The 115,343-nt window shown below is 68.7% G+C and carries 100 protein-coding genes (1 of these 100 running past the window's edge); 37 read left to right on the plus strand and 63 right to left on the minus strand.

What is annotated here, in order from left to right:
• From EV651_RS31160 to EV651_RS31235, 16 genes are all read right to left on the minus strand, one after another.
• Positions 1 to 1,355: ISNCY family transposase (locus EV651_RS31160; RefSeq protein ID WP_370353655.1), on the minus strand; the 1,355-nt coding region annotated here is incomplete at its 3' end.
• Positions 1,356 to 1,462: 107 nt separating this feature from the next.
• Positions 1,463 to 2,998: an FAD-binding oxidoreductase gene (locus EV651_RS31165; protein WP_133788846.1), complete on the minus strand. Its 1,536-nt coding sequence runs from the start codon at positions 2,996 to 2,998 to the stop codon at positions 1,463 to 1,465.
• Positions 2,985 to 3,809 carry a shikimate dehydrogenase gene (locus EV651_RS31170; RefSeq protein ID WP_133788847.1) on the minus strand — a complete coding sequence of 275 codons (825 nt, stop codon included), beginning with the start codon at positions 3,807 to 3,809 and terminating at the stop codon, positions 2,985 to 2,987. Before EV651_RS31170 ends, EV651_RS31165 begins: the two co-directional genes overlap by 14 nt.
• Positions 3,810 to 5,012 carry an endolytic transglycosylase MltG gene (mltG, locus tag EV651_RS31175; RefSeq protein WP_238157304.1) on the minus strand — a complete coding sequence of 401 codons (1,203 nt, stop codon included), beginning with the start codon at positions 5,010 to 5,012 and terminating at the stop codon, positions 3,810 to 3,812. It lies immediately after the preceding gene.
• Positions 5,009 to 5,467 carry a Holliday junction resolvase RuvX gene (gene ruvX, locus EV651_RS31180; RefSeq protein ID WP_130388439.1) on the minus strand — a complete coding sequence of 153 codons (459 nt, stop codon included), beginning with the start codon at positions 5,465 to 5,467 and terminating at the stop codon, positions 5,009 to 5,011. The genes mltG and ruvX overlap by 4 nt, the downstream gene beginning before the upstream one ends.
• A gap of 13 nt (positions 5,468 to 5,480) precedes the next feature.
• Positions 5,481 to 8,150 carry an alanine--tRNA ligase gene (alaS, locus tag EV651_RS31185; protein ID WP_133788848.1) on the minus strand — a complete coding sequence of 890 codons (2,670 nt, stop codon included), beginning with the start codon at positions 8,148 to 8,150 and terminating at the stop codon, positions 5,481 to 5,483.
• A gap of 5 nt (positions 8,151 to 8,155) precedes the next feature.
• Positions 8,156 to 8,407 (minus strand): DUF6167 family protein, encoded by a 252-nt coding sequence (locus EV651_RS31190; protein ID WP_133788849.1) that lies wholly within the window; start codon positions 8,405 to 8,407, stop codon positions 8,156 to 8,158.
• On the minus strand, positions 8,404 to 8,814 hold the full coding sequence (locus tag EV651_RS31195) for a DUF948 domain-containing protein (RefSeq protein WP_133788850.1): 411 nt from the start codon (positions 8,812 to 8,814) through the stop codon (positions 8,404 to 8,406). The genes EV651_RS31190 and EV651_RS31195 overlap by 4 nt, the downstream gene beginning before the upstream one ends.
• Before the next feature lie 155 nt (positions 8,815 to 8,969).
• Positions 8,970 to 9,623 carry an excalibur calcium-binding domain-containing protein gene (locus tag EV651_RS31200; RefSeq protein WP_133788851.1) on the minus strand — a complete coding sequence of 218 codons (654 nt, stop codon included), beginning with the start codon at positions 9,621 to 9,623 and terminating at the stop codon, positions 8,970 to 8,972.
• Between the two features lie 106 nt (positions 9,624 to 9,729).
• Entirely contained in the window at positions 9,730 to 10,083 is a 354-nt protein-coding gene (locus EV651_RS31205; RefSeq protein ID WP_202870593.1) for a nuclear transport factor 2 family protein, read from the minus strand.
• A 7-nt stretch (positions 10,084 to 10,090) separates the two neighbouring features.
• Positions 10,091 to 11,566, minus strand: a complete 1,476-nt coding sequence (locus tag EV651_RS31210; protein WP_133788852.1) for a replication-associated recombination protein A — start codon at positions 11,564 to 11,566, stop codon at positions 10,091 to 10,093.
• A gap of 177 nt (positions 11,567 to 11,743) precedes the next feature.
• Positions 11,744 to 12,679, minus strand: coding sequence for a hypothetical protein (locus tag EV651_RS31215; protein ID WP_133788853.1), 936 nt, complete (start codon positions 12,677 to 12,679; stop codon positions 11,744 to 11,746).
• Positions 12,676 to 12,927, minus strand: coding sequence for a hypothetical protein (locus EV651_RS31220; RefSeq protein ID WP_133788854.1), 252 nt, complete (start codon positions 12,925 to 12,927; stop codon positions 12,676 to 12,678). Before EV651_RS31220 ends, EV651_RS31215 begins: the two co-directional genes overlap by 4 nt.
• Positions 12,928 to 13,617 carry a VC0807 family protein gene (locus tag EV651_RS31225; RefSeq protein ID WP_133788855.1) on the minus strand — a complete coding sequence of 230 codons (690 nt, stop codon included), beginning with the start codon at positions 13,615 to 13,617 and terminating at the stop codon, positions 12,928 to 12,930.
• A 110-nt stretch (positions 13,618 to 13,727) separates the two neighbouring features.
• Positions 13,728 to 16,259, minus strand: coding sequence for an accessory Sec system translocase SecA2 (secA2, locus tag EV651_RS31230; protein WP_133788856.1), 2,532 nt, complete (start codon positions 16,257 to 16,259; stop codon positions 13,728 to 13,730).
• 57 nt (positions 16,260 to 16,316) lie between these two features.
• Positions 16,317 to 17,114: a GNAT family N-acetyltransferase gene (locus EV651_RS31235; RefSeq protein WP_133788857.1), complete on the minus strand. Its 798-nt coding sequence runs from the start codon at positions 17,112 to 17,114 to the stop codon at positions 16,317 to 16,319.
• 106 nt (positions 17,115 to 17,220) lie between these two features.
• Between EV651_RS31235 and EV651_RS31240 the strand changes: the two genes are divergently transcribed.
• The gene (locus EV651_RS31240) at positions 17,221 to 17,820 is read left to right on the plus strand and encodes a hypothetical protein (protein ID WP_202870594.1); all 600 of its coding nucleotides are present in this window, start codon (positions 17,221 to 17,223) and stop codon (positions 17,818 to 17,820) included.
• Between the two features lie 54 nt (positions 17,821 to 17,874).
• Here the strand turns inward: EV651_RS31240 and EV651_RS31245 are convergent, their stop codons facing one another.
• The 4 genes from EV651_RS31245 to EV651_RS31260 all read right to left on the minus strand — a co-directional run bounded on the left by EV651_RS31245 (position 17,875) and on the right by EV651_RS31260 (position 23,527).
• Positions 17,875 to 19,893 (minus strand): GxGYxYP domain-containing protein, encoded by a 2,019-nt coding sequence (locus tag EV651_RS31245; protein ID WP_133788858.1) that lies wholly within the window; start codon positions 19,891 to 19,893, stop codon positions 17,875 to 17,877.
• Between the two features lie 208 nt (positions 19,894 to 20,101).
• Entirely contained in the window at positions 20,102 to 20,839 is a 738-nt protein-coding gene (locus tag EV651_RS31250; protein ID WP_133788859.1) for a hypothetical protein, read from the minus strand.
• 11 nt (positions 20,840 to 20,850) lie between these two features.
• Positions 20,851 to 22,911, minus strand: coding sequence for a M64 family metallopeptidase (locus tag EV651_RS31255; protein WP_166658854.1), 2,061 nt, complete (start codon positions 22,909 to 22,911; stop codon positions 20,851 to 20,853).
• A 106-nt stretch (positions 22,912 to 23,017) separates the two neighbouring features.
• Positions 23,018 to 23,527 carry a DUF1990 family protein gene (locus tag EV651_RS31260; protein WP_202870595.1) on the minus strand — a complete coding sequence of 170 codons (510 nt, stop codon included), beginning with the start codon at positions 23,525 to 23,527 and terminating at the stop codon, positions 23,018 to 23,020.
• Positions 23,528 to 23,576: 49 nt separating this feature from the next.
• Between EV651_RS31260 and EV651_RS31265 the strand changes: the two genes are divergently transcribed.
• On the plus strand, positions 23,577 to 24,299 hold the full coding sequence (locus EV651_RS31265; RefSeq protein ID WP_166658855.1) for a bifunctional 2-polyprenyl-6-hydroxyphenol methylase/3-demethylubiquinol 3-O-methyltransferase UbiG: 723 nt from the start codon (positions 23,577 to 23,579) through the stop codon (positions 24,297 to 24,299).
• Here EV651_RS31265 and EV651_RS31270 read toward each other — a convergent pair.
• From EV651_RS31270 to EV651_RS31280, 3 genes are read right to left on the minus strand one after another with little or no spacing between them, the layout of a single operon-like run.
• Positions 24,259 to 24,855 (minus strand): ABC transporter permease, encoded by a 597-nt coding sequence (locus EV651_RS31270; protein ID WP_133788862.1) that lies wholly within the window; start codon positions 24,853 to 24,855, stop codon positions 24,259 to 24,261. The two genes, EV651_RS31265 and EV651_RS31270, sit on opposite strands and share 41 nt — an antisense overlap.
• Positions 24,852 to 26,192, minus strand: a complete 1,341-nt coding sequence (locus EV651_RS31275) for an ABC transporter permease subunit (RefSeq protein ID WP_133788863.1) — start codon at positions 26,190 to 26,192, stop codon at positions 24,852 to 24,854. The genes EV651_RS31270 and EV651_RS31275 overlap by 4 nt, the downstream gene beginning before the upstream one ends.
• Positions 26,189 to 27,097, minus strand: a complete 909-nt coding sequence (locus EV651_RS31280; protein WP_133788864.1) for an ATP-binding cassette domain-containing protein — start codon at positions 27,095 to 27,097, stop codon at positions 26,189 to 26,191. The genes EV651_RS31275 and EV651_RS31280 overlap by 4 nt, the downstream gene beginning before the upstream one ends.
• 111 nt (positions 27,098 to 27,208) lie before the next feature.
• Between EV651_RS31280 and EV651_RS31285 the strand changes: the two genes are divergently transcribed.
• Together EV651_RS31285 and EV651_RS31290 are read left to right on the plus strand one after the other, a co-directional pair.
• Entirely contained in the window at positions 27,209 to 27,871 is a 663-nt protein-coding gene (locus EV651_RS31285) for a response regulator transcription factor (protein ID WP_133788865.1), read from the plus strand.
• Positions 27,868 to 28,881, plus strand: coding sequence for a cell wall metabolism sensor histidine kinase WalK (locus EV651_RS31290; protein WP_133788866.1), 1,014 nt, complete (start codon positions 27,868 to 27,870; stop codon positions 28,879 to 28,881). The genes EV651_RS31285 and EV651_RS31290 overlap by 4 nt, the downstream gene beginning before the upstream one ends.
• Here the strand turns inward: EV651_RS31290 and EV651_RS31295 are convergent.
• From EV651_RS31295 to EV651_RS31310, 4 genes are all read right to left on the minus strand, one after another.
• Positions 28,866 to 29,219: a GntR family transcriptional regulator gene (locus tag EV651_RS31295; protein ID WP_133788867.1), complete on the minus strand. Its 354-nt coding sequence runs from the start codon at positions 29,217 to 29,219 to the stop codon at positions 28,866 to 28,868. The genes EV651_RS31290 and EV651_RS31295 overlap by 16 nt on opposite strands.
• An 81-nt stretch (positions 29,220 to 29,300) precedes the next feature.
• A complete protein-coding gene (gene aspS / locus EV651_RS31300) occupies positions 29,301 to 31,076 on the minus strand; it encodes an aspartate--tRNA ligase (RefSeq protein ID WP_133788868.1) in 1,776 nt (591 codons plus the stop codon).
• A complete protein-coding gene (gene hisS, locus EV651_RS31305; protein WP_133788869.1) occupies positions 31,073 to 32,404 on the minus strand; it encodes a histidine--tRNA ligase in 1,332 nt (443 codons plus the stop codon). The genes aspS and hisS overlap by 4 nt, the downstream gene beginning before the upstream one ends.
• Positions 32,401 to 33,102 (minus strand): MBL fold metallo-hydrolase, encoded by a 702-nt coding sequence (locus EV651_RS31310; protein ID WP_133788870.1) that lies wholly within the window; start codon positions 33,100 to 33,102, stop codon positions 32,401 to 32,403. Before EV651_RS31310 ends, hisS begins: the two co-directional genes overlap by 4 nt.
• Positions 33,103 to 33,362: 260 nt before the next feature.
• On the opposite strand from EV651_RS31310, the gene EV651_RS31315 reads away from it, so the two are divergent.
• Positions 33,363 to 34,589 (plus strand): DUF349 domain-containing protein, encoded by a 1,227-nt coding sequence (locus tag EV651_RS31315; protein ID WP_133788871.1) that lies wholly within the window; start codon positions 33,363 to 33,365, stop codon positions 34,587 to 34,589.
• A gap of 39 nt (positions 34,590 to 34,628) precedes the next feature.
• Here EV651_RS31315 and EV651_RS31320 read toward each other — a convergent pair whose 3' ends face one another.
• On the minus strand, positions 34,629 to 38,477 hold the full coding sequence (locus EV651_RS31320) for a DUF11 domain-containing protein (RefSeq protein ID WP_133788872.1): 3,849 nt from the start codon (positions 38,475 to 38,477) through the stop codon (positions 34,629 to 34,631).
• 134 nt (positions 38,478 to 38,611) lie between these two features.
• Between EV651_RS31320 and EV651_RS31325 the strand changes: the two genes are divergently transcribed.
• Complete coding sequence (locus EV651_RS31325) at positions 38,612 to 39,469, plus strand: hypothetical protein (RefSeq protein WP_133788873.1); 858 nt, start codon at positions 38,612 to 38,614, stop codon at positions 39,467 to 39,469.
• A gap of 55 nt (positions 39,470 to 39,524) precedes the next feature.
• Here EV651_RS31325 and EV651_RS31330 read toward each other — a convergent pair whose 3' ends face one another.
• Together EV651_RS31330 and EV651_RS31335 are read right to left on the minus strand one after the other, a co-directional pair.
• The gene (locus EV651_RS31330; protein WP_133788874.1) at positions 39,525 to 40,295 is read right to left on the minus strand and encodes a hypothetical protein; all 771 of its coding nucleotides are present in this window, start codon (positions 40,293 to 40,295) and stop codon (positions 39,525 to 39,527) included.
• Between the two features lies 1 nt (position 40,296).
• On the minus strand, positions 40,297 to 40,881 hold the full coding sequence (locus EV651_RS31335; RefSeq protein WP_133788875.1) for a papain-like cysteine protease family protein: 585 nt from the start codon (positions 40,879 to 40,881) through the stop codon (positions 40,297 to 40,299).
• A 179-nt stretch (positions 40,882 to 41,060) separates the two neighbouring features.
• Here EV651_RS31335 and EV651_RS31340 point away from each other — a divergent pair, with 179 nt between their 5' ends.
• Positions 41,061 to 41,963, plus strand: a complete 903-nt coding sequence (locus tag EV651_RS31340; protein ID WP_133788876.1) for a hypothetical protein — start codon at positions 41,061 to 41,063, stop codon at positions 41,961 to 41,963.
• A 3-nt stretch (positions 41,964 to 41,966) separates the two neighbouring features.
• Here the strand turns inward: EV651_RS31340 and EV651_RS31345 are convergent, their stop codons facing one another.
• The 12 genes from EV651_RS31345 to EV651_RS31400 all read right to left on the minus strand — a co-directional run bounded on the left by EV651_RS31345 (position 41,967) and on the right by EV651_RS31400 (position 55,604).
• Positions 41,967 to 42,683 carry a hypothetical protein gene (locus tag EV651_RS31345; RefSeq protein WP_238157305.1) on the minus strand — a complete coding sequence of 239 codons (717 nt, stop codon included), beginning with the start codon at positions 42,681 to 42,683 and terminating at the stop codon, positions 41,967 to 41,969.
• A gap of 227 nt (positions 42,684 to 42,910) precedes the next feature.
• Positions 42,911 to 45,274, minus strand: coding sequence for a bifunctional (p)ppGpp synthetase/guanosine-3',5'-bis(diphosphate) 3'-pyrophosphohydrolase (locus EV651_RS31350; protein ID WP_238157306.1), 2,364 nt, complete (start codon positions 45,272 to 45,274; stop codon positions 42,911 to 42,913).
• Positions 45,275 to 45,405: 131 nt separating this feature from the next.
• Complete coding sequence (locus EV651_RS31355; RefSeq protein ID WP_133788878.1) at positions 45,406 to 45,945, minus strand: adenine phosphoribosyltransferase; 540 nt, start codon at positions 45,943 to 45,945, stop codon at positions 45,406 to 45,408.
• Complete coding sequence (gene secF, locus EV651_RS31360; protein ID WP_133788879.1) at positions 45,945 to 47,132, minus strand: protein translocase subunit SecF; 1,188 nt, start codon at positions 47,130 to 47,132, stop codon at positions 45,945 to 45,947. The genes EV651_RS31355 and secF overlap by 1 nt, the downstream gene beginning before the upstream one ends.
• Positions 47,132 to 48,907 carry a protein translocase subunit SecD gene (gene secD, locus EV651_RS31365; protein ID WP_133788880.1) on the minus strand — a complete coding sequence of 592 codons (1,776 nt, stop codon included), beginning with the start codon at positions 48,905 to 48,907 and terminating at the stop codon, positions 47,132 to 47,134. The genes secF and secD overlap by 1 nt, the downstream gene beginning before the upstream one ends.
• 85 nt (positions 48,908 to 48,992) lie before the next feature.
• A complete protein-coding gene (gene yajC, locus EV651_RS31370; RefSeq protein ID WP_133788881.1) occupies positions 48,993 to 49,451 on the minus strand; it encodes a preprotein translocase subunit YajC in 459 nt (152 codons plus the stop codon).
• Between the two features lie 236 nt (positions 49,452 to 49,687).
• Positions 49,688 to 50,740: a Holliday junction branch migration DNA helicase RuvB gene (gene ruvB / locus EV651_RS31375; protein WP_133788882.1), complete on the minus strand. Its 1,053-nt coding sequence runs from the start codon at positions 50,738 to 50,740 to the stop codon at positions 49,688 to 49,690.
• 14 nt (positions 50,741 to 50,754) lie between these two features.
• A complete protein-coding gene (gene ruvA, locus EV651_RS31380; RefSeq protein WP_133788883.1) occupies positions 50,755 to 51,357 on the minus strand; it encodes a Holliday junction branch migration protein RuvA in 603 nt (200 codons plus the stop codon).
• Between the two features lie 31 nt (positions 51,358 to 51,388).
• The gene (gene ruvC, locus EV651_RS31385) at positions 51,389 to 51,985 is read right to left on the minus strand and encodes a crossover junction endodeoxyribonuclease RuvC (protein ID WP_133789002.1); all 597 of its coding nucleotides are present in this window, start codon (positions 51,983 to 51,985) and stop codon (positions 51,389 to 51,391) included.
• Positions 51,986 to 52,055: 70 nt separating this feature from the next.
• Positions 52,056 to 53,216, minus strand: a complete 1,161-nt coding sequence (gene eis, locus EV651_RS31390; protein ID WP_238157307.1) for an enhanced intracellular survival protein Eis — start codon at positions 53,214 to 53,216, stop codon at positions 52,056 to 52,058.
• A 27-nt stretch (positions 53,217 to 53,243) separates the two neighbouring features.
• A complete protein-coding gene (locus tag EV651_RS31395; protein ID WP_133788884.1) occupies positions 53,244 to 53,702 on the minus strand; it encodes a hotdog fold domain-containing protein in 459 nt (152 codons plus the stop codon).
• 87 nt (positions 53,703 to 53,789) lie between these two features.
• Entirely contained in the window at positions 53,790 to 55,604 is a 1,815-nt protein-coding gene (locus EV651_RS31400; protein ID WP_133788885.1) for a heparinase II/III family protein, read from the minus strand.
• 107 nt (positions 55,605 to 55,711) lie between these two features.
• Here EV651_RS31400 and EV651_RS31405 point away from each other — a divergent pair, with 107 nt between their 5' ends.
• From EV651_RS31405 to EV651_RS31450, 10 genes are all read left to right on the plus strand, one after another.
• A complete protein-coding gene (locus EV651_RS31405) occupies positions 55,712 to 56,728 on the plus strand; it encodes a LacI family DNA-binding transcriptional regulator (RefSeq protein ID WP_133788886.1) in 1,017 nt (338 codons plus the stop codon).
• Positions 56,728 to 57,363, plus strand: a complete 636-nt coding sequence (locus EV651_RS31410) for a DUF1961 family protein (RefSeq protein ID WP_133788887.1) — start codon at positions 56,728 to 56,730, stop codon at positions 57,361 to 57,363. Before EV651_RS31405 ends, EV651_RS31410 begins: the two co-directional genes overlap by 1 nt.
• A 121-nt stretch (positions 57,364 to 57,484) precedes the next feature.
• On the plus strand, positions 57,485 to 58,105 hold the full coding sequence (locus tag EV651_RS31415) for a YesL family protein (protein WP_133788888.1): 621 nt from the start codon (positions 57,485 to 57,487) through the stop codon (positions 58,103 to 58,105).
• Positions 58,102 to 59,652 carry an extracellular solute-binding protein gene (locus EV651_RS31420; RefSeq protein WP_133788889.1) on the plus strand — a complete coding sequence of 517 codons (1,551 nt, stop codon included), beginning with the start codon at positions 58,102 to 58,104 and terminating at the stop codon, positions 59,650 to 59,652. The genes EV651_RS31415 and EV651_RS31420 overlap by 4 nt, the downstream gene beginning before the upstream one ends.
• Positions 59,653 to 59,655: 3 nt before the next feature.
• Entirely contained in the window at positions 59,656 to 60,648 is a 993-nt protein-coding gene (locus EV651_RS31425) for a sugar ABC transporter permease (RefSeq protein ID WP_133788890.1), read from the plus strand.
• Positions 60,649 to 60,660: 12 nt separating this feature from the next.
• Positions 60,661 to 61,548, plus strand: a complete 888-nt coding sequence (locus EV651_RS31430; protein WP_134006058.1) for a carbohydrate ABC transporter permease — start codon at positions 60,661 to 60,663, stop codon at positions 61,546 to 61,548.
• A complete protein-coding gene (locus EV651_RS31435; RefSeq protein ID WP_133788891.1) occupies positions 61,545 to 64,139 on the plus strand; it encodes a Tat pathway signal sequence domain protein in 2,595 nt (864 codons plus the stop codon). Before EV651_RS31430 ends, EV651_RS31435 begins: the two co-directional genes overlap by 4 nt.
• Positions 64,112 to 66,805: a Tat pathway signal sequence domain protein gene (locus EV651_RS31440; protein WP_133788892.1), complete on the plus strand. Its 2,694-nt coding sequence runs from the start codon at positions 64,112 to 64,114 to the stop codon at positions 66,803 to 66,805. Before EV651_RS31435 ends, EV651_RS31440 begins: the two co-directional genes overlap by 28 nt.
• 10 nt (positions 66,806 to 66,815) lie before the next feature.
• Complete coding sequence (locus tag EV651_RS31445; RefSeq protein WP_133788893.1) at positions 66,816 to 67,814, plus strand: rhamnogalacturonan acetylesterase; 999 nt, start codon at positions 66,816 to 66,818, stop codon at positions 67,812 to 67,814.
• A gap of 69 nt (positions 67,815 to 67,883) precedes the next feature.
• Positions 67,884 to 68,699: a hypothetical protein gene (locus tag EV651_RS31450; RefSeq protein ID WP_133788894.1), complete on the plus strand. Its 816-nt coding sequence runs from the start codon at positions 67,884 to 67,886 to the stop codon at positions 68,697 to 68,699.
• A 6-nt stretch (positions 68,700 to 68,705) separates the two neighbouring features.
• Here EV651_RS31450 and EV651_RS31455 read toward each other — a convergent pair whose 3' ends face one another.
• The 5 genes from EV651_RS31455 to EV651_RS31475 all read right to left on the minus strand — a co-directional run bounded on the left by EV651_RS31455 (position 68,706) and on the right by EV651_RS31475 (position 72,999).
• Positions 68,706 to 69,467, minus strand: coding sequence for a YebC/PmpR family DNA-binding transcriptional regulator (locus EV651_RS31455; protein WP_133788895.1), 762 nt, complete (start codon positions 69,465 to 69,467; stop codon positions 68,706 to 68,708).
• Between the two features lie 34 nt (positions 69,468 to 69,501).
• Entirely contained in the window at positions 69,502 to 70,095 is a 594-nt protein-coding gene (gene pdxT, locus EV651_RS31460) for a pyridoxal 5'-phosphate synthase glutaminase subunit PdxT (protein ID WP_133788896.1), read from the minus strand.
• A complete protein-coding gene (locus EV651_RS31465; RefSeq protein ID WP_238157308.1) occupies positions 70,092 to 70,637 on the minus strand; it encodes a hypothetical protein in 546 nt (181 codons plus the stop codon). The genes pdxT and EV651_RS31465 overlap by 4 nt, the downstream gene beginning before the upstream one ends.
• 23 nt (positions 70,638 to 70,660) lie before the next feature.
• A complete protein-coding gene (gene pdxS, locus EV651_RS31470) occupies positions 70,661 to 71,572 on the minus strand; it encodes a pyridoxal 5'-phosphate synthase lyase subunit PdxS (protein ID WP_133788897.1) in 912 nt (303 codons plus the stop codon).
• 74 nt (positions 71,573 to 71,646) lie between these two features.
• A complete protein-coding gene (locus tag EV651_RS31475; RefSeq protein WP_133788898.1) occupies positions 71,647 to 72,999 on the minus strand; it encodes a PLP-dependent aminotransferase family protein in 1,353 nt (450 codons plus the stop codon).
• A 184-nt stretch (positions 73,000 to 73,183) separates the two neighbouring features.
• Between EV651_RS31475 and EV651_RS31480 the strand changes: the two genes are divergently transcribed.
• Together EV651_RS31480 and EV651_RS41630 are read left to right on the plus strand one after the other, a co-directional pair.
• Entirely contained in the window at positions 73,184 to 74,839 is a 1,656-nt protein-coding gene (locus EV651_RS31480) for a bifunctional 3'-5' exonuclease/DNA polymerase (RefSeq protein WP_133788899.1), read from the plus strand.
• Between the two features lie 72 nt (positions 74,840 to 74,911).
• The gene (locus EV651_RS41630; protein WP_166658856.1) at positions 74,912 to 75,076 is read left to right on the plus strand and encodes a hypothetical protein; all 165 of its coding nucleotides are present in this window, start codon (positions 74,912 to 74,914) and stop codon (positions 75,074 to 75,076) included.
• Between the two features lie 9 nt (positions 75,077 to 75,085).
• Here EV651_RS41630 and EV651_RS31485 read toward each other — a convergent pair whose 3' ends face one another.
• Together EV651_RS31485 and EV651_RS31490 are read right to left on the minus strand one after the other, a co-directional pair.
• A complete protein-coding gene (locus EV651_RS31485) occupies positions 75,086 to 76,018 on the minus strand; it encodes an RNA polymerase subunit sigma-70 (RefSeq protein WP_133788900.1) in 933 nt (310 codons plus the stop codon).
• Positions 76,015 to 76,503: a hypothetical protein gene (locus EV651_RS31490; protein ID WP_133788901.1), complete on the minus strand. Its 489-nt coding sequence runs from the start codon at positions 76,501 to 76,503 to the stop codon at positions 76,015 to 76,017. Before EV651_RS31490 ends, EV651_RS31485 begins: the two co-directional genes overlap by 4 nt.
• 207 nt (positions 76,504 to 76,710) lie before the next feature.
• Between EV651_RS31490 and EV651_RS31495 the strand changes: the two genes are divergently transcribed.
• Entirely contained in the window at positions 76,711 to 77,463 is a 753-nt protein-coding gene (locus EV651_RS31495; protein WP_133788902.1) for an S-methyl-5'-thioadenosine phosphorylase, read from the plus strand.
• Positions 77,460 to 78,485, plus strand: a complete 1,026-nt coding sequence (locus tag EV651_RS31500) for an NAD(P)-dependent oxidoreductase (protein ID WP_133788903.1) — start codon at positions 77,460 to 77,462, stop codon at positions 78,483 to 78,485. Before EV651_RS31495 ends, EV651_RS31500 begins: the two co-directional genes overlap by 4 nt.
• Here EV651_RS31500 and EV651_RS31505 read toward each other — a convergent pair.
• Both EV651_RS31505 and EV651_RS31510 read right to left on the minus strand, forming a co-directional pair.
• On the minus strand, positions 78,465 to 79,610 hold the full coding sequence (locus EV651_RS31505; RefSeq protein ID WP_133788904.1) for a cell wall metabolism sensor histidine kinase WalK: 1,146 nt from the start codon (positions 79,608 to 79,610) through the stop codon (positions 78,465 to 78,467). The two genes, EV651_RS31500 and EV651_RS31505, sit on opposite strands and share 21 nt — an antisense overlap.
• Entirely contained in the window at positions 79,607 to 80,305 is a 699-nt protein-coding gene (locus EV651_RS31510) for a response regulator transcription factor (RefSeq protein ID WP_133788905.1), read from the minus strand. The genes EV651_RS31505 and EV651_RS31510 overlap by 4 nt, the downstream gene beginning before the upstream one ends.
• A gap of 122 nt (positions 80,306 to 80,427) precedes the next feature.
• Here EV651_RS31510 and EV651_RS31515 point away from each other — a divergent pair, with 122 nt between their 5' ends.
• The 5 genes from EV651_RS31515 to EV651_RS31535 all read left to right on the plus strand — a co-directional run bounded on the left by EV651_RS31515 (position 80,428) and on the right by EV651_RS31535 (position 85,745).
• Entirely contained in the window at positions 80,428 to 81,078 is a 651-nt protein-coding gene (locus EV651_RS31515; RefSeq protein WP_133788906.1) for a glycosyltransferase family 2 protein, read from the plus strand.
• Entirely contained in the window at positions 81,075 to 82,346 is a 1,272-nt protein-coding gene (locus EV651_RS42035; RefSeq protein WP_202870596.1) for a DUF2064 domain-containing protein, read from the plus strand. Before EV651_RS31515 ends, EV651_RS42035 begins: the two co-directional genes overlap by 4 nt.
• Positions 82,347 to 82,555: 209 nt before the next feature.
• The gene (locus EV651_RS31525; RefSeq protein WP_133788907.1) at positions 82,556 to 83,884 is read left to right on the plus strand and encodes a glycosyltransferase 87 family protein; all 1,329 of its coding nucleotides are present in this window, start codon (positions 82,556 to 82,558) and stop codon (positions 83,882 to 83,884) included.
• Complete coding sequence (locus EV651_RS31530) at positions 83,841 to 84,689, plus strand: RimK family alpha-L-glutamate ligase (RefSeq protein ID WP_133788908.1); 849 nt, start codon at positions 83,841 to 83,843, stop codon at positions 84,687 to 84,689. The genes EV651_RS31525 and EV651_RS31530 overlap by 44 nt, the downstream gene beginning before the upstream one ends.
• A 129-nt stretch (positions 84,690 to 84,818) precedes the next feature.
• Positions 84,819 to 85,745 carry a threonine/serine dehydratase gene (locus EV651_RS31535; protein ID WP_133788909.1) on the plus strand — a complete coding sequence of 309 codons (927 nt, stop codon included), beginning with the start codon at positions 84,819 to 84,821 and terminating at the stop codon, positions 85,743 to 85,745.
• 9 nt (positions 85,746 to 85,754) lie between these two features.
• Here EV651_RS31535 and EV651_RS31540 read toward each other — a convergent pair whose 3' ends face one another.
• Positions 85,755 to 87,200: a glycosyltransferase family 87 protein gene (locus tag EV651_RS31540; RefSeq protein ID WP_133789005.1), complete on the minus strand. Its 1,446-nt coding sequence runs from the start codon at positions 87,198 to 87,200 to the stop codon at positions 85,755 to 85,757.
• A gap of 83 nt (positions 87,201 to 87,283) precedes the next feature.
• Positions 87,284 to 87,775, minus strand: coding sequence for a MarR family winged helix-turn-helix transcriptional regulator (locus EV651_RS31545; RefSeq protein ID WP_238157309.1), 492 nt, complete (start codon positions 87,773 to 87,775; stop codon positions 87,284 to 87,286).
• A 40-nt stretch (positions 87,776 to 87,815) separates the two neighbouring features.
• Here EV651_RS31545 and EV651_RS31550 point away from each other — a divergent pair, with 40 nt between their 5' ends.
• Positions 87,816 to 88,712, plus strand: coding sequence for a DMT family transporter (locus EV651_RS31550; protein ID WP_133788911.1), 897 nt, complete (start codon positions 87,816 to 87,818; stop codon positions 88,710 to 88,712).
• Here the strand turns inward: EV651_RS31550 and EV651_RS31555 are convergent.
• Entirely contained in the window at positions 88,691 to 89,383 is a 693-nt protein-coding gene (locus EV651_RS31555) for a hypothetical protein (protein ID WP_133788912.1), read from the minus strand. The two genes, EV651_RS31550 and EV651_RS31555, sit on opposite strands and share 22 nt — an antisense overlap.
• A gap of 121 nt (positions 89,384 to 89,504) precedes the next feature.
• Here EV651_RS31555 and EV651_RS31560 point away from each other — a divergent pair, with 121 nt between their 5' ends.
• Positions 89,505 to 90,530, plus strand: coding sequence for a LacI family DNA-binding transcriptional regulator (locus EV651_RS31560; protein WP_133788913.1), 1,026 nt, complete (start codon positions 89,505 to 89,507; stop codon positions 90,528 to 90,530).
• Here the strand turns inward: EV651_RS31560 and EV651_RS31565 are convergent.
• Genes EV651_RS31565 through EV651_RS31585 form a run of 5 tightly spaced genes read right to left on the minus strand, consistent with a single transcriptional unit; the run spans position 90,506 to position 98,143 of the window.
• Positions 90,506 to 92,419 (minus strand): beta-galactosidase, encoded by a 1,914-nt coding sequence (locus tag EV651_RS31565; RefSeq protein ID WP_133788914.1) that lies wholly within the window; start codon positions 92,417 to 92,419, stop codon positions 90,506 to 90,508. The two genes, EV651_RS31560 and EV651_RS31565, sit on opposite strands and share 25 nt — an antisense overlap.
• Positions 92,416 to 94,587, minus strand: coding sequence for a sialidase family protein (locus tag EV651_RS31570; protein WP_133788915.1), 2,172 nt, complete (start codon positions 94,585 to 94,587; stop codon positions 92,416 to 92,418). The genes EV651_RS31565 and EV651_RS31570 overlap by 4 nt, the downstream gene beginning before the upstream one ends.
• Positions 94,588 to 94,594: 7 nt before the next feature.
• Positions 94,595 to 95,497 carry a carbohydrate ABC transporter permease gene (locus EV651_RS31575; protein ID WP_133788916.1) on the minus strand — a complete coding sequence of 301 codons (903 nt, stop codon included), beginning with the start codon at positions 95,495 to 95,497 and terminating at the stop codon, positions 94,595 to 94,597.
• Positions 95,494 to 96,495, minus strand: coding sequence for a sugar ABC transporter permease (locus tag EV651_RS31580; protein ID WP_238157310.1), 1,002 nt, complete (start codon positions 96,493 to 96,495; stop codon positions 95,494 to 95,496). The genes EV651_RS31575 and EV651_RS31580 overlap by 4 nt, the downstream gene beginning before the upstream one ends.
• Positions 96,479 to 98,143: an extracellular solute-binding protein gene (locus EV651_RS31585; RefSeq protein WP_133788917.1), complete on the minus strand. Its 1,665-nt coding sequence runs from the start codon at positions 98,141 to 98,143 to the stop codon at positions 96,479 to 96,481. The genes EV651_RS31580 and EV651_RS31585 overlap by 17 nt, the downstream gene beginning before the upstream one ends.
• Before the next feature lie 109 nt (positions 98,144 to 98,252).
• Here EV651_RS31585 and EV651_RS31590 point away from each other — a divergent pair, with 109 nt between their 5' ends.
• Both EV651_RS31590 and EV651_RS31595 read left to right on the plus strand, forming a co-directional pair.
• A complete protein-coding gene (locus tag EV651_RS31590; RefSeq protein ID WP_133788918.1) occupies positions 98,253 to 99,443 on the plus strand; it encodes an ROK family transcriptional regulator in 1,191 nt (396 codons plus the stop codon).
• 168 nt (positions 99,444 to 99,611) lie between these two features.
• Positions 99,612 to 102,395 carry a glycoside hydrolase family 3 protein gene (locus EV651_RS31595; protein WP_133788919.1) on the plus strand — a complete coding sequence of 928 codons (2,784 nt, stop codon included), beginning with the start codon at positions 99,612 to 99,614 and terminating at the stop codon, positions 102,393 to 102,395.
• Here EV651_RS31595 and yicI read toward each other — a convergent pair.
• A complete protein-coding gene (gene yicI / locus EV651_RS31600) occupies positions 102,344 to 104,575 on the minus strand; it encodes an alpha-xylosidase (RefSeq protein WP_133788920.1) in 2,232 nt (743 codons plus the stop codon). The genes EV651_RS31595 and yicI overlap by 52 nt on opposite strands.
• A gap of 118 nt (positions 104,576 to 104,693) precedes the next feature.
• On the opposite strand from yicI, the gene EV651_RS31605 reads away from it, so the two are divergent.
• The 5 genes from EV651_RS31605 to EV651_RS31625 all read left to right on the plus strand — a co-directional run bounded on the left by EV651_RS31605 (position 104,694) and on the right by EV651_RS31625 (position 108,282).
• Positions 104,694 to 105,371 carry a response regulator transcription factor gene (locus tag EV651_RS31605; RefSeq protein WP_133788921.1) on the plus strand — a complete coding sequence of 226 codons (678 nt, stop codon included), beginning with the start codon at positions 104,694 to 104,696 and terminating at the stop codon, positions 105,369 to 105,371.
• Positions 105,372 to 105,389: 18 nt separating this feature from the next.
• Entirely contained in the window at positions 105,390 to 106,802 is a 1,413-nt protein-coding gene (locus EV651_RS31610; protein WP_133788922.1) for a cell wall metabolism sensor histidine kinase WalK, read from the plus strand.
• A gap of 244 nt (positions 106,803 to 107,046) precedes the next feature.
• The gene (locus tag EV651_RS31615; protein WP_133788923.1) at positions 107,047 to 107,238 is read left to right on the plus strand and encodes a DUF1918 domain-containing protein; all 192 of its coding nucleotides are present in this window, start codon (positions 107,047 to 107,049) and stop codon (positions 107,236 to 107,238) included.
• A 181-nt stretch (positions 107,239 to 107,419) separates the two neighbouring features.
• On the plus strand, positions 107,420 to 107,797 hold the full coding sequence (locus EV651_RS31620) for a hypothetical protein (RefSeq protein ID WP_133788924.1): 378 nt from the start codon (positions 107,420 to 107,422) through the stop codon (positions 107,795 to 107,797).
• Complete coding sequence (locus tag EV651_RS31625) at positions 107,794 to 108,282, plus strand: hypothetical protein (protein WP_133788925.1); 489 nt, start codon at positions 107,794 to 107,796, stop codon at positions 108,280 to 108,282. Before EV651_RS31620 ends, EV651_RS31625 begins: the two co-directional genes overlap by 4 nt.
• 1 nt (position 108,283) lies before the next feature.
• On the opposite strand, the gene EV651_RS31630 is transcribed toward EV651_RS31625, so the two are convergent.
• Positions 108,284 to 109,171 carry a LysR family transcriptional regulator gene (locus tag EV651_RS31630; RefSeq protein ID WP_133788926.1) on the minus strand — a complete coding sequence of 296 codons (888 nt, stop codon included), beginning with the start codon at positions 109,169 to 109,171 and terminating at the stop codon, positions 108,284 to 108,286.
• Between the two features lie 81 nt (positions 109,172 to 109,252).
• Here EV651_RS31630 and EV651_RS31635 point away from each other — a divergent pair, with 81 nt between their 5' ends.
• Together EV651_RS31635 and EV651_RS31640 are read left to right on the plus strand one after the other, a co-directional pair.
• A complete protein-coding gene (locus tag EV651_RS31635; RefSeq protein WP_133788927.1) occupies positions 109,253 to 110,131 on the plus strand; it encodes a DMT family transporter in 879 nt (292 codons plus the stop codon).
• 45 nt (positions 110,132 to 110,176) lie between these two features.
• Positions 110,177 to 113,452 (plus strand): BTAD domain-containing putative transcriptional regulator, encoded by a 3,276-nt coding sequence (locus tag EV651_RS31640; RefSeq protein ID WP_166658857.1) that lies wholly within the window; start codon positions 110,177 to 110,179, stop codon positions 113,450 to 113,452.
• Between the two features lie 37 nt (positions 113,453 to 113,489).
• On the opposite strand, the gene EV651_RS31645 is transcribed toward EV651_RS31640, so the two are convergent.
• Positions 113,490 to 114,872: a ricin-type beta-trefoil lectin domain protein gene (locus EV651_RS31645; protein WP_133788928.1), complete on the minus strand. Its 1,383-nt coding sequence runs from the start codon at positions 114,870 to 114,872 to the stop codon at positions 113,490 to 113,492.
• Between the two features lie 31 nt (positions 114,873 to 114,903).
• A protein-coding gene (locus tag EV651_RS31650) for a DNA glycosylase AlkZ-like family protein (RefSeq protein ID WP_133788929.1) crosses the window boundary here: on the minus strand, positions 114,904 to 115,343 show its 3' portion. Its footprint extends 664 nt past the window's final position; 440 of the gene's 1,104 nt are visible here — the last part of the coding sequence; the start codon falls outside the window, past its right edge; the stop codon is at positions 114,904 to 114,906.

Genomic DNA, 115,343 nt, shown 5'->3' on the forward strand with positions numbered 1-115,343 from the left:
GCGAAGACGCCGTATCCGCACCAGGTTCGGGCGCCGGTGATGGTGGTGAGTTCGGTGCGGTTCCAGCCGTAGCTGCGTTTGATGTGGTTGATCCGGCCCTCTGATCCGGTGCGCCATTTGACCTTGTCGCGGAAGGCTCTTCGATGCTCGAACTCGCGGCGAGCGGTGCCGGGTTTCCCCTTGCGAGGGATGGCGACGCTGCGGACGCCGAGTTCGTGCAGATCGCGTTCAACACTGGCTTCGCCGTAGCCGCGGTCGGCGGTGACCGCGCGCGGTGCGCGGCCGGTGCGGCGGGTGATCCGTTCGATCGCCGGGGCCAGTTGGGGCGCGTCCGCGGGGTTACCGATCTCGACGGTGTGGTCGAGGATCACCCCGTCGGCGTTGTCCACGATCTGGGCCTTGTAGCCGAACTCGACCGGTTTGCCCAGACGCCCTTTGCGGATCGGCCGGGCGTCCGGGTCGTGCAGGCTGACCAGCCGGGTCGCGCTGTCAGGCACCTCGCCGCCCAGCCGGGTCCGGGTCTGCGCGACCACCCGGTCGGCGCGTTCCAGGGTCGTGGTCAGCTCGTCCAGCGCACGATACAGCCGGCCCTTGGTCTGCCCGGTGGCCCGGCGCAGAGCCCTGCGCGCGTTCCGGACGACAGCGTCCGCGTCGCGCATGGCCGCCTCGGCCAAGTCGGCCAGTTCGCTGGTGATCCGCCGCACCGCCGCCTGGGCCTCGTCACGCTGTTGTGCGCCACGAAGCTTGAGCTTGCTCGCGATCGACCGTGCCCGTCGTCCCGCGGCCCGGCGCCGGTCCCGTGACCGGGTGCGGGTCGCGCCACCGGCGGCCTTGACCCGCTCGACCGTGCGGGCGATCTTGCCGACCGCCTTGGCCAGCAGGCCTGAATCGGTCGGATAGGCGACATCGGCCTCGACCACGGTCGTGTCGGCGCGGACCTTGTCAGTGCGCAACAGCTTCGCCGCCGCGGCCTTGGCCAGCAGCGCCTCGTTCAACCCAGCCACCGCGCCATCCCCGCACCGCGTGGTGATCTTCATCAGCGTGGTCGGATGCGGCACCCGGGTGCCCAGCGGGATCCGGCAGAACCGCTGCCACGAGATCGAGTCGGCCACCTCCCGGCACAGCGACTCATAGCCCAACCGGTAACGGAACTTCAAGAACATCAACCGCAGGTAGGTCTCCATCGGAATCGACGGGCGACCGATCCTGGCGTCGAAGAACGGCGCGAACGGAGCGAAGAACACCGGATCGTCCAGCAGACCATCCACCCGCGCCAACTCATCCGGCAACACCAGCAACTCAACCGGCAGAATCGAATCCCACAACGTCGGCTGATCGTTTACAGTTCTGAGCACGATGGCCTCGATCCCTTCTAGCCCAAGGGTTCGAGGCCATCATCTCGCTCAACATCACGCCGATCCGGAACCGCCACGCGCGACTTTTTCAGGGCGAAGTAGCTAAGCTAGATAAGGGTGTACGGCGTGCGGAAGAAGTTGGTCGGGTCGTACTTCTTCTTCGCGGCCTGCAGCTTGGCCGCGCTCGCGCCGTAGTACGAGCTGACCGCCCGTCCGGCCTCGACGTAGTTCACATAGCCGCCGGCCGAGTACGGGCGGACCGCTTTGTGGCCGTTCGCGATGAAGGTCTGCGCGGTCTTGCCCTGCGCCGAGGAGTACCACTGGACCACGGCCAGCGCGCCACGCCACGGCCACGACGAGCCTCCGGCCGGCTCCTTCGAGGCTTGTCCGCCCAGCGGGTCGAGGATGGCCGACGCCGGCGTACCGGCGCGCGCGGCCGCCTTCACCGCGCCGAGCAGACCGGTGATCGTCGCCGCGTCCATCGACCCCTTGAGTACGTCGGAACCGGCGAGGAACCCCTGGCGCGGGCTCGTCGTACCGCCGCCGAGGTACTTGACCGCCTCCAGATGCGACTTCACCGAGAGCGTCCGAACCGAGGCCTTCGCGCCGACGAACGACTCCAGTTGCGCGGCCGCCGCCGTCGCATTGCCGGTTGTGGAGACGCCGAGCACGCGGATCGACAGCGTTCCGTTGCTCTTGGCATCGATGTGCAGGTTGCCCCAGGCCGTGGTCGGCGCGCTCTGCGCGAACTTCTGCCAGCCGCGGACGACGGCCGCCGCCTGCGACTCCGGCCAGGTCAGCCGGAAGAAGCCGAGCTTGGTCGCCGGGATCGTCGCGAACTGGAACGACGTGACCACGCCGAGGTTGCCGCCGCCGCTCCCCCGCAACGCGACGAACAGATCGGACTCCGAACTCGCGCTGACGTTGTGTGCCTTGCCGTCCGCGGTGATCACGCTCATCGAGATGACGCGGTCGCACGTCAGGCCGTAGGTCCTCGTGTGGATCCCCATCCCGCCGCCGAGCGTCAGGCCGGCGACGCCGACGGTCGGGCAGGTGCCGGTCGGCAGCGAGCGGCCGTAGCGGTCGAGAAACGCGTGGACGTCGTACAGGCGGGCCCCGGCGCCGACGGTGAGTACGCCGTTCGCGTAGCTCATGCCCTTCAGCGCGCCGACGTCGAGTTGCAGACCGTTCGCGATCGTCGACGCGCCGACGTACGAGTGACCGCCGCTCTTCGGGACGAGCACGAGTTTGTTGGTACGGGCGAAGTTGATCGCCTTCTGCACGTCTGCGGGGTCCGCGGCCTTCACCACGGCCCTCGGGCGGACGCTGTCCCAGCGCGGGTTGAAGAGCTGATGCGCGGCGGCGTACCCGGAGGTCGAGGGCAGGTAGACGCGACCCTTCAAGGACCTCGCGAAGGTGTTCCAGTTGGGTGCGGTCGAGGTCAGCGTGGGTGCTGAGGTGCTCGGGGTTGAGCTCGGCGTCGTCGTGGGGACGGTCGTGCTGGCAGGTGGTGTCGTCGAACTTGGTGCCGTTGCACTCGGAGTCGGGCTCGGTGTGCTGCCGGAGTCCTTCGAGTCACCGCAGCCGGCCAAGGTGACAGCGACGCCGGCTATCAGAACGGTACGACGGTCAAGCAGGCTCACGATCCCCCAGCTCCTCACGCGCAGCAGCCCTCATGGCCGCCAGAGGAGCCGGCGACCTCCCCGTCATCATCTCCACCTGGAGGGTCGCCTGATGCACGAGGAGGTCAAGTCCGTTCAACAGCTCTGTACCGATCCGGTGCGCCGCGATCGCGAGCTGGGTCGGCCAGGGGTGGTAGGCGACGTCGAACACCACTGGCGCCACGGCCGCGAAGTGCTCGGCCCACAGGTCGACCGCGCCACCGGGCAGCGTCGAGATGCACAGGTCGAAGCCGCCGATCTGCTCGACCTGGGAGAAGTCCGCGACCGACGTCCGGAATCCCAGCTCCGCGGCCAGATCGAGCAACCGGTCGGTCTTCGAGACGTCCCTGACGACGACCGTGATCTCACTGACCCGCAGCCCGCGCAGGGCGGCGAGCGTCGACGCGGCCGTCGCGCCGCCGCCGAGGACGACGGCGGAGTCGGCGGCGGTGATGCCCCGCTCGGCGAACGCGTTCACCAGCCCGGGTACGTCGGTGTTGTGCGCCGACCGGGATCCGTCCGGCTCGAACAGCATCGTGTTCGCCGCGCCGATCAGCTCCGCGACCGGATCGACCGTGTCGACCAGGTCGAGCGCGACCCGTTTCAGCGGCATGGTCAGCGACAGCCCGCGGACGTCGTCACCGAGCGCCGCCACGAATCCGCGGAGCTCGTCCTCCTCGATCTCGAAAGCGTCGTACCCCCAGTCCAGCCCGAGCGCGGCGTACGCGGCCCGGTGCATCGCCGGCGACAACGAGTGCGCAATCGGCGACCCTAGAACGGCACACCGGGTCAATCAGCACCTGCCCTTGTGGGCCTGGCACCAGCCCTGCAGCTTCTTCACGTTCGCCTGGTGCTCCTCGGCCGTGGTCGCGAACGCGGTCTCGCCGGTGTCCAGGTTGATCAGCGTGAAGTACTTCCAGGAGCCCTGCGCCGGGTTGATCGCCGCCCGCAGCTCGTCGCGCGTCGGCGAGTTGATCGGCGTCGGCGGCAGGCCCTTGTGCTTGTACGTGTTGTACGGCGACGGGTTCGCGCGCTGCTCGGGCGTGGTGAAGACACCGCCGTCCCGGCCGACCACGTAGTGGATCGTCGAGTCCATCTGCAGTGGCATCCCGGCCGCCAGCCGGTTGTAGATCACTCGCGCGACCTTGGCGTAGTCCTCCGACCGGTTCGTCTCCGCGCCGATGATGCTGGCCACGATGACCGCCTGGTAGGGGTCCAGCTTCTTGTTCGTCGCGGACTTCACGAGGTTCAGCGACGCCGCGGTCTTCGCGTACTGGGCGGTCATCAGCTTGAGCATCGTGTACGCGTTCGCGTTCTTCGGCACGTCGTACGTCCCCGGGAACAGGAAGCCCTCGGCGTTGTTGTGCGCGTACGACGGAAGACCGAGCAAGGCCGGCTTGCCGAGGGCCGTGGCGGCGGCGCCGGCCGGCAGCTTCATCTTCGAGCCCTGCAGGATCAACGCGACCTCGGCCTTGGTCTTGCCGGCCGGGACGCTGACCCGGGCCACCCGGACCGACTCGGCGGTGTTCAGCATCAGGTCGAGAGCGGCCTTGGCCGACATGTGTTTGCGCAGTGTGTAGGTGGCCGCCTGGATCTGCAGCGACCGCGGATCGTCGCGGGCCACCCGCTCGAACGCGCGGGCGCTCTTCACGACTTCCTTCTTCTCCAAGGTGTCCGCGATCGACGCGGTCGCCTGGCCCTTGGTGATCTCGACGACCACAGTGCCGGTGCCCGCGCCCTCGTAGTCAGGAGCGGAGAAGAGTCCCTCGAGCGCGTCCTTGCCCTTTCCGAAGCCGACCACGGCGCCGGCCACCAGAGCACCGACGACGAGCAGCGAGATCAGGCCGGCGAAGCAGCCGAAGGCGCGCCGGCCGCGCGTGCGGCGGCGGTTGGCGCGGCGCTCCACGCGGGTCTCCGGGCGCAGCCCGAGGCCGGCGCCCAGGTCGTCGCCGCGCTCGCCCTCGTTGAGCTGTTCGTCCACCGATGGTCCGTTCACAGGGGCCTCCCGGGTGGGTTGCCGGTCTCGCGCTCCAGGTCGAGCGCATGTTGCAGAATCACGACGGCCGCGGCCTGGTCGACCACTGCCCGTCGCTTGGAGCCCTTCTTTCCCCGTTCCCGCAGCATCCGTTCGGCGGTGACCGTGGTGAACCGCTCGTCCACCAGCCGCACCGTCGTCCCCGAGTTCTTCACCAGTACCTTGTCCCGCACCTGCTCCGCCGTCTCCCGGATCTTCACCGCGGCCGGTCCCTCGCCCCCGGACAGGGAGCGCGGCAGCCCGATCACGACTTCGAACGCCTCCAGTTCGGCGGCGAGTGCCGCGATCCTATCCAGATCGCCGGGCCCACGCCGGACGGTTTCCACAGGGGTGGCCAGGATTCCGTGCGGATCGCTGCTCGCGACGCCGATCCGGGCGTCGCCGATATCGAGCGCGATCCGCACGCCCGTCCTCATCGCCGGCTCATCTCTAACCGGTGACCTGGTGGCCGATCGCGTGCTCGACGGCGCTCAGGGCGTCGTCGGCACCGGCCGCGTCCGTGCCGCCACCCTGCGCGACATCGTCCTTGCCGCCGCCGCGTCCGCCGAGCTTCTCGGCCGCGATCCGGACCAGGTCGCCGGCCTTCAACCGCCAGTCGCGCGCCAGGTCGTTGAGCGCGATCACCACGCCGGGCTTGCCGTCGTTCACGCTCAGCACCGCGACCACGGCCGGCTTGTCGCTCGGCATCCGGCCGCGAACGTCCAGCGCCAGCTTGCGCAGGTCGCCGCCGTTCACGCCGTCGGGTGCGCGGTGGCCGACGTACTGAACACCGAAGACGTCCTTCGGCTCTTTGGCCAGTTCGGCCGCGGCCTCCAGCACCTGCGCGGCGCGCATCCGCTCGAGCTCCTTCTCGGCCACCCGCAGCCGCTCGGCCAGGTCGGCGACCTTGGCGGGCAGCTCCTCCGGGCGCGCCTTCAAGTTCTCGCTGAGCAGCCGGACCAGCGCCCGCTCGCGGCCGAGGTAGTGCAGCGCCTCCATGCCGACGAACGCCTCGATCCGCCGGACCCCGGCGCCGACCGACGACTCACCGGTGACGGTGAGCGCGCCGACCTGCGACGAGTGCTTCACGTGCGTGCCACCACAGAGTTCGCGAGACCACGGGCCGCCGATCTCGACCACACGGACCTGCTCGTCGTACGTCTCACCGAACAGCGCCAGCGCACCCCACTCGCGAGCCTCCGGCAGTGTCATGTACTGCGCGGACACCGGAAGGTCCTTGCGTACGGCGAGGTTCGCGACCTCCTCGATCTCGGACCGGGTCGCCGGGTCCAGCGCCGACGACCACGCGAAGTCGAGCCGCAGGTAACCTGGCTTGTTGTACGAACCGCTCTGCAACGCGTTCGGGCCGAGCACCTGGCGCAACGCGGCGTGCACGACGTGCGTGCCGGAGTGCGCCTGGCAGGCCGAGACCCGCCACTCGTGGTCGACCGCGGCGTGCACGTTGTCGCCGGCCCGCAGTACGCCCTCGACGACCTCGACCTTGTGCACGATCAGGCCCTTGACCGGGCGCTGCACGTCGAGCACCTTCAGCTTCAGACCGTCGCCGAGGATCAGGCCCTCGTCCGCGATCTGGCCGCCGGACTCGGCGTAGAACGGGGTCTTCTCGAGCACGACCTCAACGGTCTCGCCCTGCTCGGCGAACGGCGCGACCGCGCCCTCGCGCAGCAGGCCCCGGACCTGGGAGTCGCTGGAGAGCTCCTGGTACCCGGTGAACTCGGTGACGCCCTTCTCCCGCAGCTCCCGGTACCCCGAGGTGTCCGCGTGACCGGCCTTCTTGGCGCGCGCGTCGGCCTTGGCCCGCTCGCGCTGCTCCTTCATCAGCGAGCGGAAGCCCTCGGTGTCGACGTTCAGGCCCTGCTCGGCCGCCATCTCGACGGTCAGGTCGATCGGGAAGCCGTACGTGTCGTGCAGCTGGAACGCCTTCGCACCCTCGAGCTGGTGCGCACCGCTCGCCTTGGTGTCGCGCACGGCCACGTCGAAGATCGTCGTACCGGCCGTGAGAGTACGGCGGAACGCCTCCTCCTCGGCGTACGCGACCTGGCTGATCCGGCCGAAGTCGGTGACCAGCTCCGGGTAGGACTTCTTCATCTGCTCCAGGCTCACCGGGAGCAGCTCGACCAGGCTCGGGTCCTCGTAGCCGAGCAGGCGCATCGACCGGATCGCCCGGCGCAGCAGGCGGCGCAGGACGTAACCGCCCTGCTCGTTGCCCGGCGTGACGCCGTCACCGATCAGCATCAGCGCGCTGCGCACGTGGTCGGCGACGACCCGGAACCGTACGTCGTCCTCGTGCTCCGCGCCGTACTTGCGGCCGGTCAGCTCGGTCGCCTTCTCGATCACCGGGTAGATCTCGTCGATCTCGTACATGTTGTCGACGCCCTGCAGCAGGTACGCGACGCGCTCGAGACCGAGGCCGGTGTCGATGTTCTTCTTCGGCAGCTCGCCGAGGATCGGGTAGCCGTCCTTGCCGCCGCCCTCACCGCGGATGTTCTGCATGAAGACCAGGTTCCAGAACTCCAGGTAGCGGTCGCCCGCCTCCCAGTCCCGGTCCGCGCCGAACTCCGGGCCGCGGTCGATCAGGATCTCCGAGCACGGGCCGCACGGGCCCGGGATGCCCATCGACCAGAAGTTGTCCTTCATGCCGAGCCGGACGATCCGGTCGTCGGGCAGCCCGGCGACCCGCTTCCAGATGTCGATCGCCTCGTCGTCCTCGTAGTACACCGAGGCGTAGAGGACGGACTCGTCGAAGCCGTAGCCGCCCTCGTTCTGCGGCTTGGTGACCAGCTCCCAGGCGAACTTGACGGCGTCTTCCTTGAAGTAGTCGCCGAAGGAGAAGTTGCCGTTCATCTGGAAGAAGGTGCCGTGCCGGGTGGTCTTGCCGACCTCCTCGATGTCGAGGGTCCGGACGCACTTCTGCACGCTGGTCGCGCGCGGGTACGGCGGGGTCTGCTGGCCGACGAAGTACGGCACGAACTGCGCCATGCCGGCGACGTTGAACAGCAGGTTCGGGTCCGGCGACGGCAGCGGCGCGCTCGGCACCACGGTGTGGCCCCGGTCCTCGAAGTACTGCAGGAACCGCCGCCTGATCTCACTGGTTTCCATGGGTGTTACCGGTAGTCCTCACGCTGTGTCGAATCAGTCTGGGATGCGTTCTCGATGCCCAGTGCGTCGCGCAGCTCGGTTTCCCGCTCGGCCATGCCCTCGCGGACCTGGTCGCCGAAGTGCCGGACCGCGGCGGCCAGCTTGGCCGCGGACTCCTGGACATTGTCCGGAGCGAGGAGCTGGGCCCGCTTCTTCAGCCGGGTCACGGCGTACACACCGACGGCGATCCCGACGATCAGCCAGAAGATCCGCTTCACCGCTTCCGCGCCTTCCGCTCGGCCTTCATCTCTTGCTTGACGCGCCGCGACACGTCCTTGCGCTGCTGCTCACCGAGTGCCCGGCGGACGCCGTAGCTGAACGCGGCCGCCTTCACCAGCGGGCCGCCGGCGGTGGCCGAGAACAGCGACATCAGCGCGGCCGCGTTCGTCGTCACGGTGGTCGCGTTGTCAGTGATCGTGTCGACCTTCGCCAGCTGGGCGTTCGTGGTCGCCACCGTGGTGGTCACCTCGCCGAGCAGCGGGATGCTGGAGTCGGAGACGCCCTTCACCATGATCCGGGTCTCGTCGAACACCTTGCCGAGCTTCAGGATCGGATAGGCCAGCAGGCCCACCAGGATGAGCAGCGCGCAGGCGGCTATCAGCCCCGCGACTTCACCGACGCTCATGGAAACGATCCACCTTCCGTAGCGACCTCATGCGACCTGTCGCGAACTCTGTGCGACTTTGTGGACCGCCCGACCTTATCGCGCGCCCCTGTAGCACTCCGCTCCAGGACACCATCCCTCACATCACAGTCCCTCACCAAACCGCCTCGCGAGGGTCAGGAGTTGCCCCGTTCGCAGGCGATTCCGTCGCCATTGCGGTCGAGCTCCGGGGTGTAACCGGGATCGCCGCGGTACAGCGGCGCCTTCCCGGCGGCCCGGACCTCGGCGCAGTCCCGGTAGACGACCGCCGGCGTGCTGCTGGGTGTGGTGCTGGGCGTTGCCGACGGTACGGCGGTGCTCGCAGTCGGTGTCGGCGTACTGGGTGACGGGGTCGGCGTGCCGGTCGTCGGGGTCGTTGCCGTCGGCGTCGTCGGTGTGGTCGTCGCCGGGGTACTTGCTGACGCTGGGGCGGGTGACGAGGAGGTGGATGACGGGGTGGGTGACGTGGTGCTTGTTGAGGGGGTGCCGGGTGGGGTTCCGGTCGTGGGGTCCGCGGTGGTCGGGTTGTTCGTGCCCGCGCCGGTCAGCGGCGTGTTGGACGTGGAGCCTGCGCTGGTCCGCGGTGCGAGTGGGTTCAGCGGCTTTCCGACCGGAAGCGACGGGCGCGTGGTCGACCGCGTCGTACCGTCCGACCGATCGATCGGCGGAGTGAACGAGCTGCCGGCCTGCGGTACCTGGACGGACTCCGAGTGCTGGGACCTGAACGGGAACAGGAACACCGCGGCGGCCAGCACAGCGACCGCTGCCGCGCCTGCACCGAGCTTGAGCACCGGCGGACGCTTGCGGAGATGCCGTGGACCGTTGTGGGGATGGGGCTGCCTCAAAACCAATACCTTCCGCCCCCAGGCCGAGAAGCAGCTTACCGACTCGGAGCCTTCAATCGAAGCTCACGGTAAGTGCCTGAACGGCTCCGTCCGGCGCCCAGCGCAGCTCCATCGAACCGGTTCCACCACCTGACCAGCGGAAACGCGCCCGCTCGTCGCCGTCCTCGAGCAGCACCATGGTCTCCCCCGGCGGATTCTCCCGGTACGCCGCCGCAATCGCCGCCCGCCCCTCGAACGGCCCGACCGGGACCCCGACGAACCGCATCGTCGCGTCCGCGGCGAACCGATCGGCGAACGTGTCCCAGTCACCCGTCGTCACCGCCAGGTTGAAGGCGTCGACGTGGTCCGCCGTACGACTCATCCGCGGCTCATCCGGCGGCGCCTTTGCGGCGCTTTTGCGGTTCACCCGCGGCTCATTTGCGGTCGCGGAGGATCTTGCGGATGGCGGCGACGCGGTCGGCGTAGGCCGCTTCGCCGCCGCGGCGGGTGGGTTTGTAGTAGTCGGTGCCGTCGATCACGTCCGGGGCGTACTGCTGCGGGAGGACGCCGCGCGGGTCGTCGTGGGAGTACTGGTACGACGAGCCGTGGCCGATCTTCTTCGCGCCGGCGTAGTGCGCGTCCCGCAGATGCGGCGGCACCGGGCCGACCTTGCCCGCCTTCACGTCGGCGATCGCCGCGTCGACGGCCATGATCACCGCGTTGGACTTCGGCGCCAGCGCCAGCGCGACGACGGCCTGGGCCAGGTTGATCCGCGCCTCGGGCATGCCGATCAGTTGCACCGCCTCGGCGGCCGCGATCGCGACGCCGAGCGCGGTCGGGTCGCCCATGCCGATGTCCTCGCTGGCCGAGATCACCAACCGGCGCGCGATGAATCGCGGATCCTCTCCCGCCTCGATCATCCGGGCCAGGTAGTGCATCGCCGCGTCGACGTCCGAACCACGGATCGACTTGATCATCGCCGAGGTGACGTCGTAGTGCTGGTCGCCGGCCCGGTCGTACCGCACAGCAGCCCGGTCAACCGCCGTCTCCAGCGTCACCAGATCAATCACCGCCCGAGCCGGCTCAGCTGCCTCGACCGGCTCGGTCGGCTCAGTCGAGTCGGTCGAGTCGGTCGGGTCGGTCGCCGGGGTCTCGGTGGCTTGCTGGTACTTGAGGGCTTGTTCGTGTTTGGCGCGGGCGCCGCCGGCGGCGGCTTCCAGGTAGGTGAGCGCCCGGCGGGCGTCGCCACCGGCCATGCGGAGCAGGTGATCCCGCGCGTCCGGGGCCAACTCGAACTCGCCGTTCAGCCCGCGCTCGTCGGCCAGCGCCCGGTCCAGCAGGAGCGCGATGTCGTCGTCGGTCAGCGACTCCAGCGTCAGCAGCAGACTGCGAGAGAGCAGTGGTGAGATGACCGAGAAGAACGGGTTCTCGGTGGTCGCGGCGACCAGGGTCACCCAGCGGTTCTCGACGCCCGGCAGGAGTGCGTCCTGCTGAGCCTTCGTGAAGCGGTGGACCTCGTCGATGAACAGTACGGTCTCGACCGCACCGGTCGCGCGAGACAGGTCCCGGCGTGCTGCGTCGATCACTTGCCGTACGTCCTTCACACCGGCGGTGACGGCGGACAGCTCGACGAACTTGCGGTTGGTCTGGTGCGAGACCACCGCCGCGATGGTCGTCTTGCCCGTCCCCGGAGGACCCCAGAGCAGCAGCGACATCGGTTGGTCGCCCTCCACCAGCCGACGCAACGGCGAGCCGGGCGCCAGCAAGTGCTGCTGGCCTACCAGCTCGTCCAGACTGCGCGGCCGCATCCGCACCGCCAGCGGAGCCGCGGTGTGGTCCGCGTCCGCCAGACTCCCACCACCACGAGCCGGCGCCGGCGCCCCCGGAAGATCGAACAACCCATCACTCACCCGAAGAGCCTATCCGCCCGCACCGACACCCCAAGCACAACCGAGGTGGACCGCTGATTTGCGGAAAGAATTCGCCACCCACCGCAATATTCTTTCCGCAAAGCCGGGCAACCGCCGGCCGACTCCCAGCACCCGACCCGCCGTGGTGGTGGCGAGGCGCGCGGTGGGTGGGGTGGGTTATCTGCTTGGGCCGGCTGGGCGGTTGTGGGGGTTGCGGAGGGCTCGGGCGTCGCGGCGGTTTACTGGCGGTGGTGTGTCGAGGGTGTTGGCGAGGTCGGTGCGGACGGAGCGGAGCTGGGCCTGGGCGGGGTCGAGCTGGGTGGCGACGGCGTGGTCGTAGTCCCGCCAGTTGTCGCGGGATTCTTTGAGGTACAGCGCGACCGCGGGCGTCTTCATCAACAGGTCGGCCCACAGCGGGGCACCGGTGAGCTCCACACCCGAGCTGTACGCGAACAACATCGAGAAGTTCCTCGCCTGCCGGGCGAACATCGGGCGCGGGCTGATCGGAGTCTCCTGACGCCGCGCGAGATCGAGCCGGTCGTCCATCAGTCGCTGCCCCTGCCGCACCAGCTCGTCGGCCGCGGCACGCAATGGCTCGCTCACGCGGACCTGCGCGCCCTCCGCGACCACGTCCCGCAGGACGCTCGCACGCGCCAGCCGGGTCAGCGACTGCGCAAGCCATTCATCGTCCCGCGCAGGCAGCTCCACCCGCCCGCCGTACGCGTCGGCGAAGTCCTTCCGGAGGTCCGCGATGGCCGTGGTCGGCATCGTCCGGCCGTCCATCGCGGCCCGGTTGACCGCCTGGGCGGACGCCTCCTCGAGGCTCAGGCCCCACTGGTTCTCCGGGTCGAGGGCCAGATCGGCCGCCGCCACCAGGATCTGCTCGGCGTCCGTTCCTTCCGGATCCAGGCGTGCGTCGTCCAGCTCGAGCTTGCGCCACCAATACGCCAGCCGGTCCGCCGTACGCCGCTCCTTGTCGGGCGCGCCCGCGGGAAACGCCTGCTCGTACCGGTCGATCGCGAGCAGTGCCTCCGCAGCGAACAGATCCACCACCTGCTGCGCCGCGACGAGCTCGTCCCGGCTCGGCTCCCGCAGCTCGGCCCGCGGGCTCATTGCCTGCCGTCCAGCTCGGCCTGTACGCGCTCGACGGCTTCCGCCCGGCGCCGGAGCTGGTCGAACCGCTCGGACTTCTCCGGGTCGGCCGGCTGGTAGTCGGCGTCTTCCGCGGCCTCGGTCGGGATGTACCACCAGCGGTCGGCGTACCAGGTCGGACCGACTTCCAGGCCGGCGAGCATCGGCGTCGCCTCGCCGGAGGCCAGCAACTCACGCATGCGCTCTTGTGACAGCTTGTCGTCCGTCATTCACCCGACTGTAGGCCGCCGAGGGGCGAACACGAGGTGCCATGTGCCGCTGCGCCGGAGCAACACGATCGTCGGGACCTGCAGTACGACGATCGTGGCGACGGTGATCACCGGGTCGGTGGCCGGTACGACGGAGATCGGCAACGTGTACGCCACGACGATCCGCACGATCCCGTCGATGATCGTCGCGATCCCCCAGAACACCGTGATCCACTTCCACGCCTCCCGGAACCGCGCGTTCGTCTCCCACAGCTGCTCCATCACGCGCGCCCGCCGCGGCATCATCGCCAGCGTGACGATGTAGGTCAGCGGCTGCGGGTGCCGCAGCGACCACAAGGTGATGCCGGCGAACGGCAGGCTGATCCATGCGTTGCGGACAAGCAGCAGCCGCGCGTCTCCACCCAGCACGGCGACCACCGAACTCGCCACCATGCTCAGCACGACCGCCATCCCGACCAGGTCCGTACGGCGGGTGCGCACGAGCGACACCGCCGAACTGATCAGGCCCGGGACGATGCCGACGAGCAGCGCAGTCAGGTCACTCGCGCCGAGCGCCCGCAGACCGTAGAAGAGCGCAAGCGGGAGAGCGATGTCGACGACGAGGAGCCGGGGACCTCTGTGCGTGCTGGGCATGACGAGAGCGTCGCCCACCGAGCCGCCGCCCTGCATCGGGCCGACGGCTGCCCGCACCTAGACCAAAGTCGAAGGGACGCCCAGGCCATCACAATTGCACGCAGCCGGCAGGCGCACGCTCAGGCCGGTCCGCCGCCGGCGATTGTGATGGCCTGGGCGTCCGCGCTCTACTTCTTGGAGCCCTTGCCCGCGTCGTCAGCGTCGTCTGCGCCGTCAGCGTCGTCAGCGTCGTCAGCGTCGTCAGCGTCGTCGGGGGCGGCCCGGAGTTCCTCGGGGAGGTCAGCATCGTCGGAGTCGTCGGCGTCGCGGAGTTCCTCGGGCAGGTCGTCCTCGTCGAACTCCTCCGGGAGGATCTCCTCGGCCTCCGAGACCGATTCGGGCTTGATCGCGTTCCGCAGCCGGCCGAGGATCCGGTCCGCCTCGGTGCCGAACGGGTTGTCGTTGACCAGGTACGTCCAGGTCGCGGTCGGCCGCGGGATCCCGCTGCTCTCCTCGTTCAGCCCGTCGGAGGTGATCTCCGCGTCCGCGAACGTCTCGGCCGCGTCCTTCCAGGCGTCCTCGATGAGCGTGTCGAACGACGCGATCGCCGACTTGTTGAACTCGTCGATCGGCTTCAGGTGCACGATGCCGCCGGCCAGCGACCGCAGGTGGATGCCCTCCCGCAGGTCCGCCAGGTAGGCCAGGTGGTCGGTCCAGCGGCGGTCCAGGTGCCGTAGCGCGATCCGCCGCGCCGCGGCCTTCACCACGTCCTCGCCGACCTCGTCGACCAGTTCGTCGTACCGCTCCTTGGCGCGCTCGGCGAGCTCGTCCGCGGCCAGGTCCTCGGTCAGCACCTTCTCGCGGGTCTCGAGCAGGATCGCGCGCTGCTGTCCCGTGAGCCGGTTGTACTGCCACGTCGTACGGTGCAGCTCCGCGTTCGCGCCGTCCGCGACCCGCTGGGCGTGCTCGAGCACACCGAGCGACTTGCGGTCCGTGAGCCGGCCGGTGTCGTCCGGGTGCGGGCGGAGGCCGGACGAAACGGAGTACCGCGTGACGAGTTCGTCGGCGAGGCTTGCGAAGAACAGCGACCCGCCCGGGTCACCCTGCCGTCCGGCGCGACCGCGCAGCTGGTCGTCCAGCCGCCGCGACGCGTGCAGACCGGTGCCGACGACGTAGAGGCCGCCGAGCTCGATGGCCTTGTCCTTGTCGTGGGTCTCGTCCTTGCCGCCCAGCCGGATGTCGGTACCGCGCCCGGCCATCTGCGTCGACACCGTCACGGTCCCCGGCACACCGGCCTCCGCGATGATCGCCGCCTCCTCGGCGTCGTTCTTCGCGTTCAGTACGACGTGCTCGATCCCGGCCGCCGCGAGCTTGTCGCTCAGCTGCTCGGACTCCTCGACGCTGTGCGTCCCGATCAGGATCGGCCGTCCGGTCTCGTGCACCTCGCCGATGTGCTTGACCAGTGCGTCGTTCTTCTGGTCGACGGTCAGGTACAACCGGTCCTGGTCGTCCTTGCGGATGTTCGGCTTGTTCGGCGGTACGACGGCGACCTCGACGTCGTAGAACTCCTGGAGCGACTCCCCCACGACGACCGCCGTACCGGTCATGCCGCACAGCGACTTGTACTGCTTGATCAGCGCCTGCACGGTGATGCTGTCGAGCACCTCGCCGGAGTCACTGACCGGCACGGCCTCCTTCGCCTCGACCGCGGCCTGCAGACCGTCCGGCCAGCGCTGCAGCTTGGCGATCCGGCCGCGGTTGTTGTTGATCAGGCTGACCTTGCCGTCGCGGACCAGGTAGTCGACGTCCTTGCGCAGCAGCACCTCGGCGTGCAGCGCGACGTTGATCTGGGTCAGGGTGTCGAGGTGCTCGTCGTCGTACAGGTTGACGTCCTCGCCGAGCGCCTTCTCGACCTTGTCGGTGCCGCGATCCGTCAGCGCGACCGTCCGGCCGTCGCCGTCGATCTCGTAGTCGACCCCCGCGCGCAGCGTCCGGACGAGCTGGACGACGTCGTCGTCGAGCGCCTCGTTCCGGGTCGCACCGGCGAGCACCATCGGGACCCGGGCCTCGTCGATCAGGACCGAGTCGGCCTCGTCCACGAGTGCCACGTCCGGCTCGACGGTGACCCGGTCAGCGACGTCGGTGACCAGGCGGTCCCGCAGTACGTCGAACCCGATCTCGCTGACCGGGACGTAGCAGACCTCCGCCTGGTACGCCTCGCGGCGTTCTTCCGGCGTGGACGCCTGGCCGACGTGCGACACAGTGACGCCGAGCAGCTCGTACACCGGGCCCATCCACTCGGCGTCGCGCTTGGCCAGGTAGTCGTTGACCGCCAGCACGTGCACCCTGCGGCCGCCCACGGCGTACCCGGCGGCCGCGATCGCGCCCGCCAGCGTCTTGCCCTCACCGGTCGCCATCTCGACGACCCGGCCCTGCAGCATCGCCAGCGCGCCGACGACCTGGCCGTCGAACGCGCGCTCGCCGATCGCCCGCTTCCCCGCGTCCCGGGCCAGCGCGAGGAACTCGATCTGCTCGTCCTCGTGCAGCCCGCCGGTGGTGCGCAGTTCCGCGACCGCCTCGGTGAGCTCTTCGTCGGTCAGGGAGACGACCGATTCCTCCGCCTCGCCGACCAGCTGGGTGAGCCGCTCGTACGGGCCGAGATCGATCGAGCCGGGGCGCTGCAGCAGCCGGCGGAAGCGAGAAGCGATTTTCAGGGCCATGATGACGGCAACGTACAGCCTCAACCGGTCGTTCCGCAGGTCAGGGCCATGTCCAAGTCACGGTGTCCACTGGTATGGCGTGGTGGTGGTGACCCCGTACAGGCCGAGTTTTTGCAGGATGGGTCGGGATGCCTCGGAAGCGTCGACGCGGAGGAACTCGTAGCCGCGCTCCTTCGCGAGGCGGGCTCGGTGGGCGAGCAGTGCACTGTAGAGGCCTTGCCGGCGCCATTCCGGCAGCGTCCCGCCGCCCCACAAGCTCGCGAACCCGGTGCCCGGGTGGAACCGGATCCAGGCCGCCGACACGGCGGGGCCGTCCGGGCCTCGCAGCGCGTCCTCGACCAGGAACACCGACAACCGGTCCGGGAACATCCGCGCCTCCCCCGCGAGCCGCTCGACGATCCGTTCCGGACCGTTGTGCCACAGCGCGTCGGTGAGTACGCCGATCCGGTGGTAGTCGCCTGGCCCGTCGGCCTCCCGCAGCCGTACCTTCGACGGCAACGCGGACGGCCTCTCCAGGACCCGGTCCACCTCGCCGAGGATCAGCGTCTCCGGCTCCTCCTGCGTGAACCCGGCCCGGACCAGCCGCTCACCAAGGTCGGCCGGTTCGTCGTACGCGTACGTCTTCCACTCGAACGGCAGGCCGCGCTCCCGGAAGAACGCCACCTCTTTCGCGATCACCGCGTCCGGGTCGTCGCCCAGCCCGCGCGGTGTCTCGACGAAGCCCGCCCCCTCAGCATCTTCGACGTATGAGCGGTGTACAGGACCGTCGTGCTCCTGCTTCCAGCCGGGGATCGCGTCGGCGTCCGGCAACCGGATCCGGCGGTGGAACACGTCGAGCAGCTCATCAGGCGTCATCTGCACATCGTGCCCGATCGACTACCTGAAATCACCGGGCCGAAAAGCAAACCAGTTGGCGACTGGTGTCGTCCAAGTAAGTGTCCTCATAAGGGGGGAACGCATCATGAACATCCATCACAAACTCACCAAGACGATCGTCGCCGGCCTCGCAGTCCTCGCAGTACCCGCTGCCGCGTTCGCCGCGCCGGCGCTGGCCGGATCGTCCACCGCCCCCCGCACCACCCCGACCGCCTCGACCGCGTCCTGCCCGCGCGGCTGGGGATCATTGCCCGAGGCAAACAGCCGGATGGTCCAGTCGCCGGTGACCGACATCCGCACCGGCCGGCACGCCTGCTACGACAGGCTGGTCGTCGATCTGGGCGGCCGCGCTCCCGGGTACGACGTCCGGTACGTCGGCACCGTCCACCAGGACGGCTCCGGGTTCGTGGTGCCGCTGCGCGGTGGCGCGAAACTGCAGATCGTCGTCCGCGCGCCGTCGTACGACCTCAACTCCGGCAAGGCGACGTACGCCCCGAGGAACTCCAAGGAGCTGACCAACGTGGCCGGCTACCGCACGTTCCGGCAGCTCGCGTTCGCCGGCAGCTTCGAGGGACAGACGACGATCGGTCTGGGCGTCCGCGCCCGGCTCCCGTTCCGCGTCTTCACCCTCGCGGGACCGGGCTCGAACTCCCGACTGGTGATCGACGTCGCTCACCAGTGGTAAGCCCCCCACAAAGCGGCCGCCCGTTCCCCGCGGGCGGCCGCGCCCTGTGTCTGGCTACAGCACCCTGTTGAGCAGGTCGTAGAAGCTGTTCGCCAGAATCACCTCGTACGGGTCGGTGAGCAGCGCTCCGAGTTCGGCCATGTCGGACGGCGTCCAGGACCAGGCGCCGATCAGACCCGACACGAACAGCGGGCTCGCCCCGTCCCAGTTCGCGATCCGCTGGTCCAGTGCGGCCTTGAACTCGGCCGCCTTGCCTGGTGCGCCCCAGCCGCCGGTGATCGGCAGACCGCCTTGGCGGACGGTGAGCGGGTCGCCGTCCCAGGTCTGCATGATCCCCTTGGTCGGCGTGTACTCGGCGTACCCGGAGGCGATCTCCTCCGACAGCAGGATCCACTTGCCGTCCTGCCGACCGCTGTAGGCGTACACGACGTCCAGTCCGGTGCGGCTCATGAAGCCGCCGGTCATCTTCAGGTACTGCGTCAGCTCGTCGGGCTTCCACGAGGCCGGGTACGTGTACCCGCCGCCGGACGGGCCGCAGACCAGGAGGTCGTTGGAGGTCGCGGTGCGCTGGAAGTAGCTGTACAGACCGGGGCCCGTCTCGGCGAGCAACGGGCTGATGGTCCAGTTGGTCGGCACCTGGCCGCGTTTCGGGTCGTCCCAGATCTCGCGCAACCGGCGCTGGCAGTACTGGATGTTGTCGCCTTCACCGAAGGTCAGGGTCACGTAGACCTTGTTCTTCGGCTTGTCGATCCGCCGTACCGGCCGGGGCTTGTCCGAGATCGGCGCGGTGAAGCCGGCGTGCACCGTGCCGTTCATGTAGAAGTCGGCCGCGACGACGGGCGAACCGCCCTTGCTCGCGAGGTCTACGCCGTCCCACTCACCGGAGACGTCGTTCGCGAACCAGCCCATGTACGGCGCCAGCGTCGGGTACTTCGCGTAGTGCTCGATGAGCAGGTCGCCCGTCGCACCACCGGGTGGTAGCCAGCTCACCAGGGCCTTGGTGGCCACCACGTAGTCGCGGAAGTACGGGAAGGGCTCGATGCGGGTCGGCGACGTGTCGGTCGCGGAGACCAGGTACTGGTTCCACATCTCCACGGTCACGACGAGGGACGTCGTACCCGCCGGTGGTTCGAAGCGGTAGATCCAGTAGTTGCCGCCGTCGGCGAAGCGGTTGCCCTCACCGCCGATCGAGGAGTGCGAGCCGTCGAACAGGTACGGCGCTTCCTCCGGGCTGTTCGGTTCGAACCGGGCGATCTCGGCGCCGTTCGCCGTCACCACCACGTGCAGGATCGACGCGCCCCAGCCGTCGTCGGTGAACGAGTCCGCGAACCGGACGTAGACGGCCTCCTTGCCGAGCTTGGACGACACGTCCAGGTTGTAGGTACCGCGGTTCGACGAGTCGCGGATCTGCCGGGTCTCGCGGGCGATCTCCTGCCATTGGACGCCCTCGACGTCGACCACGCGGGTCGGCGGGAGGCCGGCGAGCAGCTTGTGGGTGACCTTGGGGAACAGGTTGTCCAGCTGCCAGCGGTACGTCTTCACGCGGTCGTCGTCGAACATCCCGCGCAGGTCCTGCACGATCTTGAGACCGTGCGCCTTCGCCTGATCCGCGTCGGCGACGACCGCGTTCTCGAGTCCGGCGAGCGTCGTCGCCACGTTCAGCGAGTCCGGTACGTCGGGGTCGTGCACGATCGCGCCGCGGATCCGGCTGCGGTACTTCGCGACCAGGTCCAACGGGTTCTTGTACAGCTTGGTCGGCAGGTGCATGTCCGCCAGCCATTTGGCGTCCGGCACGCTCACCGTGCCGGTGTCGTAGAGGAAGTACAACTCCGGCTCAGTACGGTTGACGATGCCTTGCAACGTTGTCAGCAGGGTCTGGTCTCCCCCGCTGAGCTTGCTCACATCGCCGTAATCCAGGTGTCTCGGGCGGTTGAACACCGGCAGCAGCCGAGCGGGGCTGCCGGACGTCGATGAAACCACAGCCTGCGCTGCCGTCGTGAGCCCCGGAACCAAGCCGAGACTCCCCGCCGTCACCGCACCGCTGCCCGCCAGGAACGCACGTCTCGAAACCATCGCGACCACTCCCTGAGGTTGACATCGATGTCAAATCAGCCCGGAATCTAGCAACGCCAAGAGAGCGTGTACATACCTCACTACAACGTTGACCCGACTTTCTTGGAATCGTTTCCGCCAAGCCGCGATCAGGACCGGGAACAGGCAATGGTGTCCGGGGACAGGGCATTGCCTGTCCCCGGACACCATCAGGTGGTCCCAGATGCGGTCAGCGGCCGGTGGCGGTGCGGCCGCCGCGGGCTTCGATCGCCTCGGGAAGGGTGGATTCGGGCAGGCCGACGAGTTCGGCGACCTGGGTGAGACGGCCTTCGAGTTGCGCGCCCAGCGGTGCGGCGCCCAACCGGTCGGTGGTGGTCGGGTCGTCGATCCGATGCAGCCGCACGTGGATGCCGCCGCGAGTCTCCTCGGTGACGTCTGCGGCCGGAACGCGCGCGGTGAACTCGTAGATCTCCCGCGGCGTCACGTTGTGGCCGCGCAGTTCCTCCGGGCCGTCGAGGCTAGGGAACGAGCGCTGCGTGGCCGGATCCGTGACGGTGCCGGCGTGCAGGAGTTGGTCGTCGTACGTGACCTCGTACGCGTTGGCGCCGTGGAAGGTCGTCGACTGGGCCAGCGGGCCGTCCACCAGGTGGCTGTCGACGACCGTGAGTCGATCGCCACGCACCCGGATCCGGAGCCGTACGTACTGCTCCTGCGGGTCCCCGGTCTGACGTGGTTGCGCAGCCTGCTGATCCGGCCACTCACCTGAGGGTTGTTGCGTCCGTGCCGCGGCATCCGGGTCGAAGGCGGGTTTCGCGGACCGCGTCGGGTCCGGACGGGTCTGGTCGCCTTTCACCGGACCGGCGTACGGCGGTACGGCGGCGTGCCGGCGGCGGACCTCTCCGGCCGGGGGCTTCGACGGCCGGCGATTCCGGGTGGCAGAACGCTCCGTGCCTTTGGGTTGCTTCATCGTCGGCTCCCTTACCAGTTCCGGCCGTGGCGGTAGTTGTGGATCCAGCGGTAGTAGATGCGGTCGAGCGTGATGCCCCGCCGCCCGTTGATGACGCCGAACCAGTCGGTGTTGTGCACGTACAGCTGCGGCCGGCCGGAGCGTCCGGTCATCCGGGCCGGCTCGAACCGGTCGACCGGGCCCAGGTTCCACTCGCCGACCCGGTCGCCCACGTAGTCGGCCTTCAGTTCGATCCCCGAGCTGAGCATCCTCCCGAGATACTCGGTCGACCAGTCCTGGTCGTTCCACGCCCACAGGTCGCAGCGCCCGGAGCCGTCGATGTCGGCCGCGAAGAACTCGTCGTGCCGCGCCAGGCCGTCCCAGCCCGGTACGTCGCCGTCGTACCGGTGGACGTACGCGAGCCCGGACCCGGTCGACCGGAACATGCCGAGGTACGGCATCGACCAGTCCTCGCCGTTGAACACGAACACGTCGCACTTGCCGTCGCCGTCGAAGTCGCCGAGGACCAGCCGGTCGTGCTGTGCGAGCCCGCCCCAGCCCGGGATGTCACCGTCGTAGCGCTGCATCATCGAGTACCCGCCGGCGTTCGCCCGGAACAGGCCGACGTACGCCATCGACCAGTCGTCGCCGTTGAAGACGACAAGGTCGTCGGTGCCGTTGCCGGTCAGGTCGCCGACGAAGAACTCGTCGTGCCGGGCCAGTCCGCCCCAGCCCGGGATGTCGCCGTCGTAGCGCTGGCTGACCCAGAAGCCGGTGCCGGTCGAGCGCAGCAGGCCGACGTACGGCATCGACCAGTCGTCGGTGTTCACGACGACCAGGTCGTCGCTGCCGTCGCCGTTCAGGTCGGCGACCAGGAAGCGGTCGTGGGCCGCGAAACCACCCCAGCCGGGGATGTCGCCGTCGTACCGCGCGACCAGCCGGAGGCCACCGGCGCCGTCGGACTTCAGCAGGCCGAGGTACGGCATCACCCAGTCGGTGCCGTTGAAGATCGCCACCTCGTCGGTGCCGTCGCCGTCGAAGTCGCCGACGTACACCTGGTCGTTCGGCATGAACTGCCACGACCCCGGGACCCGTTCGACGGCGCTGAAGCTGTGCTCGAGCGCCGTACCATCGGCCCGGAACAGCTGGATCGACGTGCCGTGGTGCAGCAGCAGATCGCTGCGGCCGGTGCCGTAGAAGCGCCCGGCGTAGGCGTTGCGGAAGGTGTGCTCGGTCTCGTGGTCGCGGGCGGTCTTGATCGACGTGTAACAGACCGGGCAGTACGGCGGTGTATTGCCCTTCATCCGGCAGTTCTCGACAGGGCGGTACAGGCCGGTGTTCGCCGTACCGCCGCCCTCGAACAGGCCGACGTCGGTGTTGCTGTTCCAGTCGGCCGGTCGCGGGCCGTTGTTGTAGTCCGCGGCCGAGCCGATGCCGGTCGGCAGCGGCGTGGCCGGTGCGATCAGGTGTGCCCACTTCGTGGTGGCGCGGTCGGTGACGGTGGTGAGGTTGATCCAGCCCTGCTCGCCACCGGTGTACGCGCCGCCGGCCGAGTACTCGTCGGCGAAGCCGCCGATGCCGTGGCCGAACTCGTGCGCGATGACGGTCCAGTTCACGCCCATCGGCACGTGCGCCCGGCCGCCGCCCCCGCAGCCGCCGTAGTTCGGGTTGTTGAGTACGACGAGCAGCTCGTTCCAGTCCGGCACCCACTTGTTCAGCGCGGCCTGGATCCGCGCCTCGGTGTCCGGCCCGTACTCGAGCCAGCAGTGCGCCCAGGAGCCGCTGAAGATCATGCCGAGCGCCGTGTCGTGGATCGTCTCCGACGAGACGGTGTCGTCCGACGAGTCGGTCGGCGTCCCGTGCTCGTCGTACGTCCGGACGCTGACTCCCGAGTCGACGGAGTCCAGATTCACCCGGTAGATGTTGTACGCCGACGCGTCCTCACTGAAGTAGTCGTGCCCGAAGACGCCGTCGATCAGCGTCGTCTGGACCCAGCTGTTGTACGCGACCTGATCCACCGCGGTGAACCCGTCACCGAGCACCGCGATGTTCCTCTTCGTTCCAGGTGGCCCTGCCTTACGCGGCACAGTCATGCTGTCAGCCATTGCTCCCCCTTACGCCCCGGCGCCCCCAACGAACACCCACTACCAACCCGGAGCCCGAAGCGATGCCGGTGATACAGGGTTGGCTGATACAGCCTCAGGGGACCAAGGCCCTCTGGTAGCGGCGGCGATACCAGCGTTGGGCGACGAGAACTGCCGGGAAGGCCAACCGCCACAAACCTCGGCCGGGCCGGGTCATGGACCGTATCGTCAGCCACACCGCCCCATCGGCCGAGCGGTGCACGACGAACGCTTCCTCACCCGAGACGGGGTGGCCTTGGCGTGTGCCGTAAGCAAAGCCATGGCGGTCAGGCCGAGCGACCACGGCCACAACCCGAACCGGCTCCCTCAGCGCGAACGGACCGAGCGCCGCGAGCAGCGTGTAGTCCTGTTCTTCCCGAACATCGGTAGAGGGTTGGACGGAGAAACCACTCCGGGTCTTGATGGTCCACTGCCCCATCGCAGCCGTCGTGACGTCCCAGCACTCCAGCCCCTGTCCGATGCGGGTCGTCCGCTCGACGCATCGATACCCAGGCGGCACGACTGTCCAAACGCTGTCAGCAACGCACGTCGCCCCGGCGGCCGCGTACGTCAGGCCTGTTGTCACAAACCCAAATTACGTGGCTGGCGGGAGCGCGGCGAGACATAGTAGGCAGGTGCGGTACTACTTCGCGGAGCATCAGGCGGCTTACCGGCGGCTCGGGCGCGGAGGTATGACGCAGTGGAACGAGCTCTTCGGTGAGAGTTGGACGTTCGACGACTTTCCTAATCGGGCGTTCCTCGAAAGCGTTCTCGATCGGCTGCCTGCGTCAGGTGAGGTGCTGGAGTACGGATGTGGCACCGGGCCGGCCGCGTGCTTTCTTGCGGCGCGTGGGTTTCGTGTAGACGCGGTCGACCTGATCCCGGAAGCGATCGCCCTCGCCCGACGGTTCGCGCGGCAGCGAGGGGTGAGCGTCAACTTCAGCGTGCAGGACATGTGCGCGATGCCGGCCGGGAGCAAGCAGTACGACGTGATTCTCGACAGCTACTGCCTCCAGTCGATCGTCACGGACCCCGACCGTGCCAGCGTCCTCACCGCTGTACGAAAGCGCCTGAAACCCAACGGCCACTACATCCTCTCCACGGCCATGTACGACCCGGCCCGCGTCTACGACGACAACTTCCGGTACGACGCCACCACCGGCATCTGCTACGAAAGAACCACCGCCCCAGCGGACGACGCCGTACAACTCGACAACACCTGGTACCTCCCCCACCGCCGCCACCTGCGACCAGACGCACTCCGTGCCGAACTGGAGCGCGCCGGACTGCGCGTCATCTCCCAGCACGGCGGCAACGTCATCTCAGTCGTAGCGTTCCCACCAGAAGCGCACCAATAGCCCACGCGGTGAGTACGGGAAGGCCTGCGGTCATGGGAGCAAGCTCTTCGACCACGTGCGGGTTGGCGACCAGTGGTGCGAGGATCGGCGGAAGGTACAGCAGGCCGAGCACACTACCGATCGCGACCGCCGAGTCATGTACGACGGCGGCCACTCCGACGCTGAGGATCGCGATGAGGACCAGGTACGCGACGGCTCGTGCCGCGGCATGTAGCTCGAGGCCTTCGGCAAGCCCGGCCAGAGACAGCACAGTCCCGTCCACCGCAGCCACAACGGCGGCTACCACTGCCTTTGCTGCCATCACGGTGCTCCGGCTGGGCACTGCAGCAAGCGTCGTATGGATGAGGCCGGTGCTGTACTCGCCACTGACCACAAGCACGCCCAGTACTGCCACAGGTGCCTGCCCGGCGTACACGCCGCTGAGCAACGCCTTGGTGCCACAGGTAGTGGCAGCCGCGCAGACAGCAGCGCTCAGGGCAACAGTGACGATCACAGTGACCAGCAGCAGCCACGCCGCGCCAGGCGTCGTACGTAACTTGGTCCACTCGGCTCTCACACATCCCTCCGGCGGAGCAGTACGGCGGCAACCGCCAGAGCGACAGCGGTGTACCCACACAGCACGGCCAAGCCAGCCCACGGCGCCAACGGGTAGTAGCCGTTCGCCGGCGTGTAGACGCTGTCGACCTGCGGGTAGCGAGTCAAGGTCTGCTGTACGGCGAATGCAGCGGCCGGAGTGACCCGTGTCATCCACTGCGCCAGCGACGGCGGCAGGAACGGCGCAAGCGCCAGGAGGTACGGCAGCACGGTCACAACGACCACGGTGGTGACGGCCGTCGCACTGCGCCGCAGAATGACGCCAACGCTCAATGCCAGAACAGCCGTGATGGCCAGCACTGCCGCCGTGCCGACCTCAGCCCGGATCAGTGCCAGCGGACCGGCTGGAAACACGTAAGCACCGAGGCTGCGAACCACCCGCAACCACAGCGGTACTGCGAGCGCAGTGGCCAAGAGAGCCGCTGCGAACGTCGCACCGGCGAGCACCGCGGCCTTCGCGAGCAACACGCGGAATCGGCCGGTTCCGGCGCTCAAGCTGAGCCTGATCACCCCGTACCGGTACTCCGTCGTAACCATCAGGGTGCCCACCACAACGATCACGATCAGCGCCGGGAAGGTACCGAAGAGCAGGTCGCCGGCGGCAGCTCCCACCGGTACGTCGCTGCGGGTCGCCGGCCCGAGATCACCGCGACCCGTCATTGTGAAGCCTGCACCTGAAGAGACAACGCTCCCAGTCCACTCAGCGACCAGCCAAGCGCCAGCCAGCTGCGGCCTGCTGAACACCGCAGTCGCAGTGTCATCGGCGATGGCGATGCCCCTGATCCGAGACGGGCACGCAACGAACAGCCCTGCCTGGGCGGGGCCGCTCAACTGCACCCTGTCGACCACTGTCCACCGAGAGCCGTCCGCCGACGCCTCACCGGTCACCGTGCCTCCAGAACGCGTCAGCCGCACCCAACGCACCGCCGGACCGGCCTTGTCGTACAGGTAGTCGTGCTGCATCCGTACGCCGTGCCCGCCGGTGACCATGATCGCCGCGTACCGCGACCCCGCCCTGACCATCAGCCCGGCCTTCGCCCACGGCCCGTCCTGCTCGGAGGACAGCTTGCTGACGGCAACGGTGATCTGACCGTCCCCGGGCAACGGGCGGTGCACGAAGGAGTAGGAGTTGTTGACCGGCTGGCCATCCGGCCCTGTCACAGGAGACGGCTCATCACCGGGTCCGCCGCCGAGACCGGTCAGAGGGAACAGCAGGATCAACAGCGCCGCCACCACAACACCCCGCACCCAGCCAGGCACCGACCGGAACTTGGTGAACTCCGCCCGCAACAGGTTCACGCCGGCGCTCCCCGGTACTCGACGGCGTCGCCGGTCAGGTCCAGGTACGCCTCTTCCAGCGTCGCCCGGTGCGGCGTGACCTCGGAGAAGGGCAGGCCGTTGGCCGTCAGCACAGCCACGATCTGCTCGGCCGCAAGACGCCGTACGACGATGTCGTCGGCCTCCACCACCTGGCCGCCTGCAGCTGTAAGTGCTGCGGTGACAGGCTCAGGTGTACTGGTCCGCAGCCGCACTCGATCACCCGAGACCGCCGCGATCAGCTCGGCGACATTGCTGTCAGCGACCACTCGTCCGCGACCTACAACAACCACGTGCTCGGCCATGTCCTGTAGCTCGCTCATGAGGTGGCTGGACACCAGTACGGCCCGCCCCTGCTCGGCCAGCGAGCGCAGGAAGCCGCGCAGCCACACGATGCCTTCGGGGTCCATGCCGTTGAACGGCTCGTCCAGCATGATCGTCGGCGGATCACCCAGCAGCGCAGCCGCGATACCGAGCCGTTGCCGCATGCCCAGCGAGTAGCCGCCGGCGGTACGGCGACTCGCGGACGCCAGCCCCACCTGCTCGATCACCTCGTCCACCCGGCGCGCGCCAAGACCCTGTGTCTGCGCAAGCCACAGGAGGTGGTTACGGCCGCTCCGCGCCGGGTGCAGCGCCGATGCGTCCAGCAAGGAGCCAAGCGAACGCAGTGGGCACTTCAGCGACCGGTACGGCCGGCCACAGACGAGTGCCTGTCCCGCATCAGCAGTCTGCAACCCCAGGATGATCCGCATGGTCGTGGACTTCCCGGCCCCATTGGGCCCGACGAACCCGGTCACGCGCCCGGGCCGTGCCGTGAACGTCATCCCGTCCAGCGCAGTCGTCCCGCCGTACCGCTTCCGCAACTCCGCCACCTCGATCGATGTCATGGCATGGTTTGTACGCGGGCCGCGGTGACGCCTCGGTGCGCTCGCCTGTCACCTGGTTGTCACCACCCGCCTGGCATCGTGGACCGCCGTACGTCGAGAGGAGCTGGGCAGATGAGAGTGCTGGTGGTTGAGGATCACCAGACGCTGAACCGGCTGATCGCCACCGGCTTGCGCCGCGAGGCGATGGCTGTCGACACGGCCCTCGACGGCGGGGACGCGCTGGAGCGGATGGCTGTCACGCGGTACGACGTCGTTGTCCTGGATCGCGATCTGCCTGAGGTGCACGGCGACGAGGTCTGCCGGCGGATCGTGTACGGCGGAGCGGGCGAGCGGGTGCTGATGCTGACCGCGGCCGGGACGGTGCGCGATCGGGTCGAGGGGCTCGGCCTGGGCGCCGACGACTACCTGCCGAAGCCGTTCGACCTCGCGGAGCTGGTGGCCCGCGTACGGGCTCTGGGACGGCGATCCGCGCCGGCGCTGCCGCCCGTCCTGGACAACGGCGATCTGAGCCTGGACCCGAACCGCCGGGTCGCGTTCCGGGCCGGACGGCGGCTGGAGCTCAGCCCGAAGGAGTTCGCGGTCCTCGAACATCTGCTCTCCGCCGGCGGTCGTGCCGTACCGGCCGAAGAGCTGCTCGAACGTGTCTGGGACGAGGCAGCCGATCCGTTCACGACAACGGTGAAGACCACGATCGGACGGCTGCGCAGCAAACTCGGCGACCCGCCGGCCATCCACACCGTCCGCGAGGGCGGCTACCGGATCGACTCCCCATGACGGCCCTTCCCCGACTCCGCACCCGGCTCGCGCTGCTCCACACCGCGGTCGCCTTCGGATGCAGCATGGTGGTGCTGGGAGTCGTGGCGCTGGGGATGTTCAACGGCAGCCACACGACCAGCGGGTCTACTGACAACCTCACCGACGTACTGCGCTATGCCGCCGTCGCCCTCGTATTACTGGCAGCAGCCTCGATCGCCCTCGGCTGGATGATCGCCGGCCGAGCGCTGCGTCCGCTCGACACGATCACACGTGCCGCGCGAAGCATGTCCGCTCAGGACCTGGAGACCCGGCTCCGCATACCGCCCGGATACAGCGAGTTCACCGAGCTGGCCGGCACACTGGACGGCTTGCTGCGGCGGCTGCACGAGTCGTTCACCGCGCAACGGCAGTTCGTCGCCAATGCGTCGCATGAGCTGCGTACGCCGCTCACCGTGCAGCGGACGCTCCTCCAACTCACGCTGGCCGACCCTGATGCGTCCGCCGACACACTCCGATCGGCGTGCGAAGAACTGCTGGATCTCGGCCGGCAGCAAGAGCAGCTGATCGATGCGCTCCTCACCTTGGCGACCGGCTACGACGGAATCGACCGGCGCGAACGCTTCGACCTCGCCCACCTGACGTCGCAGATCGTTCGGGAACACCAGGCCGAAGCTGAGGTCCGCGACATCCAGCTCCGCACCTCGTTGACCCCGGCCTCGATCACAGGCGACGTACCGCTGACGGCCAGCCTGGTCACGAACCTGATCGCCAACGCCATCCGCCACAACATCCCCGGCGGCACCGTCGACATTGCCACCGCGGACAGCCGTCTGACCGTCACCAACACCGGCCGCAAGATCCCACCCGACGAGATCAGCCGGCTGACCGAGCCGTTCCAGCGTGCACAGTCTCAAGGGCACGGCCTCGGCCTCGCCGTCATCACCGCCGTCGCCCGAGCCCACCAGGCCCAGCTGACCATCGAGCCCAACCCGGCCGGCGGCCTCCACATCAGCTACCAAGCGCGCTGAAGGATCTCCGTGGCTTCGGCGAACGACAGACCGGCCTCACGAGCAGCTTGGGCGAGCTTCACGGCGGCGGTGTGAGTCGCGGCGTCGTCGATCTGGCTGCGGGAGGCCAGGACGAACGTGCCGTTGCGGCCGCGGGTCTCGACCAGGTGGTCGGCTTCCAGTTCCTTGTAGGCGCGCGCGACGGTGTTCACGGCCAGCCCGAGGTCCAGCGACAGCTGACGCACGGTCGGCAGCCTGGTCCCCCGCGCCAGCTCGCCCGCGCGGATCAACGCCTCGATCTGCGAACGGACCTGCTCGTACGGCGGAGTCAGGCCGACCGGATCGACTGTGATGTCCATCCGGTCAGCATCTCAGGTGAAGTCCTCCGCGGTGTACGGGCGCTGCTCCACCAGGACCAGCCAGTTGCCCGAGTTGTCGCGCTACTTGTCCTTGGGCTCCGGCTTCGCGTCCACGCCGGCTTCCTTGCGCTGCTCGGGCGTGATCGGCGCCGGCGCCGCGGTCAGCGGGTCGAACCCGCCGCCGGACTTCGGGAACGCGATCACGTCGCGGATCGACTCGGTGCCGGCGAGCAGCGCGGTGATCCGGTCCCAGCCGAACGCGATCCCGCCGTGCGGCGGCGCGCCGAACTTGAACGCGTCGAGCAGGAAGCCGAACTTCTCCGACGCTTCCTCGTCGGTCAGCCCCATCACCTTGAAGACCCGCTTCTGCACGTCCTCGCGGTGAATACGGATCGAGCCGCCGCCGATCTCGTTGCCGTTGCAGACGATGTCGTACGCATACGCCAGCGCCGACCCGGGATCGGTGTCGAACGTCGCCAGCGAGTCCGGCTTCGGCGACGTGAAGGCATGGTGCACGGCGGTCCACGCGCCGGACCCGACCGCGACGTCGCCCGCGGCGGTCGCGTCGTCGGCCGGCTCGAACAGCGGCGCGTCCACGACCCACACGAACGACCACGCCGACTCGTCGATCAGGCCGCCGCGACGGCCGATCTCCAGCCGGGCCGCGCCGAGCAGCGCCCGCGACGTCTTCACCGGACCCGCGGCGAAGAAGATGCAGTCACCCGGCTTCGCACCGACGTGGTCGGCGATGCCCGCGCGCTCCTCCTCCGACAGGTTCTTCGCGACCGGCCCGGCGAGCTCGCCGTCCTGACCGACCAGCACGTAGGCCAATCCGCGAGCGCCCCGCTGCTTGGCCCACTCCTGCCACGCGTCCAGCTGCTTGCGCGGCTGGTCCGCACCACCCGGCATCACGACAGCACCGACGTACGGCGCCTGGAACACGCGGAACGGTGTGTTCTTGAAGTACTCCGTGCACTCGACGAGCTCGAGGCCCATCCGCAGATCCGGCTTGTCGGAGCCGAACCGCGCCATCGCCTCGCCGTACGTCATCCGCGGAATCGGCGTCTGCACGTCGTACCCGACGAGCTTCCAGAGCGCCGTGAGGATCTCCTCGGACAGCGCGATGATGTCGTCCTGGTCGACGAAGCTCATCTCGATGTCCAGCTGGGTGAACTCCGGCTGCCGGTCGGCGCGGAAGTCCTCGTCGCGGTAGCAGCGGGCGATCTGGTAGTACCGCTCCATACCGGCCACCATCAGCAGCTGCTTGAACAGCTGCGGCGACTGCGGCAGCGCGTACCAGCTGCCCGGCTGCAGGCGGGCCGGGACCAGGAAGTCGCGGGCGCCTTCCGGCGTGGACTTCGTCAGTGTCGGCGTCTCGAGCTCGACGAAGTCGTGCTTGGCCAGCACCTCACGGGCGGCCTTGTTCACCTCGCTGCGCAGACGGAGCGCCGAACCCGGGCCCTGGCGCCGCAGGTCGAGGTAGCGGTACTTGAGCCGGATCTCCTCGTTCACCGGCGTGGCGTGGTGCTCCTCGACCGGGAAGGGCAGCGGAGCCGCCTCGTTCAGGACCTCGACCTCGGTCGCGATCACCTCGATCTCGCCGGTCGGCAGGTTCGGGTTCGCGTTGCCCTCCGGACGCGGCGAGACCTCGCCGACGATCTTCAGGCAGTACTCCGAACGCAGGCCGTGCGCGGCGTCCTCGTCGCGGATCACGACCTGGACGGTGCCGGTCGAGTCGCGCAGGTCGATGAACGCCACGCCGCCGTGATCGCGTCGCCGCGCCACCCAGCCCGCCAGAATCACCGTCTGCCCGGCGTGCTCGGCACGCAACGAGCCTGCGGAATGGGTACGGATCACGAGTTCTCCTCTTGCGTCTTGATGCTTGGACGTAGGTCTTGAGCCGGCGGGGCCCAGGTCGCCGCATCCGCGGGCACCTGCTCACCGCTGCGGATGTCCTTCACCTCGGGCCCGTTCTCGGTGCTGAACCAGACGAACGGAATACCGCGGCGATCGGCGAACTTGATCTGCTTCCCGAACTTGGCCGCGGCCGGCGCGACCTCCACCGCGATCCCCCGGCCCCGCAACTGGATCGCCGTCCGCATCGCCTCGGCCCGGTCCTCCTCCGAGTTCAGCGCGATCAGCACAGCAGTCGGCGTACGCCGGGATGCGGTCAGCAATCCCTTGCTGATCAAGCGGTGCACCAGCCGCGACACACCGATCGAGATCCCGACGCCGGGGTACGTCGTCCTGCCGTCGGACGCCAGCGAGTCGTAGCGACCGCCGGAGCAGATCGACCCGTAGCCCTCGTCACCGATCAGCTGAGTCTCGTAGACCGTGCCGGTGTAGTAGTCGAGGCCGCGCGCGATCTTCAGGTCCGCGACGAGCAGGCCGGGTGCGTGCTCGTTCGCCGCCGTCATGATCTGCGACAGCCGCTCGAGGCCCTCGTCGAGGATCTCGTGCTGCACGCCGAGCGCGCGCACCTGATCCGCGAACGACGCGTCCGTCGACGAGATCTCCGCCAGCCGCAGCACCTGCTTCGCGGTCTCCGCGGACAGGCCCGCCGCGGTCAGCAGGTCGGTGACCTTGTCCGGGCCGATCTTGTCCAGCTTGTCGACGATCCGGAGCGCTCCGGTGATGTCCTCGATGCCGAGACCGCGGTAGAAGCCCTCCGGGATCTGCCGGGTGTTCACCTGGATCCGGAACGGCGGGATCGGCAGCTTGCGGAACGCGTCCGCGATCACCAGCGGCAGCTCGACCTCGTAGTGGAACGGCAGCTCGCCGCTGTCGATGATGTCGATGTCCGCCTGGGTGAACTCGCGGTACCGGCCCTCCTGCGGACGCTCACCCCGCCACACCTTCTGGATCTGGTAGCGCCGGAACGGGAACACCAGCTTGCCCCTGTGCTCCAGCACGTACCGGGCGAACGGGACGGTCAGGTCGAAGTGCAGGCCGAGCGCCGCGTCCTCGTCTGCGCCGGCCGCGAGCCGACGTACGCCGTAGATCTCCTTGTCGGCGTCCTCGCCCTGGTCGGACAGCCGCTCGACCGGCTCGACCGCGCGGGTCTCGATCGACGCGAAACCGTGCAGCTCGAACGTCTCCCGGATCACGTCGAGGAACTGCAGCTCGACGATCCGGTCCGACGGCAGGAATTCGGGAAACCCGCTCAGAGGGGTCACCTTGCTCATGAGTTCTGTATCTCCAGGTCCTGCAAGTAGGGGTTGGTCGCCTTCTCCCGGCCGATCGTGGTCTGGCCACCATGACCCGGCAGGACGACGATCTCGTCGCGCATCGGCAGGATCTTGGTGGCCAGCGTATGCAGCATCGCCGGATGGTCGCCGCCAGGCAGATCCGTCCGGCCGATCGACCCGGCGAACAACACGTCACCGGAGAACAGGACGGCGGGCACCTGCTGTGTGCCCTTTTGGGGCCCGTCGTACGGCGTGGTGAAGGTGACCGAGCCGCGGGTGTGACCCGGGGTGTGGTCGACCGTGAACCGGAGCCCCGCCAGCTCGAGCGCCTGCCCGTCCTCGAGTTCCGACACCTCGTCGGGCTCGGCGAAGGCGTGGTCGCCGCCGAGCAGCATCCGCGCCGTCTCCGGGCTGATCCCGGCCATCGGGTCGGCGAGCAGGTGCCGGTCGTCCGGGTGGATCCAGGCGGTCGCGTCGTACGTCCCGCAGACCGGGAGGACGGAGAACATGTGGTCGATGTGACCGTGCGTGAGCAGCACCGCGACGGGTTTCAGCTTGTTCTCCCGGACGACTTCTTCGACACCCGGTGTCGCGTCCATCCCGGGGTCGACGACGATGCATTCCGCGCCCTGGCCGGTGGCGACGACGTAGCAGTTCGTACCCCACGGTCCCGCGGGGAACCCGGCGATGAGCACGGCAGACCTTCCTGGAACGGGGTTCGGGACCCACCAAGGTTACCCGGGTGGTTCGCCGTACTTCGAACCGGATTGTGATGCAACCCCGTTGCGCCTGAGCTGGGAGTTTGTGATTGTTCAGGGATAAGCCTTTGCACGCCGGAGGCTTGAGCGTCGAGAAGGCAGCTCGACGCGCCCAGGCGGGCCCTGTCCGCGCGGTTGGACCGGGGACTGACCAGAATGGGCACGAGCGCAGTGCATACCGCCGGAAGGGGCGAGTTGTGGCCGGAGAGAACTGGGGCCGGGTAGCCGAGGACGGAACGGTCTTCGTACGGACGAAGGACGGTGAACGGGCGGTCGGCCAGTGGCCGGACGCGAACCCCGAGGAGGCGCTCGCCTTCTACACCCGCCGGTACGACGCGCTGGCGTTCGAGGTGGAGCTACTGGAACAGCGTGTGCAGGCAGGCACAGTTTCTCCGGACGACGCCCGCGCTGCGGTGAAGAAGGTCGCCGCCTCGATCGAGGGCGCACAGGCGGTCGGCGACCTGGACGGACTGCTGGCCCGCCTCGAAGCGCTCACCCCGCTCGTCGCGCAGCAGCGCGAGCGGCGCAAGGCCGAGCGGGCCGCGAAGGTCGAGGAGGCGCGCTCCGCCAAGACCAAGATCGCCACCGAGGCCGAGAGCATCGCGGCCGGTACCGACTGGCGGCACGGCGTGACGCGCCTGCGCGAACTGCTCGACGAGTGGAAGGCACTCCCCCGGCTCGACAAGTCCAGCGACGACGAGCTGTGGCACCGGTTCTCCTCGGCGCGTACGACGTACACGCGGCATCGCAAGCAGCACTTCGCCGAGCTGTCCTCGAAGCGCGAAGAGGCAGCTGTGGTGAAGGAGCGGCTCGCGGCCGAGGCGGAGTCGCTCGCGGGGTCGACCGAGTGGGGTCCGACGTCCGGGCGGTTCCGGGACCTGATGCGGCAGTGGAAGGCCGCCGGGCCGGCGCCTCGTGAGGTGGACGACAAGCTGTGGGCACGGTTCCGCGCCGCGCAGGACCTGTTCTTCGGCGCGCGGGACGCCGTACAGGCCGAAGAGAACGCCGAGCAGGTGGAAAACCTGCGGGCCAAGGAAGCGCTGCTGGCCGAGATCGAGACCATCCTGCCGGTCGAGGACGCCCGCACGGCCCGCGAGCAGCTCCGGGAGTACCTGGACCGCTGGGACCAGATCGGCAAGGTCCCGCGGGACTCGATGCGCGCCATCGACGGACGGCTGCGCGCCGTCGAGCAAGCTGTGAAGGCGGCCGAGGACGAGGTCTGGAACCGCAGCAACCCCGAAGCCCGCGCCCGCGCCGAGGCGACCGTCAAGCAGCTCCAGTCCCTGATTTCGGACCTGGAGAAGCAGGCCGCGAAGTTCGAGGCCCAGGGCAACACCCGTAAGGCCACCGAAGCCCGGGAAGCCATCGCCGCCAGGCGCGAATGGCTGACCCAGGCCCAGAACGCCCTCAACGAGTTCAGCTGACGCCTGCGGGCCCCAGTCCCGCAGGCGTCAGCCCCGCCGTCACGGCCCGAAGAAGGTCATCGTCCGGCCGATCAGCTCCGCCTTGTCCGCAGCCGTTCCGTACGCCTCCAACGGGAAGGCAAGGAACACGACCTTGTAGGTCCCACTGAAGGTCAGCGCGTCGGGCTGGGCAGCGTCGTCGGTGAACGCTGACGTCGCGCCACCGTTCGGCGTGACCCGGTCCTCGAACGTGGCACCCAGGACCGAGTGGTCCAGCGGCACCGTCCCGATGCCGTTCGTCACCGGGTTACCGGCGACGCCGTGCACCGCGCCCGTGGCCTTGTCGTTCTGCGTCTCACTCCCGTCCCACGTGATGTGCAGGTAGTCGCGGACGAAGGTCGTCGTACCGGCTGCCTGGTCGAGGATGTCCTGACCCGACATCAGCAAGCGTCCGCCGTTGTCCAGGAACGCCTGCAGTCGTGCCTCGTACGGCGTGATCGGTGCCGGGTAGGTGTTACCCGTGAACCACACCACGTTCTTGTGCGCGAGCAGGTAGTTCTGCGGCAGGTTGATGTCGGTGCTGAGATCCCAGGTGTCGAACGCGACACCCTTGCTGGTCAGGGCCGTCGCGTACGCACCCTGTACGTCGGGCGCGTTGCCGTCGTTGTCGACGAGCAGAGTGTCGACAGTCACCGCGATCGTCTTGATCGACGCCGATCCCGACACTCCTGGACTGCCGACCGAGGTGGCCGTCACCGTGGCCGTACTGCTACCGCTCGCCCCGACGGTCACCTTGGCGCAGACCGCCGCCGTCGCCCCCGGCGCGACCGCGGGTGTCGTGGTGGCCGGCGTCGTACAGGTCGAGTCGAAGAACGCGACCGGGAAGGTCCCGCCGCTGCTCGACAAGGTGTAGCTGTCGGTCGTGTACCCGAGGTTCTTGACCGACAACGGGTAGCTCACGATCGTCGCCGGCCGGCCGCCGTCGGTCTGCGTCGCCGGGCTGACGCTGACGGCGTACGCCGGTGCGATCGACGTCGTGACCGGTGAACCGGTCGTGAACGGACCTTCGGCCGACACGACCCGGACACCGTCGTTGACGATCGCGGTCAGCTTCTTCGAGTTCGTGATCCGTACGCCGAGGTGCACGGTGATGCTGCCGCCCGCCGGAATGGTCAGACCGTTCCAGGTCGCCACGCCGCCGACGTTCGTACCGCCGTTGTCGGCATCGAGGAACGTCGTGTTCGCCGGGACCGGGTCGGTGACCTTCACCCCGGTCGCGGGTGCGTTGCCGATGTTCTTCACGGTGATCGCGTACTCGAGCCGGCTGCCGGGGCCAACCGGCGTACCGGAGTCGACCTTGGACACGACCAGCGCGGGAACGGCCGACGTGTCGAAGCTGCGGTAGGCGCCGCGACCGTGCGTACCGGCGGCCAGGACCCGGTGGGACGGGTCGAGGTTGAGCTGCCAGATCGCCACGTCCGGGAATCCGGAGCCGAGCGGTGCCCAGTGCACACCACCGTCGTGGGTGACGAACGGTCCGACATCCGTTCCGGCGTACAAGGTGTTCGCGTACGACGGATCCAGGATGACCGAGTTCACCGGGCTGTCGGGCAGGTTGAAGCTGATGTCGGTCCAGGTCGCGCCCGCGTCGGTTGTCTTGAAGACGTGGCCCGGCCGGGACGGCGTAGCGCGGTTGAAGCCCGCGTAGGCGGCGTACGCGATCCGGTAGTTGCTCGGATCGACCGCGAACTGCGTGACCGGCCGCTTCGGCAGCTTGCCGGTGTCCACCCGGTTCCAGGTGGGCGTGTCGCTGACCTGGGCGTTCGGGCTGACGTACACATAGCCGTCCTCGGCGCCGGTGTAGACCGCGTCGCCGCCGCCGACACCGATCGCCGAGATGAAGCATCCGCGTCCCCCGTTCGGCGCCGTGCCGGTGCAGCCGCTGGACAGGTCCGGACTGATCGGCTTCCAGCGCACGTCGCCCGCCGACGGCGCCTTCCCGTTGTCGGTGCGGTAGAGCCGGTAGGTGCCGAGGAACAGCTGATCGGTCCTGCGCTGGTTCTGCACCCACGGCACGTAGAACTCGGCCCGGTCGTTCAGGTTGATGCCGGTCCGGATGTACTGGTTGCTGAAGAAGGACGCGCCGCCGTCGGTGTAGCGGTACGGCGTGATGCCGAAGTACGTGCCGAACACGAAGTTGGCGTCGTTCGGGTCGACCAGGACCTGGCCGCCGTCACCGCTGGCCACGTCGAACCAGGTGTTCGAGGCGGTCGACTTGCGGTCGGTGCCGTTGTCCTGCGTGCCGCCCCAGACCCGGGCCGGAACGGTCGGCACGTTGGCGATCGACGTGAACTGGCCGAGCTGGAGGCCGGTGCGGTGCGTCACCGCGGCGGTGTTCGGATCCACCGTGCCGTTGAGGTTCTGCCAGGTGACGGCGTTGAGCGGATCGGTCGCGTTCGGGCGGCCGCCGCGGTCGTGGCTGTACCAGACACCACCGTCGTTGCCGATCAGCACGTGGTCCGGGTTCGCCGGGTCGACGGCCACCGCGTGGAAGTCCGGGTGCTGGTCCCAGCCCAGGTTCTTCCAGGTCTGTCCGCCGTCGTCGGACCGGAAGATGCCCCCGGAACCGATGGCGTAGTTGAACTGGCCGCCCGCGTAGACGACGTTCGGGTTCACCGGATCGGCGAGGATCACGTTGTCGTACGAACACTGCTCGGCGCAGTAGTCCTCGACGGTGTCGGCCCCGGTGCCGGCAGGCAGGATCGACCAGCTCGCGCCGTCGTTCGTCGACTTGAAGACGCGGGCAGGCTGGTCGTTCCAGTTGAAGCCCGCATACAGGACAGCGTTCTGCTCGGCCGGATGCGACAAGCCGAGCGAGAACCTCGTCCCGGTCCCGGCGTAGTCGGCGGCCGGCAGGCCGGTCATGATCGGCGACCAGTGCGCACCGGCGTCGGTCGACTTGTAGATCGCGTCGCCCCAGAAGGAGCTGTACAGGACCTTCGGGTTCTGCGGGTCGATCTCGAGGTCCGTGGCGCCGTTCAGCTCGGACTTCGCTTCCTTCAGCAAGGTCCAGCTGGAGCCGCCGTCCTTCGACTCCCAGACGCCGTACCGCGAGTGCACCGGAGGCGTCGTACGACGGGCACCGCCGCGGCCGCGCAGGATCGCGGCGTAGAGGTGGCTCGCGTTACCCGGGTCGACGACGAGCGCCGACGTGGAGACGCCCTCGAAGAAGTCGCCGGACACATGGGCCCAGTGCTCGCCGCCGTCGGTGGACTTCATGATGCCGTTGCCGAAGTAGCTGTCGCCGGACAGGGCTCCTTCACCGGTACCGGCGTACACGATCGCGTCGTTGGACGGCGCGACCGCGAGCGCGCCGATGGCGAGCGACGGCTGGTTGTCGGTCTTCGCCGACCAGGTGCCGGTCGCCGGGTCGTACAACCAGATGCCGCCCTGGGCGCCGCCGAGAATGAACCGCCCGTTGCTCGGCCGGATCGCCAGCGCACCGATGCGGCCGGCCATCGCGGTGAAGATCGGCGTACTGCGGGTCACCTGGACGATCGGATCGGGTCCGAGGCCCGTCCAGGAACCGGGGAACGTCGCAGGGCCCGGGCTCGGTGCCCCGTTCTTGCGCAGCTGAGCCGCGGCCCGCGCCGCCGCCGCGCGCTGTGCTCCCGCCTGCTGGTTGTCGAGCTGTTGGTCGCCCGCCGTACGACGGCTCATGAAGAACAGGTCCCGCTGCAACTGGATCTGCTCGTCTTCCTCACTGATCCGCGGCGGAGCCGCGCCCGGCGCCAACACCGGAGTGTCGTCGACGACCGCACTACCCGCGGCACCGCCCGGAGCCATCACCAGCCCCGCGACCAGCACCGCCGACCCAATCCCCGCTACCGCACCCCGAACACTCCTCATCCCGCACTCCCCTTAGTCCCCCGAGTGCGCCGTTGCCTCCTGCAAGGAGGCAACCCACCCCACCCCGTTGTCAAGACCTCACCCCCTGTGGACAACTCCAGGCACGAAAACGGAGAATCAGTCATCCTGCTGGGATGCTTCCCGCGGAACTCCCGATCTACTGGAACGGCCTCCCGTTCCGCGCCCACCAGGTCGGGCGCAAACTCCAATGGCTCCTGGCACGCGGCGAGATCCGCCAGCTGATCGCCGGGCTCTACGTTGACGTGCGCGTGCCGGACACGGTCGAGCTGCGCGCTGACGCGCTGCGCCTCGTCGTACCGCCGAATGCCACCGTGTGCGGACGTGCTGCAGCTTGGCTCCACGGCATCGACACCACAGCACTCAGCCCCGAGCCGTTCCGTCCCGAATGGACGTTCGCCGAACGCCAAGCCGTGGAGGTCCACGGGCTGAGGGTCGCCACGCCGGCTGCTACGGCGATCGAGCTGGCCAAACACCTTCCAAGGCCCTTCGCGTTGTCGGCAGTGGACGGCCTGCTCCATGGCGGCATGCCGATGAGCGACCTCACGACTGCATCAGCCGCCTACTTCGGCGCGGACAGCACCTCACAAGCCGCCCAGCTCCTCCGGATCGCCGACGGACGTGCTGAGTCACCAGGTGAATCCTGGCTCCGGTTACGACTGTTCGACGCCCGCTTTCCCCGCCCCGAACTCCAGGTCCCCGTCGAGGGCAACGGCCGGACGTACCGGTTGGACCTGGGATATCCGGATCTGCCGGTGGACGGGCGACGGCTCGGACTGGAATACGACAGCGACCAAAGGCACTCGTCAACCAAACAACAACTGAAAGACGAAACCCGCCGTACGGAACTGGACGCCTTGGGCTGGCACATCATCTCCATCCGCCGAACCGACCTCTGGGGCTCCTACCCAGCCTTGGAGCTGGCCGTTGGCGCCTTTCTCTGTCAACAGCCCCGCCTCCCCCGCCGCTGGTGACGGCCCGCCGCACCGATGGATTGGTGCGGCGGGCCGGCGGGGCGGATCGGAGGGGTTAGTCGTTGTAGTGGGTCTTGAGGGTGTGGCGGCGGGTGAGTAGTAGGAGGGCGAGTGCGAGTACGCCAGCGGAAGTGGTGATCAGCAGGAGGTGGTTGGAAGGGGATACCTGGGCGGTGGCGGTTGCTGAGGTGGTGGGGTCGTAGCCGCCGGCCATGCCGACGTCGTTGTAGTGGGTGCCGGGCAACTTGTCGGAGTAGCGGGCGGAGACTAGTTCCTGGTAGGCCGTGACGCTGATCGGCTTGGTGCCGATCGACTTGATGGCCGGCTGGTTGAGCGGTCGCACCTGCGTGCCGGAGAGGGCGTACCAGGCGCCGAGCTGGGGCTCGGTGAAGACGAGTGCTCCCGCGGCGGCCGACACCATCCGCGCCTCGGTGTTGCCGGAGGCCACGTTGACTGCGTGCCAGGCGCCCTTCGCATCGGGCGTGGTGAAGACGGTCAACGTCCGGCCGCCTTGTGCCGCGGTGGTTGCGGCGTACCAGAAGGTCGCGACCGGAGCCGAAGCGTCACGCACGAAGGCAGGGTTGAGCGCGTAGATCGGCTGCGTGTCCCGCGCGACACTCGCGGCGGCCTTCGCCGTACCTCCGGCCTTGCCCAGCAGGTTCAGCGCCTCGGACGAACGCGCAGCATTGGTTGCCTTGGACAACTCCGTCGGAGCGACCGGCTGCGGACCCGCCGCAGCGGCAAGACCGGCGGCAGCGAAGGTGAAACCGATACCAGCGGCGAGTACGGCGGCGCAGCGGAGCAGGACGTTCTTCGGGCGGCGCATGTCAGGCTCCGATCCGGTACAGGGAATGCGTCCAGGTGAATTGCGAGTTGGACCGGTACCAGTTGTAGGACGAGTAGTTGTAGCGCGGGTCGTCCGGCCACGGGTTGTAGTACTCGATGGTCGAGTCGGATGCGTCGTACCCGATGATGTCCATCATGTGGCCGCCGCCCGAGGTCCAGCCGATCCGCGTCATCACCGGACGGCCGGCGGCGATCTCGGTGACGAGCGTGCTGAAGCCGAGCGTGGACGAGACGTAGCTGCCGGCGCTGATCCCGATCGCCCGGAAGGCGATCTGGTCGTTGCCGAGCGTGGCCTGGTTGTTCGGGCAGGTGCTGTTCATCGAGTAGCCGAAGGCAAGGTTGCAGAACTGGTTCTGCGAGTACGAGCGGCCGTAGAACGCGGCGATGCTGTTGCCGCTCGCGGCCCAGCACCAGTTCGACTTCTGCTGGGCCTGGCCGGTGACGTTCAGGTAGTAGCTGCTGGGTGCGGCCGAGGCCGGCGGGGCGAGCGGCGCCAACGTCACCAGACCGAGGATCGTGGCCAGAAGCAACGACCAGCTGCGACGAGGCGGGCGGAGCCTGCGCATGAGTCCTCCTTCGAGAGGTACTGCGGGGTGGGCGAGGTCCATCGTCGGGACGGGACCGCGGCCCGGCAAGAACTCGGATCCGAGGTGTGAACGGCAACGGCGCGTGAACGATGCGTGACGAGGCAGTGTCAGCGGGTGCTGTGAATGTTTACACTGCTGCCCTGAAGGAGCGTGGGCCCATGATCAAGCCGGTCGAAGTCCGTGCGGTGACTCCGGAGGCGTCGTTCGCGGAGGCACTGCGGCAGGCGATCGCCCGCCGCGGGCTGGCCCTCAACCGGATCCGGACCCATCTGGCCGACCGCGGGCTGCACGTCGGGGTCGCGACGCTCAGCACCTGGCAGAGCGGCCGCCGGGTCCCCTGCGAGGATTCGCTGGCGACCGTCACGGCGCTAGAAGAGCTCTTGCAGGTGCCGCCCGGCTGGCTGACCGGGCGCATCCCTCCGGCGCGGACCGAGCCGGAAACGGCGCCGCAGCCGTACGCCGTTGTCGACTACGCCGAGGCGCTCACCCGGCTGCTCGATCGGCTCCGTCGCGACGCCCACGGCCGGCTGCGCAACGTGACAGTGCTCGAAGAGGTCCGGCTGGGCGCGGATCGGAGCGCGCACAGCCGGCGGGTAATCCAGAGCGTGGTCGCCGTACAGCCGGTGGATCGGCTGATCATCGCGCACCAGGGCGAGCCGGGCTGCGACGCCGAGCAACTGGCCTTGCGGGCGTTGAGTGGTTGCCGGACCGGGCGGATCGCCCGCTCGCCCGAAGCCGGCGCGATGCTCGGGGAGCTGCTCCTCGACCGCGTCCTCGCTGTCGGCGAGACGGCCGTCGTGCACTACGAGATCGAGGACCGCACCGGGCTGCCGTCGACGGAGTACCAGCGGTTCAGCGAGTGGGGCGGGATGCATTACGTGCTGGAGGTGCAGTTCGACCGTGCCGCGCTGCCGGTCCGCGTCCACGAGATCCGCCGTCGCCACACCTCCGGCCCGAACCTGGTCCACCGCGACCTGATGCTCACCCCCGACGGCCGAGTCCACGTCATCGAAGCCTCCGCAGACCCCGGCACAGTAGGAATCACCTGGGAATGGGACTAGGCCTTAGCTGCGGAAGCCGGTGTGGATGTGGTCGTGGTGGGTTTGGTCGGAGAAGTACGCCGTACCGGAGAGTTGGTAGGGGCCGCCTACGTTGTAGGAGCCCAGGGACACGGCGGCGCGCATGTACGACGTGATGAGCGAGTGGGATGTTGACGGCGACACGACCGGGTGGCCGTCGATCTGCCAGGTGTCGAACGCGCGGCCGCGGGGGTGATCGCTCGGGCGATCGGTGCCGAACACGTTGGTGGGGTGGCCGGAGCGGATCACGCTGACGCCGATCCGATAGGTCTTCGCGAGCTCGAGCATCGTGGTGAGCACGCTGTCATGCACCTGCCCGGAGCGGATGTCCGCGGCGGATGCCGGCGGCAACAAGATCTGCTCGCTGGCCAGCACCTGCCGGGCGGCGGCCGACAGGCTCGCAACCGGCGCTCCGGGTTGGGCCGGGTGCGTCGCGGTCACCCGCCACGTCCCCTGCGACGACTTGCTCAGCCGTACGTCGACCGTCGTGCCACCGCTGATCAAACGGTTCTGCCTGATCGAGTACACGCGGCACGGCACCAGCACGCTGGCCGAGTCACTCAGAATCCCGCCGTACTGCGCGTCGATCACCTCGACCACAGCCCGCGTATCCGTCGGCCGCAACAACTTCACCACCGCCGCCACCGCGAGCCGCTTCACCTCAGGCCGGATCTCCCCCGGCCCCGCCGTCCAGCTCTGCACGGAGGGCAGGGCAACAGCAGGCGGGGAACCAGGCCTCAACGAAGGCGTCAACGTAGGAGGCGATGAAGGAGTCGGTGAAGGCGTAGAAGGTGTTGCACTCGGCTGGTTCTGCGCCGAGGAATCACTGCACCCGACCAGCAGTCCCGCACCCGCGATCAACAACTCCCGCCGCCCGACACGCCTCATACCCCGCAGTGTCCCCCGGCCGCACAAACGGCCGGGAGGACCTACTGGGTGACGCGGTAGACGTCGAAGACGCCCTCTACGGAGCGGACTGCCTTCAGGACGTGGCCGAGATGGGTCGGGTCGCCCATTTCGAAGGTGAAGCGGGACTTGGCGATGCGGTCGCGGGTGGTGGTGAGGGCCGCGGACAGGATGTTCACGTGGTAGTCCGACAGCACCCGCGTGATGTCCGACAGCAGGCGGGCCCGGTCCAGCGCCTCGACCTGGATCGCGACCAGGAAGACGGACTGCGCCGTCGGCGCCCACTCGACCTCGACGATGCGCTCGGGCTGGGTCTTCAGGTTCTCCACGTTCGCGCAGTCGGCCCGGTGCACCGAGACGCCCGCGCCGCGGGTGATCCAGCCGATGATCTCGTCACCCGGCACCGGCGTACAGCACCGGGCCAGTTTCGACAGCACGTCGGTCGCGCCCTTGACGATGACACCGGCGTCGCCGCGCGCGGTGCGCTTCCGCCGCTCCTTGGTGGCCGGCAGCCGCATGCCCTCGGCGAGGTCCTCGGCCGCACCCTCCTCGCCGCCGTACGTCTCGATAAGACGCCGTACGACGGCCTGCGCGCTCACGTGCTGCTCGCCGACAGCGGCGTACAGACCGGTGACGTCCGGGTACCGCAGGGAGTTCGCGACGGCGGTCAGGGTCTCGTGCGACAGCAGGCGCTGCAGCGGCAGGCCCTCCTTGCGGAGCTGCTTCGCGATCGCGTCCTTGCCGTGCTCGATCGCCTCGTCGCGGCGCTCCTTGGAGAACCAGTGCTTGATCTTGTTGCGCGCACGCGGACTCTTGACGAACGTGAGCCAGTCCCGCGACGGGCCCGCGCCCTGCGCCTTCGAGGTGAAGACCTCGACGACGTCACCGTTCTCGAGGGTGCTCTCCAGCGGCACCAGACGCCCGTTGACGCGGGCACCGATACAGCGGTGGCCGACCTCGGTGTGCACGGCGTACGCGAAGTCGACGGGCGACGACCCGGTCGGCAGCGACATCACGTCGCCGCGCGGGGTGAAGACGTAGACCTCGGCGTTGTTGATCTCGAACCGCAGCGAGTCGAGGAACTCCGACGGGTCGGAGGTCTCCCGCTGCCAGTCGACGAGCTGCCGCACCCACGGCATGTCGTTCGGCCCGCCGATCTCGGTGCTCGGCGTGGCCGGCGCGACCGAGGACGGGTCCTCCTTGTACTTCCAGTGCGCGGCGATGCCGTACTCCGCGCGGCGGTGCATGGAGAACGACCGGATCTGCAGCTCCACCGGCTTGCCCTGCGGCCCGATCACCGTGGTGTGCAGCGACTGGTACATGTTGAACTTCGGCATCGCGATGTAGTCCTTGAACCGGCCGGGGACCGGGTTCCAGCGCGCGTGCATGATGCCCAGGGCGGCGTAGCAGTCGCGGACCGACTCGACCAGGACCCGGATGCCGACCAGGTCGTAGATGTCGCCGAACTCGCGGCCGCGGACGATCATCTTCTGGTAGATCGAGTAGTAGTGCTTCGGACGGCCGGTGACCGTCGCCTTCACCTTGGCGAGTCGCAGGTCCTCGTGCACCTGGTCGATCACGGTCGCCAGGTACTCGTCGCGGGACGGCGCGCGCTCGGCGACCAGCCGGACGATCTCGTCGTACACCTTCGGGTGCAGGGTCGAGAACGCGAGGTCCTCGAGCTCCCACTTGATCGTGTTCATACCGAGCCGGTGCGCCAGCGGGGCGTAGATCTCCAGCGTCTCGCGGGCGATCCGCTCCTGCTTCTCCTGGCGCAGCGAGCCGAGCGTGCGCATGTTGTGCAGCCGGTCGGCCAGCTTGATGACCAGCACCCGGATGTCCTTGGACATCGCGACGACCATCTTGCGGATCGTCTCGGCCTGCGCGGACTCGCCGTACCGCACCTTGTCGAGCTTGGTGACGCCGTCGACCAGCATGGCGATCTCTTCGCCGAAGTCGCGGGTCAGGTCCTCGACCGTGTACGGCGTGTCCTCGACGGTGTCGTGGAGCAGCGCGGCGCACAGCGTGGTCGCGGTCATACCGAGCTCGGCGAGGATGGTGGCGACCGCGAGCGGATGCGTGATGTACGCGTCGCCGCTCTTGCGCATCTGGCCGGTGTGGTACTTCTCGGCGGTCCGGTAGGCGCGCTCGATCATGCCGAGATCGGCCTTCGGGTGGGTCGCGCGGACCACCCGGAACAGCGGCTCGAGCATCGGCGCCCGGTTCGGGTGCCGGGTGCCGCCGAGGCGGGCGAGCCGGGCGCGGACCCGGGCCGGTGCGATCCGCGGCGGTTGGGTCGCAGGCGGCGGCGACACGGGAGCCGGGCGCACCGGCGACGGCGCGCGCGGCGGCTCCTGCGGTACGGCATCCGGCACCGCAGATGTCATCGCCGGGTCTTCGCCCACGTTGTGTCCCTCCGCCGACAGGCCACCAGTCTAGAGGCCAGTGTCGAACGAGGCAGAACCGCCTGTGGACAACACGCCGGGTAACCCGACGGCGACGGAGAGTTTGCCCGAATTCAGACCGTGACGAGGGCGCTGAGAGTTTCGCCTTGGAGGCGTTTGCGGCCCGGAAGGAACGAGAGTTCGAGGAGGACCGCCGTTCCGAGGACCTCGGCACCGCAGCGGCGGATCAGCCGCAGGCAGGCCTCGACCGTGCCGCCGGTGGCCAGGACGTCGTCGATGACGAGGACGCGGTCACCCGGCGCGAACGCGTCCTGGTGCACCTCGATCGTCGCCTCGCCGTACTCCAGCGCGTACGACTCCTCGTACGTCGCCGCCGGCAACTTCCCCTTCTTGCGCACCGGCACGAACCCGGCGCCGAGCGCGAGCGCGACCGGGGCCGCCAGGATGAATCCACGCGCCTCGATCCCGACCACCTTGTCGACGATCGGCCGCCCGTCGTCGTCCGTCCCCGCCGCCGCCAGCGCCTCCACGACCTGGCCGAAGCCGGTGTGATCGGCCAGCAGCGGGGTGATGTCCTTGAACACCACCCCTGCCTGCGGGTAGTCCGGGATGTCGCGGATACCGTCCGTGAGCACCTGCTCGAGCGACCGCATCACTTACCGCGCTTCGACCGCGGCTTGCGCGTCGGCTGCGGACGCCCCGCGGCCGTGGCCTTCATCGGCCGCGACGACGGCGTCGGAGCCGACCCGGTCGCCCGGTCCGCCTTCCGAGGTGTGTCCTGTACGTCGGAACGCGCAGCGGCACCCGCCGGGGCGCCGGCCGTGGCCACACCGACCGGAGCGGCGGCAGCGGCAGCGATCTGCGCCTTCTTGGCGGTCACCCGCTTGTTCAGCGCCTGCATGCCCGGCTCGCGCTCCTTGAAGACCGCGAGCAGCGACGGCGCGATGAAGATCGACGAGTACGCACCGATCGCGACACCGACGAACAACGCCAGCGACAGGTCCTTGAGCGGGCCGGTGCCGAGCACCGCCGTACCGACGACCAGGATCGCGCCGATCGGGAGCAGTGCGGTGACCGTGGTGTTGATCGACCGGACCACGGTCTGGTTCACGGCGAGGTTGGTCGCGTCCGAGTACGTGTAGCGGTTCGACCCGGTGATGCCGCGGGTGTTCTCGCGGACCTTGTCGAACACCACGACGGTGTCGTACAGCGAGTAACCGAGGATCGTCAGTACGCCGATCACCGTCGCCGGCGTGACGTCGAAGCCGATCAGCGCGTACAGACCGACCGTGATCGTGACGTCGTGGATCAGCGCGACGATCGCGGCCATCGACGCCTTGGCTTCGCGGAAGTACAGCCAGATCACCGCGAACACGGCGACCAGGAACACGACCAGCGCCAGGATCGCCTTGTCGGCGATCTGCTTGCCCCAGGACGCGCCGATCTGCTGCGAGGTGACCTGTTCGGCCGGGATACCGGCCTCCTTGGCGATCGCCGCGCGCACCGTGCCGATGTCGTTCTGGGCCAGCGGCTTGGTCTGGACCCGGACCTTCTCGTTGTTGATCGTAGTGACGACCGGGTCGCCGAGGTCCTTGGCGTTGGTCGCCTTCACCGCGTCACCGAAGTCCTGCACGGTGTGGTCGGTGACCTTGACCTTGGCCTCGTACTCGACGCCGCCCTTGAACTCGATACCGAGCGCAAGACCGCGGACGAACAGGCCCGCCAGCGAGATGATGACCAGGACCGCCGAGAGGCTGAACCAGAACTTGCGGTGGCCGATGAAGTCGTAGGAAACCTCACCGCGGTGCAGCTTGGCACCGATCGCTCCGAGCTTCGACATCAGACCTCCCCTCCGACCGGCTTGCGCGTCGACGGCGTCTTCCGCGGCCGGCGGGCCGACGGTTTCGTCTGTCCGGGCAGTCGTTCGACGCCCAGATGCTCCGGATCCAGTCCGGACAGCTTGTGCCCGTGGCCGAAGAAGTCCGTCCGGGCGAGCAGTGTGACCACCGGCTTGGTGAACAGGAACACCACGACCAGGTCGATCAGCGTGGTCAGGCCGAGCGTGAACGCGAAGCCGCGGACGCTGCCGATCGCCAGCACGTACAGCACCAGCGCGGCGAGCAGCGAGATCGAGTCGGCGGCGATGATCGTGTGCTTGGCGCGGGCCCAGCCGGTCTCCACCGAGGAGCGCAGGCTGCGGCCCTCGCGGACCTCGTCGCGCAGTCGTTCGAAGTAGATGATGAACGAGTCCGCGGTGATACCGACGGCCACGATCAGACCGGCGATACCGGCCAGCGTCAGCGTGAAGCCGATCGCCTTGCCGAGCAGGATCACCAGGGTTCCGGTGAGGATGCCGGCGGCCGCGAGCGAGAGCACCACGACGATGCCGAGGCCGCGGTAGTACAGGAAGCAGAACACGACGACCAGCGCCAGACCGGCGAGGCCGGCCCAGATACCGGCGGAGAGCTGGTCGCCACCGAGCTGCGGCGACACGGTCTCGACCGAGGAGATGTCGAACTTGATCGGCAGCGCGCCGTACTTCAGCACGTTCGCCAGGTCGCGGGCCTCGGCCTCGGTGAAGGTACCGGTGATCTGCGCCTGGCCGCCCGGGATCGGGCTGTCCACGCTCGGGGTCGAGATGGTCTCGCCGTCGAGCACGATCGCGAACAGGTTCTGGCCCTGGCCGCGCTTGGAGATCGCCGTGGTGGCCGCGAGGAACTTGTCGCCGCCCTCACCGGTGAACTTCAGGTTCACCTGCCATTGCAGGCCGTTCTGCGGGATGCCGGCGGAGGCGTCCGACAGGTCGGTGCCGTTCAGGATCGCCGGGCCGAGCAGGTACTTGGCGGTGCCTTCGCGGTTGCAGGAGAAGATCGCCGTGTTCGGGTTGTCGACCTGCTTGTCACCGCACTTGAACGTCGCGAACGCCGCCTGCGTGGCCGCGTCCGGGGTGTAGTCCAGCCCGTTGCCCCCGGTGGCCGGCGTCGACGGCGTCGACGGGGTTGCCGACGGAGTGGCACTCGGCTTCGCGGTCGGCGTCGTACTGGCCTTCGGGGTCGGCGTCGGCGTCGCTCCGCCCAGCGCGCTCGACCAGGCCCGGCCGTTCGGCGTGCTGGTCGGCTTGATCGTGGCGCTCGGAGTCACCTTCGTGCTCGGCTTCGGCGTCGTGCTGGGCTTCGGCGTGGTGCCCGGCTTCGGCGTCGTCGTCGGCGTCGGGGTCGTCGTCGGCTGCGACGCGGCGGCGTCCGAGGCGTACACGACCCGGAAGTAGAGCAACGCGGTCTGGCCGACCTGCGACACCAGGGATTCCTTCGTGGCGCCCGGAACGGCCACGTTGATGTGGTTCGCGCCGGAGGTGGTGATGTCGGACTCGGCGACACCCGCGCCGTTGACCCGCTGGCCGATGATGTTCTTGGCCTCGTTCAGCTGGTCGGCGGTGACCTTGCCGGTGCCGTCGAACGTGCTGGCGGTCAGCGTGATGGTCGTGCCGCCCCGCAGGTCCAGCCCGAGCTTGGGCTTCCAGGTCTTGGTCAGCGCCATGATCCCGAACAGCAGAACCACCACCACCAGCAAGCCGATCAGGCTCCGCCCGGGGCGGGATGTCGAAGTCGTTGCCACGTCAGTTTCAACCTTTGTACTTCTGGGCGCGCCGCACCGTCAGGTGGACGCCGAACGCCGCGCCGCAGGCCGTTGGGACGGAAAATCAGTTCTCGGTGTGCGTCGGCGGCAGCTTCGGCGTGTCCTGGACCTTGCCGTCGGCCTTGTCACCGGCCTTGCCCGCATCCGGTACGTCGACCTTCTCGGCCTCTTCGTCGGCATCGGTGGTAGCGGCCTCGTCGACGGACTCGGCCTCGTCGACGGCGGCGTCCTCTTCCGGGATCACCCGGCCGACGGCGGCCTTGACGACCTGGACCAGGACGCCCTCGGAGATCTCCAGCGTCACGTAGTCGTCGTCGGTCTCCTCGACGATGCCCACCAGACCGCTGGTGGTGATCACCTTCGTCCCGGGCGACAGCGAGGCGACGGTCTCCGCCTGCCGCTGGCGCTGCTTCTTCTGCGAGCGGGACATGAACCAGATCATTCCGACGATCAGGATCAGCGGCAGCAGCAGCGTGATGCCGCCACCTCCGGAGGAGGCCATCGGTACGGCGAGGAGTTGCATCGGGTCTCAGAATCCTTCGTCGGCTCGGTTAAGGCGTGCGCCGCGCGAGTGCGCAGGTCGCGGCGGAAGACCTGGAGGTCAGGCCACCGGGGAGTCTAACGCCGCGCGTCAACAACTGCCGCATGACGCCGGGTCACGTTTGCGTTACTCACTACTGGTCGCTACGCAGTGTCTACGTTCCGGCGCCGGCGGAGGTTCCCCGGGCGGTCGTCGTGTTCAGTTGAGGTGGAACTCCTTCAGTCCTCATCGGAGTCGAAGAGCGTGTCCGCGAACGTCGCGCCCTTCGGGACCTTGAGCCCGATGTGCCGCCAGGCCGCGGGCGTGGCGACACGACCACGCGGCGTACGGGCCAGGTAGCCCGACCGGACCAGGAACGGTTCGGCCACTTCCTCCACAGTCTCACGTTCCTCGCCGACCGCAACCGCCAACGTGGAAAGACCGACCGGTCCGCCGCCGAATCGGCGGCACAGGGCGTCCAGCACCGACCGGTCCAGCCGGTCGAGGCCCATCTTGTCCACCTCGTACAGATCCAGGGCCGCTTTCGACAGGGCGAGCGTGATGATGCCGTCCGCGCGGACCTCCGCGTAGTCGCGGACCCGGCGGAGCAGCCGGTTCGCGATCCGCGGCGTACCGCGGGAACGGGACGCGATCTCGATCGCGCCCTCCGGGGTGATGTCGACCTCGAGCAGGGCTGCCGACCGGTTCACGATCTTCTCCAGCTCGGCGGCCTCGTAGAACTCCAGATGTCCGGTGAACCCGAACCGGTCACGCAGCGGCCCCGGCAGCAGACCGGCCCGCGTGGTCGCGCCGACCAGGGTGAACGGCGGGATCTCGAGCGGGATCGCGGTCGCGCCCGGACCCTTGCCGACGATCACGTCGACCCGGAAGTCCTCCATCGCCATGTACAGCAGCTCTTCCGCGGGCCGCGACATCCGGTGGATCTCGTCCAGGAACAGGACTTCGCCCTCGCTCAGCCCGGACAGGATCGCGGCCAGGTCGCCGGCGTGCTGGATCGCCGGACCGCTGGTCACCCGCAGCGGAGCGGCCATCTCGCTGGCGATGATCATCGCGAGCGTGGTCTTGCCGAGGCCGGGCGGGCCGGACAGCAGCACGTGGTCCGGCGTGCGGTTGCGGCCACGCGCCGCGTGCAGCACCAGCTCGAGCTGCTCGCTGACCCGGCGCTGACCGCCGAACTCGGCCAGGGTGCGCGGCCGCAGCGCGGACTCGATCTTCCGTTCCTCGAGGTCCACCGCGTCGGCGGAGACCAAGGGACGAACGTTGTCTTCCATCGCCTACGCCCCCGTTATGCCTTGGAAAGAACGCGCAGCGCGGCGCGCAGCAGGTCGGGAACGGACGGGTTCGGGTTGTCGGCGGCGAGCGGCGACACGGCGGTGACCGCGTCCTCGGCATCCCGGGCAGACCAGCCCAGGCCGACCAGACCGGCGTGTACTTGAGCGCGCCACGCCTCCTGCGCCTGCAGCGGCCGGCCGCTCACCGTCCTGGACGGCGCACCGATCTTGTCCTTCAGCTCGAGCACGATCCGCTGCGCACCCTTCTTACCGATACCCGGAACCTTCACCAGTACGGCGAGATCCTCGGTCGCGACCGCCTGCCGCAACTGGTCCGGGCTCAGCACCGCCAGCGCGGCCTGGGCGAGCTTCGGCCCGACACCGGACGCGGTCTGCAACAGCTCGAACAGGTTCTTCGCGTCGTCGTCAGCGAACCCGTACAGCGTCAGCGAGTCCTCACGAACCACCATTGACGTGGCGATCCGCGCCTCCTGCCCCGGGCGCAAACCGGCCAGCGTGCCCGGGTCGCAGTACACCTGCAGGCCGATCCCGCCGACCTCGACCACGGCACTGTCCAGCCCGATGGCCGCCACCGGTCCACGTACAAAGGCGATCATCGCCAGCCTCCCAACCCGTTCATTTCCGTGCTCACCGCTTGCCCTGCTGCGCCGCCACCGCGGCCCGCAGCCTCGCCACCTGCAGCCGTGACTGCGCCTGCGCCGTCGCCTCGAGATTGGCCCGGCTGGTGGCTGCTTCCTGCAGCTTGCTTGCCACTCCCCCGCGCCAGACCTGACAGATGGCCAGCGCCAGCGCGTCCGCGGCGTCCGCGGGCGTCGGACGCTCGCTCAGCTTGAGGATCCGGGTGACCATCGTGGTCACCTGCTCCTTGTCCGCGCGACCGGTCCCGGTGACCGCGGCCTTCACCTCGCTCGGCGTGTGCAGGGCGACCGGCAACCCGCGACGGGCCGCGACCACCATCGCGACGCCCGAGGCCTGCGCCGTACCCATCACGGTCCGGACGTTGTGCTGCGCGAACACCCGCTCGACCGCGACCGCGTCCGGCTGGTGCCGGGCGATCCACGCGTCGAGCTCCTCCTCGATCAGCACGAGCCGTTTGGAAACGTCCAGGTCGGGCGGCGTCCGGATCACCCCGACGGCGACCAGCGCCGGCGGCTTCCCCGGGGTCCCCTCGACGACGCCGAGGCCGCACCGGGTCAGTCCCGGGTCGACGCCGAGCACCCGCATGGCCACCTCCGAACGTTTGTTCGACAACCCTAGTCGGAGGCGTCAGGAGTTCAGAAATCGACGCGCCGTCTCAGAAGTCGTCGAGCATGTACGGCGCAGGCCCACTGAACACCGCTTCGAGCCCAGGGTCGGCGACGGACGGTCCCCCAATAACCAGTCCGGCGCCGCGCAGTGTGGCCAACGGCGTACCGGCGTACAGCGCAGCCAGTCCGCGCGGGCCGAGGCGGAGTGCGTCGCCCGATGGCTCCGCGGGGGTGAGAGTGGCGGATCCGTTGCTGATCGAGAGGCGCCAGTCGCCGGTGTTCGCGGGCAGTTCCGGGTCGTCGATGCGCAGGTCGGCCTCGAGTACGACGCCCTCCGGGAAACCCCGCTCCGCAAAGGCTGCGGGAGCGTCGACGAGCCGGAGCATCCACCGTTTCTGCCACGACTTGCCCTGCGCCTCGTGCTCGACCATCAGGTGGATCGGATCGAACGGCGGGCAGCATGCCTCGACGGTCTTCGCGATCGACGCCCCGGAGCCGACGGTCGCCCACAGAGCGCGGGCGGTCTCCTCCGAGCCGGCGATGAGCTCCTCGACCGCGAGGTTGCGGTCGGACCACTTGTAGACGACGAACCCGTCCTCGGCGACGTACGCGAACAGGCTCTCGTCATCGAGCCAGGACTCGACCTCGGCGCGCGGCCAGATCAACGGGCCGTTCGAGCGTCGCGCCTCGTGCGCCTTCGCGGCGAGCTCGAGGAACAGGTCCGCGTCGTCGCGTCCCGCCTTGCGCACCGCCGTACCACTCCCGCCCAGGGTCCGCAGATCGGCGGCCTCGAAGGTGTAGATGTGCCGGCTTCCGGCGAACTCGTACCCTAGGTGCCGGTAGAGCACGGTCGTCGCCGGATAGAGCGCCGTCAGTGGATAGCCCTTCTCCACGCACAGGTTGAGTACGGCGCGCATCAACAGGCTGCCGACCCCACGACCGCGGTACTCCGGTGCGACGACAACGCCGGCCACACCACCCATCGGCAGCCGGCGCCCGCCCCACCACTGCTCATGCGGCCAGACCCGCGCCGCCGCGACCAGTTCGTCGCCGTCGACGACCCCGAGGTACCGCCCGTCGACGATGAACGACCGCGCGGTCTTCTTCCACTCGTCACGGTCACCACCCATCCCGAACGACCGCGTCCGCACCTGCCACACCGAGTCCAAGTGCTCCTCGGTTACCTGCACCACCCGCAGCTCAGTCACGCCGAGACCTTACGTCGTACGGCGGCCCTACTTCTTGTAGGTTACCCACAGGTGGATCGTGCCCTCGACAACCACCGTGCCGTCGTCACGCGTGGCCTTGACCTTCACCGGTACGTCGGGCCCCGCAGTCCAGGTGTCCGGGTCGGTCTCCGCCGAACACGTCAGGTCCGTCGTCGACTTGGCGAGGTAGGCGACCTCCATCCCCTTCGGCAGCCACCGCTTCCCCGCCGGCACCGTCGCCTCCGCCAACGCCCCCATCGCCGCCTCGAGACCGTTGCACACGGCAATCGCATGCACGGTCCCGATGTGGTTCAGCACCGCCCGCCGCTTGGGCAACGTCAACGCCGCGTAGTTGGGACTCACCTGCACGAACCGCGGCCGCACCGACCGGAAGTACGGCGCCTTCCAGGTGAACCCCCACGAGAACACCCGCTCCCCACCCGGCACCCCACGCAACCGCTCCCACAACCCCAGCACCTGACTCATCCCGCCATGTTACCCACGAGTCACATCCGCCGTGAAGAGCTGGCTTGGGGAGGGTTTCGTCCCGATTCGGGAAGAAACCCTCCCCAACTATGCCGGGGTGAACACCACGGTGGTGGCGCCCGATTGCGTGAGGAGGTGTGGGCGGGCCGTGAGTACGAGGCGCGTGACCTGATCGCCCCAGATCGCGGACAGGCGCGGATCGGTGAGTGGAAGCGGTTCGAGTACGGCGGCCAAGTGGTCGTCGTACGAGATGGTGAGGCCTGCGACCCGGATGATGCCGTTCTCGTCGGTTGCCGGGCCGTTGAGGATCAGGTGCCAGACGAGCTCGGTCGGTGCCTCCGACAGGTCCCAGGTGTCGGTGAGTTCGATCGTCTCGTCCAGTACCAGCCGACGGCGCCACGAGCGGATGCCTGCTTCAGGTGGGTAGGCGTGGGCCAGGTCGAGTTCGCAGGTGGTGCGGTCGCCGAGTTCGGCGGACATGCCGCTCGCCTGGAACTCGCGGCCGGGCGGCTGCGAGAACCCGTTGATCAGCGGCAGGTTGTGGTAATCGCTCTGCATCGTGAAGATCTGGTAGCGATCGGCCGAGAACGTCTGCCGGGTGTACGTACCGACACCGAGGTCGATGACGCGCGGTACGCCGTCGACCGCGACGATCAGCGAGCCGACGTCGTTGTGGTTGTGCGACTCGGCGTTGTGTCCGCCCTTCAGCGCGACGAGCAGATTCTTCGAGCGGGCCACTAGTACCTCGGTGTCCGGCAGGTAGATGTCCCGATGGCCGACCGCCTCCTCCTCGGTCCGCAGGCCGGGCTCGAGCAGCGTGCCGATCACCCGGAGCATGGACGGAATCCGCGGTACGAGCGGATCGTCGCGACGCCGGATCGCCCGCGCGTGCTGACGCGCTGCCGGCTCGTCGGTGTGCAGGCCGAGCCGATACAGCGGGTACGCCGCCGACGGGTCCGCCAGCTGCGCCGGGCAGTCCGCGAAGTTCACGTACCACCGGTCGTCGATGTGCATGGCCGGCAGGTACGACGTGATCGGCCGCAGCTTGGGATGACCGAAACCGTCGAGCTGCCCGGCTGTCGCGTCGTGCAACAGAACCAGGCTGTCCGCGACGGAGCCGCCCGCTCGCGTCCAGTACGACGCTCCCTCGTCGCAACCACCGTCGTCCGGGTAGGAATCGAGGAACACGTCGAGGCCGTCCACGACGAGCTCGACGACCTGGGCGCGGCGCGCCGGATCGGGTTCGAGCAGGAGAGCGCACGCGGTGAGGTTCGAGTGGATCCACGGGTTCCAGTTGTTCGTGAACCGGGTCAGCCACGGCCAGTCGCGAACCTCGAGGAACGGCGTCAGCACCCGCTGGTCGACCTCGGCCGAGATCCGCAGCCGGGTCGCGGCGTCCAGCACCGGCCCCAGCAGGTGATCCACCCAGGCCAACAGACCGCCGGTCTCGGCACAGAACAGATCCAGGTCCCGATCCCCCGGCCGCGGCAGCGGCTCGTCCCGCGCGGCCGCCGAACTCGCATGCGCCGGAAGAGTCCAGGTCGCCTCGTCACACACCAGCCAGACGCCGTCCACGACGTCCGCGACCCACCGCTCGTCACCGGTCAGCAGCGCCGCCAGCGCGCTCGTGACGATCCGCCGGCGCCGCTCGAAGTACGGCGTCTCGTACCGGTCGCGGTCGCCCTCGCGCTGGAACCGCGCGTAGTCGCTCGCCAGCAGGACCGGCCACTCGCCCGCCGCCTGCTCCTCGGCATCCGCCAGCAGGGCCGCGCGATCTCCCGCCGGCACACCGTCCCACACGTCCCGCACTTCGATTCCGGGCGCCAACCGCACCGACCCGGCAGTGCCCAACGCCCGGTTCACCAGTTCCCCGGGCAACAGTCCACGCATCGTCTGAGCCACACCGCCAACCTATCGGCCGCAGACCGAGCGGGTCCTGACGATTTAGACGATTCAACTTGGGTCTGGATAGACTGCGGGTGACCGGGACGGCTGCTGGACGGGGGACGATGGGGACGCCCAGCATCAAGGAAGTTGCGCAGCGGGCCGGGGTTTCGGTCGGGACCGTGAGCAACTTCCTCAATCGTCCGGGGATCGTGGCGCCGGAGACTCGCCAGCGGGTGCAGGACAGCATTCAGGCGCTCGGGTTCGTGCGGAACGAGGCCGCGCGGCATCTGCGGGCCGGCAAGAGCCGAACCGTCGGGCTGGTGGTGCTCGACGTGACGAACCCGTTCTTCACCGATCTGGCCGAAGGCGCCGAGGCGTTGGCGTACGAGCACGACACCGTGGTGATGCTGTGCAACAGCAAGACCGACCCGGTGCGCGAGGGACATCACCTCGACCAGCTCGAGCAGCAGCGCGTGATGGGCATCCTGATCACGCCGTTCGACAGCACCGATCCGCGGCTCACCGCGCTGGTCGATCGCGGTACGCCGGTGGTGCTCGTCGACCGTACGGCGGACCGCGGACTGTGCTCGGTGTCGGTCGACGACCAGCTCGGCGGACGTCTCGCCGGGAACCACCTGATCGAGTCCGGCCATCGCCGGATCGCCTTTATCGGCGGGCCGTTCACGATGCAGCAGGTGGCCGACCGCAGGGCCGGTATCAATGCGATCGCCGAGGAGACGGGTGACGTCGACCTGCAGCACTACGAGGTCGACGTGATGGGTGTGGTCGAAGGTCGCGCGATCGGTGAACAGCTCGCCGCGATGCCGGCACGCTCGCGTCCGACCGCGGCGTTCCTCGCGAACGACCTGCTCGCGCTCGGATTCCTGCAGGGTATGGCGGTCGCCGGCCTGCGGGTCCCGCGGGACATGGCGATCGTCGGGTACGACGACATAGATTTCGCCCGCGCCGCCGCCGTACCGCTGTCGTCCGTCCGGCAGCCGGCCGAGTTGCTCGGGCGATCCGCGATGGAGCTGCTGCAGGAAGAGGTCGAGTCCGCCGAGCGGCACCGGCATCGTCAGGTGATCTTCCAGCCGGACCTGATCGTCCGCGAGTCCAGCGACTTCAAGCGCCGGCGCTGATGACCGTCCGGTACGAGAACCCGCTCGCGTCGCCGGCCGATCTCGACGGATTCCGGTTGGAGGGTGACGGCGCGATGTCGTTCCCGCTCGGCCGGCTGCGCCTGGAGAGTGTGCGACCGGCGGCGGACGGGCAGGACGCGAACGTCGTGCTGTGGTGCCCGGAGGACTTCCCGCCGGACGTGACGATCGAGTGGGACTTCTGGCCGATCCGTGAACCCGGCCTGTGCATCCTGTTCTTCCATGCCAAGGGCCGCCACGGTGAGGATCTGTTCGACCTGCAGCCGCGCACCGGACCATACGAGCAGTACCACCACGGCGATCTCGACACCTACCACGTCTCGTACTTCCGCCGACGCTGGCCGGCCGAGCGCGCCTTCCACACCTGCAACCTGCGCAAGAGCTACGGATTCCATCTGGTCGCGCAGGGCGCCGACCCGATCCCGGACGTGACCGACGCCGACGGCCCGTACCACCTGCGCCTGACCGTCCGGCACGGCGAGATCACCTTCGCGATCAACGACCTGCCCAGCTTCACCTGGCACGACGAGCAACCCCTGCCCGGCGGCCGGATCGGCTTGCGGCAGATGGCGCCGTTGATCGGCGAATACGCGAACCTGCGCGTCTCCCAGGCCTGACCCCCGCCTTCGCGCAGCTCCGTGACCACTCTCTGACAAACGCTTTCCCAAGCCTTGACATTGAGACGATTCAACCATACGGTCACATCACTTTTCGCCACGGAACAAGGCAGGAACCGGCATGAGAACAGGCTGGGCCATCAAGCTGTACGACGCTGCGGACGAGGTCCTGTGGGTGATCAAGCTGAACGCCCTGTGGATCCTCTTCACGCTGCTCGGCGGAATTGCCCTGGGTATCGGCCCGGCCACTCTCGCGGCATATTCGCTGGCCAGACGCAGGTCATCCGATGAATCGTTTCACGCCTTCCCTGCTTTCCGTACCGCGTTCCGCCAGGAGTTCCGCCGCGGCTCGCTCGTCGTACTCCCCCTGGTCGCGGCTGCCGTCGTTCTCGTCGGCAACTACCTGTACTTCGCCGCGCTCGGGGCCGCACTCCCCCGCCTGGCCAGCCTCACGGCACTCGTCGTGCTCGGGCTGATCGCGGCGTACGCGCTCCCGATGGCCGTGCACTACGACCTCGGGATCCGCATGTTGTTGCCCAAGGCATCGCTGGTCGCGCTCGCGCGGCCGGCGTCGTCCCTGGTCCTGCTGTTCGTCGCGGTGTCCATCGCCTACGTGTCGGTGAAGTTCCCGGTGTTCGGGTTCGTTCTGGCCGGCGGCGCCTGGATCCAGCTCGACACCTGGCTCTGCTTGCGCTTCTTCGCCGAGAACGACGCGCGCCTGCATCTGAAAGGGAACCAATGACCATCTTCTCCAAACGGCGCCTCGCCGTCGCTGCCGCACTGTCGACAGCACTGCTCGCCGCCTCCGCCTGCTCGGGCGGCGGCGACGACAAAGGCGGCCAGGCCGCCAGTACCGAACTGACGGTGATGGCGCCGCTGTTCGGCACCGCGCCGGATCCGAACGGCGAACTGCAGCAGGCGGTCGAGAAACTGATCGGCAAGAAGCTCCAGATCACCTGGGTGCCGAACGCGGAGTACGGCGACAAGTCGAACGTCACCCTCGCCTCGGACAAGATCCCGGACGTCATGGTGGTGAACGAGAAGGGTCCGTCGTTCGTGAAGGCGGCCGAGGCCGGCGCGTTCTGGGACCTCACCGGCAAGCTCGACAAGTACGAGAACCTGAAGCCGGCCAACGAGCAGACCGCGAAGAACAGCCAGACCAACGGCAAGACGTACGGCATCTACCGGGTCCGGCCGCTGCTGCGCTCGGGCATCGTGATCCGCAAGGACTGGCTGGCCAAGCTCGGCCTGAAGGAACCGCAGAGTGTCGAGGACCTCTACACGATCGCGAAGGCGTTCGCGGAGAAAGACCCCGACGGCAACGGCAAGAAGGACACCTACGGCCTGATCATCCCGAAGTGGCCGGGAAACTACGCCAGCGCCAGCCCGTACGACGTGATCGAGACCTGGTTCGGCGCGCCGAACGGCTGGGGTGAGCGCGACGGCAAGCTGGTCCCGGGCTTCGACACCCCGGAGTTCCTGGCCGCGAACCGCTGGCTGCGCAACTGGGTCAAGGAAGGCCTGGTCAACCCGGACTTCGCCACCCTGGACAGCGCGAACTGGAACGACCCGTTCGTGCAGGGCAAAGGCGGCATGATCATCGACGTGAACGTCCGGGCGACCCAGTTGCTCGACCTGTTCAAGGAGAAGAACCCGAAGGACTTCGACAAGGTCACGCTGGTCGGCAACCTGAAGGGCCCGGACGGCGAGAAACACTCGTATCCGTTCACCGGCTACAACATGGTGATGGCGATCTCCAAGCAGCACGTGCGCACCGAGGAGCAGCTGGACCAGGTGCTGGAGACGCTGAACAAGCTCGAGTCCAAGGAGGGCTCGATCCTGCTCACCAACGGCATCGAGGGCCGCAACTTCAAGGCCGACGGCAAGTACGCCGTACCGATCAACCAGGACGACGCAGGAGTGAAGGCGATCCAGAACGACGTGGACAAGGCCTTCATCCAGCTCGGCACCCGGGCGTCGGTCGGGCTGGGCGCGTACGCGCTGCGGCCGAACGACGAGGCCAGCCGCAAGATGCGGGAGAAGTTCGACGTCCTGATGAACGAGGACCTCAAGACCGCGGTGTTCAACCCGGCGCTCAGCATCATCGCGCCGACCTCGGTGGCGAAGGGGCAGACGCTCGACACGATCATCCCGGACGCGCGGATCAAGTACCTGTCCGGTGCGATCACCGAGGACCAGTTGAAGGCGCAGATCAAGCGCTGGTACGACAGCGGTGGCACGGACATCGTCAAGGAGGTCAACGACCTGGCCGCCAAGGCCGGCGGCTGATCGATGGCCACCGACCTCGTGCCTGAGGTGGTGCAGCCGGCCGCGGATTCTTCGCGGCCGGCGTCCGCCCCGCGGCGCAGACGCCGTACGAAATCTCTGGGCCGCGACCTGTGGCGCTACCGCTGGCTGTACCTTCTGCTGCTGCCCGGCCTGGTGTACTTCGTGGTGTTCAAGTACCTGCCGATGTACGGCCTGACCATCGCGTTCAAGGACTACGTGCCGTTCCTCGGTTACTCGGGGAGCGAATGGGTCGGGCTGAAGCACTTCCAGGAGCTCTTCACCGGGCCGGACTTCGGCCGGCTGATGTTCAACACGCTGCTGCTCGCCGTGCTGACGATCGTCTTCGTGTTCCCGGCGCCGATCGTCGTCGCGCTGCTGCTGAACGAGCTCCGGATCAACGTGCTCAAGCGGTCCGTGCAGTCGCTGGTCTACATCCCGCACTTCCTGTCCTGGACGATCGTCGCCTCGCTCACCTACCTGCTGTTCTCGGTGGACTTCGGCGTGATCGCGAACTGGATCCACGGCCTGGTCGGCGGGCAGAAGACGGACTACGTCGCGCAGGCGGACTGGTTCCGGCCGCTGATCGTGCTGCAGCTGCTGTGGAAACAGACCGGCTGGGGCACGATCATCTACCTGGCCGCGCTGGCGGGCGTGGACTCGCAGCTGTACGAGGCCGCGCGGGTGGACGGCGCCGGGCGGTGGCGGCAGTTCTGGCACATCACGCTGCCGGCGATCCGGCCGACGATCGTGGTGATGGCGATCCTGACGTCCGGGCACCTGATGGACTCCGGGTTCGAGCAGATCTGGCTGATGACCACGTCGCTGAACCGTGACGTCGCGGACGTGTTCGACACGTTCGTGTACTACATCGGCATCACCCAGGGCTCGTTCAGCTACGCGACTGCCGTCGGACTGTTCAAGGGCCTGATCGGCGTCGTACTGATCTTCGGCTCCAACTTCCTGGCCAAGCGCATGGGCCAGCGCGGGCTCTTCTGAGGGGGATCACTCATGAAACAACGGGTGCGGTACTACGACTCGGTCGGCAGTCGCGTGTTCGACGTACTGAATGTCGTGGTGCTGACCGCACTGGCCCTGGTGACGGTGCTTCCGCTGCTCTACGTGCTCGCCGGGTCGTTCGCGACCGAGTCCGAGATCAGCTCGCGGCCGTTCTTCCTGTGGCCGCACAAGTTCGTCACCGACACGTACCACTACATCTTCTCCACCGACACGTTCGTCCGCGCGTTGCTGACCACGGTCGGCGTGACCGCGGTCGGCACGGTGATCCAGTTGCTGCTGACCCTGACCATGGCCTATCCGTTGGCGAAGCGGTTCCTGCCGGGGCGGGCGCTGGTGCTGAACCTGGTGATCTTCACGCTCGTGTTCAGCGGCGGCATGATCCCGACGTACCTCGTCGTCCGGGATCTGGGGTTGCTGGACTCCTACTGGGCGCTGATGCTGCCGCTGGCGATCAACCCGTTCTACCTGATCGTGGTGAAGAGCTTCTTCCAGGAGTTGCCGGAGGCGCTCGAGGAAGCGGCCCGGATCGACGGGTGCAACGAGCTGAACGTGTTCCTGCGGATCGTGCTGCCGTTGTCGAAACCGATCATCGCGACGTTCTCGCTGTTCTACGCGGTCGGGATCTGGAACGACTACATGTCGCCTCTGCTCTACATCGACGACAGCAAGAAGTGGACGCTGCAGATGATCGTCCGCCAGCTGACCGCGGCGAACGCGGACTCGGCGAACGTCCTGCAGCAACTGGAGACGGTGACGTTCCCCGAGCAGGGCCTGAAGTTCGCGGTCGTCGTGGTCGCGACGCTGCCGATCCTGTTCTTCTACCCGTTCCTGCAGAAGCACTTCGCGAAGGGCGTACTGATCGGATCGGTTAAGGAATGACCACACTGCAATGGCTGGAAACCCCGTGCAGACAAGGCGTTTCCTGGGGTGTTCCCTGGGCCCGCGGAACGGTTGCCGACGGCACCCGGTTCGCGTTGGACGACGGTACGCCGGTGCAGAGCTGGACGACTGCGACGTGGCCGGACGGCTCGGTGAAGTGGTCCGCGCACGCGATCGGGCCGTCCGAGCGGCCCGAGTCGTCGTACGAGCTGGTCGTCGGTGAGCCCGCGACGCCGGCCCAGCCGGTTCAGATGGAACGGACCGACGGTGAGCTACGAGTCACGACCGGACGCTTCGCGTGGGTGCTCCGGCAACCGGGGTTGATCGCATCGATCAGCTACGACGGTCAGGAAGTCGTACGGGACGTTCGGCTGGTGAGTCTGCGGCAGGACGCTCCCGACGACGACCTGGGCGGATCGCGGGAGCAGACGACCGCGACGGTGGATCGCATCACTGTGGAGCAGGACGGCCCGGTGCGGGCTGTCGTCCGGCTCGAGGGCAAGCACGGCGACTGGCTGCCGTTCTCGGTGCGGCTGTACTTCTACGCGGGCGCTGCCGACGTACGGATCGTGCACAGCTTCGTCTGGGACGGCGATCCGGACCGGGACTTCTTGGCCGGTCTGGGGCTCAGCGCGGACGTCGTGATGCGCGACGAACCGCACAACCGCCACATCCGGCTCGCGGGACCGTCTGGGTTCCTGACCGAGGCAGTGCGCGGTCTGACCGGTCTGCGTCGCGATCCGGGCGAGGAGGTACGGCGTACCCAGGTCGCCGGCGGTGCCGTGGAGGCGATCCCGAACCCGGAGGTGGCCGACCGCCTGCACCTCATCCCGCAGTGGAACGACTACACGCTCGACCAGACCAGTGCAGACGGTTTCACGCTGCGGAAACGTACCGGCGCGGGACAGGGGTGGATCACCATCCCGTCCGGCACCAGAGCGCCCGGCTACGGGTACGTCGGCGGCGTGAGCGGCGGACTGGGCTTCGGGCTACGTGACTTCTGGAAACTGCACCCGACCCGGCTGGACATCCGCAACGCGGCCACCGACGTCGCCACGGCCACAGTGTGGATGTGGTCGCCCAGTGCGCCGGCCATGGACGTGCGCTACTGGCACGACGGCATGGACCAGGACACGTACGCCGAACAGCTCGAGGGACTCGAGATCACCTACGAGGACTACGAGCCGGGCTTCGGTAACGCACACGGTGTCGCCCGCACGCATGAGCTCAGCCTGCGGGTCCACAACACCACACCGTCAGCTGAGGACCTGTCGGAACACGTAGCGCTGCTCGACTCGCCTGGACTGCTCACGGTCTCTCCTGCGAGTTTGCTGGACGCTGGTGTGTTCGGCACCTGGAGTCTGCCCACCGCAGACCACCAGGACATCGAGGCCCGGCTGAACTTCCTCTTCCAGTACTACGTCGGTCAGCGCGAGCAACGCCGCTGGTACGGGTTCTGGGACTACGGCGACGTCATGCACACCTACGACAGCGACCGGCACACGTGGCGGTACGACGTGGGCGGGTTTGCCTGGGACAACTCGGAGCTCTCCCCCGACCTGTGGCTCTGGTACCAGTACCTGCGGACCGGACGGGCCGACGTGTTCCGTTTCGCCGAGTCGATGACACGGCACACCGGTGAGGTCGACGTACATCACCTGGGCCGCTGGAAGGGCCTGGGGTCGCGTCACAACGTGCAGCATTGGGGCTGCAGTTGCAAGCAGGTGCGGATCTCCAGTGCGATCTACCGGCGCTTCTACTACTACCTGACCGCGGACGAGCGGACAGGTGACCTGATGGACGAGCTGGCGACCATCGAGGAGGCGTTCCTCGTCGTCGACCCGCAGCGCAAGGTGCGGCCGGACGTCTACTCCCCCGACCCGCATGCGCTGTCCATCGAGCTGGGTGTGGACTGGGGTGCACTGGCCGCTGCGTGGCTCACGCGCTGGGAACGACACGGCGACGAGCGGGCCCGTGCACGGCTCGTGGGGACGATGTCCGACATCGCTGCGTTGCGCTACGGCTTCCTGACCGGTAGCGCGCGGCTGGACCTGTCCACGGGACGGTTCGACACCAGCCGGGACACCATCGCGGTCTCCCACCTGTCCTCGCTCTTCGGGCTGCCCGAGATCTGTTCCGAGCTCATCGACCTGGACCTCGACGTACCGGGGTTCGAGAAGGCGTGGCTCGACTATTGCCGGCTGTACCTGCTCTCGCCCGAGGAACAGGCAGCAGAGCTCGGTCAGCCGTTGCAAGGCATCTCACTCGTCCAGGCGCACAGCCGGCTGGCCGCGTACGCCGCCGCGCGCACCGGCGACCCGGAGCTCGCCCGCGTGGCCTGGCGCAAGTTCTTCGTCGACGAAGGCGACCAGCTCAACCGCAACGCCATGCAACGCGAAGCCGAGTGGAAGGCCACTCCCGTCGACGGCGCGCTGATGCCGGTTGACGAGGCCGCGTTCATCAGTACCAACGGCGCGTCGCAGTACGCGCTGGCAGCGATCCAGAACCTGTCCCTGATCCCCGAACACCGGAATGACTCCGGGAATGGCAAAGGTGGAACGGCATGGAGGTCTCCCGACGTACCGTCCTAGCAGGTATGGCCGCCGTACCTGCGGTGTCCCTGCTCGACAACATCCAACCAGCCGCGGCTGCTGAGGCTTCCGACGTGAAGCTGAGCTGGCTCGAAGGCAAGCCCACTACAGCGGCAGTTACCACGTGGGGCACGCCCTGGCCGAAGGGCGCCGTACCAGCGAACCAGTCGTTCGCGCTCAAGTCCGCTGACGGCGCCGACGTACCAGTGCAGAGTTGGCCGACCGCGTACTGGCCGGACGGCTCCCTCAAGTGGAGTGCACACGCGATCGCAGTGGACGCACCTGCCGAGTCGTACACACTCGGCCCGGGTACGGCGACCGCACCGGCCCATCCCGTCACGGTGCAGAACGAGAAGCTGTACGTCGACGTCGACACCGGCGTGATCAAGGCGCGGATCCGCAAGAGCGGGACCGAGCTGATCAGCCACATCTGGCGTGGTGACGTGCTGATCGCGCACAAGGGCGTGCTCGTCAACCTGAAGCAGGACAAGATCGCCGAGGACGAGGTCGGCGGCGCGGTCCGGGAGCAGTACGACAGCGACATCCAGAAAGTCACCGTGGAGCAGGCCGGTCCCGTCCGCGCGGTGGTGAAGATCGAAGGCCGGCACAAGTCACGCAAGGGCCTGACCTGGTTGCCGTTCTCGGTCCGGCTGTACTTCGTCGCCGGCGCGGAGAACGTGCGGATGGTGCACACGTTCGTCTACGACCGCGACGGGCAGAAGGACTACATCGCCGGGCTCGGCGTGCGCTTCTCGGTGCCGATGCGCGACGCGGCGTACGACCGGCATGTGCGCTTCGTCGGCGAGGGCCACGGGATGGTGTCCGAGGCGGTGCAGGGCATCACCGGTCTGCGGCGGGACCCGGGTGCCGTCGTACGGGCCGCGCAGATCGCCGGGACGAAGCTGCCGGATCCGGCGACGTGGGACCAGCGGGTGACGACGCGGCTGCAGTACATCCCCGAGTGGGGTGACTACTCGCTGAGCCAGTTGACCGCGGACGGGTTCACGGTGAAGAAGCGGACCGCGAAGGGGTACGGCTGGGTCTCCGTCGACCAGGGCAAACGCGCCTCCGGGCTCGGGTACGTCGGTGGCGTGAGCGGCGGATTCGCCTTTGGACTCAGGGATTTCTGGCAGCGGCACCCGACGCAGCTGGACGTCCGGAAGGCGGCGACCGACGAAGCCGAGGTGACCGTGTGGCTGTGGTCGCCGGCGGCCGGTGCGATGGACACGCGGTTCTACCACGACGGCATGGGCCAGGACACCTACCCGGAGCAGCTCGAGGGCCTGAACATCACCTATGAGGACTACGAGCCCGGGTTCGGTACGCCGTACGGCATCGCCCGGACATCTGAGCTGACGTTCTGGGCGCTGGAGGCGACGCCGTCGGCTGCGCGGCTGGGTGACCTGGCCGACCAGGTGCGGACGCCGCCGCAGCTCATCAACCCGGTGGACCAACTGGTGAGCTCCCGGGTGTTCGGTGGGCTGTTCAGCCCGGTGGACCGGTCCGTGCCGGCGAAGAAGGCGATCGAGGACCACCTGGACTTCCTGTTCGACTACTACCGCGGGCAGGTCGAGTCGCGGCACTGGTACGGATTCTGGGACTACGGCGACATCATGCACACGTTCGACGAGGACCGGCTGGTGTGGCGGTACGACGTGGGCGGGTACGCCTGGGACAACTCGGAGCTGTCACCGGACCTGTGGCTCTGGTACGCGTTCCTGCGATCCGGGCGTGCCGACATCTTCCGGTTCGCGGAGGCGATGACTCGGCACACCGGTGAGGTCGACGTCTATCACCTGGGTCAGTGGGCCGGCCTGGGTACGCGGCACGGCGTACAGCACTGGGCGGACAGTGCGAAGCAGCAGCGGATCAGTACGGCGGCGTATCGGCGCTTCTACTACTACCTGACGGCCGACGAGCGTACTGGCGACCTGCTGTCGGAGCTGGTGGACTCGGACAAGACGTTCCTGGTGCTGGACCCGCTGCGGAAGATCAGGACCGAGCCGTACACACCTGACCCGCATGCGCTGTCCATCGGCCTCGGCACGGACTGGAGCGGCCTGGCTGCTGCCTGGCTGACCGAGTGGGAGCGGCAAGGGCCCAAGGCTGCTGTAGCAAAGGCCAAGTTGCTCGGGACGATGGAGACGATCGGTGCGATGCCGAACGGGTTCGTCACCGGCAGCGGGCTGTACGACCTCGACACAGGTCGCTTCGCACCAGTGACCGAGAAGATCGTCAGCGTGTCCCATCTGAGCGCCATGTTCGGCGAGGTGGAGATCTGCGCCGAGCTGATCGACCTGGTGGACATGCCCGCCTTCGAGGCCGCCTGGCTGCAGTACTGCCGGCTGTTCAACGGCACCCGTGCCGAGCAGACGGAGGAGTGCGGTGCGTACTTCGGCAATCTGATCCTGCGGCAGGGGCACGCCCGGTTGACGGCGTACGCCGCTGTCCGGCTGAACCGGGACGACCTGGCTGCTCGAGCGTGGAAGGACTTCTACACCGGCGACGGCTACGCCCCGAACCTCCCGTGGACCGCCGAAGACGTGAACACGACGCTCAACCCCACCAAGGCCGCCAAGTGGGTCTCCACCAACACCACAGCCCTCTACGGCCTCGCCGCCATCCAGACCCTTGCCCTGGTCGGCGACAAGATCGTGAACCCGTGACGTGGCCGGCATGCTGCGTTTACTCACCGCTGGGGTCGTGCTGGTCCTCGGCGCACAACCGATGACGGCCGCGGCGGCGGTCCCGGCCGAGTGCACCGGCGATGCGCCGGTCACCTGCACGTACGACGTCCCGCCGGGCGACTACGACGTGAAGGTGGTCCTGGGCAGCGCGCGGGAACCTGTCGAGGTACTCGCGGAGGCCCGGCGGCTGATGGTGTCCGGGAGCTCGGAGCCGGTCCTGCGCTTCACGGTCAACGTGCGGGAACCGGAGGGACAGCAGAACGGGTTCGGTGGACCAGGTGCGCCGGGACTCACGTTGCGCCTCTCCGGGCCGGCTCCGCTGAACGTCGTGGTGACACCGGCACCGGTGAGCACGCGACGGCTGTTCCTGGCCGGCGACTCCACAGTCACCGACCAGGAGACCGCGCCGTACACGGGCTGGGGCCAGCGACTTCCGAGCCATTTCGGTCAGGGGTTGTCGGTGGTGAACCACTCGGGATCAGGTGAGAGCACGGTGTCGTTTCTCGCCGAGCCGGCGATGTGGGAGGCGCTGCGGCCGCAGCTCGGGCCGCGGGACGTCGTACTCGTGCAGTTCGCCCACAACGACAAGCAGACGACCGCTGCGCAGTACCGGGCCAACCTGACCGAGATCGTGTCCGGCGTCCGCTCCACCGGCGCGACCCCCGTCCTGGTGACGCCGATCGTGCGCCGGTGGTTCACCGGGTCGAAGCTCAACTCGACGGGCCTGATCGTCAACGGTCTGGGTGTCGATCTCCCGGCCGAGATGCGCTCGGTCGCGGCGGCCGAGCACGTCGACCTGATCGATCTCACGGCACGCACGCAGGCAGTCGTCGAGGCACTCGGGCCGGAGGCCGCCAAGGCGCTGTACCTGACCCGTGAGAAGCGCGACGACACCCACACGTCCGAGTACGGCGCCACCGTCTACGCCGGACTGGTCGCGGAAGATCTCGCCGCACTGCACCTGGTGGAGGGCCGCTACTGGAACTGAAAGCAACTTTTCGGGCGCCGCCGGCATCTCTCTGATATCTGCACTGAGCTGTGCGGGAGGGGGAGCAAGATGCTGATACGTCGTACAGCGGCCGGCGCGATGGTGGGCGTCCTGGTTGCACTTGTCGCTGGTTGCCAGGGATCCGACCCGGCAACCAGCGACTCCTTGGGGAGCACGCCGACACCCACCCCGACGGCAACGTCCGTCACGCCGTCGCCGGTGGTGACACCGTCCACGCCGTCCACGCCGTCCACGCGGTCTGCCAGTACGCCGGTGAGCACGATCGCCGGACTGTCCTCCGCGAAGATCCTGGCCAAGACCCAGGCCGCCGCGAAGGCCGCGACCAGCGTCCGGATGAAGGGGTCGATGACCGACGACGGCGACCGGATCGTGCTGGACATCGGGCTCGCGAAGGCCGGCGGTCAGGGCACGATGAGCATCAACGGCGCCGCGTTCTCGCTGATCGTCCTGGACAAGACGGCGTACCTGAAGATCAGCGACAAGTTCTGGCGGGCCCAGATCAAGAAGAAGGCCGACGCGGATGCCGTGATCGGGCTCGTCGGAGGCCGCTGGATCAAGACGTCCCTGACCGACAAGGACCTCGGCGAACTCGCGGCGTTCGCCAGCAAGCCGAAGTTCTTCGACACGCTGTTCGAGCCGACCGGCACGCTGCGCAAGACCGCGCCGCGGACCGTCGACGGCGTCACCGCGATCGGCCTGCGCGACACCGACGGCACCCTCTGGGTCGACACCGTCACCGCGCGCCCGGTCAGACTCGAGTCGTCCGGCACCGACGCGCTGACGTTCTCCGAGTACAACCAGGTCACAACGCCGAAGGCCCCTCCGGCCGATCAGGTGATCGACGGAAAGGCCCTCGGAATGTGAAGCGGGTCAGCCGACCTCGGCCATGATCTCGTCGGAGACGTCGAAGTTGGCGTAGACGTTCTGGACGTCGTCGCTGTCCTCGAGGGCGTCGATCAGGCGGAAGATCTTGCCGGCCCCGTCGGCGTCCAGCTCGACCGTCATCGACGGGACGAACTGGACGTCGGCGGAGTCGTAGTCGATCCCGGCGTCCTGCAGCGCGGTCCGGGCCGCGACCATGTCGGTGGCCTCGGTGACGACCTCCCAGGACTCGCCGAGGTCGTTGACCTCGTCGGCGCCGGCCTCGAGCACGGCCTCCATCACGTCGTCCTCGGACAGCGACCTGCCGTCCTGGTCCTTGGCGACGACGATCACGCCCTTGCGGTTGAACAGGTAGGCGACCGAGTTCGGGTCGGCGAGCGATCCGCCGTTGCGTGTCATCGCCGTACGGACGTCCGCGGCGGCCCGGTTCCGGTTGTCGGTGAGGCACTCGACCAGCATCGCCACGCCGTTCGGGCCGTAGCCCTCGTACATGATCGTCTGGTACTCCGCGCCGCCCGCCTCGGCACCGGAGCCGCGCTTGACCGCGCGGTCGATGTTGTCGTTCGGGACCGAGGACTTCTTCGCCTTCTGGATGGCGTCGTACAGCGTCGGGTTCCCGCCAGGGTCGCCACCGCCCATCCGGGCGGCCACCTCGATGTTCTTGATCAGCTTCGCGAAGAGCTTGCCGCGCTTCGCGTCGATGACGGCCTTCTTGTGCTTCGTGGTGGCCCACTTGGAGTGGCCTGACATGGCGAACCCAACCCTTCGTACCTACTGCGCTGACTCAGAGGCCGCGGACCAGCTCGGCGAAGTAGCCGTGCAGCCTGGCGTCCCCGGTCATCTCCGGATGGAACGACGTGGCCAGCAGCCGGTCGTGGCGAACCGCGACGATCCTACCCGTGGCGGGGCCCGACCTCACCGTCGACAATACCTCCACGTCCCTCCCGACGCGCTCCACCCACGGTGCCCGGATGAACACGGCGTGGTACGGCGTGTCCAGCGCAGCGAACTCGAGGGCCGCCTCGAACGAGTCCACCTGCCGCCCGAACGCGTTCCGGCGGACCGTCACGTCGAGCCCGCCGAGCGTCTCCTGGTCCGCGGTCCCGCCGGTGATCTCGTTCGCCAGCATGATCATGCCGGCGCAGGTGCCGAACACCGGCATCCCGTCCGCGATCCGCTTCTGCAGCGGCTCGAACAGCTCGAACGCCCGGGCCAGCTTGTCCATCGTGGTCGACTCACCACCCGGCAGCACCATCGCGTCGACCTCCGCCAGCTCGGACGGACGCCGTACGGCGCGACCCTCGACACCCACCTGGGCCAGCATGGCCAGGTGCTCGCGCACATTGCCCTGCAACGCGAACACACCGATCACTGTCATAGCGTCACCCTCCGTTGCCAGTCGAGGGTGACCTCGATCCGGCCTTCGTCGAACACCGCGGGCAGGTCGTGCTGGTGCAGGAGCGCGAGGACGTCCTCCAGCAGCGGCTCCCCCGGTGCGACGTTCGCGGTGTCCGGGTGCCAGAGCTTGAGCTCGAGCATGCCGAAGCCGACCGCGTGCCAGACGTCGGTGTCGGTGAAGAACACCAGCCCCTGCGGACTGTCCGCGGCCTCCAGCGCCTGCCGAGCCGCGTGGTGGTCCGACGTGTACCGGACCACCACCAGGCCGAGACGCTCGAATTCCGCGAGTACGGCGTCCAACCGGTCCGGATCCGTTGTCGCGGGCCAGGTGGCGGCGTCCTCGTTGAGGTCCATGACCGCCTCGCCGATCAGCAGCGGTACAAGAGCGGCCGCGTCCATCGACGGCGCGTCCTCCTCCACTGCTTCGGCCAGGGCAGCGGTGATCGCCGCGTGGTCGGCGTACCCGGACCGCACCAGGACGCGCGCCAGGCCGCGCAGCTCCCGGGCGGTCCGCTCGTCCACCGAGGGCAGGCTGTTCGAGGAGGTCACCAGCCGCGCTCGGCGAGCCGGTGCGGCTGCGGGATCTCGTCGACGTTGATGCCGACCATCGCCTCGCCCAGACCGCGGGAGACCTTGGCGATCACGTCGGGGTCGTCGTGGAACGTGGTGGCCTTGACGATCGCCTCCGCGCGCTGCGCCGGGTTGCCCGACTTGAAGATGCCGGAGCCGACGAACACGCCCTCGGCGCCGAGCTGCATCATCATCGCGGCGTCGGCCGGGGTGGCGATCCCGCCCGCGGTGAACAGCACCACCGGCAGCTTGCCCAGCGCGGCGACCTCCTTGACCAGCTCGTACGGCGCCTGCAGCTCCTTCGCCGCGACGTACAGCTCGTCCTCCGGGAGGTTCTGCAGCTTGCGGAGCTCCTGGCGGATCTGGCGCATGTGGGTGGTCGCGTTCGACACGTCACCGGTGCCGGCCTCGCCCTTGGAGCGGATCATCGCCGCGCCCTCGGTGATCCGGCGCAGCGCCTCGCCCAGGTTGGTCGCGCCGCAGACGAACGGCACGGTGAACTGCCACTTGTCGATGTGGTTCGCGTAGTCGGCCGGGGTGAGCACCTCCGACTCGTCGATGTAGTCCACCCCGAGGCTCTGCAGCACCTGCGCCTCGACGAAGTGACCGATCCGGGCCTTGGCCATCACCGGGATCGACACCGCGTTGATGATCGAGTCGATCATGTCCGGGTCGCTCATCCGGGAGACGCCGCCCTGGGCGCGGATGTCGGCCGGGACTCGCTCCAGCGCCATCACCGCGACCGCGCCGGCGTCCTCGGCGATCTTGGCCTGCTCGGCGGTGACGACGTCCATGATCACGCCGCCCTTGAGCATCTCCGCCATGCCGCGCTTCACCTTCGCGGTACCAACTTGCGGGCCGGTCTGCGGGGTCTCGTTCTCCGTCACTGCATTCCTCCTGGTCGTGGGGCTCACTGTCCAGATTAGGAGGTGACGAGCATCGATCTTCAGTCCACACCGAATCAAGTGGACTGAAGAGCCTCGCCCAGCCGGGCGACCACGAGCCGCAGCGTGGCCGGCGGTGCCGTGAACGGGATCCGGATGTGCCGGCGGTCGGTCGCGTCCGGAGTGAACAGGTCACCGGCGCCCAGCAGCAGCCCCCGCTCGCGCGCCGCCTCCAGGACACGGCGAGCCCTCGTCTCGGTCAGCTCGAGCCAGAGCGTCATACCGCCCGTCGGCGTGGGCCACGCCACACCGTCGAGCGTCCGGAGTCCGGTCTCCAGGGCGTTCAGGTTGGCGCGCAGCCGGGTCCTGCGGCGCCCGATCACCTTGTCGAGCTTCGGCACGATCGCCCGCGCCAGCAGGTCGTCCAGCGCGCTCGGCGACGCCACACTGAGCTGTGCCGCGGTGTTGATCCGCCTGCGGAGCTGCTTGCCGGTACGCACCCAGCCGACGCGCAGCCCGCCCCACACCGTCTTGGACAGCGAGCCGACACTCACGGTCCGCGGGTAGCGGCTCAGCGGATCGGCCTGCTCCCCGCTTGCCAACCACAGTGGCCGCATCGTCTCGTCACTGATCAGAGCAGCGCCGTACCTGCGTGCTATCTCGACCACAGCTTGGCGGCGGTCGGCCGGCAGGCTGAGCCCGGTCGGGTTGTGGTTGTCGGCCTGCAGGTAGATGACCTTCGGGCGGTGGCGCCGGCAGAGGTGGGCGAGCTGGTCGGTGTCCCAGACGCCTGCGGGCCAGCCTGCTACGTCCAGGCGGTGTTTGCGGAGCAGGTCGAAAGCAGCCGGGTACGTCGGGGTTTCGGTGATCGCTACGCCCGGTCCGAGGTCCAGGCCGGCCAGTGCGGCGTTCAAACCGGCTGCGGCGCCGACGGTGAGTGTCAGCTGCTCCGGCTCGGTCGGCACGCCCTCTGCGGTGAGGCGCTCGGCCAATGCCGCTCTGAGCTCTTGCGAACCACCTGGTGGCGGTCCGTCACCTCCCATGGCCTGTGGCAGCCCGTCCTGAACTATCTGCGCGGCTGCCTCAGCCACGTCATGCGGCGCGGCTGTCGTCGCGAACCGCAGGTCGAGCACCGGCCGGTCCCCCGCCGTCACCGTCGACGCCGGCGCCACAGGGTCCAGCAGCCGGTCCAGCGGCCGCACCACGGTCCCGGAGCCACGCTTGGTCTCCAGTACGCCGTCGCGGCGCAGGTTCTCCAACGCGCGGACGACGGTCACGCGGCTCACCCCGAGCCGCTCCGCCAGCACTCGCTCCGAGGGCAACCGCGACCCGATCGACAGGTCGCCCCGCTCGATCCGCCGCAGCACGAGCCCTTCGACCTGCTCGGTCTTGGTCCCGTCCGCCGCTTCCAGATCCCCCACCCGCCACATAAGTCCAGTCTCCCACAACTGGCCTCACCCCCACGGCCCACCCACCCCCGGCCCACGGCCCGCTCGGTGCTCACTGGTGGCACTTTGTGCACCAGATCCGCGGCGGCGGGCGGTCGACGTACGGATCTGGTGCACAAAGTGGGCTCAGGAGAGAAGTGTCGGTGCTGGGTGTGAGGATTGGGGCGTGGACGAACGGTGGTTGATCGCTCCGGAGGAGGGCGGCGGGGCGATGCTCGTCGCGCTGCATCCGGACGGGCAGCCGGCCGGGGAGATTGTGCGCGAGCCGGATCTGGTCGCGGCCGTCGCGTCGCGGCCGCAGGTCACGCGGTGGGTGTGGCGTTCGTCGACCGAGATCTATCCGCGGTTGCTGGCGGCCGGCGTCCGGGTGGAGCGGTGCTACGACATCGAGAACACCGAGGGCCTGCTGCTCGGCCACGAGGGCCGGCTCGGCGAGCCACGGTCCGCGGCCGCCGCGTGGGCGCGATTGAGCGGACGCCCGGTCCCACCCGATCCGCCGCTACGCGCCGTCGTACCGGGTGAGCAGTCGTCGTTGTTCGAGATCGCCGTCGAGCCGGTCCCGTTCGAGGCGTTGCTCCGGGTGTACGCCGACCAACTCCGACGGCACGATCTCGCCGAGTACCCCGACCGCATGCGGTTGCTCACGGCATCGGAATCGTCCGCGATGCTGGTCGCCGCGGAGATGGATCTCGCCGGGTTGCCGTGGAGCGCGGACGCGCATCGGGAGCTGTTGAACGAGTTGCTCGGTGAACGGTTCCCGGGTTCGGGCGAGCCGCGCCGGCTGACCGAGCTCGCGGACGAGATCTCCGCGGCCTTCGGGCACCGCGTGCGTCCCGAGCTGCCGGCCGACGTACTGAAGGCGTTCAAGCAGGCCGGATACCAGGTGAAGTCGACGCGGAAGTGGGAGCTCGAGCACATCGACCATCCGGCGGTGGCACCGCTGCTCGAGTACAAGAAGCTGTATCGGATCTACACCGCGAACGGCTGGAGCTGGCTGAACGACTGGGTCCACGACGGGCGCTTCCGGCCCGGGTTCCTGCCCGGCGGCACGGTGTCGGGTCGATGGGTCACGAACGGCGGCGGCGGGCTGCAGATCCCGAAGGTGATCCGCCGCGCGGTGGTCGCCGACCCGGGCTGGCGGCTCGTCGTCGCCGACGCGTCGCAGCTCGAGCCGCGCGTCCTCGCCGCGATCTCCCGCGACCGGGCGCTGATGGAGGTCGCCAGCGATCCCGGCGATCTCTACAAGGCCGTGTCGGACCAGGCGTTCTCCGGAGACCGGGCGCAGGCCAAGATCGCCGTACTGGGTGCGATCTACGGACAGACGTCCGGCGACGGCCTCAAGAACCTCGCCATGCTGCGCAAACGATTCCCGCAGGCAGTGCAGTACGTCGACGACGCGGCCCGCGCGGGCGAGGAAGGCCGACTGGTGCGCACGTACCTCGGCCGCACCTGCCCGCCGAGCGGCCACCCGCTCGACGAAGCCATGCTCGAAGGACCGCCCGCCGACATCCCCACCACCGACCCGCGCCATGCGAGGGCCCGCGGCCGCTTCACCAGAAACTTCGTGGTCCAAGGCAGCGCCGCCGACTGGGCTCTACTGCTCCTGGCCGCCCTCCGCCAGTCCCTGGAACCCCTCAAGGCCGAGCTCGTCTTCCACCAGCACGACGAGGTCATCGTCCACTGCCCCGCCGAAGAAGCCGACCAGGTCACCGAAGCCATCCAGCAAGCCGGCAACCTCGCCGGCACCCTCACCTTCGGCCCCACCCCCACCAACTTCGCCTTCGTTTCGGCGGTGGTCGAAAGGTACGCCGACGCGAAATGACGTCGTATTCGGTGACCCGTTGCCGAGGTACGTTTCCGGTATCTGCTACCCGATGACGAAGGGACGAACAACATGGGTGTCTTCGGACAGAAAGAGCCCGCCAAGAAGCCGACGCGGAAGGAGCGGGTTGCCCGCGGCAACGAGATCATCGCGCACCAGAACTTCAACAAAGAAGGCGTGATGTCCGGGCGCAAGGCCATGAAGATGAAGCGGCACATCGAACGCGGCGGAAAGTAGCTCCGGCGCCTATATCGTCCGCGGCAGGCCGTACCGACCGGCATTTGTGGTTTCGAAGGCGGTCATTTCCGCTATTCGATTCTGTTCGATGCGGAAGATGTCCAGGGCGAAGAAGCCGTTGTTCAGGTAGGCGGCGAGGGTGGGTTGGCGGTTGACGGTGGTGGGGATGAAGTGCCAATGGCCGCGGTACGTCGGGGTGAGGTTCGGGACGAGGGAGCGGATCGCGTCCTCGACGCCCTCGAACCAGAACGGGTACGGCGGCATCGTGATGCGGATGTCTTCGTGCATCAGGGCGGCCAGGGCGGTGGGGTCGGCGTTCTCCCAGGCAGTGAGGTAGCGCTGGAGGAGCTTGCGTTCATCCTCGGAGGTGTCGCGCGCCGACCACTCGGACCGGTGGGGCGGCAGATGCTCGCGGAGGACCGGACGCGCGCGTTGCAGGGCGGAGTTGACGGCTGCCACCGACAGGTCGACAGCGGCGGCGGTCTCGCGGGCGGACCAGCCGAGGACGTCGCGGAAGATCAGGACGGCGCGCTGCCGCGGAGGCAGGTGCTGGATCGCGATCAGGAACGCCAGCTCGATCGTCTCCCGCCGGATTGCGACCGCGTCCGGTTCCTCGGCCCGATCCAGCAGTACGTCGGGGAACGGCTGCAACCACGGCACATCCTCCCGCGCCGGCAGAGCTGTAGCGGGAAACGAGGACGGCTCCAACTGGTACGGCAGCACCCGACGAGGACGCCGTACGTCGATGCACGCGTTCGTCGCGATCCGGTACAACCACGCCCGCACCGACGAACGCCCCTCGAACTCCCCCATCGCCCGCCATGCACGAAGAAACGTCTCCTGCACCAGATCCTCGGCCTCGTCGTACGACCCGAGCATCCGGTAACAATGCACCCGCAACTCATGCCGATATCGCTCGACATCCTCCTCGAAGCTGCTCATCGTCCGTCCTCGAGTTCGATCGTGGTGGGCATGGGGGCGTGGCCGGCCAGGCGGAACCAGGTGACGATGCGGCGGTGGCGCAGGTCACGGGTGGAGACGACGACGTCGTTGTGGAAGCGGCGGGCCAGTTGGACGCGACGCATTGCGAGGGACAGTTCGCCGGCCCAGGGTTCGATGTCGGTGCCGGTGGCATGGATTGCTCGGGTGAGAGCGGACTCGGCTTGTTCGCGGACTTCGAGCGCGTCGAGTGAGGCTGCCCGGGCGCGGTGGGCTGCGTCGAGCAGGAGGAGGGCGGAGGCCGGGTCGAGGATGTCGCTGCCGGCCAGTTCCGCGACCAGGGCGGAGCGGCGCGCGAGCTCGGTCTCCAATGATGCGCGGGCAAGCTCCACACGGTGGTGCAGCCGGTCGAGCCGGCCGGCGGTCCAGCTCGCGTAGGCGCCGAACAGCAGCAGCACCACGCCCACCGCGAGCAGCGCCCAAGACATCTCCACACCCCCATTCGATCACCCGTCCCTCCCGACCCCACATCCGCGGACCCGCCACTGCAGCCCAACTTTGAGAACCCACCAACCAGAAATCGCGCAGAAATTTGGTTGGTGGGTTCTCAAAGTTGCTGTGGTGGGGCTTACGGGGCGGTGACGGTGGGGCGGATCGGGTGATCGGTGGGGTGGGGCGGCACTAGCGTCGGGGGTATGGCTGAGATTGGCGTGATCGGCGGGTCCGGGTTCTACTCGTTTCTGACCGGTGCGGAAACGGTCGAGATCGAGACGCCGTACGGCGCGCCCAGCGAGCCGCCGCTTGTTGGTGACCTCGATGGGCGGGAGGTCGCGTTCATACCGCGGCACGGCGCCGACCATCGGTTCCCGCCGCACCGGGTGAACTACCGCGCGAACCTGTGGGCGCTGCGCGAGCTCGGCGTGCGCCAGGTCCTCGGCCCCTGCGCGGTCGGGTCGCTCAGACCCGAGCTGACCCCCGGCACGTTCGTGGTCCCCGACCAGTACGTCGATCGCACGTGGGGCCGGGAACACACGGTGTACGACGCGGCGCCGGTGGTGCACACCTCCGCCGCGGATCCGTACTGCCCCGTCGGCCGCGCCACGATGATTGCCGCCGGCAACGTCGTACCCGAAGGCACGATGGTTGTCATCAACGGGCCGAGGTTCTCGACCAGGGCCGAGTCGCAGTGGCATGCGGCGCAGGGCTGGTCGGTCGTCGGCATGACCGGCGCACCCGAGGCGGCCATCGCCCGCGAACTCGCGCTCTGCTACACGTCGATCGCTGTCGTCACCGATCACGACGCGGGTGTGGAGACGGGCACCGGCGTGACCCAGGCCGAGGTGTTCGAAGCCTTCAAACACAGCATCGAACGCCTGCAGGACCTGCTCAAGAACGTGATCGCGCAACTCCCCAAGCCCGACACCGACTGCACGTGCCGCCAATCATGAGAGTCTTGTTGACCGGCGGCGCCGGCTTCATCGGGAGTCATGTCCACCACCAGCTCGTTGCCGAGGGCCACGAAGTCACCGTCCTCGACTCCTTCCGCCCGGACGTCCACGCCGCGCGCCCCGCGAGCCGCCCCGGCCTGATCGTCGGCGACATCCGCGACGCGGACGCCGTGACCAGGGCGCTGGACGGCGTCGACACCGTCATCCACCTGGCCGCGAAGGTCGGCCTCGGCGTCCATCTCGACGACATCGACGACTACGTCTCCTCCAACAGCCTCGGTACAGCGGTCCTTCTGAGGTCGCTCGGCAGCATCCGCAACGTCGTCTACGCGAGCTCGATGGTCGTGTACGGCGAGGGCCGCTACGACTGCGACGACCACGGACAGGTCGCCCCGGGCCCCCGACGTACCGAAGATCTCGAACAAGGCTGCTTCGAGCCGCCCTGCCCGCACTGCGGTGCTCCGCTGCGGCCCGGTCTCGTCACCGAGGACGCTGCGCCGGATCCGCGGAACGCCTACGCGGCCAGCAAGCTGAACGGCGAGCATCTCGCCGCCACCTGGGCCCGCGAGACGGGCGGCAGGGTGACCGCGCTCCGCTTCCACAACGTGTACGGCCCCGGCATGCCACGCAACACGCCGTACGCCGGAGTCGCCGCGATCTTCCGCTCCGCCCTCGAACGTGGCGAAACGCCGCGCGTCTTCGAGGACGGTCGTCAACGCCGCGACTTCGTGCACGTCCGCGACGTTGCGGCAGCGGTCACGCTGTCGGCGGCCGCCCTCCCCCAGCAGCCACCGTTCACGGCGTACAACGTCGGCAGCGGCACCGTCACCACGATCGGTGAGGTCGCCGCCGAGCTGTCCCGTGCGTACGGCGGCCCGCCGCCCGTCGTCACCGGCGAGTACCGCCTCGGCGACGTCCGGCATATCACCGCCTCGTCCGACCGCCTGAAGAACGAGCTCGGCTGGAAGCCGGCGTACGACCTGCAGGCGGGTCTCGAGGATCTACTCCACTCGGCCGGCTAGGACCGGCGGAAGGTCGATCTCGAAGGCGCATCCGCCGTCGACGTTGCTGACGGCAATCTTCCCGTCATGGGACTCGACCACACCGCGCGCGATCGCGAGCCCCAGCCCGCCGCCGCCCGCGTCGGGTGTGCGCTGCTCGTCGCCGCGCCAGCCGACGTCGAAGACGCGCTCCAGATCGTCAGCGGGAATCCCGCCGCACCCGTCGGTCACCGCGAGCCGGACCCGCCCGTCGAGCTCGCGATCGACCGTCAGCGTCACCGTCCCGCCCGCCGACGTGTGCCGGATCGCGTTCCCGACCAGGTTGGTGACCGCACGCGTCAACTCGTCCGGATCCCCTTGTACGGCGAGCCGATCGTCGTCACACGGCGTCGACACGGACAGCTGAACGCCCTCCGCCCGCGCGTGCTCGCTGTTCTCCCCCGCGACGTCCTCGGCCAGCTCCCGCAGGCTCACCGCCGACCGTCGGCGCGGCGGCGGCGCCGTCGACAACCGCGACAGCTCGAACAGGTCGTCCACCAGCCCGGTCATCCGGTCGACCGTCGACCGCATCTGCCGCAACGCGCCCGGTACGTCGTCGATCACGCCGTCCTCGAGTCCTTCGGACACGGCCCGCAACCCGGCCAGCGGCGTCCGCAGGTCGTGCGACATGAACGCCACCAGCTCCCGCCGGCTCGTCTCCAGCGCCCGCTCCCGCTGATGCGACGCGGCGAGCTTCTTCCGCGTCAGCTCCAACTCGTCCCGCAACGCGGCCAGCTCCGCGGGCACCACCCCGACGGCGCCTACGGTCGGCTCGTACGACGTCCCGAGATGACGCAACCGCCGTCCGACATCCCGCGACCCGACGGCGATCCAGTGCCCGAGGAGCACCGACATCGCCAGCCCGAGCAGCGCCGCGAACGCCAGCGTCCACAGCACCACCCACGAGTCGTGCTCGGAGATGAACATCGCCCGCACGCTTTGCAGCACCGCGGCCAGCGCACCGGCCATCGGCGCCAGCGCCGCCACGATCATCGTGATCCGCAACGACCGCCGCCGGATCCGCCACAGCACCACCGCGCCGACCGCCGCCACCAGCAGGGTCCACCCGGTGGTGAGCGCCAGGATGGTCGCCATGTCCTTGTTCACGACGCGTCACCGGCGAACAGGTACCCGGTGCGCGGCACCGTGAGGACGAGCTTCGGGTCGGACGGATCCGCCTCGATCTTCTCCCGCAACCGCCGTACGTGCACGGTGACCGTCGACGAGTCGCCGAAGTCCCAGCCCCACACGCGACGGAGCAACTCGGCCTTCGTGTACGCCTTGCCCGCATGCGACACCAGGTACGCCAGCAGGTCGAACTCCCGGTGCGTCAGGGAGAGCTCGCTCTCGCCGAGGTACGCGCGCCGCGCCGCCGTGTCGACCATGACCGGCCCCGCGCTCAGCTTCGTAGGCGTCAGATCGAGCCCGGCCAGGCGCTCCTCCCGCCGTACCATCGCCTGCACCCGCAGCGTCAGCTCCCGCGGACTGAACGGCTTGACCACGTAGTCGTCCGCACCGACCTCGAGCCCGACCAGCCGGTCCTCCTCCTCGCCGCGCGCGGACAGCATGATCACCGCGGCACCGTCGTCGGCCGCGCGCATCCGGCGTAGCACCTCGAGTCCGGACAGTCCGGGCAGCATCACGTCCAGTACGACGACCGACGGCTTCCACTGCTGCCACACCTCGACCGCCGAGGCGCCGTCCGCGACCACACGGGCGTCGTACCCGGCCTTGGTCAGGTACGCCGAGACGACGTTCGACACGGTCGGGTCGTCGTCCACCACTAGAACACGAGTAGCCACGCTCAGAGCGTAGATCCTTCGCCTGTCCCGCAGCCGCACCAGCACCGGAACGCAGTACGCCGTAAGCGAGCCGTAGTCGTGTTCATGCCTTGGCGACGCTCGTTCGTCCTTACCGTCGAAGCATGTCCGTCGATCTTGTGCTGCCGTGCCTGAACGAGGCGGCCGCTCTGCCCTGGGTCCTCGAACGGCTCCCGCCCGGTGTTCGCGCCATCGTGGTCGACAACGGCTCCATCGACGGCTCGGCTGACGTCGCCGCTCGACTGGGCGCGACCGTCGTGCAGTGCGAGATCAAGGGGTACGGCGCCGCGTGTCATGCCGGCCTGGAGGCGGCCGACGCCGACATCGTCGCGGTGATGGACGCGGACGCTTCGCTCGATCCGCGGCAACTCGTCCGGGTGACCGCGCCGGTAGTTGCCGACCGCGCCGATCTGATCATCGGCCGTCGGCGTCCCGTGTCGCGGCAGGTCTGGCCGTGGCATCTCCGGCTGGCCAACGCGGAGCTGTCCCGGCGGATCAGGCGCCGTACGGGCGTCGCTTTGCACGACCTCGGTCCGATGCGTGCCGGGCGACGTACCGCGCTGCTCGGACTCGGGCTGACGGATCGCCGGTCCGGGTACCCGTTGGAGACGGTGGTCCGCGCCGCCGACGCCGGGTGGCGGATCGCGGAGGTCGACGTCGACTACCTCCCGCGCTCGGGACGCTCGAAGGTCACCGGTACACCGCTGGGCGCCGCGCGCGCCGTCCTTGACATGTCGAAGGTTTTGGCGCGGTGAAGCGCGGCACGGTGATCGTGATCGCGAAGGAGCCGGTGCCGGGGCGGGTGAAGACGCGGCTGCAGAGCGAGTTCACGGCCCGGGAGGCGGCTGCGTTGGCGCGGGCGTCGCTCGTCGACACGCTCAACGCGGTCCGGTTCGCGCCCGCGACGCGGCGGGTAATCGTGCTCGAAGGTGAGCCGGGGTCCTGGTTGCCGCCTGGGTTCGAGGTCGTGAAGCAGCGCGGCGGCAGGCTCGACGAGCGGCTCGCGGCGGCGTTCGAGGACGTGTACGACGGTGCGCCGATGCTGCTTGTCGGGATGGATACGCCGCAGCTGCGGCCGGAACTGCTCGGGTTCGACTGGTCAGCGCACGATTTTGGTGGGTACGACGCCGTACTAGGGCTGACCGAGGACGGCGGGTACTGGTGCCTCGGGCTCCGTACGCCGGATCCGCGCGCGCTGCTCGGCGTACCGATGTCGACCGACCACACCGGCCGGGACCAGCTGCGTCGGCTACTGGGGTTGGGATTGCGGGTGAAGATCCTGCCGACACTGCGAGACATGGATACCCCGCGGGATGCGGCGTACCTCGCCGACGAGTTCCCGTCGCTGCGGGTGTCGCGGCTGTACCGGCGGCTGCAGCATGCTGCACATCCGGGGCTGCTGTTCGAGCAGGCGCTCGGCGGTACGGCGCAAGTTGTTGCTACCGGCATCGACGGGCGGACTGTGCCGTCCCTGTCCGAGGTGGATCGCTGGACGGCGCCCGCGGACGACGTGGATCGGCTCGCGCTGAGTCGATGTGAAGGGCCCGTACTGGACATCGGGTGCGGGCCGGGGCGGATCGTCACTGCGCTCGCCGAACGCGGAATCCCCGCACTCGGGGTCGATGTGTCGCGGCGGGCGGTGTCGCTCACGACGTCGCGTGGTGCGTCGGCGCTGCATCGTCCGGTACAGGATCGGCTACCGGGCGAGGGGCGCTGGGGCAGCGTGCTGCTGATGGACGGGAACATCGGGATCGGTGGTGATCCGGCCGATCTACTGCGTCGCTGCGCCGAGCTGGTCCGCCCCGACGGTCTCGTGCTCGTCGAGGTCGACCCGGACGACGATCTCGACGACAGCACCCCGATCGTCCTGCGCAGCTCCACCGGCCGCCGCTCCACTCCGTTGCCCTGGGCAAGAGTCGGGACCCGCGCCCTGATCCGCCACGCCCGCACGACCCACCTCCACCCCACCGAAGACTGGCGCACCCCCCACCGAGCCTTCCTGACCCTCCGCCGAACCGCATGACACCCGACGACCAGGCCGACCCGACCCCGGCCCCAAACCGCCGCCCCTCCGCCCGCCTCCCGCGCGGTTCCGGCCCGATCCGCGACTTTGTGCACCGGATCCGCACGATTTCGCGCTCCGAATACGGATCCGGTGCACAAAGTCGCCAGCCCATCCCGCATGCGGGTGGGGTGGTGCCTTTGGCGTCCGTGGTGGTCGGGAGTGCTGCGGTGGCTTTGGCGGTGGTGGTGGTTGGGGCGGCGGTGCGGCAGTGGTGGCCGGATGTGGTGTTACTCGTCGGGACCGTGGCGGTCGGGCTCTTGGTGTGGCGGTTCGGGCGGGGGTTGAGTGTTGGGGTTGTGGTGGTGGTGGCGGGGTTGTGTCAGGTGCCGGGGCTGACGCAGGCGCCGATCACCAGCACAGACGCCTACCGGTACGTGTGGGACGGGCGTGTGCAGTTGTCCGGGCATTCGCCGTACGGATATGTGCCGCTGGACGACTCGTTGGCACCGCTGCGGGATCCTGTGCTCTTCCCGGGGTTGTCGCCGAACCAGCGCTCCGGTGTAACAGGCATCCCCGACGACCCGGCGCAGCTACCGGTCGACGACGCCAGGACCCGGATCAACCGCCCGGGTGTGCCGACCATCTATCCGCCGGTCGCCGAGGCCTACTTCACCGTGGTCGCCCTGTTCACGCCGTGGGCTGCCGGCACCCTCGGACTTCAGATTGCGGCCGCATTGATCGCGATCGCACTCACCTGGCTACTCGCCGTACAGAACCCACGCTGGGCCGCGCTGTGGGGTTGGTCACCGATCGTCGCTCTCGAAGCCGGCAACGCTGCCCACGTCGACGTACTCGCGGCGCTCCTCATCACCACCGCCGTCGTCACCGCCGCCCGCAGACCGAAACTCGCCGCCGTCCTCCTCGGAGCAGCCGGCAGCGTCAAGCTCCTCCCACTCCTGCTGCTCCCCGCGTTCCGCCGCCGGCGCCCACTCGTTGCCGTCAGCGCCTTCGCCGCCTCGTACCTTCCGCACGTCCTTGCCGTCGGCACCTTGGTACTCGGCTTCCTCCCCGGCTACCTCAACCAGGAAGGCTTCGAGGACGGCAGCTCCCGATCCGCGATTCTCGCGCTCCTGCTGCCTCCTGAGGCCCGCCAGGTGGTCGCCGCGGCCCTCGCGCTCGCCCTCGCCGCCCTCGCCTTCCACCGTGCCCGCCGCGAGCCGATCGCCCTCACCTGCTGCTGGCTGTACGGCGCAGCGCTCCTGATCGCCACCCCGACGTACCCGTGGTACGGCCTCCCGCTGATCGCCCTCGCCGCGCTGGCCGGCCGGCCCGAGTGGATCGCCGTACCGCTCGCGTCGTACCTCGCCTACGCGAGCTTCGGCCACGACACCCGCCAGGGTCTCATCCACCTGACCGCCGCCGTCATCGTGGCCGGAGCCCTCACGATCCGTCACCAATTCGTTGCGAAGTCAGGTTTGACCGCACCGCCCCTCCCCGCCAACACTGGCGAGCGTGACGAATCGCATCGCCCTGGCAACCTCGGCCGAATACGCTGAGTTGCACCCTGACGAACGCCCGCTCCTCGACGCACTGCGCGCCGCGGACCTCGACCCGGTGGTCGAGGTCTGGACCGACCCGTCGGTCGACTGGTCCGCGTACGACGCCGTCCTGCTGCGGACCGTGTGGGACTACTTCTGGCTGTACGCCGAATTCACCGAGTGGCTCGCCCAGCTCGACAAGGCCGGCGTACGGGTCCTGAACTCCACGGACCAGGTCCGCTGGAACAGCGACAAGCAGTACCTGCTCGAACTGCGCGAGCGTGGCGTTGCGATCGTTCCGTCCCAGGTCGCGGCGGGCGCGTGCCTGCGCGAGGTCGTGGCCGGACTCACCGGTCAGCAGGTCGTCGTCAAGCCGACCGTGGGCGGCAACGCCCTGCACACGGTCCGCGGCATCGCCGGCTCGCCCGAGTTCGAGCAGGCGCTCAACGACCTGCCGGACATGGTGTATCTCGTGCAGCCGTTCGTGCCGGAGATCCAGTCCGACGGCGAGTGGTCGCTGCTGTTCTTCAACGGCGAGTTCAGCCACGCGGTGATCAAGCGCCCTGCGACCGGCGATTACCGCGTCCAGGAGTCGTACGGCGGCCGGACGACGCCGACGGACCCGCCTGCCGCCGTACTCGAAAGCGCCCAGGCGGCCCTGGCCGCCTCCGGCCCGACGCCCACCTACGCCCGCGTCGACGGAGTCGTCGTCAACGACCGCTTCCTGCTGATGGAGATCGAGCTCATCGAGCCGTACCTCTTCCTGCCGCAGTCCCCGGACGCAGCCGGCAAACTCGCCGCCGCGGTCGCCGCACGCGTCTAACTGGCAGCCGACTCCGGGTGGCCCCGACGGCGCCCGTGGCCTCATGACACCGACGGTAGATCGCTCGCGACCATCCGGGCTCTTTGTCTCGAAATATGATCCATCTACTAGACTTTTAGGCTGAGGCGTATGCCGACGCTCGAAGACATCCGCCAGGCCGCCGGGCAACTCGAGGGACGGATCCACCGGACACCGATGCTGACGTCGTCAGCTCTGAACGAACGATTCGCGGCCGACCTGGTGCTCAAGGCCGAGCTGTTCCAGAAGACCGGCAGCTTCAAGGTCCGCGGACTGCTGACGAAGCTCCTGCGGTTGACGACCGCGGAGCGCGAGCGCGGTGTCATCACGGTGTCGGCGGGCAACGCGGCGGGCGCGCTCGCCTGGGCGGCACGGGACGCGGGAGTGCCGGCGACGGTGGTGATGGCGGCGACCGCCGTACCGGCGAAGATCGACGCGGCGCGCGGCTACGGAGCGACCGTCGAGCTCGTCGAGGGTGATCTGATGGCGCAGTACGAGCAGATCCGCGACGACCGGCACCTGACCGGCGTGCACCCCTTCGACGATGAGGATGTGATCCTCGGGCACGCCGGCCTCGGTCTGGAGCTGCTGGCTGACCGCCCGGACCTCGACACCGTCCTGGTTCCGGTGGGCGGCGGCGGACTGATCTCGGGCGTCGCGACGGCGGTGAAACTGATGAAACCGTCGATCCGCGTGATCGGGATCGAGCCGGAGCAGGCCGACGTGGTGAGCCGCAGCCTGACCGCGGGCGCACCGCAGAAGCTCCTGACCGCACGGTCGATCGCCGACGGCCTCGCCGCACCCGTCTGCGGCACCCGCAATCTCCCGCTTATCCAGCAGTACGTCGACGACGTCGTCCGCGTGTCCGAGGATGCGCTGCTCGAGGCGACCCGCTTGGTGATGTCGCGGACCAAACTCGCCCTCGAACCGGCAGCCGCAGCGCCCTTCGCGGCCCTGCTCGAGGGCCTTCGGCCCGAAGGCGTCACTGCCGCCATTGTGAGCGGCGGCAACCTGGATGTTGCGAAGCTGAGGTTCTAAAAACGGGTTCTAAGCAGTTGCCAGGTCTGTCCGGGCGCGGGATCTGACACCGTCGCTGGGATCGTCGACCACGTCACCGTGACGTACCGGATCGTTCTCCGGGAGCAGGATGTCGCGGGCGACCACCAGCATCAGCCAGAGCGTGCCGGCCATCCGCAGGATCACCGAGAACCAGTAGATCCGGTCCGGGATCTGCGGATCGCCAGGCGCCAGGAACTGCGCCAGATGCATCCACACCAGCATCCAGTAGAAGCATTCGCAGGCCTGCCAGATCAGCCAGTCACGCAGCCGCGGCCGGGCCAGCGCCACCAGCGGCAGCAGCCACAGCACGTACTGCGGTGAGTAGACCTTGTTGATCAGCAGGAACGCCGCCACCACCAGGAACGCGAGCTGCGCGAATCTGGGCGGCCGGGGCGCCATCAGGCCGAGGATCGCGATCGACAGGCACAACCCGGCGAAGATCACGATGTTGAGCTGGTTGACGTCAGCGACCTCGTGCTTGGCCAGCTTGAGGACGTACCAGATCGAGCCGTAGTCGCTCTCGCGCTCGTCGTTGAACTGCCAGAACGACAGCCACTCGTTCTTCGCGAGCAGGTAGATCGGCGCGTTCACCAGTCCCCATGCGACCGCAGCCGCCACCGTCGCCTGGATCCACGGCCACAGCTTCCGTCCACGGAGGCAGACGATCAGCAACGGACCGAGCAACAGGAACGGGTAGAACTTCGCCGCCGTGCCGAGCCCGAGCAGTACGCCGAACCAGATGGGTTTCCCGCGCGACCACGCGAACATCGCCCCGGCGGTCAACGCGACCGCGAAGAGGTCCCAGTTGATCGTCGAGGTCAGTGCGAGCGCCGGCGCCGCAGCGACGTACAGAGCGTCCAGCGGCTGTCCACGGGCCGCTCCCGGGCGTTTCGCGACTCCGCGCGCGGTCGCGACCGTGAGGCCGACGATCAGCAACGCACAGAGGAACAGCAGCACGGTGTTGACCAGGAAAAACACCCCGGCGGTGTCGCGCTTCTGCTCGACGGTCAGGTCCTTCTTCGGGTCGCCGGTGATCAGCCAGGTGAGCTGTGCCGCGACCTCCATGAAGCCGCCGGTCAGTACCGGGTACTCCAGCACCGGGTAGTTGCCGGTGTCGAGGAACGGCCGGTTACCCTCCGCGAACCCGCGCTCCTGGTACAGGAACCCGATGTCGGAGTAGCAGAGCGCCTTGAACGGCCGCCAGCTCTGCCGGTCCCAGCCGGCCTCCATACACGGCGCCTTCTGCAGTACGCCGAGGCCGAAGGTGATCGTGCAGACGGCAAGCGCGATCCGCAGCGGCGTCCACCACGACGAGCTGAGCCGGGCGAACCGCCCCGACGGTCCACCGAGCCCGACGGTCAGGCCGGCGACGGCCGGATCAGCCTCCGACGGCGTCTGCGCGAGCTCGCGATGTGGTCCGGTCACGGTGGGCATCATCTCCTATCGGCTCACCTTGCGACCAGGAGAGGTTACCCACCTGTCACCAGCGGACCCCCGCAACCGTCCTCGTGCGCGTGTCAGTCGGGCGGCTCCAGGCGGGCGAGCCAGGTCGTCAGGAGCTTCTCGAGCTGAGTGGTCTCGTCCGGTGTGAGTGCCTCGAGGAGGCGTTGTTCGTTGGCCATGTGGGCGGTGAAGGCCTTGTCGATCAGCCGCCGGCCGCTCGGCGTCAGGCGGACCACCCGGCCGCGGCCGTCGGCGTCGCTGCGCCGGCGATGGACCAGGCCGGCTTCCTCGAGCCGGTCGACCCGCTTGGTGACCGCGCCCGTGGTCACCATCGTGTGCAGGGCGATCTCCCCCGGCGCCCGCTCGTACGGCGCTCCCGCACGCCGCAACGCCGCGAGGACGTCGAACTCACCCTCGGTCAGCCCGTACTTCGCGTAGAGCAGCGTCAGCTCGCCGGTGAGGTGGTTCGCGATCCGGTGCAACCGCCCGATCACGCCCTGCGGGGCGGTGTCGACCTCCGGCCGCTCGGCCCGCCACTCCGCCTGGATTCTCGCTACGTGGTCCACGGGTTCCATTCTATCTTCCCGGGAAGATAGAATGTTTTCCATGGAAGATACCTTCCGCTGGAGCCTCGTCACCGCGATCGCGCCGATCGCCTGGGGCACGAACTACTTCGTCACCCACGAGTACCTGCCGCCCGGACATCCGTTGTACGGCGCGGTGTTCCGCGCACTGCCCGCGGGGCTTCTCCTGCTCGCTCTCGCCCGGCGCCTCCCCCGCGGCGTCTGGTGGTGGCGATCGCTGCTGCTCGGGATCTGCAACATGGGCGCGTTCTTCGCGCTGATCTACCTCGCGTCCCAGCTGCTCCCGGTCAGCCTCGCGTCGACGATCATGTCCGCGGCGCCGTTCACCATGGCGCTGTTCGCCTGGGGCCTGCTTGCGGAACGCCCGACCGCTCAGGTCCTCACGGGTGCGACCGCCGGGATCGCCGGCGTCGTACTGCTGCTCGGCGCCGGCTCGACCGCGGTCGACCTGCGCGGCGTCGCGGCGTCGGCCGCCGCGCTGACGATGTCCTCCTGCGGCTACGTCCTGGCCAAGAAGTGGGGCCGGGCCGGCGAGGGTCCGCTCGCGACGACTTCATGGCAGCTGATCGCCGGCGGGGTCGTCCTGATCCCGATCGCGATCGTCGTCGAAGGTGCCCCGCCGCGCCTCGACGGACCGGCCGTCGCCGGTTTCGCGTACGTCGGACTTGTCGCGACCGCCCTCGCGTTCACGGCCTGGTTCGCGGGCCTCCGCAAGCTCCCCGCCGCCACCGTCGGGCTGATCGGGCTGCTCAACCCGGTGACCGGCGTACTGCTCGGGCTTCTGGTCTCCGGGGATGTCCTGAACCTGCGACAGGTCGGCGGGCTCGCGCTGGTGTTGCTCGGCATCACACTCAGCCAAGTCAGGGTGAACCCGCCGACCTCCTTGGGTCGGGTGCGTCAGTTGGACGTGACGGAGTAGGAGTTGCTGGTGAAGTTCAGGCCGCCGGACGCCGAGGTGATCTCGAAGCCGAACTGGACTTCGCCGACGGTGGCATCACCCATCCAGCCCCGGCTGCGGATCCAGTTCAGGACGGCCTTGATGTCGACGGAGCCGGAATTGGTGTTGGAAGTGCGGAGGAACGAGAACACCGCGTTGGCGCCGTTGCTGCCGCGGTAGACGTCCCAGGTGTGGCCGCCGACGCTGACCGTGGTCTGCTTGCTGCCGATCGGGCCGACCGCACCCTGCTTGTTCATCCACAGCATGATCTCGTAGGCGTTGTTGCCGGCCCAGATGTCGTAGGTCGACGAATACGATCCACTGCCGGGCCGCGACACGTTGAAGCTGCTGGTCAGGGTGCCGAGGGCACTGACCGGCTTGCCGATGTTCCGGGCGGAGTGCGGGTACGACTTCACGCCGCCGGTGTTCGGGTGGTCGGCCCAGACTCCCCAGTTGCTGTAGGAGTTGGCCCAGATGGTCTGTGGTCCGGCGCCACTGCCCCAGACGTCATTGCGGACGGTGTACCCGCCGTTGGACCAGCTGCCGAACTTGTCCGACGACGACCACGCCGCCGCGTGCGCGGGTGCCGCGGTCACCAGGCCTGCGGCCAGTACTGTCAGTATTGCGATTGCTGCTTTCCACCATCTCTGCATTTCCATTCCTCTCGTCGAGCCCGGCCGGCGGCCGGACCTTGGGCGAACGCAGGGGAACAAAGGGGGTGTCGAAGCGCTTCGACTGGGGTAGAACTGGGACAGGATCAGGAAAGGGGACGACGTGGTCACGATCGCCGACGTCGCACGGCACGCCGGGGTTGCGGCCAGCACTGTCTCGTACGTTCTCAGCGGGAAGCGGACGATTTCGACCGACACCCGCGAGCGCGTGCAGCGCAGCGTCCGAGCCCTCGGCTACCGCCCGAACGCGAGCGCCCGCGCGCTGGCCAGCCAGCGGTCCAACGTGCTCGCGCTGGTGATCCCGCTGCGCACCGGTATGCACGTCCCGGTGATGATGCAGTTCGCCGCCGCGGTCGTGACCACGGCCCGCCGCTACGACCACGACGTACTGCTGCTGACCGCCGACGAAGGACCGGACGGGCTCGAGCGGGTCGCGCAGAGCTCGCTCGTGGACGCGCTCGTGGTCATGGACATCGAGCTCGACGACGAACGGGTCCCGGTCCTGCGCGAGCTGCCGATGCCCTCGGTGCTGATCGGTTACCCGGACGACGCCGACGGACTCACCTGTATCGACCTGGACTTCGTCGCCGCCGGCGCGCACTGTGTCGACCACCTGGCCGACCTCGGGCACCGTTCGCTGGCCCTGCTCGGGACGCCGTCCGCGGTGTACGAACGGCAGACAGGCTTCGCGCAACGGACGCTTACCGGTTTCTCGGACGCCGCCGAACGCCGCGGCGTGGTCGGCGTCGAGACGCCCTGTGAGCACACGTTCGACGCGATCCTGCACACCGTGCGTCAGCTGCTCGACGAGCACCCGGACATCACCGGCCTGGTGGTGCAGAACGAGCCCATCATCGGTCCGCTCCTGGACGTCCTGCGCCGGCTCGGCCGCCGGGTGCCCGAGGACATGTCGCTGGTGGCGATCTGCGCGGACGACGTCGCCGAGCGGCAGGTTCCGCAGTTGTCGTCGGTCTCGATCCCGGCCGAGCGGATCGGCGACCAGGCAGTCGAGTCGCTGATCACGAAGCTCGAGGGCGGCGACGTACCGGCGCTGACGCTGCTGCCCCCGACGCTCACGGCTCGTGAGAGCAGCTGCGAGGCCCCTCACCGCGATCTCACCACCGCGTAACCACCGGGCGGCAACGGCAGCTCGCCGACAACCAGCTCGCTCCCGTCGGCGGGTACGGCGACCTGGGTGTCACCGTGGTTGATCAGGAACGTCCACGTCGTGTCGCCGGCCCGGCGCCGCACCGTCTCGACCGGCGACGGTGACGGTGACAGGCCCAGCAACCGCGCGCCGGTCTCGTCGTCCACCTCCGTCGACACGTACCAGGCGACACCCGCACCGAACTCGTGACGCGTGATCGCGGGCTTGCCGTCCAGCACGCCACCGGCATACCGATCGATCACCTCCGCCGACACCGCCCGGACGTCCTCGCTCCATACCCGCCCGCGCCCACCGGACGACAAGGCGATCTCGCCGTCGATCGGCAGCGGGTGGAACTCCTCCACCCGGACGCCGACAAGCTCCGTGAACGCCCCCGGATACCCGCCGAGCCGGACCCGCAGGTCGGGATCCACGATCCCGCTGAAGTACCCGACCACCAGGTGTCCGCCGCCTTCCACGTACGCCGTGAGCGCTGCCGCGGACTCGTCGCTGATCAGATACAGGCTGGGGACGACAACTGTCGTGTACGACGACAGATCCGCGGTAGGCGACGCGAAGTCGACCGTCACGCCAGCACGCCAGAAGTGCCGGTGCGCGGCCCGTACCGACTTGAGGTAGTCCAGCGCCGACGACGGCAGGTGGGTACCCTGCATCGCCCACCAGCACTCGACGTCCCACAGGATCGCGACCTCGGCCTCGACGTTGCTCTCGGCAACATCTGTCAGCTGGGGCAGGACCGCGCCGAGCTCCTCGATCTCCCGGAAGATCCGGCTGTCCGGCCCGGCGTGCGGAACCATCGCCGAGTGGTACATCTCGGACCCGCCGCGCGATGCCCGCCACTGGAAGAACAACGCGCCCTGCGAGCCGCGGGCGATGTGCGACAAGCTGTGCCGCGCCATCCGGCCGGGCTCTTTCGCCTGCAACCGGCGTCCGTCGTTCAACGTTCCGGCCGCCTGCTCCATCAACAGCCAAGGCCCGCCGCCGGCCCACGACCGGGCCAGGTCCGCCGCGAAGGCGGTCTGCTCCTCCGCACCGGTCCCGGTCTGGTCCGGATAGTTGTCGATGGCCACGACATCGACCGCCTCGGCCCACTGCGCGTGATTCACCGGCACCCAGTTACCGAACACGAAGTTGGTTGTGATCGGCAGCTCCGAGAACGTCCGCAGTTCGGCCTTCTGCTCGAGGAACGCCGCCAGCAGCTCGTCCGACCAGAATCGCCGATAGTCCAGGTACTGGGTCGGATTCACCAGGTACTGCGTTTTCCGCGGCGGCTCGATGTCCGTCCAGTCGGCGTACCCCTGGCTCCAGAACGCGGTCGTCCACGCCTCGTTCAGCCGATCGAGGTCGCCGTACCGCTCCTGGAGCCATTCGCGGAAACGTGCCGCCGCGAGCGAGCAGTGACACGTCGTGCCGTACTCGTTGTGCACGTGCCACATCGCGAGGGCCGGGTGATCGTGATACCGCTCGGCCAGCGTCCGCGCGATCCCTCGAGCGGCATCGCGGTACGCCGGCGCGCACGCGCAGTACGTGTCCCGGCTGCCGTGTGTCAGCCGTACGCCGTCCGCGGTGACCGGCATCGCCTCCGGATGCAATCGGGTGAACCACGGCGGCGGTGACGCGGTCGGGGTGGCCAGGTCGACGCTCACACCGCCGTCGTGCAGCAGGTCGAGCACCTGGTCGAGCCAGTCGAACTCGTACCGCCCCGGCGCGGGCTCGAGCGACGACCACGAGAACACCCCGACGGTCACCAGGTTGACGCCGGCCTGCCGCATCAGGGCGACGTCCTCCTTCCACACCCCCGGATCCCACTGCTCGGGGTTGTAGTCGCCGCCGTACCAGAGTCGTGTCATACCGGCTCACCGTAGGGGATCCCGAACCCGTTCGTGGACAGGTACACCCGCCCGTAGACCCGCGGGTCACCCGCGATCGCGTCACCGGTGGAGGCGTACTGGTGCCGGTCGTCGTTCACCCGCACCCAGGAAGCGCCGCTGTCGTCCGACCGGTAGATCCCGCGGACACCGGCGACCTTCCCGGACGTGTATGCGGCCATCTCCCTCCGGTGCGGCGCCGCCTTGCCGAAGCCGATCGTGTACGCCTCCTCGATCGTTGTCACGGGCAAGTACGTCGACCCGCGATCGACCGATCGGTACAGCCCGCCCGCACCGGCCGCGAGCCAGCAGTGCCCGGCCCGATCCAGCACGGTCTCGAGCTTCCCGCCGCCCGTCGGCAGACCGGTTGCCGTCGCCGTGAAGGCGGCGCCCCCGTTCGTGCTCACGTACGCCGTACCGGTGGCCGGATCGAACCCGTAGAACACACTTCCGTCGACCCGATCGCCGGCGAGCACCGATCCGGCCGGCAGACCGGCGACGGCGATCCAGGTCGCGCCGCGATCGCGTGAGTAGTGCGCGACGACATCGCCCGGTGCCCAGACGATCGTTCGTGCGTCGGCGCCGACCACGACGCGACCTGTCTGCGTCATACCGGGCGGCTCGCCCGCGAACGGCTGCCAACTGCTCCCGGCATCGGTCGAGTACGCACCCCGCTCGCCCGCATTGGCATTCGCCAGCCGTACGACGAATCCCGGGGCGAGCGCCGCGTAGTCCAGACTCGGCGACGTCCCACTGACCGGATTCGACGCCTGCCCGTCCGGCGGCACGACGTCCAACCGGTCGTGCCGGTAGACCCCGATGTCCCCGAGCGCGCTGATCAACGGCGGACCCCACGGCGGACTGATCAGATCGAGGACGGCCGTCTCCTCGAGTCCCTGCGCGCGGACCGACCAGTGCGTACTGCGGCCCGCCTCCGCCCCCGTCACGTCGTCGGTGCCGAAGATCGTCGCACCGGTGACGTACAGGACCTTGTCCGAGTCGAACGGATCGATCGAGATGTCACCGATCATCCAGCCGAGCTTCGGGCTGCCGTGGAAGTCCAGGTACGGCGCTCCGGACGTGTCGAGCACGATCCGCTCGCCGATGGAGTGCCAGGTCCGGCCGCCGTCGACGGACCGGAAGATGTCGTCGACCGGGCCCCACCGGCTCATCGTCGACACCATCACCGTGCCCGGCTTGCGCGGGTCGGTGGCGAGGCCGCCGTACCCGAACCCGGCTTCACCACCGGTGTTCGGGCGCAACGGCGTGATGTCGGTCCACTCGCCGGTCGCGGTGTTCAGTTTGTGTACGGCGCCGTCGTACATCTCATAAGGCCCGGGAAGATCGCCGTACGTGACGTAGATGTTGCCGTCGGCCCCAAGTTCGCCGTGATGCGGCAGCAGCCCGGTCGGCTGCCCGGGGACCGCCGACCAGGTGCGGCCGGCATCCCTGCTGCGGTAGAGCGGGGTCGCCGGATCCGCGACGCCTGCATAGATCGTGCCGTCGCGCCGGTCGAAGAAGACGAAGCCGATCCCGATACCGGGTTTGCCGGTCACCGGGAAGCCGTCCACCCGCGACCACGTCATGCCGCGATCGCCACTGCGCCACAGCCCCTGATTGCGGGTGCCGAACAGCAGCACGCGGCCGTCACGGGGGTCGACCACGAGTCGCTCGCCCATCGAGCGGCCGGGCTCGTTGCCGCCGAGCTTGAACGGCAGGTCGGTCCGCTCGAAGGTCCGCCCCTGGTCGCACGATCGCAGGATCGCACCGTTGATCGGCGACCATTCGTTGGTGTAGGTGCCGACCGCGAGGTACAGCCGTTGCGGATCCGCCGGATCGAGCGCGAGACTCTCGACCCCGGTCCAGTTCCACTCGTCCCAGCCGATCCAGTGCAGCAACTGCACCCAACGCTGGGTGCGGTTGTCGAATCGCGCGGCTCCACCGATGTCGGTCCGCGCGTACACCAGTCCACGCTTGCGCGGATGGTGGACGATCCCGGTGACGAAACCGCCCCCGACGATCTCCACGTTGCGCCAGCGGTACGAGCCCGCCGCCGCCTGTGCTCCCGCCGCCGTAGCGGTTGTCGCCGACGCCGCGGCGAGGGCCGTGCCGGTGCCGAGGGCAAGGAAATGCCGTCGTGCCAGGTTCATCGTGACCTCATCCCTTCACCGCGCCGATGATGACGCCCTTCTGGAAGTGCCGCTGGATGAACGGGTAGACCAGCAGGACCGGCACGATCGCGATGACCACGATCGCCATCTTGATCGCCAGACCGGGCGCCGGTGACAGGCCCGCGATGCCGGTCGCCACCCCGCCGGCACCCGTCGGCAGCGGCTGCTGCTGCACGATGTAGGTCCGCAACACCATCTGCAGCGGCCACTTGCTGTTGTCGTTGATGTACAGCAACGCGTTGAAGAACGCGTTCCAGTAACCGACCGCGTAGAACAGTCCGACCACGGCGACCACGGCCTTCGACAACGGCAGCACGATCCGCCGCAGGATCGCGAACTCACCGGCCCCGTCGATCCGGGCGCTGTCGATCAGCTCGGTCGGGATCCCCATGAAGAACGACCGCATCACGATCAGGTTGAACGCCGAGATCGCGGCCGGCAGGATCAGCGACGCGTAGTGGTCGATCAGCCCGAGCGCGTTGACCACGAGATAGCTCGGGATGATGCCCGGCCCGAACAGGAACGTGAGCAGCACGATGAACAGCAGCGGCCGGTGGAACAACGATCCCGGCCGCGACAACCCGTACGCCGCGAGCACGGTGATCCCGAGGCTGAACGCCGTACCGATCACGGTGATCCCGACGCTGATCAGCAGCGCTTTCGTCACCACTCCGCCGGACAGCAACTGCACGTACGCCGCAACCGTCAGCTCCCGCGGTACGACGACCAGCCCGCCGGCGCGGGTCACCGCTTCGGTCGTGGACAGGCTCGTCACCACCACGACGTACAACGGGAACGCGACCGCCAGCGCGATCAACGCCAGCACCACCGGCTTCCCGAACCGCCCGACCGGAGTCGGTTCTTCCTCCCAGACAGCTCGTGCACTCATGACTTGGAATACACCCCCTGCTCGCCCACCATGTGGGCGAATCGGTTGGCCACCAGGACGAGGACGAGGCCGACGACGCCCTTGAACAGGCCGGCCGCGGCCCCGTAGCCGAAGTCGCCGACGAGCAGGCCCTGGTAGTACACGTACGTGTCGAGTACCTCCGCCGCGCCGCCGCCGACGGCGCTGCGTTGCAGGATGAACTGCTCGAACCCGACCGTCAGCGCGTCACCCAGGCGCAGGATCAGCAGCAGGACGATCACCGGGCGCAGACCCGGCAGCGTGATGTGCCAGAGCCGGCGCCAGCGGTTCGCGCCGTCGGCCGCGGCGGACTCGTAGAGCTCCGGGCTGATGGTCGACAGCGCCGCGAGGAACACGATCATCCCCCAGCCGGCGTCCTTCCAGACGGCCTGCGCGGTGACGAGCAGGATGAACGTGTCCGGCTTCGTCATCAGGTCGACCGCCTGGTGCCCGTGGTCGCGCAGGGTCTGCGCGAGCAGGCCGGCGCCGCCGATCATCTGCTGGAACAGCGACACGACCAGCACCCACGAGAAGAAGTGCGGCAGGTAGACGACGCCCTGGATGAGGTTGCGGAGCTTCGACGACAGGACGCTGTTCAGCAGCAGCGCCAGCGCGATCGGGATCGGGAAGAAGAACGCGAGCTGGACCGCCGTGATCGAGACGGTGTTCGCGACCGCCTTCCAGAACGCGGGTTCGGCGAACATCCGCTGGAAGTTCCCGAACCCGATGAACTCGCTGCCGCGAATCCCGGCGTACGGCGAGTAGTCCTGGAAGGCGATCACGTTCCCGAGCGTCGGGAAGTAGTGGAAGACGCCCAGCAGCACCACCACCGGCAGGACCATCACGAGCAGCGGCCAGTCCCGGCGGAGGCGATGGGTGAAACTCATCCCCCCGGCGCGACCGCGCTTGTGACGCCGGGACGTCCGCTTGGCATCGGGGAGGCGCTCCGCCTGCGCCGGAGGCTTAACGACCGTTGTCACTGAGCACCTTCGCGTAGAAGTCGCGGCCTTCGTTGCCGCCGTTGTCCTGCCACTGCTTGACGGCGGTCTTCAACTCGCTGATCGGCTTGCGACCGCGGTAGATGTCCTGCAGGGCGTCGTCGAAGGGCTGGTTCAGCGCCGCCATCTTGGCCGGCTGCTCGACCCGGATGCCGTCGAACAGGTTCTTCTCGCGCACCTTGGCCGCTGCGTTCTGCCAGGCGCTCATCGACTGGACGTACCCCGGGTACTCGCTCTCGGTGATCGCCGTCGGACGGCCGCCCAGGAAGATGTACGTCTGCGAGACCTCCTTCTGTCCCAGGGCGGTGAGCTTCGGGGCACCGGACGGCTGCTTCGTGTAGTGCTTGCCCTCGAGCCCGTAGTTGTAGAGCACGTACTCCTCGGTCCCGAACGGTGCGGCCGTGTAGTTCATCACGCCGAGCAACTCCTTGACGCGGTCCTCGCCGAGCCCCTTCTTCACGAAGGTGAAGATGCCGGCCGGGTCGCCGCCCCACGTGATCGGCGTACCGCCGTCGTGCGCGAACGGCATCACCGGCTGCGGGTTGAACTTCGGGTTGACCGTCTGCTGCCGCTGCAGCGACTCGTGCCACCCTCCCGGCCCGTTCTGCCGGATCAGGAACTTGCCGCCCTCGAACAGCGCGTTCTCGTCCGCGCCGGCGTTCGCGACCACCTCCGGGTGCACGTACCCCGACTGGAACAGCCTCCGGATGAACGCCACCGCCTCCTCGAACTGCGGTGTCTCGATCTTGTTGACCAGCTTGCCGCTGGGGTCCTTGATCCAGCCGCCCGGCACCCCGAACGCCCGGTGGACCTCGTCGGCGACCGAGCCGTACGCCCACCGGCCCGCCTTCGCGTCGGTCAGTTGCTTGCCCAGCGCGAGCAGGTCGTCGGAGCTCTTCGGCGGCTCCGCACCGAGCTGGTCCATGATGTCCTTGCGGTACATCATCATCCAGGGGAAGCCGTCCGACGGGAACGGCACGGCCTTCAGCTGCGAGTTCCAGACGCCGTACGCCCAGGCCCGGGTCGGCAGGTTCGCCAGCATCGGGTACGCCGACACCTTGTCGCCGGCCAGGTGCGGGGTGAGGTCCTCGAACAGTTTGTCCGCGGCCTGGCCGAACCGGGTCAGGCTGGAGATGTTCCAGCCCGGGATGCAGAGCAGCTCCGGAACGTTGCCGGCCGCAAGGATCGGTCCGAGCTTGTCCCCGTAGTCGTTGCCGTTCAGGATGTTGAACTTGACCGACGCGCCGATCCGTTCGTTGTTCGCCGCGAAGTACGAATTGCCCGCCAGCGGCGGGATCGGGCTCCACAGCGGCGTCATCGCCGTGACTTCCTTGCCGCTCGGCACCATCTTGTCCGGCACCGCCCGCTTGAGCTCGCTCGGGTAGTGCGTGTAGCCCGGCGAGGCGCCGTTCTCGCCCGGCAGGTCCGGCTTGACCGACTCGTACGGGATGTACTTCGGCAGCAGGCCGGACAGTTTGTCCTCGGTCTCGGCGCGGCCCGTCGTACTGGACCCCGAACCGCCGTTCGAGCATCCGGTCAGCGTCGCCCCGCCCGCGGCCGCCGCCGCGCCGGCGCCGAGCAGGGAGATGAAGGTGCGGCGGCTGGTGCCGCCGATCACTGGTCCGGTCACGGTGCATCCCCTAGACTTAGTTGGGCTAGTAGCCAAACAAATTAACGCAGAGCCGACAGCCCGGCAAGGTGTAGAACTGACCCAGACCCAACTTTCGACGGGACGGACCTTGATCACACAGACCGCGGACCACACCGACATCCGCGCCACCAACCTGGCGGCGGTGCTCGGCTACCTGCGCCGGGAAGCCCCGTGCTCGCGGGCCGCGATCGCGGCCGGGACCGGGCTGAACAAGGCGACCGTGACGAGCATCGTCGGCGAGCTGCTCGAGCGCCGGCTGGTCCGCGAGACGCAGCAGACCCAGAACCATGTCGGCCGCCCGGCGACGCTGCTCGTGCTCGACGGCTCGGCGTACGCGACGATCGGGCTCGAGATCGGCGCGCGCGGCCTGACCGCACTCGGCTGCGACGCGGCCGGTGAGCAGATCCTGCGCTGGCATCGCGCCGGACCGGGCGTCGACGCCGGCCCGGCGAAGACCATCGCCGCCGTGGTCGCGCTGGCCCGCCGCGCGATCTCGACAGTGCAGTCCTCCGGCCGCCAGGTTCTCGGCATCACGGTCGGCGTACCCGGCCTGGTCAACCGCGACGGCGCCGTCGTACTGGCCGCCGGACTCGGCTGGAGCGACGTACCGCTGCGGGCCGAGCTCGCCGCGGCGCTCGGACGGCCGGACATCCCGGTGACGGTCGACAACGACGCCTCATTGGGCGTGCTGGCCGAGCATCTCTACGGCCCTTACGCCGGTACGGCGAACCTCATCCAGCTCACCGGCGATACGGGGGTCGGCGCGGGCATCATCGCCGACGGCCGGCCGCTCGCGGGACACCTCGGGTACGTCGGCGAGGTCGGGCACCTGCGCCTGGTCCCGGACGGACCCGCGTGTGGGTGCGGACGCCGCGGATGCCTCGAGGCGCTCGCCAGCCTGCCGGCGATCCTGGAGCAGGTCGACGGCAGCATCGACGACGACCCGCAGCACCAGCTCGAGACGCTGATCCGGCGCGCCGACGCCCAGGACGTCGCCGTCACGAAGGTGCTCACCGAGGCCGGAACACACCTCGGCCACGGGATCGCCGCGCTGGTGAACATCCTCAACCCCGAGGTCGTGCTGCTCGGCGGCGCCTACGCGCTGCTCGCCGAGCACCTGGCTCCGGCCATCGACAAGGCGCTCCGTGAAGCCAGCATCGCGCCCGACGCCGGGGGGTGCACCATCGCCGCGTCCGCCTTCCCGCACACGGCCACTCCGCTGGGCGCCACGGCCCACGCCCTCACCCCGCTGACTCGCGGGCGGCTGCCGGACCGCTGACCCACTGAGCCCATTGGAAAGCGTTACCCTCTCCCCCGCTGAGGTCTTGACCGTCAGCGCCCGGGATGCAACCCTCTGTTCACGCCCGTCTGTCGAAGCGCTTCGATCAGCCCTCCGCCTCCCGGTTTATCGAAGCGCTTCGACACCAGCCCGTGGAGTCGACCGCCGATGAGTACTCCAGCTCCTGCCCCGTTCCGCGACCCGGCCCGGCCGATCGACGCGCGGATCGACGACCTGCTCGCCCGGCTCACCCCGGACGAGAAGCTCGCGTTCCTACACCAGTACCAGCCGCCCGTCGCCCGGCTCGGCGTGGAGGCGTTCCGCACCGGCACCGAGGCCCTGCACGGTGTCGCCTGGCACGGTCCGGCGACCGTGTTCCCGCAGGCGATCGGCCTGGCCACGAGCTGGAGCCCCGACCTCGTGCGCGCGGTCGGCGCGGCGGTCGGCGACGAGGTCCGCGTGTTCCACCGGAAGGACCCGGCGGGCATCGGTCTCAACGTCTGGGCGCCGGTCGTCAACCCGTTGCGCGACCCGCGCTGGGGCCGCAACGAGGAGGGGTACGCCGAGGATCCCTGGCTGACCGGGATGATCGCGACCGCGTACGGACGCGGTCTGGCCGGCGACGACCCGACGTACCTGAAGACTGCACCGACCCTGAAGCATTTCCTTGCCTACAACAACGAGACCGACCGGTGCACGACGTCGAGCAACCTGCCTCCGCGGGTCCTGCACGACTACGAGCTGCCGGCGTTTCGCGCGCCGATCGAGGCGGGTGCAGCGGTCGCGGTGATGCCGTCGTACAACCTGGTGAACGGACGGCCCGCCCACCTCAGCCCGCTGATCAACGACGTACTCCGCACGTGGACGACCGACGAGGTGCTGGTGGTCAGCGACGCCTACGCGCCGGCCAATCTGTTCGGCCTGCAGCAGTACCTGCCCGACGGACCGACCGGGTACGCCGCCGCGCTCAAGGCGGGCGTGGACAGCTTCACGCAGGACGGCGAAGACGCCACCCCGACCATCGAACGGCTGTCGACAGCGCTCGACCGCGGGCTGATCACGACCGCGGATCTCGACACCGCCGTACGGCGAGCGCTCGCGATCCGGTTCCGGTTGGGTGAGTTCGATCCGCCCGAGTTCGATCCGTACCGTGCGCTCGAACCTGAACTGGTCAACTGCCCGACGCACCGCCGGCTCGCCCAGGACGCCGCCCGCCAGGCGATCGTGCTGCTCAAACACGACGACCAGGTCCTGCCGCTCAGCACCTCGACGCGCGTCGCCGTGGTCGGTCCACTCGCGGGCACCCTCACGGAGGACTGGTACGCCGGGACCCTGCCCTACCAGGTGACCGCGCTGGACGGCATCAAGGAACGACTCGGCCAGGTCGAGTACTGCGAGGGCGTCGATCGGATCACGCTCCGGATCGCGGGCTCGGCGTCGTACCTCTGCGTCGGCGCCGACGCGGTGCTGCGGACCAGCACGGACGCCGGCGAGTTCGATCTCTTCGACTGGGGTGGTAACGCCTGGGCGTTGCGCTCGGTCCGGAACGGCCGGCATCTGACCGCCACCGACGACGGCGAACTGGTCGCGGACCAGCCGGGCCCGAACGGCTGGGAGGTCAAGGAGACCTTCAGGCTCGTGCAGTCCTCGAACACGCTCCTCGTCCAGCACCTGCACAGCGGCGGGTACCTCCACGTCGGCCCGGACGGCACGGTCGGGCTGGCGGAGGAAGGAACCGCGTTCGAGCTCGACGTGGTGGTCGACGGCGCGGCGACGGCTGCTGAGCTGGCCGCCCGTGCGGACATCACGATCGTGGTCGCGGGCAACCACCCGTTGGTGAACGGCCGTGAGACCGAGGACCGGGAGACCCTGGACCTCCCGCGTGCGCAGGACCGTCTGATCCGGCAGGTGCACGCGGCGAACCCGCGAACCGTGCTCGTGCTGACCAGCAGCTACCCGTACGCGATCGGCTGGGCGCAGCAGCACCTTCCGGCGATCCTGTGGTCCGCGCACGGCGGGCAGGAGTACGGTCGCGCGCTGGCCGACGTACTCTTCGGCGACCACGACCCCGCGGGCCGGCTGCCCCAGACCTGGTACCACTCGGCCGCGGACCTGCCCGGTCTGCTCGACTACGACATCATCGCGACCGACGCGACGTACCTGTACTACCGGGGCACACCGCTCTACCCCTTCGGCCACGGCCTCAGTTACACCACCTTCGCGTACGGCGACCTGCAGCTGAGCACACCGTCCGTCTCGGCGGACGGGGAGGTTCGCGTTGCGTTCACCGTCACCAATACAGGTGATCGCCCGGGCACGGAGATCGCTCAGCTGTACACGAGGCAGCAGCGTTCACGGGTCAAGCAACCGCTGCGGCAGCTGCGCGGCTTCCGCCACGTGACGCTCGAGCCGGGCGAGACCGTGGAAGTCGAGCTGACCGTTGCCGCGGCGGACCTCGGTTTCTGGGACGTGACGCGCGACCGGCGTTGTGTCGAGGCAGCGCGGCACAGCATCATGGTCGGCCGGTCCAGCACCGATCTGCGACTGACCGCGACGCTCGAGGTACGCGGCGAGGAGATCCCGCCGCGAACGCTCACCCACCTTGCCGCAACCAGCTTCGACGACTACTGCGCCATGACGATGAGCACCGCATCACGTGACCGCGGTGACGCGGTCGTCTCCTTGGAACCGCAAGCCTGGTTGGCCTTCGACGACGTCATCCTCGAACCGACGACGTACCGGGCCCGCGTCGCCAACCGCGGCGACCGGCTCGCCACCATCGAGCTCCGACTGGACGATCCGTTGCACGGTGAGCTCCTGAGCACCGTGCAGGTGTCACCGACGGACGAGCTCGTCGCAATCGTGGGCGAGCTCGCCCCGGTGACCGGAGTACACACGCTCTACGCGGTGTTCTCCGTGGCCGACGTCGTACTGGAGAGCTTGACCGTGTAGCGCTCGCAAGAGCCTTCCACGACACGGGACTCCACCTGTCCGGCCCGGTAGGCCAGCTCGATCACGACATCTCCGAGCGTGACCGTGGTGACCTGCCCGTCGGCCGGCTCGAACCAGCGCAGTTCCACGCCGTCTGCCCAGTCGTACTCAGGCCGATCGTCAACGGCGCCGATCGGGATTACCGCGCCCTCCCGTACGAACAGCGGCAAGGAATCGAACCCGTGCGTCTGCTGCACCCACGCCGGTCCGGTCACCACCTCACCGGTCAGCAGCGACGTCCATCGCCCCTGCGGCAGGTAGAACGAGACCTCGCCGTCGAAGCTCATCACCGGCGCGACGAGCAGGTTCGGTCCCAGCAGGTACTGGCGGTCCAGATACCCCACCGCAGGATCGTCCGGGAACTCCAGCACCATCGGACGCATCATCGGCACCCCGTCACGATGCGCCTCTTCGGCGGCCGCGACCAGGTACGGCATCAACGACAGCTTCAGCTTGGTGAACTTCCGCAGTACGTCGACCGCCTCCTCGTCGAACGCCCACGGCACCCGGTACGACGACGAACCGTGCAGCCTCGAATGCGACGAGAGCAACCCGAACGCCACCCACCGCTTGAAGATCGCGGGATCCGGTGTGCCCTCGAATCCGCCGATGTCGTGACTCCAGTAGCCGAATCCCGACGAGGCCAGCGACAACCCGCCGCGCAGCGATTCCGCCATCGCCTCGAATGTCGACTCGCAGTCGCCGCCCCAGTGCACCGGGAACTGCTGCCCGCCGGCGGTCGCGGAGCGCGCGAACAGGACCGCATCGCCCTGTCCCCGGTTCTCCTCGAGCAGTCCGAACACGGCCGCGTTGTAGAGCTGCGCGTAGTAGTTGTGCATCCGGTCCGGGTCGGAACCGTCGTACCAGACGACGTCGGTCGGGATGCGTTCGCCGAAGTCGGTCTTGAAGCAGTCGACGCCGATGTCGATCAGGGCCTGCAGCTTCGAACGGAACCACGCGGTCGCGTCCGGGTTGGTGAAGTCGACGATCGCCATCCCGGCCTGCCACATGTCCCATTGCCAGACCGAGCCGTCCGGGCGCTTCAGCAGGTACCCGAGCCGGCGGCCCTCCTCGAACAGCACCGAGCGCTGCGCGATGTACGGGTTGATCCACAGGCTGACCCGCAGACCGCGTTCCTTGAGGCGGCGGACCATCCCGGCCGGGTCCGGGAACGCGATCGGGTCCCAGACGAAGTCGCACCAGTGGAACTGCCGCATCCAGAAGCAGTCGAAGTGGAAGACGCTCAGCGGCAGGTCGCGTGCGGCCATCCCGTCGACGAACGCGCTCGTGGTCTCCTCGGTGTAGTCCGTGGTGAACGAGGTCGAAAGCCACAACCCCATCGACCAGGCGGGGACGCGGGCGGGTCGTCCGGTGAGGCCGGTGTAACGGCGCAGCACGTCCTTCGGCGCCGGGCCGGCGAAGACGTAGTACGCGAGCTCTTCGCCTTCGACGCTGAACTGGTTGCGCGACGTCACCTCCGAGCCGACCTCGAACGACACGTGGGCGGGGTTGTCGACAAGGACGCCGTACCCCTTGCTGCTCAGGTAGAAGGGGACGTTCTTGTACGCCTGCTCGCTCGACGTGCCGCCGTCGGCGTTCCAGCTGTCGACCACCTGACCGTTCTTGACGAACGCGCCGAACCGCTCACCGAGCCCGTAGATCGTCTCGCCGACCCCGAGCGCCAGCTGCTCGTGCACGTAATTCTTGCCGTCGGCATCGGTGATGAGGCCGATGCTGCGCTCCCCCGAGTGCGTCAGCGGCTTCCCGTCCTGCTCGAAGCGCACGTCCCACGGCCCGTCGAGCGCGATCACCGCACTCAGCTCGCCGGAGGTCAGCCGCGCCTCGGCGGCGCCGACCTCGACCTTCACCGGATGCTCGTCGTCGGTGTTCAGCCGGTACGACGGCCGCGCGGGCAACCCGCCGAGATGGTGTGCGATCCGGACCCCGATCACGCCGCGCGCCGGCGAGGAGAACGTCACCGTGAACATCGGTTGGTTGAGCGTGTCACCGCGCCGCTCGATCCGCTTGGCCGGAGCGAACACGGTCAGATCCCGCTCCCCCGCCTGCACACTCTCGACCTCAGCCGGTCGTAGCCGGGTGAGCCCCGCCCGAAGCTGCCAGTACCCATCGGTGAACTTCATAGCGAGCCTCTCTCGGCGGGTTGTCGAAGCGCTTCGACAACGGTAGGTACGGTCACTTCACGGCGTCAAGTTGTCACCTCTCAGCGGACTCTCAGCGGGCTGCGGTGAGACTGTGAGGATGCGAGTGCTGATGGTCGAGGACGAACTGCGGCTGGCCGACACGGTGCACCGTGGGCTGACCGACGCCGGTTTCGTGGTGGAGCTGGTGCACGACGGCGAGAACGCCGTGTGGGCCGCGACCGAGCACAAGTACGACGTGATCGTGCTGGACATCATGCTGCCGAAGCTGAACGGGTACCGCGTGCTCGAACTGCTCCGGGCTCGCGGGATCTGGACGCCGGTGCTGATGCTGACCGCGAAGGACGGTGAGTACGACCAGACCGACGCGTTCGACCTCGGGGCCGACGACTACCTGACCAAGCCGTTCAGCTTCCTGGTCCTGGTCGCCCGGCTGCGGGCCTTGATCCGGCGCGGTGGGCCGGAGCGCCCGGTGGTACTGACGGCCGGAGACCTGACGCTCGACGTGGCCCGGCGGCGAGTGGAGCGCAACGGACGGGAGATCACCCTCACGCCCCGCGAGTACGGGCTCCTGGAGTTCCTGATGCGGCACCGCGGGGACACCGTCAGCAAGGCCGAGATCCTGGCCGGCGTCTGGGATCCGGCCTTCGACGGCGACCCGAACGTCGTCGAGGTCTACGTCCGGTACCTGCGGAAGAAGATCGACACCCCGTTCGCCCGGCACGCGATCGAGACCATCCGCGGGATGGGTTACCGGCTGAATCCCGAGGGCGGATGAGCCTGCCAGACTGAGTGCGTGAGTACGGTGGTGCGACGTCGCGTCGACGGGTGGTACCGGACCGCCGGCGGTCTGCGGCAGGCCAGTGTGCGCAGCCGCTCGACCGCGGCCGCGGTGATCGTGGTCGCCGTCGCGATGATGCTCGGCGCGGCTGCGCTGCTGCTGCTCCTACAGCGCGCCCTGATCACCGAGGTCTCCGACGCCGCGGAAGGTCGCGTCGGTGACGTAGCCCGGCAAGTCAGCGCGAGAGGTACGTCGGGACTCACGAACGACCTCACCGAGACCACAAGCGCCGGCCAACTGATCCAGGTGCTCGACCCGTCCGGCCGGGTCGTCGCCGCCTCGTCGACCCGGGTCGACGCCACGCCGCTCACCGATCTCCGCCCACCCGCCGATGCGCTGCTCCGCGCCCAGGTCGGCGAGATGCCGCTGATCGACGACGACCATTCCTTCCTGATCGTCGCGCAGGGAGTGGCGTACGACGGCCGCACGTACACCGTCGTGGTCGCGTCGTCCGTGGAGACCCAGCGGCAGACGGTCGCGACCGTGGCGAAGTACCTGGCGATCGGCTTCCCGGCGTTGCTGATCGTGGTCGGGGTCGCCGGGTGGCTGATGATCGGGCAGGCACTGCGCCCGGTGGAACGGATCCGCGGCCGGGTCCAGCGCATCGGAACCCGGGACCTGACCGAGCGCGTCCCGGTGCCGCAGACCCGGGACGAGATCGCCCGCCTCGCGGTGACGATGAACGAGATGCTCGACCGGCTGGAGACCGGGCAGGCGACGCAGCGGGCATTCGTGGCGGACGCCAGCCACGAGTTGCGGTCGCCGTTGGCCACGCTCACCGCGGCGCTGGAGGTCATCGAGGCGGACACCACCGGGCAGGCGTGGCACGAGCTGCGTCAGGTGATGGCGACCGAGACGGACCGCATGCGCCAACTGGTCGAGGATCTTCTGCTGCTCGCGAAGGCCGACGACACCGGGATCCGGATGCGGCAGGTCGACGTGGATCTCGACGACCTGGTCGCGGCCGAGATCCAGCGACTGCGGAGTTCGGCACCTGAGCTGACCGTGACCGGCGATGTCCATCCGGTCCGGATCGTGGGCGATCCGGCGCGGTTGAGCCAGGTACTGCGGAACCTCGTCGACAACGCCGCCCGCGCCGCCCACACCACGGTCCACCTGACCGCGGCCGAGCAGAACGGGTCCGCGATCATCACGGTGTCGGACGACGGCGACGGCATCCCCGAGCAGGACCGGCAACGCGTCTTCGAACGCTTCGTCCGCCTGGACACCAGCCGCTCCCGCGCCAGCGGCGGCTCCGGACTAGGCCTGTCCATCGCCCGCGAGATCACCCACGCCCACAACGGCACCATCGCCCTGACCTCCTCGGCGACCGGCGGCACAACGGCCACCGTCACCCTCCCGAACTGACCACAGACCGGAAACTCCGGCGACCTCGCGGCGCCTGTGGGTTAGGACGGAATGCATGGACATGTCGGTGGTGCCTGGTCAGCGTCGTACCAGGTCTGACCTGGTGTGCGAGCCGGCAGGAGGTCGGGGCGCCCGAGCGGCCGCGATCTTCGCGGGACTTGCCGCCCGACTCGCCATCGACATCCACTGAGGGGTGGTGCGCGTCGCTCGGTGGGACCAAGCTGGAGTGGAGGAGGTGAGTGTGGTGAAAGCTGCAGCAGGGGACCAGGTCGTGGTGGAGAGTACCCACCTGTCGGCACACCGGCGCGAAGGGCAGATCGTGGAGGTTCACGATCCGAACGGCGCACCGCCGTACCTCGTGCACTGGAATGACACCGACACCGAGTCACTGTTCTTCCCAGGCCCAGACGCCCACATCGTCCACGCGGAGAACTAGAAGGTGCCGGGGGCCGGTCACCGCGGTCGGGGCCGGCCCGAGAATCCCGTTGCCGCCCGCGGCCGCGCTTTCTGTCTGCTTTCTGTCTGCTTTCCGGTCGCTTTCTGAGATTTCCCGGCGGCCCGGACGCCCGGTTAGCGTCCTCGTGATGCCAATCGACGCCCGGAACTGAGGGGATCACATGAACCATCGGTACAGCAGACCGGCCGCCGGTGCCGCGCTGGCGCTGGCGGTCACCGCCGCCGGACTGATCGCGACGGCCGCGCCGGCCGCGGCCACCGACGACAGGATCGAGCGCAGTTGCGGCGACTACCTCATCCACAGCACGAAATACGGCGCCTCGACCCGGAAGTCGAAAAGCGCCTCCTGCGCCGGACATGCCTGGGTGATGATCCACTACAAGGCGCGCAAGGACGGCAAGTGGTACGTCAGCAGTTGGCGGCACGACCCGAAGTACGCGCACTACGCGTCCAACGAGGACGGCGCGTTCTTCAGCGAACTGAAGAGGAGCTACCACAAGGGCTGCGCCGACTGCGTCATCCACCACCTCGAGCCGTGAGGCTTCTGCGACCGGCTGTCGGTGCCGTCGTACTCCTTCTCGCCGTCACGTCCTGCGGCGACGGCGGGAAGGTCACCGAGGCCGACTACCTGAATGCGGTCCAGGCCTTCACCGACTGCCTGTCCGAGCACGGTATCGAGGCGCAGAACCAAGGCTGGGATCCGGTGAACCGGCTCGCCGTCTCGATCTCGTACGCCGTTGACGGGGAACGCGGCGTACCGGATCCGCAGGGTCAGAAGTGCGAGGACGAGCACCTCACGGACATCGGCGAGGCGTACGCCGACCAGGCGACACCGGCGATGGCCGACGACCTGCGCACCTACACGCGCACGTGTCTGACCGCCAAGGGCCACGACATCGCGGCAACCGTCACCAACCTAGGTGGATTCCTGGAGCACGCACAGGAGGATGTGGTGAACAGCTGTGTCACGAGCGGCCTGGCGATCCTCTACCCCGATGTTCCGGCCATGATCGGCAGTCGCTGAATCAGGCCCGGACAGCCGTGGCCGCGTGTCGGAGTTCGGTCAGGACTGTGCGGACGGCTTGTCGCGCGGCGCGTTCGGGGCGGTAGAGGGCGTCGATGTGGCGGCGGGTGTGGACGTTGCGGAGCGGGCGGAGCGCCACCGCCGGATGCCGTTGGGCGGTCCAACGAGGTATCAGCGCGACGCCGGCACCGGCCGCCACCAGCTCCGCGACAACGGTGAACTCGTTGACCCGATGCACCAGGTCCAGGCGATGGTTGGCGGCCGCGCCGATCGCCTCGATCGTCGCCATCAGCGGGAACCCGTCGTGGACCGTGATCCATGGTTCGTGGGCGACGTCGCGCGGGGTCAGTGACCGCTTCGCCGCGAGCGGGTGATCGGCCGGTACGGCGACGTCGAGGGGCTCGTGGAGCAGTGAGGTGACTGCGACCGTTCGCGGCCAAGGGGCGGCGTGGTCCAGGCGGTGCCCGAGAACCACGTCGTACTCGCGGGTGAGCGGCGGGAACTCGTCCTGCGGCACGTCCTCGTCGTGGAGGCTGAGCTTCGGCGCAGCCTCGGCTCTGAGCAGCCGCGGGAAGAACGCCGCAGCCGCGCTGTGGAAGGCGGCAATCGACACCACTCCGTCGGGCTGTTCGACGAACGCCTCCACGGTCTGCCGCGCCCGCGCCAAGGCCGACTCCACATCGGCCGCGGCACTCGCCAACGCGCGGCCGGCAGCGGTCAGCACGACCCGCCGGCCATCGCGTTCGGTCAACGGCACCGGCATTGACCGCTGCAGCAACCGCAACTGCTGGGAGATCGCCGACGGAGTCACGAGCAGCGCCTCCGCGGCGGCGGTGACGCTGCCCAGCTCGCCAACTTCCCGGAGCACTCGCAGTTGTCGTTCGTCCATCCAGATACTTTAGCTGTCCTACAGCGTTGCTGAAGACATTGGTACTTGGCTTCAACGTTGCAGTCCCTCACCGTTGGAGCCGTGCCCGGATCTCGCCGTACCGATCTCGTTCTGCTGCTGGTCGCCGTTGTCTGGGGCTCGAGCTATCTCGCCGCCAAGACCGCGACCAGCAGCGCGCCGGTGCTGACCGTGCTGTTCCTCCGCTACGGCATCTCCGCCCTCGCCCTGATCCCGTTGGTCCGCGGCATCACCCGAAAGGAGCTCAAGGCCGGGCTCGTCCTCGGCCTCACACAGGCGGCGGTCCTGGTGCTCGAGACGTACGGCGTGACGCACACCAGTGCCGCGAACGCCGGACTGATCATCAGCCTCACGCTCGTCCTCACGCCGCTCCTCGACGGTCGCGGCCTGCCGCCGCGGTTCTATCTCGCGGCCGGGATCTGCACGGTCGCCGTCGGACTGCTGATGTCCGCCGACGGCCTGCACTCCCCCGGCACCGGCGACCTGCTCATGCTCGCTGCCGCGGTCGTCCGCGCGGGTCACGTCACACTCGTCGGACGACTGTCCGTCGGTGTGCGCCCGTTGCAGTTGACGACCGTCCAGACCCTTGTCGGTACGGCGTTGTTCGTGGTGCCCGCCGTACCGCATCTGCCGACCCACGCCGGTGTCGGCACCTGGCTGCAGATGATCTATCTCGCCTTGTTCTGCAGCGTTTTCGCCTTCCTCGCCCAGACCTGGGCGGTCCAGCGCACGTCCCCCAGCCGAGCCAGCCTGCTACTCGGCACCGAGCCGATCTGGGCCGTTGCCATCGGCATCAGCCTCGGCAACGAACGCCTCACCGTCCCGGCCGTCGTCGGCGCGATCCTCATGCTTGTCGGCACCACCTGGGGCCAGTCGATCGAACGCACCCACCGCGAATCAGCACCTGAGCGCATCCACAGGGCGGACGCAGCAGCGGCGTGATGGCCCGGTGATGCCCGATGATAGGGGCTCGTCGGGGAGGTGGGCATGCACTTCGAGGTGCTGGGGCCGGTACGTGTGATGCGGAACGGCGAGGTCGTTGGGCCGATTTCGGAGCTACGCCGCCGATTGCTCGCGGTGCTCCTGGTCCGGGCGGGGCGTGCGGTGCCGACCGATGTGCTGTGCGAGGCGCTCTGGGGCGCCGATGTCCCGCGCCGGCCGACGAACAGCATTCAGGTGCACGTCCACCGGCTGCGCCAGGTGCTGGACACACCGGACCGGCTGGCCAGCGTGCCGAACGGTTATCTGCTGACGGTCGGTGAGGACGAACTCGACGCACTGATCTTCGACCGACTGCACACCGAGGGTCGTGCTGCTGCGGCTGCCGGCGATCTCGAGGAGGCGACCGATCGGTTCCGCGCGGGGCTGGCGCTCTGGCGGGACACGCCGTACGCCGATGTCGACGAGGCCGAGGTGGTCGGGCCGGAGGCGAAGCGGCTGGCCGAGGTCCGGCTGATCGCCCACGAAGAACTCTTCGATGCCGAATTGGCGCGCGGGCGCGCTCGCGAGATCGTCCCGGAACTGACCGAGCTCGTCGCGGAGTACCCGTTGCGGGAGCGGATTGTCGGTCAGCACATGCTCGCGCTGTACAGGTCCGGTCGTCGAACCAGGGCCGAGGTCGCGTATCGGGCGGCGCGGCAACGACTCGCGAAGGAGCTACGCACCGAGCCCGGCCGCGAACTCCGTCGGCTCGGCGAAGCGATCCGCGCCGAGGACCCGACCCTCGATCACGAGCCGGCAGCACGATCCAGGGTGTCGGTCACCAAGCCCGCGGCAGCTGCCGGCGCCGTGCGGCCGGGGCAGTTGCCGCCGGTGCCTGGGACGTTCGTCGGGCGGGATCCGGAACTCGAGCGGCTCGAGCAGCTCACCGCCACAGATGGTGACGGCCTGATCGTGCTGACCGGCATGGCCGGGATCGGGAAGACCGGCCTGGCCTTGCGCTACGCCCACCAGGTGGCGGACCGCTACGGCGACGGCCAGCTCTACATCGATCTCGGTGGCCACGCCTCCGGCCCGGCCCTCGACCCGATGGTCGCGCTGGCCCAACTGCTCCGCGGTCTCGGCGCGGACCCAGCGCGAGGCTGGGAATCCCTGGCAGACGCGACCGCCGAGTACCGCTCCGTGCTGAGCGGTCGCAAACTGCTCGTGCTGCTCGACAACGCGGCGAGCGCGGAGCAGGTTCGTCCGTTGCAAGCAGCAACGGACGGCTGTCTGACCCTGGTCACCAGCCGGAACAACCTCTCCGGCCTGATCGCCCGCGAGGGCGCGCAACGGATCCGCGTGGGTGAACTCCCGCCCGACGCCGCGCACGCTCTCCTGCTTCGCCTGGCCGGCCCGGACCGTTTCGACCGCGAACCGGAATCCGCGGCCGCCCTGATCGAAGCCTGCGCCGGCCTCCCGCTGGCCCTGCGGATCGCGGCCGCACAGCTCGCCGACGAGCCGCAGCGCCCGCTGTCCGACTACCTCGCCGAACTGATCGAACACGGCCCGGTCGCCCTCGCACTCGACGACGACGAACACTCGGCCGTCACCGCCGCGTTCGACCTGTCGTACGCGCGTCTCGCTCCGGCGACCCGCCAACTGTGCCGACTCCTCGGTCTCGTGCCCGGCCTCGACTTCACCGTCGACGCGGTCGCGGCCCTGAGCGGTACGACCCCATCCGCGGCGCGCAAGTCCATCCGCGAACTGACCAGCGCCCATCTCCTCGAACAACACGCCCCCGGCCGCTACCGCTTCCACGACCTGCTCCGCGACGACGCCCGCCGCCGTACCGAGACCGAAGACACCGCCCAGGCCCGCGCCGAGGCGGCGGAACGCCTCTTCGCCTGGTACTACCGCGGGAAGGTGGCCGTTGTGAACCAGCGTACCTCGATCCGCCACCATCCGCCGCCGCCCGACCTGCCACCGGGAACAGCCGACATCACGTTCGCCGACCTCTCGGACGCCATGACGTGGGCACGCGCCGAGTTCGTCAACCTCGCTGCCGCGGTCGAGGCCGCCGCAGGCCACCGGCAGCACGCCCACTGGACGTGGCATCTCGCGATCGGCCTGATGCTCCCGATGGCCGAAGGGGGATACCAGACCTCTGCTCAGGCGATGGCGGCCACCGGTATCGCCGCGGCCAGGGCGGCCGGCGACCGGTACGCGCTGGCAATCATGCTGGCCGAGAGCGCGGCCACGCGACATCGAGTCGAGCTGCCGCTGGACCCCAACGTCCTCACGGAGGCGCTGCAACTGGCCGAGCAGATCGGCGACCATCCGCTGCTCGGGTACTGCCTCAACGTTGCCGCGGTCGTATCCATGGCCTCCGGCGAACTGGAGGTCGCCGAGCGCAATCTCGTCCGCTCGCTCCAGCTCCACCGCGAGGACGGCGACAGCGCAGCCCAGACTCGCGCCCTGCTCAATCTCGGCGTGATCGCCTACCAGCGGGGCGAACTCGACAAGTACGCACAGAGCTCCGAAGAGGTGCTCCAGCTCCCCGGCGCGAACCGCGACCGCGTCGCCGCACTGGCGTTGCCCGAGCTGGTTCGGGCACGCGTGATGCTGGGCCGCCTGGACGGCGTCGACGACTTGATCGCGCAGGCCGAAGACGCGCTCACGCGGTTCGACAGCCGGATCAAAACCCACCTGCTGCGCCTCTATTGCGCCATCTGGTATCGCGACGCCGGACGCCACGCGGAATCGTTCGAGCAAGCGAGGGCGGCGGAGAGATCGGCGGGACAGCTGGACCATCCGCAGGCCTACAGCGACGCCAACTACCAACTGGGCCGGTGTCACCTCGTGCGTGGCGAGCTCGACGCCGCCCGCACCAGGTTCGAGTCAGCCACCCAGTGGGCCGTCGCGCGCCCTCAAGCCCGGGATACCGCCACCTGGCACACTCCGGCACTGCGGGGGCTGGCCGAGACAGAACTCGCGGCCGGCGATGTCACCAAGGCACAATCCCACGCGGTCGACGCGGTCGCAGTGGCCCGGACCGCAAACCGGGACCCGGTCCAACGCGCCGGCGCGGTCGTCACGCTCGGCCGGGTCGAGCTCGCCATCGGCCGGTCGCTGGATGCGATCGGCCATGGCGAGGAAGCCCTCGCGATCCATCGGCGGACCGGTCATTTTCTGGGGCAGGCTCGGGCGCATCGGCTGCTGGGCGAGGCTCACCACGTGGTCGAGGCTGGCTCGGGCGACGAGCGGCTGCGGGAAGCGCTGCGGATGTTCGAGGCCTACGGGTCGCCCGAGGCGCGTGAGGTACGGCGGTTGCTGGGCAGGTGAAGTGGCTTGTCATACCGCCCACGTAGGTCCACCCCGCTCAGGAACGGGTCCACTTCTGGTCGGGGGAACCGTTGCAGGGGGCAACGACAACGGCCGAGCCGTTCCCCGTACCGTTCGCTGTCAGACAGCCCGCCGCCGAGGTGACGGTCTGGTCCGCGTTGAGCTGCCAGACCTGATCGGCCGCGCCGGTGCAGGTCTCGATGGTCACGGCCGAGGCCCCCGCGGTCATGCACTTGTCGGCGTACACCGTCAACTGGTTCGCAGCGGTGAGGTTCCACGACTGGTTCCCGCCGTTGTTGCAGTCCCACAGGTCGAGCGCCGTACCGGGGCTGGTCGAGAAGCCCGGTACGTCGACGCAGCGGTTGCTGGCCACACCACGCAGGGGCTCACCAGGCGGGGCGGGCGGCTCGCTGTTCGTCGGCTCGTCCCGCAGGAGGCCCCAGCCCCACCACAGCTGGTCGCGTCCGCTGATGCTGTTGACCTGGAGATCGGCCGGCCCGACCTGCGTCGTCATCGAGTACGAGTCGCCGGTGCGCAGACCCGGCCAGTAGACGATGCCCATCTGCTGCTCGCGGGCCACCTGGGTGAGGGCGGCCAGGTACGACGTGTAGACGTTCCCCTCGTGGTTGCCGTAGTTCAGGCCGATCGTCATCGGTGAGCCGGCCTCGTCGATGATCGTCCGCCAGCCGTACGAACCGATCCGCGGCCGGAGGTTCGCCAGCCAGGCGGCCTCGGTCGTGTCGGAGGCCCAGAACCCGTAGAAGTGCAGGGACAGCAACGTCCCGTTCAGCTCCGGCGCCGCACCGACACCGGTCACGTTGTCGTTGTAGCCCGTCCCGGAGATCACGATCCGTCCGCGCGGAACGTCGCTGTGCCGCGCGATCCACGACGAGGTCAGCGACACCCACTCGTTCAGCGAGTACCCGAACGGCTCGTTCATCGGCTCGAAGTACACGTGCGGATTCCGCTGGTACGCCTTCACCACCGTGTCCCACATCGCCGCGTACGCCGCCGGATCGTCGACCCGCCCGTCCTTGGCGTTGTCGGCCTCCCAGTAGCTGAGGATCACCTTGAAACCACTGGCGGCCGCCGCGTCGATCGCCGCGCGGTAGGAGCGCCACCAGTCGGTGCCCACACTCGACGGGTTGATCGGGAGCCGGATCGTGTTCGCCCTCAGTTCCTTGCGGAACTCCCCCACGATCCCGAGCGCCTTGGTGTACGTCGTCGCGTAGTCGTCCGCCGTACTCAGTCCGGACGGGACGACCGCGTCGTCGGCGTAGTTGTCGCGCGGGTCGGCCCAGTTGACGCCGCGGAAATCGCTCGTGCGCGGCGGACCCGCGGCGGCCCCGCCGGGCGCCGCGGCGGACAGCGCGAAGAAGCACAACAGGACGGCGAGGAGACTGCGGACGGTTGATCTCACCCCGCGATGTTTACGTGAACAGAGCCGTTGGTCAAGAGCTCAGCACGAGTTCCAGGCGCAGCCACTTCGCGAGATCGCGGATCTCGCGGTGGACGGCGGCGGTGAGGGTCTTGGAGAACGGCTCGTCCTCGTGGATCGCGTTGACGCGGAAGATGCCGGCCTTGCGGTCCGACATCGCGTCGAGTTTCCCGACCAGGCGGTCGTTGTGCAGGATCGGCAACGCGAAGTACCCCCATTTGCGCTTCGTGACCGGTTTGTACATCTCCAGCTGGTAGTCGAAGTCGAAGATCTCGACCAACCGCTTCCGGTCGTACACCAGGCGGTCCAGCGGTGACAGGATCGCCGTACGTCCGGTGAACGGCTGGTCGAGCAGCTCCGGATCGACCCGCCACTCGCCGCGGACGCCGTCCACGACCGCACGCTCCCCCGCCTCGCCGGCGTCGAGCGGCTCACCCGGGCACGCCGGTCCCT

Origin of the sequence: Kribbella sp. VKM Ac-2571 (assembly GCF_004362255.1) — a bacterium.
In the GTDB taxonomy this organism is placed as follows: Bacteria; Actinomycetota; Actinomycetes; order Propionibacteriales; family Kribbellaceae; genus Kribbella; species Kribbella pratensis.

What these genes read in the sequence shown, in the direction of transcription:
- ruvX (WP_130388439.1), bottom strand. Translation starts at nt 5,467, where the DNA reads ATGAGGACGGGCGTGCGGATCGCGCTCGATATCGGCGACGCCCGGATC.
- alaS (WP_133788848.1), bottom strand. Translation starts at nt 8,150, where the DNA reads ATGGAAACCAGTGAGATCAGGCGGCGGTTCCTGCAGTACTTCGAGGAC.
- EV651_RS31195 (WP_133788850.1), bottom strand. Translation starts at nt 8,814, where the DNA reads ATGAGCGTCGGTGAAGTCGCGGGGCTGATAGCCGCCTGCGCGCTGCTC.
- EV651_RS31215 (WP_133788853.1), bottom strand. Translation starts at nt 12,679, where the DNA reads ATGAGCCCGCGGGCCGAGCTGCGGGAGCCGAGCCGGGACGAGCTCGTC.
- EV651_RS31220 (WP_133788854.1), bottom strand. Translation starts at nt 12,927, where the DNA reads ATGACGGACGACAAGCTGTCACAAGAGCGCATGCGTGAGTTGCTGGCC.
- secA2 (WP_133788856.1), bottom strand. Translation starts at nt 16,259, where the DNA reads ATGGCCCTGAAAATCGCTTCTCGCTTCCGCCGGCTGCTGCAGCGCCCC.
- EV651_RS31235 (WP_133788857.1), bottom strand. Translation starts at nt 17,114, where the DNA reads ATGACGCCTGATGAGCTGCTCGACGTGTTCCACCGCCGGATCCGGTTG.
- EV651_RS31240 (WP_202870594.1), top strand. Translation starts at nt 17,221, where the DNA reads ATGAACATCCATCACAAACTCACCAAGACGATCGTCGCCGGCCTCGCA.
- EV651_RS31245 (WP_133788858.1), bottom strand. Translation starts at nt 19,893, where the DNA reads ATGGTTTCGAGACGTGCGTTCCTGGCGGGCAGCGGTGCGGTGACGGCG.
- EV651_RS31250 (WP_133788859.1), bottom strand. Translation starts at nt 20,839, where the DNA reads ATGAAGCAACCCAAAGGCACGGAGCGTTCTGCCACCCGGAATCGCCGG.
- EV651_RS31255 (WP_166658854.1), bottom strand. Translation starts at nt 22,911, where the DNA reads ATGACTGTGCCGCGTAAGGCAGGGCCACCTGGAACGAAGAGGAACATC.
- EV651_RS31280 (WP_133788864.1), bottom strand. Translation starts at nt 27,097, where the DNA reads ATGACATCGATCGAGGTGGCGGAGTTGCGGAAGCGGTACGGCGGGACG.
- EV651_RS31285 (WP_133788865.1), top strand. Translation starts at nt 27,209, where the DNA reads ATGAGAGTGCTGGTGGTTGAGGATCACCAGACGCTGAACCGGCTGATC.
- EV651_RS31290 (WP_133788866.1), top strand. Translation starts at nt 27,868, where the DNA reads ATGACGGCCCTTCCCCGACTCCGCACCCGGCTCGCGCTGCTCCACACC.
- EV651_RS31295 (WP_133788867.1), bottom strand. Translation starts at nt 29,219, where the DNA reads ATGGACATCACAGTCGATCCGGTCGGCCTGACTCCGCCGTACGAGCAG.
- hisS (WP_133788869.1), bottom strand. Translation starts at nt 32,404, where the DNA reads ATGAGCAAGGTGACCCCTCTGAGCGGGTTTCCCGAATTCCTGCCGTCG.
- EV651_RS31320 (WP_133788872.1), bottom strand. Translation starts at nt 38,477, where the DNA reads ATGAGGAGTGTTCGGGGTGCGGTAGCGGGGATTGGGTCGGCGGTGCTG.
- EV651_RS31325 (WP_133788873.1), top strand. Translation starts at nt 38,612, where the DNA reads ATGCTTCCCGCGGAACTCCCGATCTACTGGAACGGCCTCCCGTTCCGC.
- EV651_RS31330 (WP_133788874.1), bottom strand. Translation starts at nt 40,295, where the DNA reads ATGCGCCGCCCGAAGAACGTCCTGCTCCGCTGCGCCGCCGTACTCGCC.
- EV651_RS31335 (WP_133788875.1), bottom strand. Translation starts at nt 40,881, where the DNA reads ATGCGCAGGCTCCGCCCGCCTCGTCGCAGCTGGTCGTTGCTTCTGGCC.
- EV651_RS31340 (WP_133788876.1), top strand. Translation starts at nt 41,061, where the DNA reads ATGATCAAGCCGGTCGAAGTCCGTGCGGTGACTCCGGAGGCGTCGTTC.
- EV651_RS31350 (WP_238157306.1), bottom strand. Translation starts at nt 45,274, where the DNA reads ATGACATCTGCGGTGCCGGATGCCGTACCGCAGGAGCCGCCGCGCGCG.
- EV651_RS31355 (WP_133788878.1), bottom strand. Translation starts at nt 45,945, where the DNA reads ATGCGGTCGCTCGAGCAGGTGCTCACGGACGGTATCCGCGACATCCCG.
- secF (WP_133788879.1), bottom strand. Translation starts at nt 47,132, where the DNA reads ATGTCGAAGCTCGGAGCGATCGGTGCCAAGCTGCACCGCGGTGAGGTT.
- yajC (WP_133788881.1), bottom strand. Translation starts at nt 49,451, where the DNA reads ATGCAACTCCTCGCCGTACCGATGGCCTCCTCCGGAGGTGGCGGCATC.
- ruvB (WP_133788882.1), bottom strand. Translation starts at nt 50,740, where the DNA reads ATGGAAGACAACGTTCGTCCCTTGGTCTCCGCCGACGCGGTGGACCTC.
- ruvA (WP_133788883.1), bottom strand. Translation starts at nt 51,357, where the DNA reads ATGATCGCCTTTGTACGTGGACCGGTGGCGGCCATCGGGCTGGACAGT.
- ruvC (WP_133789002.1), bottom strand. Translation starts at nt 51,985, where the DNA reads ATGCGGGTGCTCGGCGTCGACCCGGGACTGACCCGGTGCGGCCTCGGC.
- EV651_RS31395 (WP_133788884.1), bottom strand. Translation starts at nt 53,702, where the DNA reads ATGAGTCAGGTGCTGGGGTTGTGGGAGCGGTTGCGTGGGGTGCCGGGT.
- EV651_RS31405 (WP_133788886.1), top strand. Translation starts at nt 55,712, where the DNA reads ATGGGGACGCCCAGCATCAAGGAAGTTGCGCAGCGGGCCGGGGTTTCG.
- EV651_RS31410 (WP_133788887.1), top strand. Translation starts at nt 56,728, where the DNA reads ATGACCGTCCGGTACGAGAACCCGCTCGCGTCGCCGGCCGATCTCGAC.
- EV651_RS31415 (WP_133788888.1), top strand. Translation starts at nt 57,485, where the DNA reads ATGAGAACAGGCTGGGCCATCAAGCTGTACGACGCTGCGGACGAGGTC.
- EV651_RS31420 (WP_133788889.1), top strand. Translation starts at nt 58,102, where the DNA reads ATGACCATCTTCTCCAAACGGCGCCTCGCCGTCGCTGCCGCACTGTCG.
- EV651_RS31425 (WP_133788890.1), top strand. Translation starts at nt 59,656, where the DNA reads ATGGCCACCGACCTCGTGCCTGAGGTGGTGCAGCCGGCCGCGGATTCT.
- EV651_RS31430 (WP_134006058.1), top strand. Translation starts at nt 60,661, where the DNA reads ATGAAACAACGGGTGCGGTACTACGACTCGGTCGGCAGTCGCGTGTTC.
- EV651_RS31435 (WP_133788891.1), top strand. Translation starts at nt 61,545, where the DNA reads ATGACCACACTGCAATGGCTGGAAACCCCGTGCAGACAAGGCGTTTCC.
- EV651_RS31440 (WP_133788892.1), top strand. Translation starts at nt 64,112, where the DNA reads ATGGAGGTCTCCCGACGTACCGTCCTAGCAGGTATGGCCGCCGTACCT.
- EV651_RS31445 (WP_133788893.1), top strand. Translation starts at nt 66,816, where the DNA reads ATGCTGCGTTTACTCACCGCTGGGGTCGTGCTGGTCCTCGGCGCACAA.
- EV651_RS31450 (WP_133788894.1), top strand. Translation starts at nt 67,884, where the DNA reads ATGCTGATACGTCGTACAGCGGCCGGCGCGATGGTGGGCGTCCTGGTT.
- EV651_RS31455 (WP_133788895.1), bottom strand. Translation starts at nt 69,467, where the DNA reads ATGTCAGGCCACTCCAAGTGGGCCACCACGAAGCACAAGAAGGCCGTC.
- pdxT (WP_133788896.1), bottom strand. Translation starts at nt 70,095, where the DNA reads ATGACAGTGATCGGTGTGTTCGCGTTGCAGGGCAATGTGCGCGAGCAC.
- EV651_RS31475 (WP_133788898.1), bottom strand. Translation starts at nt 72,999, where the DNA reads ATGTGGCGGGTGGGGGATCTGGAAGCGGCGGACGGGACCAAGACCGAG.
- EV651_RS41630 (WP_166658856.1), top strand. Translation starts at nt 74,912, where the DNA reads ATGGGTGTCTTCGGACAGAAAGAGCCCGCCAAGAAGCCGACGCGGAAG.
- EV651_RS31485 (WP_133788900.1), bottom strand. Translation starts at nt 76,018, where the DNA reads ATGAGCAGCTTCGAGGAGGATGTCGAGCGATATCGGCATGAGTTGCGG.
- EV651_RS31490 (WP_133788901.1), bottom strand. Translation starts at nt 76,503, where the DNA reads ATGTCTTGGGCGCTGCTCGCGGTGGGCGTGGTGCTGCTGCTGTTCGGC.
- EV651_RS31495 (WP_133788902.1), top strand. Translation starts at nt 76,711, where the DNA reads ATGGCTGAGATTGGCGTGATCGGCGGGTCCGGGTTCTACTCGTTTCTG.
- EV651_RS31500 (WP_133788903.1), top strand. Translation starts at nt 77,460, where the DNA reads ATGAGAGTCTTGTTGACCGGCGGCGCCGGCTTCATCGGGAGTCATGTC.
- EV651_RS31515 (WP_133788906.1), top strand. Translation starts at nt 80,428, where the DNA reads ATGTCCGTCGATCTTGTGCTGCCGTGCCTGAACGAGGCGGCCGCTCTG.
- EV651_RS31535 (WP_133788909.1), top strand. Translation starts at nt 84,819, where the DNA reads ATGCCGACGCTCGAAGACATCCGCCAGGCCGCCGGGCAACTCGAGGGA.
- EV651_RS31540 (WP_133789005.1), bottom strand. Translation starts at nt 87,200, where the DNA reads ATGCCCACCGTGACCGGACCACATCGCGAGCTCGCGCAGACGCCGTCG.
- EV651_RS31550 (WP_133788911.1), top strand. Translation starts at nt 87,816, where the DNA reads ATGGAAGATACCTTCCGCTGGAGCCTCGTCACCGCGATCGCGCCGATC.
- EV651_RS31555 (WP_133788912.1), bottom strand. Translation starts at nt 89,383, where the DNA reads ATGCAGAGATGGTGGAAAGCAGCAATCGCAATACTGACAGTACTGGCC.
- EV651_RS31565 (WP_133788914.1), bottom strand. Translation starts at nt 92,419, where the DNA reads ATGACACGACTCTGGTACGGCGGCGACTACAACCCCGAGCAGTGGGAT.
- EV651_RS31570 (WP_133788915.1), bottom strand. Translation starts at nt 94,587, where the DNA reads ATGAACCTGGCACGACGGCATTTCCTTGCCCTCGGCACCGGCACGGCC.
- EV651_RS31575 (WP_133788916.1), bottom strand. Translation starts at nt 95,497, where the DNA reads ATGAGTGCACGAGCTGTCTGGGAGGAAGAACCGACTCCGGTCGGGCGG.
- EV651_RS31595 (WP_133788919.1), top strand. Translation starts at nt 99,612, where the DNA reads ATGAGTACTCCAGCTCCTGCCCCGTTCCGCGACCCGGCCCGGCCGATC.
- yicI (WP_133788920.1), bottom strand. Translation starts at nt 104,575, where the DNA reads ATGAAGTTCACCGATGGGTACTGGCAGCTTCGGGCGGGGCTCACCCGG.
- EV651_RS31605 (WP_133788921.1), top strand. Translation starts at nt 104,694, where the DNA reads ATGCGAGTGCTGATGGTCGAGGACGAACTGCGGCTGGCCGACACGGTG.
- EV651_RS31620 (WP_133788924.1), top strand. Translation starts at nt 107,420, where the DNA reads ATGAACCATCGGTACAGCAGACCGGCCGCCGGTGCCGCGCTGGCGCTG.
- EV651_RS31630 (WP_133788926.1), bottom strand. Translation starts at nt 109,171, where the DNA reads ATGGACGAACGACAACTGCGAGTGCTCCGGGAAGTTGGCGAGCTGGGC.
- EV651_RS31640 (WP_166658857.1), top strand. Translation starts at nt 110,177, where the DNA reads ATGCACTTCGAGGTGCTGGGGCCGGTACGTGTGATGCGGAACGGCGAG.